105 protein-coding genes and 2 tRNA genes are annotated in these 114760 nt (G+C 67.5%); 44 read left to right on the top strand and 63 right to left on the bottom strand.

Annotated elements, in window-relative coordinates; genetic code table 11:
• Positions 1–256: 256 nt before the first annotated feature.
• The 6 genes from rho to argS form a co-directional block, all read right to left on the bottom strand.
• Complete coding sequence (rho, locus tag ACFC4D_RS43945) at positions 257–2311, bottom strand: transcription termination factor Rho (protein WP_375963693.1); 2055 nt, start codon at positions 2309–2311, stop codon at positions 257–259.
• A gap of 325 nt (positions 2312–2636) precedes the next feature.
• Positions 2637–3587 (bottom strand): homoserine kinase, encoded by a 951-nt coding sequence (thrB, locus tag ACFC4D_RS43950; protein WP_364646452.1) that lies wholly within the window; start codon positions 3585–3587, stop codon positions 2637–2639.
• 26 nt (positions 3588–3613) lie between these two features.
• A complete protein-coding gene (gene thrC, locus ACFC4D_RS43955; protein ID WP_364646449.1) occupies positions 3614–4699 on the bottom strand; it encodes a threonine synthase in 1086 nt (361 codons plus the stop codon).
• The gene (locus ACFC4D_RS43960; RefSeq protein WP_376072553.1) at positions 4696–6027 is read right to left on the bottom strand and encodes a homoserine dehydrogenase; all 1332 of its coding nucleotides are present in this window, start codon (positions 6025–6027) and stop codon (positions 4696–4698) included. Before ACFC4D_RS43960 ends, thrC begins: the two co-directional genes overlap by 4 nt.
• Positions 6024–7445: a diaminopimelate decarboxylase gene (gene lysA / locus ACFC4D_RS43965; RefSeq protein ID WP_375963687.1), complete on the bottom strand. Its 1422-nt coding sequence runs from the start codon at positions 7443–7445 to the stop codon at positions 6024–6026. The genes ACFC4D_RS43960 and lysA overlap by 4 nt, the downstream gene beginning before the upstream one ends.
• Positions 7446–9104 (bottom strand): arginine--tRNA ligase, encoded by a 1659-nt coding sequence (gene argS / locus ACFC4D_RS43970; RefSeq protein WP_376072556.1) that lies wholly within the window; start codon positions 9102–9104, stop codon positions 7446–7448.
• A 125-nt stretch (positions 9105–9229) separates the two neighbouring features.
• Here argS and ACFC4D_RS43975 point away from each other — a divergent pair, with 125 nt between their 5' ends.
• From ACFC4D_RS43975 to ACFC4D_RS43985, 3 genes are all read left to right on the top strand, one after another.
• A complete protein-coding gene (locus tag ACFC4D_RS43975) occupies positions 9230–10204 on the top strand; it encodes a DUF3105 domain-containing protein (protein ID WP_375963681.1) in 975 nt (324 codons plus the stop codon).
• Positions 10204–10920 carry a DUF305 domain-containing protein gene (locus tag ACFC4D_RS43980; protein ID WP_375963679.1) on the top strand — a complete coding sequence of 239 codons (717 nt, stop codon included), beginning with the start codon at positions 10204–10206 and terminating at the stop codon, positions 10918–10920. Before ACFC4D_RS43975 ends, ACFC4D_RS43980 begins: the two co-directional genes overlap by 1 nt.
• 119 nt (positions 10921–11039) lie before the next feature.
• Positions 11040–11112, top strand: a tRNA-Arg gene (locus tag ACFC4D_RS43985).
• A 67-nt stretch (positions 11113–11179) separates the two neighbouring features.
• Here ACFC4D_RS43985 and ACFC4D_RS43990 read toward each other — a convergent pair.
• The gene (locus ACFC4D_RS43990) at positions 11180–11671 is read right to left on the bottom strand and encodes a beta-class carbonic anhydrase (protein WP_376072559.1); all 492 of its coding nucleotides are present in this window, start codon (positions 11669–11671) and stop codon (positions 11180–11182) included.
• Between the two features lie 226 nt (positions 11672–11897).
• Between ACFC4D_RS43990 and ACFC4D_RS43995 the strand changes: the two genes are divergently transcribed.
• Positions 11898–13190: an alpha/beta hydrolase family protein gene (locus ACFC4D_RS43995; protein ID WP_375963673.1), complete on the top strand. Its 1293-nt coding sequence runs from the start codon at positions 11898–11900 to the stop codon at positions 13188–13190.
• Here the strand turns inward: ACFC4D_RS43995 and ACFC4D_RS44000 are convergent.
• The 3 genes from ACFC4D_RS44000 to ACFC4D_RS44010 all read right to left on the bottom strand — a co-directional run bounded on the left by ACFC4D_RS44000 (position 13145) and on the right by ACFC4D_RS44010 (position 16559).
• The gene (locus tag ACFC4D_RS44000) at positions 13145–14464 is read right to left on the bottom strand and encodes a hypothetical protein (protein ID WP_376072562.1); all 1320 of its coding nucleotides are present in this window, start codon (positions 14462–14464) and stop codon (positions 13145–13147) included. The two genes, ACFC4D_RS43995 and ACFC4D_RS44000, sit on opposite strands and share 46 nt — an antisense overlap.
• Positions 14465–14677: 213 nt before the next feature.
• Complete coding sequence (locus tag ACFC4D_RS44005; protein WP_376072565.1) at positions 14678–16084, bottom strand: metallophosphoesterase; 1407 nt, start codon at positions 16082–16084, stop codon at positions 14678–14680.
• A 7-nt stretch (positions 16085–16091) separates the two neighbouring features.
• Entirely contained in the window at positions 16092–16559 is a 468-nt protein-coding gene (locus tag ACFC4D_RS44010) for a hypothetical protein (protein ID WP_376072568.1), read from the bottom strand.
• A gap of 190 nt (positions 16560–16749) precedes the next feature.
• Here ACFC4D_RS44010 and ACFC4D_RS44015 point away from each other — a divergent pair, with 190 nt between their 5' ends.
• The 4 genes from ACFC4D_RS44015 to ACFC4D_RS44030 all read left to right on the top strand — a co-directional run bounded on the left by ACFC4D_RS44015 (position 16750) and on the right by ACFC4D_RS44030 (position 21034).
• Positions 16750–17769 carry an iron ABC transporter substrate-binding protein gene (locus ACFC4D_RS44015; protein WP_375963663.1) on the top strand — a complete coding sequence of 340 codons (1020 nt, stop codon included), beginning with the start codon at positions 16750–16752 and terminating at the stop codon, positions 17767–17769.
• Positions 17770–17772: 3 nt separating this feature from the next.
• On the top strand, positions 17773–19323 hold the full coding sequence (locus ACFC4D_RS44020; protein WP_376072571.1) for an ABC transporter permease: 1551 nt from the start codon (positions 17773–17775) through the stop codon (positions 19321–19323).
• Positions 19320–20441 (top strand): ABC transporter ATP-binding protein, encoded by a 1122-nt coding sequence (locus tag ACFC4D_RS44025; protein WP_376072573.1) that lies wholly within the window; start codon positions 19320–19322, stop codon positions 20439–20441. The genes ACFC4D_RS44020 and ACFC4D_RS44025 overlap by 4 nt, the downstream gene beginning before the upstream one ends.
• A gap of 233 nt (positions 20442–20674) precedes the next feature.
• Positions 20675–21034, top strand: coding sequence for a hypothetical protein (locus ACFC4D_RS44030; protein ID WP_376072576.1), 360 nt, complete (start codon positions 20675–20677; stop codon positions 21032–21034).
• 55 nt (positions 21035–21089) lie between these two features.
• On the opposite strand, the gene ACFC4D_RS44035 is transcribed toward ACFC4D_RS44030, so the two are convergent.
• Together ACFC4D_RS44035 and ACFC4D_RS44040 are read right to left on the bottom strand one after the other, a co-directional pair.
• Positions 21090–21163, bottom strand: a tRNA-Cys gene (locus ACFC4D_RS44035).
• 63 nt (positions 21164–21226) lie between these two features.
• Positions 21227–22069 (bottom strand): DUF3105 domain-containing protein, encoded by an 843-nt coding sequence (locus tag ACFC4D_RS44040; protein WP_376072579.1) that lies wholly within the window; start codon positions 22067–22069, stop codon positions 21227–21229.
• Between the two features lie 89 nt (positions 22070–22158).
• Between ACFC4D_RS44040 and ACFC4D_RS44045 the strand changes: the two genes are divergently transcribed.
• Both ACFC4D_RS44045 and ACFC4D_RS44050 read left to right on the top strand, forming a co-directional pair.
• Positions 22159–22701: a MarR family winged helix-turn-helix transcriptional regulator gene (locus ACFC4D_RS44045; protein WP_375963652.1), complete on the top strand. Its 543-nt coding sequence runs from the start codon at positions 22159–22161 to the stop codon at positions 22699–22701.
• Between the two features lie 76 nt (positions 22702–22777).
• Positions 22778–23815, top strand: a complete 1038-nt coding sequence (locus ACFC4D_RS44050; RefSeq protein WP_375963649.1) for a hypothetical protein — start codon at positions 22778–22780, stop codon at positions 23813–23815.
• 32 nt (positions 23816–23847) lie between these two features.
• On the opposite strand, the gene ACFC4D_RS44055 is transcribed toward ACFC4D_RS44050, so the two are convergent.
• From ACFC4D_RS44055 to ACFC4D_RS44075, 5 genes are read right to left on the bottom strand one after another with little or no spacing between them, the layout of a single operon-like run.
• Positions 23848–24624: an enoyl-CoA hydratase gene (locus tag ACFC4D_RS44055; RefSeq protein ID WP_375963646.1), complete on the bottom strand. Its 777-nt coding sequence runs from the start codon at positions 24622–24624 to the stop codon at positions 23848–23850.
• Positions 24621–25529 carry a 3-hydroxyisobutyrate dehydrogenase gene (gene mmsB / locus ACFC4D_RS44060; protein WP_376072582.1) on the bottom strand — a complete coding sequence of 303 codons (909 nt, stop codon included), beginning with the start codon at positions 25527–25529 and terminating at the stop codon, positions 24621–24623. Before mmsB ends, ACFC4D_RS44055 begins: the two co-directional genes overlap by 4 nt.
• Complete coding sequence (locus tag ACFC4D_RS44065) at positions 25526–26623, bottom strand: enoyl-CoA hydratase/isomerase family protein (protein ID WP_376072585.1); 1098 nt, start codon at positions 26621–26623, stop codon at positions 25526–25528. Before ACFC4D_RS44065 ends, mmsB begins: the two co-directional genes overlap by 4 nt.
• Entirely contained in the window at positions 26620–27759 is a 1140-nt protein-coding gene (locus tag ACFC4D_RS44070; protein WP_376072588.1) for an acyl-CoA dehydrogenase family protein, read from the bottom strand. The genes ACFC4D_RS44065 and ACFC4D_RS44070 overlap by 4 nt, the downstream gene beginning before the upstream one ends.
• A gap of 2 nt (positions 27760–27761) precedes the next feature.
• On the bottom strand, positions 27762–29261 hold the full coding sequence (locus ACFC4D_RS44075; RefSeq protein WP_376072591.1) for a CoA-acylating methylmalonate-semialdehyde dehydrogenase: 1500 nt from the start codon (positions 29259–29261) through the stop codon (positions 27762–27764).
• A 169-nt stretch (positions 29262–29430) separates the two neighbouring features.
• On the opposite strand from ACFC4D_RS44075, the gene icmF reads away from it, so the two are divergent.
• Both icmF and ACFC4D_RS44085 read left to right on the top strand, forming a co-directional pair.
• Positions 29431–32640, top strand: a complete 3210-nt coding sequence (gene icmF / locus ACFC4D_RS44080; RefSeq protein WP_376072594.1) for a fused isobutyryl-CoA mutase/GTPase IcmF — start codon at positions 29431–29433, stop codon at positions 32638–32640.
• Positions 32641–32706: 66 nt separating this feature from the next.
• Positions 32707–33114, top strand: a complete 408-nt coding sequence (locus ACFC4D_RS44085; RefSeq protein ID WP_376072597.1) for a DUF3224 domain-containing protein — start codon at positions 32707–32709, stop codon at positions 33112–33114.
• A 10-nt stretch (positions 33115–33124) separates the two neighbouring features.
• Here ACFC4D_RS44085 and ACFC4D_RS44090 read toward each other — a convergent pair whose 3' ends face one another.
• Positions 33125–33568: a MarR family winged helix-turn-helix transcriptional regulator gene (locus tag ACFC4D_RS44090; RefSeq protein ID WP_376072600.1), complete on the bottom strand. Its 444-nt coding sequence runs from the start codon at positions 33566–33568 to the stop codon at positions 33125–33127.
• A gap of 145 nt (positions 33569–33713) precedes the next feature.
• On the opposite strand from ACFC4D_RS44090, the gene ACFC4D_RS44095 reads away from it, so the two are divergent.
• On the top strand, positions 33714–35000 hold the full coding sequence (locus ACFC4D_RS44095; RefSeq protein ID WP_376072603.1) for a Dyp-type peroxidase: 1287 nt from the start codon (positions 33714–33716) through the stop codon (positions 34998–35000).
• A 130-nt stretch (positions 35001–35130) separates the two neighbouring features.
• Positions 35131–36192, top strand: a complete 1062-nt coding sequence (locus tag ACFC4D_RS44100; protein ID WP_376072606.1) for an amidohydrolase family protein — start codon at positions 35131–35133, stop codon at positions 36190–36192.
• 47 nt (positions 36193–36239) lie between these two features.
• Here the strand turns inward: ACFC4D_RS44100 and ACFC4D_RS44105 are convergent, their stop codons facing one another.
• Positions 36240–36869 (bottom strand): TetR/AcrR family transcriptional regulator, encoded by a 630-nt coding sequence (locus tag ACFC4D_RS44105; RefSeq protein ID WP_376072739.1) that lies wholly within the window; start codon positions 36867–36869, stop codon positions 36240–36242.
• 110 nt (positions 36870–36979) lie between these two features.
• On the opposite strand from ACFC4D_RS44105, the gene ACFC4D_RS44110 reads away from it, so the two are divergent.
• Genes ACFC4D_RS44110 through ACFC4D_RS44125 form a run of 4 tightly spaced genes read left to right on the top strand, consistent with a single transcriptional unit; the run spans position 36980 to position 40941 of the window.
• Positions 36980–37816 carry an SDR family NAD(P)-dependent oxidoreductase gene (locus ACFC4D_RS44110; RefSeq protein ID WP_376072609.1) on the top strand — a complete coding sequence of 279 codons (837 nt, stop codon included), beginning with the start codon at positions 36980–36982 and terminating at the stop codon, positions 37814–37816.
• 31 nt (positions 37817–37847) lie between these two features.
• Positions 37848–38771, top strand: a complete 924-nt coding sequence (locus ACFC4D_RS44115) for a ferritin-like domain-containing protein (protein WP_375963625.1) — start codon at positions 37848–37850, stop codon at positions 38769–38771.
• Positions 38768–39406 carry a hypothetical protein gene (locus ACFC4D_RS44120; protein WP_376072612.1) on the top strand — a complete coding sequence of 213 codons (639 nt, stop codon included), beginning with the start codon at positions 38768–38770 and terminating at the stop codon, positions 39404–39406. The genes ACFC4D_RS44115 and ACFC4D_RS44120 overlap by 4 nt, the downstream gene beginning before the upstream one ends.
• Positions 39407–39414: 8 nt before the next feature.
• On the top strand, positions 39415–40941 hold the full coding sequence (locus ACFC4D_RS44125; protein WP_376072742.1) for a flavin-containing monooxygenase: 1527 nt from the start codon (positions 39415–39417) through the stop codon (positions 40939–40941).
• A 1-nt stretch (position 40942) separates the two neighbouring features.
• Here the strand turns inward: ACFC4D_RS44125 and ACFC4D_RS44130 are convergent, their stop codons facing one another.
• Together ACFC4D_RS44130 and ACFC4D_RS44135 are read right to left on the bottom strand one after the other, a co-directional pair.
• Positions 40943–41713 carry an SWIM zinc finger family protein gene (locus ACFC4D_RS44130; protein ID WP_376072615.1) on the bottom strand — a complete coding sequence of 257 codons (771 nt, stop codon included), beginning with the start codon at positions 41711–41713 and terminating at the stop codon, positions 40943–40945.
• Positions 41710–44694, bottom strand: coding sequence for a DEAD/DEAH box helicase (locus ACFC4D_RS44135; RefSeq protein WP_376072618.1), 2985 nt, complete (start codon positions 44692–44694; stop codon positions 41710–41712). The genes ACFC4D_RS44130 and ACFC4D_RS44135 overlap by 4 nt, the downstream gene beginning before the upstream one ends.
• A 308-nt stretch (positions 44695–45002) precedes the next feature.
• On the opposite strand from ACFC4D_RS44135, the gene ACFC4D_RS44140 reads away from it, so the two are divergent.
• Positions 45003–45365 carry a hypothetical protein gene (locus ACFC4D_RS44140; RefSeq protein ID WP_364646350.1) on the top strand — a complete coding sequence of 121 codons (363 nt, stop codon included), beginning with the start codon at positions 45003–45005 and terminating at the stop codon, positions 45363–45365.
• A gap of 87 nt (positions 45366–45452) precedes the next feature.
• Positions 45453–46163 (top strand): HNH endonuclease family protein, encoded by a 711-nt coding sequence (locus ACFC4D_RS44145; protein WP_376072745.1) that lies wholly within the window; start codon positions 45453–45455, stop codon positions 46161–46163.
• 141 nt (positions 46164–46304) lie between these two features.
• Here ACFC4D_RS44145 and ACFC4D_RS44150 read toward each other — a convergent pair whose 3' ends face one another.
• The 3 genes from ACFC4D_RS44150 to ACFC4D_RS44160 form a co-directional block, all read right to left on the bottom strand.
• A complete protein-coding gene (locus tag ACFC4D_RS44150) occupies positions 46305–47129 on the bottom strand; it encodes a sulfurtransferase (RefSeq protein ID WP_376072621.1) in 825 nt (274 codons plus the stop codon).
• 47 nt (positions 47130–47176) lie between these two features.
• A complete protein-coding gene (locus tag ACFC4D_RS44155; protein WP_376072624.1) occupies positions 47177–48391 on the bottom strand; it encodes a benzoate/H(+) symporter BenE family transporter in 1215 nt (404 codons plus the stop codon).
• Between the two features lie 70 nt (positions 48392–48461).
• Positions 48462–48968, bottom strand: coding sequence for an Lrp/AsnC family transcriptional regulator (locus ACFC4D_RS44160; RefSeq protein WP_375963609.1), 507 nt, complete (start codon positions 48966–48968; stop codon positions 48462–48464).
• A gap of 180 nt (positions 48969–49148) precedes the next feature.
• Between ACFC4D_RS44160 and pdhA the strand changes: the two genes are divergently transcribed.
• The 3 genes from pdhA to ACFC4D_RS44175 are packed head-to-tail and all read left to right on the top strand — an operon-like array spanning position 49149 to position 52680.
• Positions 49149–50228, top strand: coding sequence for a pyruvate dehydrogenase (acetyl-transferring) E1 component subunit alpha (gene pdhA, locus ACFC4D_RS44165; protein WP_376072627.1), 1080 nt, complete (start codon positions 49149–49151; stop codon positions 50226–50228).
• Positions 50225–51208, top strand: coding sequence for an alpha-ketoacid dehydrogenase subunit beta (locus ACFC4D_RS44170; protein WP_364646338.1), 984 nt, complete (start codon positions 50225–50227; stop codon positions 51206–51208). The genes pdhA and ACFC4D_RS44170 overlap by 4 nt, the downstream gene beginning before the upstream one ends.
• Before the next feature lie 47 nt (positions 51209–51255).
• The gene (locus ACFC4D_RS44175) at positions 51256–52680 is read left to right on the top strand and encodes a dihydrolipoamide acetyltransferase family protein (protein WP_376072630.1); all 1425 of its coding nucleotides are present in this window, start codon (positions 51256–51258) and stop codon (positions 52678–52680) included.
• 8 nt (positions 52681–52688) lie between these two features.
• Here ACFC4D_RS44175 and ACFC4D_RS44180 read toward each other — a convergent pair whose 3' ends face one another.
• A complete protein-coding gene (locus ACFC4D_RS44180; protein ID WP_375963953.1) occupies positions 52689–53117 on the bottom strand; it encodes an acyl-CoA thioesterase in 429 nt (142 codons plus the stop codon).
• Between the two features lie 161 nt (positions 53118–53278).
• A complete protein-coding gene (locus ACFC4D_RS44185; protein ID WP_376072633.1) occupies positions 53279–54235 on the bottom strand; it encodes a cupin domain-containing protein in 957 nt (318 codons plus the stop codon).
• Between the two features lie 74 nt (positions 54236–54309).
• Here ACFC4D_RS44185 and ACFC4D_RS44190 point away from each other — a divergent pair, with 74 nt between their 5' ends.
• Positions 54310–55167 (top strand): NAD(P)H-binding protein, encoded by an 858-nt coding sequence (locus ACFC4D_RS44190; protein WP_376072636.1) that lies wholly within the window; start codon positions 54310–54312, stop codon positions 55165–55167.
• 136 nt (positions 55168–55303) lie between these two features.
• Positions 55304–56512 (top strand): MFS transporter, encoded by a 1209-nt coding sequence (locus ACFC4D_RS44195; RefSeq protein WP_376072639.1) that lies wholly within the window; start codon positions 55304–55306, stop codon positions 56510–56512.
• Between the two features lie 88 nt (positions 56513–56600).
• Here ACFC4D_RS44195 and ACFC4D_RS44200 read toward each other — a convergent pair whose 3' ends face one another.
• Positions 56601–57089 (bottom strand): MarR family winged helix-turn-helix transcriptional regulator, encoded by a 489-nt coding sequence (locus ACFC4D_RS44200; protein WP_376072642.1) that lies wholly within the window; start codon positions 57087–57089, stop codon positions 56601–56603.
• A 110-nt stretch (positions 57090–57199) separates the two neighbouring features.
• On the opposite strand from ACFC4D_RS44200, the gene ACFC4D_RS44205 reads away from it, so the two are divergent.
• Complete coding sequence (locus ACFC4D_RS44205) at positions 57200–58633, top strand: MFS transporter (RefSeq protein WP_376072645.1); 1434 nt, start codon at positions 57200–57202, stop codon at positions 58631–58633.
• Positions 58634–58695: 62 nt separating this feature from the next.
• On the opposite strand, the gene ACFC4D_RS44210 is transcribed toward ACFC4D_RS44205, so the two are convergent.
• Genes ACFC4D_RS44210 through ACFC4D_RS44220 form a run of 3 tightly spaced genes read right to left on the bottom strand, consistent with a single transcriptional unit; the run spans position 58696 to position 60605 of the window.
• Positions 58696–59334, bottom strand: a complete 639-nt coding sequence (locus ACFC4D_RS44210; RefSeq protein WP_376072649.1) for a Type 1 glutamine amidotransferase-like domain-containing protein — start codon at positions 59332–59334, stop codon at positions 58696–58698.
• Positions 59335–59340: 6 nt separating this feature from the next.
• Positions 59341–60159, bottom strand: a complete 819-nt coding sequence (locus ACFC4D_RS44215; protein ID WP_376072652.1) for a maleylpyruvate isomerase family mycothiol-dependent enzyme — start codon at positions 60157–60159, stop codon at positions 59341–59343.
• Positions 60156–60605: an HIT family protein gene (locus ACFC4D_RS44220; RefSeq protein WP_376072655.1), complete on the bottom strand. Its 450-nt coding sequence runs from the start codon at positions 60603–60605 to the stop codon at positions 60156–60158. Before ACFC4D_RS44220 ends, ACFC4D_RS44215 begins: the two co-directional genes overlap by 4 nt.
• Before the next feature lie 328 nt (positions 60606–60933).
• Between ACFC4D_RS44220 and ACFC4D_RS44225 the strand changes: the two genes are divergently transcribed.
• The 5 genes from ACFC4D_RS44225 to ACFC4D_RS44245 all read left to right on the top strand — a co-directional run bounded on the left by ACFC4D_RS44225 (position 60934) and on the right by ACFC4D_RS44245 (position 65300).
• Positions 60934–62052, top strand: a complete 1119-nt coding sequence (locus ACFC4D_RS44225; RefSeq protein ID WP_376072658.1) for a Re/Si-specific NAD(P)(+) transhydrogenase subunit alpha — start codon at positions 60934–60936, stop codon at positions 62050–62052.
• The gene (locus ACFC4D_RS44230; protein WP_153805792.1) at positions 62052–62369 is read left to right on the top strand and encodes an NAD(P) transhydrogenase subunit alpha; all 318 of its coding nucleotides are present in this window, start codon (positions 62052–62054) and stop codon (positions 62367–62369) included. The genes ACFC4D_RS44225 and ACFC4D_RS44230 overlap by 1 nt, the downstream gene beginning before the upstream one ends.
• A gap of 3 nt (positions 62370–62372) precedes the next feature.
• On the top strand, positions 62373–63794 hold the full coding sequence (locus tag ACFC4D_RS44235; RefSeq protein ID WP_376072661.1) for an NAD(P)(+) transhydrogenase (Re/Si-specific) subunit beta: 1422 nt from the start codon (positions 62373–62375) through the stop codon (positions 63792–63794).
• A 61-nt stretch (positions 63795–63855) separates the two neighbouring features.
• Complete coding sequence (locus ACFC4D_RS44240) at positions 63856–64431, top strand: TetR/AcrR family transcriptional regulator (RefSeq protein WP_376072664.1); 576 nt, start codon at positions 63856–63858, stop codon at positions 64429–64431.
• Between the two features lie 80 nt (positions 64432–64511).
• Positions 64512–65300 carry an SDR family oxidoreductase gene (locus ACFC4D_RS44245; RefSeq protein WP_375963573.1) on the top strand — a complete coding sequence of 263 codons (789 nt, stop codon included), beginning with the start codon at positions 64512–64514 and terminating at the stop codon, positions 65298–65300.
• Between the two features lie 55 nt (positions 65301–65355).
• On the opposite strand, the gene ACFC4D_RS44250 is transcribed toward ACFC4D_RS44245, so the two are convergent.
• Together ACFC4D_RS44250 and ACFC4D_RS44255 are read right to left on the bottom strand one after the other, a co-directional pair.
• Complete coding sequence (locus ACFC4D_RS44250; protein WP_364646293.1) at positions 65356–65676, bottom strand: co-chaperone GroES; 321 nt, start codon at positions 65674–65676, stop codon at positions 65356–65358.
• 45 nt (positions 65677–65721) lie between these two features.
• Positions 65722–66333 (bottom strand): TetR family transcriptional regulator, encoded by a 612-nt coding sequence (locus ACFC4D_RS44255; RefSeq protein ID WP_375963570.1) that lies wholly within the window; start codon positions 66331–66333, stop codon positions 65722–65724.
• Positions 66334–66444: 111 nt separating this feature from the next.
• Here ACFC4D_RS44255 and ACFC4D_RS44260 point away from each other — a divergent pair, with 111 nt between their 5' ends.
• Positions 66445–67896 (top strand): MFS transporter, encoded by a 1452-nt coding sequence (locus ACFC4D_RS44260; RefSeq protein ID WP_376072667.1) that lies wholly within the window; start codon positions 66445–66447, stop codon positions 67894–67896.
• A gap of 144 nt (positions 67897–68040) precedes the next feature.
• On the opposite strand, the gene ACFC4D_RS44265 is transcribed toward ACFC4D_RS44260, so the two are convergent.
• Positions 68041–69744, bottom strand: a complete 1704-nt coding sequence (locus tag ACFC4D_RS44265; RefSeq protein ID WP_376072670.1) for a metallophosphoesterase — start codon at positions 69742–69744, stop codon at positions 68041–68043.
• A 192-nt stretch (positions 69745–69936) separates the two neighbouring features.
• Here ACFC4D_RS44265 and ACFC4D_RS44270 point away from each other — a divergent pair, with 192 nt between their 5' ends.
• Both ACFC4D_RS44270 and ACFC4D_RS44275 read left to right on the top strand, forming a co-directional pair.
• A complete protein-coding gene (locus ACFC4D_RS44270; RefSeq protein ID WP_375963951.1) occupies positions 69937–71256 on the top strand; it encodes an FAD-binding oxidoreductase in 1320 nt (439 codons plus the stop codon).
• A gap of 46 nt (positions 71257–71302) precedes the next feature.
• Complete coding sequence (locus ACFC4D_RS44275; protein ID WP_364646280.1) at positions 71303–71593, top strand: GNAT family N-acetyltransferase; 291 nt, start codon at positions 71303–71305, stop codon at positions 71591–71593.
• Here the strand turns inward: ACFC4D_RS44275 and ACFC4D_RS44280 are convergent.
• The 3 genes from ACFC4D_RS44280 to ACFC4D_RS44290 all read right to left on the bottom strand — a co-directional run bounded on the left by ACFC4D_RS44280 (position 71590) and on the right by ACFC4D_RS44290 (position 73192).
• On the bottom strand, positions 71590–71919 hold the full coding sequence (locus ACFC4D_RS44280) for a hypothetical protein (RefSeq protein WP_375963562.1): 330 nt from the start codon (positions 71917–71919) through the stop codon (positions 71590–71592). The genes ACFC4D_RS44275 and ACFC4D_RS44280 overlap by 4 nt on opposite strands.
• Positions 71920–72104: 185 nt before the next feature.
• A complete protein-coding gene (locus ACFC4D_RS44285; protein ID WP_376072673.1) occupies positions 72105–72779 on the bottom strand; it encodes an alpha/beta fold hydrolase in 675 nt (224 codons plus the stop codon).
• Positions 72776–73192: a RidA family protein gene (locus ACFC4D_RS44290; protein ID WP_375963556.1), complete on the bottom strand. Its 417-nt coding sequence runs from the start codon at positions 73190–73192 to the stop codon at positions 72776–72778. Before ACFC4D_RS44290 ends, ACFC4D_RS44285 begins: the two co-directional genes overlap by 4 nt.
• A gap of 134 nt (positions 73193–73326) precedes the next feature.
• Here ACFC4D_RS44290 and ACFC4D_RS44295 point away from each other — a divergent pair, with 134 nt between their 5' ends.
• Positions 73327–74181 carry a helix-turn-helix transcriptional regulator gene (locus ACFC4D_RS44295; RefSeq protein WP_376072676.1) on the top strand — a complete coding sequence of 285 codons (855 nt, stop codon included), beginning with the start codon at positions 73327–73329 and terminating at the stop codon, positions 74179–74181.
• Between the two features lie 97 nt (positions 74182–74278).
• Here ACFC4D_RS44295 and ACFC4D_RS44300 read toward each other — a convergent pair whose 3' ends face one another.
• The 4 genes from ACFC4D_RS44300 to ACFC4D_RS44315 all read right to left on the bottom strand — a co-directional run bounded on the left by ACFC4D_RS44300 (position 74279) and on the right by ACFC4D_RS44315 (position 78032).
• On the bottom strand, positions 74279–75436 hold the full coding sequence (locus ACFC4D_RS44300; RefSeq protein ID WP_364646274.1) for an acyl-CoA dehydrogenase: 1158 nt from the start codon (positions 75434–75436) through the stop codon (positions 74279–74281).
• 172 nt (positions 75437–75608) lie between these two features.
• Positions 75609–76277 carry a TetR family transcriptional regulator gene (locus tag ACFC4D_RS44305; protein ID WP_376072679.1) on the bottom strand — a complete coding sequence of 223 codons (669 nt, stop codon included), beginning with the start codon at positions 76275–76277 and terminating at the stop codon, positions 75609–75611.
• Positions 76278–76312: 35 nt separating this feature from the next.
• Complete coding sequence (gene purE, locus ACFC4D_RS44310; protein WP_376072682.1) at positions 76313–76816, bottom strand: 5-(carboxyamino)imidazole ribonucleotide mutase; 504 nt, start codon at positions 76814–76816, stop codon at positions 76313–76315.
• Complete coding sequence (locus ACFC4D_RS44315; RefSeq protein ID WP_376072685.1) at positions 76809–78032, bottom strand: 5-(carboxyamino)imidazole ribonucleotide synthase; 1224 nt, start codon at positions 78030–78032, stop codon at positions 76809–76811. The genes purE and ACFC4D_RS44315 overlap by 8 nt, the downstream gene beginning before the upstream one ends.
• A 63-nt stretch (positions 78033–78095) precedes the next feature.
• Here ACFC4D_RS44315 and ACFC4D_RS44320 point away from each other — a divergent pair, with 63 nt between their 5' ends.
• Positions 78096–78638 carry a GtrA family protein gene (locus ACFC4D_RS44320; protein ID WP_364646265.1) on the top strand — a complete coding sequence of 181 codons (543 nt, stop codon included), beginning with the start codon at positions 78096–78098 and terminating at the stop codon, positions 78636–78638.
• A 98-nt stretch (positions 78639–78736) separates the two neighbouring features.
• Here ACFC4D_RS44320 and ACFC4D_RS44325 read toward each other — a convergent pair whose 3' ends face one another.
• From ACFC4D_RS44325 to ACFC4D_RS44350, 6 genes are all read right to left on the bottom strand, one after another.
• The gene (locus ACFC4D_RS44325; RefSeq protein WP_376072688.1) at positions 78737–80050 is read right to left on the bottom strand and encodes a sensor histidine kinase; all 1314 of its coding nucleotides are present in this window, start codon (positions 80048–80050) and stop codon (positions 78737–78739) included.
• A gap of 94 nt (positions 80051–80144) precedes the next feature.
• Positions 80145–80834, bottom strand: a complete 690-nt coding sequence (locus tag ACFC4D_RS44330; protein ID WP_376072691.1) for a response regulator transcription factor — start codon at positions 80832–80834, stop codon at positions 80145–80147.
• Between the two features lie 240 nt (positions 80835–81074).
• Positions 81075–81461 (bottom strand): hypothetical protein, encoded by a 387-nt coding sequence (locus ACFC4D_RS44335; protein ID WP_376072694.1) that lies wholly within the window; start codon positions 81459–81461, stop codon positions 81075–81077.
• Between the two features lie 118 nt (positions 81462–81579).
• Positions 81580–82899: a HAMP domain-containing sensor histidine kinase gene (locus ACFC4D_RS44340; RefSeq protein WP_364646252.1), complete on the bottom strand. Its 1320-nt coding sequence runs from the start codon at positions 82897–82899 to the stop codon at positions 81580–81582.
• Positions 82900–83052: 153 nt separating this feature from the next.
• The gene (locus ACFC4D_RS44345) at positions 83053–83730 is read right to left on the bottom strand and encodes a response regulator transcription factor (RefSeq protein ID WP_364646249.1); all 678 of its coding nucleotides are present in this window, start codon (positions 83728–83730) and stop codon (positions 83053–83055) included.
• 9 nt (positions 83731–83739) lie between these two features.
• Positions 83740–84276 (bottom strand): PH domain-containing protein, encoded by a 537-nt coding sequence (locus ACFC4D_RS44350; protein WP_375963535.1) that lies wholly within the window; start codon positions 84274–84276, stop codon positions 83740–83742.
• A gap of 174 nt (positions 84277–84450) precedes the next feature.
• On the opposite strand from ACFC4D_RS44350, the gene ACFC4D_RS44355 reads away from it, so the two are divergent.
• A complete protein-coding gene (locus ACFC4D_RS44355; protein WP_376072697.1) occupies positions 84451–85404 on the top strand; it encodes an acyl-ACP desaturase in 954 nt (317 codons plus the stop codon).
• A 73-nt stretch (positions 85405–85477) separates the two neighbouring features.
• On the opposite strand, the gene ACFC4D_RS44360 is transcribed toward ACFC4D_RS44355, so the two are convergent.
• Positions 85478–86278 carry a biotin--[acetyl-CoA-carboxylase] ligase gene (locus tag ACFC4D_RS44360; RefSeq protein ID WP_376072700.1) on the bottom strand — a complete coding sequence of 267 codons (801 nt, stop codon included), beginning with the start codon at positions 86276–86278 and terminating at the stop codon, positions 85478–85480.
• Between the two features lie 98 nt (positions 86279–86376).
• Between ACFC4D_RS44360 and ACFC4D_RS44365 the strand changes: the two genes are divergently transcribed.
• Complete coding sequence (locus tag ACFC4D_RS44365; RefSeq protein ID WP_376072703.1) at positions 86377–86526, top strand: hypothetical protein; 150 nt, start codon at positions 86377–86379, stop codon at positions 86524–86526.
• Positions 86527–86715: 189 nt separating this feature from the next.
• Here the strand turns inward: ACFC4D_RS44365 and ACFC4D_RS44370 are convergent, their stop codons facing one another.
• The 4 genes from ACFC4D_RS44370 to ACFC4D_RS44385 all read right to left on the bottom strand — a co-directional run bounded on the left by ACFC4D_RS44370 (position 86716) and on the right by ACFC4D_RS44385 (position 90540).
• Positions 86716–87063: a hypothetical protein gene (locus ACFC4D_RS44370; RefSeq protein ID WP_364646234.1), complete on the bottom strand. Its 348-nt coding sequence runs from the start codon at positions 87061–87063 to the stop codon at positions 86716–86718.
• Entirely contained in the window at positions 87063–87461 is a 399-nt protein-coding gene (locus ACFC4D_RS44375; protein WP_376072706.1) for a DUF1707 domain-containing protein, read from the bottom strand. The genes ACFC4D_RS44370 and ACFC4D_RS44375 overlap by 1 nt, the downstream gene beginning before the upstream one ends.
• 103 nt (positions 87462–87564) lie before the next feature.
• Positions 87565–89358, bottom strand: coding sequence for a biotin carboxylase N-terminal domain-containing protein (locus tag ACFC4D_RS44380; RefSeq protein ID WP_376072709.1), 1794 nt, complete (start codon positions 89356–89358; stop codon positions 87565–87567).
• A gap of 282 nt (positions 89359–89640) precedes the next feature.
• Positions 89641–90540 (bottom strand): sulfurtransferase, encoded by a 900-nt coding sequence (locus ACFC4D_RS44385; protein ID WP_376072712.1) that lies wholly within the window; start codon positions 90538–90540, stop codon positions 89641–89643.
• A gap of 165 nt (positions 90541–90705) precedes the next feature.
• On the opposite strand from ACFC4D_RS44385, the gene ACFC4D_RS44390 reads away from it, so the two are divergent.
• A complete protein-coding gene (locus tag ACFC4D_RS44390) occupies positions 90706–91479 on the top strand; it encodes a transcriptional regulator (RefSeq protein WP_364646222.1) in 774 nt (257 codons plus the stop codon).
• Here the strand turns inward: ACFC4D_RS44390 and ACFC4D_RS44395 are convergent.
• The 6 genes from ACFC4D_RS44395 to ACFC4D_RS44420 all read right to left on the bottom strand — a co-directional run bounded on the left by ACFC4D_RS44395 (position 91405) and on the right by ACFC4D_RS44420 (position 97803).
• Positions 91405–92094, bottom strand: coding sequence for a Maf family protein (locus ACFC4D_RS44395; RefSeq protein ID WP_375963520.1), 690 nt, complete (start codon positions 92092–92094; stop codon positions 91405–91407). The two genes, ACFC4D_RS44390 and ACFC4D_RS44395, sit on opposite strands and share 75 nt — an antisense overlap.
• Before the next feature lie 83 nt (positions 92095–92177).
• Positions 92178–92489, bottom strand: a complete 312-nt coding sequence (locus ACFC4D_RS44400) for an acyl-CoA carboxylase epsilon subunit (protein WP_364646529.1) — start codon at positions 92487–92489, stop codon at positions 92178–92180.
• Positions 92490–92715: 226 nt separating this feature from the next.
• Positions 92716–94356, bottom strand: a complete 1641-nt coding sequence (locus ACFC4D_RS44405; RefSeq protein ID WP_375963519.1) for an acyl-CoA carboxylase subunit beta — start codon at positions 94354–94356, stop codon at positions 92716–92718.
• A gap of 160 nt (positions 94357–94516) precedes the next feature.
• Complete coding sequence (locus ACFC4D_RS44410) at positions 94517–95728, bottom strand: beta-propeller fold lactonase family protein (RefSeq protein WP_376072715.1); 1212 nt, start codon at positions 95726–95728, stop codon at positions 94517–94519.
• Positions 95729–95945: 217 nt separating this feature from the next.
• Positions 95946–97286, bottom strand: coding sequence for an L-lysine 6-transaminase (lat, locus tag ACFC4D_RS44415; protein ID WP_376072717.1), 1341 nt, complete (start codon positions 97284–97286; stop codon positions 95946–95948).
• Between the two features lie 64 nt (positions 97287–97350).
• Positions 97351–97803, bottom strand: a complete 453-nt coding sequence (locus ACFC4D_RS44420) for an Lrp/AsnC family transcriptional regulator (protein ID WP_067562135.1) — start codon at positions 97801–97803, stop codon at positions 97351–97353.
• A 58-nt stretch (positions 97804–97861) separates the two neighbouring features.
• Between ACFC4D_RS44420 and ACFC4D_RS44425 the strand changes: the two genes are divergently transcribed.
• Positions 97862–99391 (top strand): aldehyde dehydrogenase family protein, encoded by a 1530-nt coding sequence (locus ACFC4D_RS44425; protein WP_376072720.1) that lies wholly within the window; start codon positions 97862–97864, stop codon positions 99389–99391.
• 67 nt (positions 99392–99458) lie between these two features.
• On the opposite strand, the gene ACFC4D_RS44430 is transcribed toward ACFC4D_RS44425, so the two are convergent.
• Positions 99459–100310 carry an SDR family oxidoreductase gene (locus tag ACFC4D_RS44430; RefSeq protein WP_375963509.1) on the bottom strand — a complete coding sequence of 284 codons (852 nt, stop codon included), beginning with the start codon at positions 100308–100310 and terminating at the stop codon, positions 99459–99461.
• The gene (locus ACFC4D_RS44435) at positions 100307–101266 is read right to left on the bottom strand and encodes a patatin-like phospholipase family protein (protein ID WP_376072723.1); all 960 of its coding nucleotides are present in this window, start codon (positions 101264–101266) and stop codon (positions 100307–100309) included. The genes ACFC4D_RS44430 and ACFC4D_RS44435 overlap by 4 nt, the downstream gene beginning before the upstream one ends.
• A 68-nt stretch (positions 101267–101334) precedes the next feature.
• Between ACFC4D_RS44435 and ACFC4D_RS44440 the strand changes: the two genes are divergently transcribed.
• Positions 101335–101934 (top strand): TetR/AcrR family transcriptional regulator, encoded by a 600-nt coding sequence (locus tag ACFC4D_RS44440; protein ID WP_375963505.1) that lies wholly within the window; start codon positions 101335–101337, stop codon positions 101932–101934.
• Between the two features lie 9 nt (positions 101935–101943).
• Here ACFC4D_RS44440 and ACFC4D_RS44445 read toward each other — a convergent pair whose 3' ends face one another.
• A complete protein-coding gene (locus ACFC4D_RS44445) occupies positions 101944–102489 on the bottom strand; it encodes a histidine phosphatase family protein (protein WP_375963502.1) in 546 nt (181 codons plus the stop codon).
• A 182-nt stretch (positions 102490–102671) separates the two neighbouring features.
• On the opposite strand from ACFC4D_RS44445, the gene ACFC4D_RS44450 reads away from it, so the two are divergent.
• Together ACFC4D_RS44450 and ACFC4D_RS44455 are read left to right on the top strand one after the other, a co-directional pair.
• Positions 102672–107651, top strand: a complete 4980-nt coding sequence (locus ACFC4D_RS44450; protein ID WP_376072727.1) for an ATP-dependent helicase — start codon at positions 102672–102674, stop codon at positions 107649–107651.
• A 12-nt stretch (positions 107652–107663) separates the two neighbouring features.
• Positions 107664–108428 carry a DNA-formamidopyrimidine glycosylase family protein gene (locus tag ACFC4D_RS44455; protein ID WP_376072730.1) on the top strand — a complete coding sequence of 255 codons (765 nt, stop codon included), beginning with the start codon at positions 107664–107666 and terminating at the stop codon, positions 108426–108428.
• A gap of 131 nt (positions 108429–108559) precedes the next feature.
• Here ACFC4D_RS44455 and glpD read toward each other — a convergent pair whose 3' ends face one another.
• Positions 108560–110296, bottom strand: coding sequence for a glycerol-3-phosphate dehydrogenase (gene glpD / locus ACFC4D_RS44460; protein ID WP_364646188.1), 1737 nt, complete (start codon positions 110294–110296; stop codon positions 108560–108562).
• A 185-nt stretch (positions 110297–110481) separates the two neighbouring features.
• On the opposite strand from glpD, the gene glpK reads away from it, so the two are divergent.
• Positions 110482–111978 (top strand): glycerol kinase GlpK, encoded by a 1497-nt coding sequence (gene glpK, locus ACFC4D_RS44465; protein WP_364646185.1) that lies wholly within the window; start codon positions 110482–110484, stop codon positions 111976–111978.
• A 48-nt stretch (positions 111979–112026) separates the two neighbouring features.
• Here the strand turns inward: glpK and ACFC4D_RS44470 are convergent, their stop codons facing one another.
• Complete coding sequence (locus ACFC4D_RS44470; protein ID WP_376072733.1) at positions 112027–113208, bottom strand: PLP-dependent aminotransferase family protein; 1182 nt, start codon at positions 113206–113208, stop codon at positions 112027–112029.
• A gap of 114 nt (positions 113209–113322) precedes the next feature.
• On the bottom strand, positions 113323–114708 hold the full coding sequence (locus tag ACFC4D_RS44475) for a hypothetical protein (protein ID WP_376072736.1): 1386 nt from the start codon (positions 114706–114708) through the stop codon (positions 113323–113325).
• Positions 114709–114760: the final 52 nt, after the last annotated feature.

Consider the following 114760-nt stretch of genomic DNA (forward strand, 5'->3'; position numbering starts at 1 on the left):
CCGGGCCCCCTCCCCCCCCGCACGGGCCCGGCACCCACACCTACCCGGCGGACACCCCCCGGTTTCGGACGGGCTTCGTGACCGCGACCATTCTCGCCGTCATGATCGCCGGAGCCGCGGTCATCGGAATGGCGTTCTACAGCCCGAGACCCGAACCGCGATACCTGCCGACCTATCTACCCGTGAAACGGCTACAGCCCCACCGAAGTGGGGCTGTAGCCGAGCTCTACCAGGCGAAACCGCCTGTGCGAGAACCTTATTCGTCGATCGCGTTGGGCGCGGTCTTGGAAACGGTCATCAGGAATTCGGCATTGCTCTTGGTCTTCTTGAGTCGATCCACGAGCAGGTCGATGGCCTGATGCGAGTCCAGGCCCGAGAGCACGCGGCGCAGCTTGTGCAGCACCCCGGCCTCATCGGGTGACATCAACAGATCGTCGCGGCGGGTGCCGGACGGGTTGACGTCGACCGCGGGGAACACGCGGCGCTCGGCGATCTTGCGATCGAGCTTGAGCTCGGCATTACCCGTGCCCTTGAACTCCTCGAAGATGACCGTGTCACCGGTGGAACCGGTCTCCACCATCGCGGTCGCGATAATGGTGAGCGAGCCGCCGTTCTCGATATTGCGGGCCGCGCCGAGGAACCGCTTGGGCGGGTACAGCGCGGTGGAATCCACACCACCGGAAAGGATTCGGCCCGACGCCGGGGACGAGTTGTTGTACGCGCGGCCCAATCGGGTGATCGAGTCGAGCAGCACCACGACGTCCTGACCCATCTCGACCAGACGCTTCGCACGCTCGATCGCGAGTTCCGCGACCGAGGTGTGATCGCCCGGCGGGCGGTCGAACGTGGAGGCGATGACCTCGCCGCGCACGGAGCGCTGCATATCGGTCACTTCCTCGGGACGCTCGTCCACCAGCACCACCATGAGGTAGCACTCCGGATTGTTGACGGCGATCGCGTTCGCGATGTCCTGCATGATCGTGGTCTTACCCGCCTTGGGCGGGGACACGATCAGCGCGCGCTGACCCTTACCGATCGGCATGATCAGATCGATGATGCGCGTGGTCAGCTTGTTCGGCTGGGTCTCCAGCCGCAGTCGCTGATTCGGGTACAGCGGGGTCAGCTTCTGGAATTCCGGCCGGCGCTTGGCACTTTCGATATCCGAGCCGTTGACCGTGTCCAGGCGCACCAGCGGATCGAACTTCTGCCGCTGATTGCTCTGATCGCCGTCACGCGGAGCGCGCACCGCGCCGGTGATGGCGTCACCGCGGCGCAGGCCGTTCTTGCGGACCAGGTTCATCGACACGTACACGTCGTTCGGACCGGCCAGGTAGCCGGAGGTGCGCACGAACGCGTAGTTGTCGAGCACGTCGAGAATGCCCGCGACCGGCTGCAGGACGTCGTCCTCGCGGATCTCGAGTTCGCGGCTCTCGCGGCTGTTGCCGACCTCGCCGGGCACGCCGTCGCGGTCACGCCCGCGGCGACGCTCACGGAAGCGACGACCCCGGCGACCGCGGCCGCCTTCCTCGTCGTCATCGGCGGCGGCACGATTGCGGTCGCGGTCGTTGTTGTTGCCGCCGCGCGCGGTGCCGTTCTGATTGCTGTTCTGGTTCTGGCCGCCGGACTGCTGATTGTTATTGCGCTCGCGGCGACGCTCACCACCCTCCTGCTCCGGCTTCTCAGCGGCAGGGGCGGATTCCGAGGCAGCGGCCTCGGCATTGGCATTTCCGCCGGCGGGACGCTGATCGCGACCCCGGCGCTGGCGACCGCGGCCACGCTGGCCGCCATCGCGGTTGTCGTCACCGCTCTCGGCGCGAGTGCCCTCGGCCTCTTCCCGCTTCGCCTCACGCGGCTCGGCGGTCTTCTCGGCGGAGTTGTACGTCGGAACCTCGGTCTTGACCCGGGTTTCCACGACCTTCGCGGGGGCGGTTTCGGCCTTCACGGCAGCGGTTTCGGCCTTCGCGGGAGCGGGCGCAGCCGACGCGGACTCCCCGCCGGTCGGCGCAGAATCGCTCTTGCCCTTGGCATTCCGCGTGGAGGTGGCCTTGCCACCGGTCTCCTTCGCGGCGCCGCCGGACTGATTCTCCTTGATGGCGGCGATGAGATCACCCTTACGCATCCCGGAGGTGCCTCGAATTCCGAGTTCCCCCGCAAGCGCACGCAACTGCGGCAACAACATTCCAGTCAGCCCCGATCGTGCGATGTCAGTGTGTTCGCTCATCTTCGAAATCTGTCCGGATTCACTTTCGCGATCCGAGGAGGTTGAATCACTTTCCACCCCGGGTGTCGCGAGCAGGTCCGTATCTGTCACGGAAATCCTTTCCTTCCCTCGACTGCCGTGTGCCTGTTCGAGGGTTCCTCCTGCAGTCCGGTCGTATGCCGGACTCGGATGCCGTATCGCGTGCTGCGCCGGATTGGTGGTTTTACCACCGCGTGGGCTTCGCCACCGAGTGAAAAGGTGGGAGAGATCATTCCAGTGAACTGGCTACCCCCAAGTTTCGAGCCTCAAGCCTCGAGCCTGAGCAAGGAGCCTCTGGAGCGATTTGCCCTGATGAAGCACCGGCGTCTGACGCGCACGATGTACGGACTCGCTCAGGATAGCTCCCGGCCTTTACATCGGCAAGGCAGGCGCGCTGTCAATCCACCGATACCCCACCGGCAATACCGGGTTCGAGAACTCGCAGTCCGTCGGCAATGGCGAGTTCGCGCAGTTCCGCAGGGAATTCGCTGGTCCCGAGGGCCAGAATGGTCGGTCCGGCACCGGAAACGGTGGCGGCGATGCCCGCGGCGCGCAGGCGTTCGATCCATTTCGTGGTGAGCGGCAGCGCGGACGCACGGTAACCCTGGTGTAGCCGGTCCGCGGTGGCGGGGAGCAGCAGGTCAGGGCGTTGCGTCAAGGCTACGACAGCCAGCGCGGCACGGCTGGCATTGAAGGCCGCGTCGGCGTGCGGGACATTGTCCGGCAGCAGTCCCCGGGTGTGCGCGGTCGAGGACCGCTCTTCGGGAATGAGCACGACCGGCCGCAGCGAGGGATGCGGTTCCAGGCGCACCGCGCGGTAGGCGCGAACGTGGTGGTCCGCCAGGCCATTTGCGTCGGGACGGTCGGTTTCGGTCCAGGACACCACGATTCCGCCGAGCACACTGGCCGAGGAATTGTCCGGGTGGCCTTCGAATTCGGCCGCCAGCTGCACCATGACGTCCTGGTCATAGGCCAGTGCGGCATCGAATTTCGCGGCCAGACCGCGACCGGCGGCCAGCCCGCCGACCACCGCGGAGGCCGAGGAGCCCAGCCCCCGCGAATGCGGAATCACGTTGCGGCACAGCACGTCCAGGCCATCGGCCCAGACGCCTGCGGCCTGCAGGCCGCGTTCGATGGCGCGCACCACGAGATGTGAAGGGCCCCAGGGCACATCGTCCGCGCCCTCACCCTCGACCCGGATGTTCAAACCGGAATCGGTGGTGGTGACCACGATCTCGTCGTACACCCCCAGCGCGATGCCGAGGGTGTCGAAACCCGGCCCCAGATTGGCGCTGGACGCCGGAACCCGCACGGTGACGGTGATTCCGGCGGGCAGCGTCCTGGTCATCAATTGACCTTCGCGCGAATTCACTTTCAGGCCAGCTCGAGTGCGTGCGCCACGGCGACCGGATCGACCGCGATCGGCTTGACCTCGGGCATACCGGCCAGCGCGTTGTCCGGATCCTTGAGACCGTTGCCGGTCACCGTGCAGACCACGGTCAGACCGGAATCGAGCCAGCCCTCCTGGCGCGCCGCGAGCAGACCGGCGACCGAGGCGGCCGACGCGGGCTCCACGAAAACACCCTCGGTGGCGGCGACCAGGCGGTACGCCTCGAGGATCTTCTCATCGGTGGCGGCCCGGAACGCGCCGCCGGACTCCTCTTTCGCGGCCATCGCGGCATTCCACGACGCCGGGGCGCCGATCCGGATGGCGGTGGCGATGGTCTCCGGATCGCTCACCGGCGCGCCGTTGACCAGCGGAGCCGCACCGGCGGCCTGTACGCCCAGCATGCGCGGGCGCGAGCTGGAGGTGCCGTCGGCGTAGTACTCGCCGTAGCCCTTCCAGTACGCGGTGATGTTTCCGGCGTTGCCGACCGGAAGCACGTGCACATCGGGGGCCTTGCCGAGCGCGTCCACGATTTCGAACGCGGCGGTCTTCTGGCCCTCGATACGGGCCGGGTTCACCGAGTTCACCAGGCCGACCTCGGGGAAGTCCGCGGTGACCTTGCGCGCCAGTTCGAGGCAATCGTCGAAATTGCCCTCGACCTGAATGATCTTCGCGCCCAGCATGACCGCCTGCGCCAGCTTGCCCATGGCGATCTTGCCCTGCGGAATCAGCACCGCGCAGTGCAGACCCGCGCGGGTCGCGTACGCGGCGGCCGAGGCCGAGGTATTGCCGGTGGAGGCGCACAGCACCGCGGTCTTACCGCTGTACTTGGCATCGGTCATGGCCATGGTCATGCCGCGGTCCTTGAACGAACCCGTCGGATTCGCGCCCTCGACCTTGAGGTACACCTCACAGCCGGTCAGCTCGGACAGATGCGTGGCGGGCACCAGCGGGGTGCCGCCCTCGAACAGCGTCACCGGCTCCCAGTCGGCGGGCACGGGCAGACGATCCCGGTACGCGGTGATCAAACCGGGCCACGGGGTATGCACGGCAGACCGCGCAGTCGTACTCATTCCTCGGTGCCTTCCAATCTCAGAACGCTGGTCACGGATGTGACGGAATCCAGTTCGGCCAACGCGGCCACGGTATCGGCAAGGGCCGATTCCTGCGCGTGGTGGGTCACCACGACCAGGCGGGCGCCCGCGTCATGACCTTCCTGGCGGACCGTCGAAATGCTGACCCCATGCTTGGCGAATTCGCCCGCGACCGCCTGGAGTACACCGGTGCGGTCGGCGACCTGCATATTCACGTGGTAGCGGGTCGGGGTTTCACCGATCGAGGCGATCGGCAGCTCAGCATAAACCGACTCGCCCGGAGCGCGGCCACCGTAGAACTTGTTGCGCGCCGCCATCACCAGATCGCCCATCACGGCCGAGGCGGTCGGCGCGCCGCCCGCGCCCTGTCCGTAGAACATCAGGCGGCCGGCGTTCTCGGCCTCCACCACGACCGCGTTGAACGCGCCGCTGACCGAGGCCAGGGGGTGCTTGCGCGGGATGAGCGCCGGGTAGACGCGTACGGAGATGGACTCCTTGCCGCCGTCATCGGTGACGCGCTCGGCCATGGCCAGCAGTTTCACCGTGCAGCCGACGGCCGCGGCGGTCTCCAGATCCTCGGCGGTGATCTTGGAGATGCCCTCGCGGTAGACATCGGCCGCGGTCACGCGGGTGTGGAAGGCGACCGAGGCCAGGATGGCGGCCTTGGCGGCGGCGTCGTAACCCTCGACGTCGGCGGTCGGATCGGCCTCGGCGTAGCCCAGGCGGGTGGCCTCGGCCAGCACATCGGCGTAGGCCGCACCGGTCTCGGCCATGGCCGAGAGGATGAAGTTGGTGGTGCCGTTCACGATGCCCACCACGCGGTTCACCCGGTCACCGGACAGCGACTGGATGAGCGGGCGCAGCACCGGGATGGCACCGGCGACGGCGGCCTCGAAATACAGGTCGGCGCGGTGTGATTCGGCGGCGGCGGACAACTCGCCGGTGTGATCGGCGAGCAGCGCCTTATTGGCGGTGACTACGGACTTGCCGTGCTCGAGCGCGGTGCGGATGAGCGCGCGGGCCGGATCGATACCGCCCATGACCTCGACCACGATGTCCACATCGTCGCGGGCGACGAGGGCTTCGGCATCGGTGGTGAGCAGCTCGGCGGGGATACCGCGATCCTTGCTCAGATCGCGCACGGAGACCCCGCGCAGCACGACCGGCGCGCCGACGCGATTGCAGAGATCCTCAGCCTGGTTGCGAATGATGCGAACCACTTCGGTGCCGACCGTGCCCATTCCGAGCACCGCGATTCCGATCGGATGATCCGATCCCCACACGCCGGTCTTGGCGATTTCGGTCATGCATTCACCTCCAAGCTGAGTAGGTCCTCCACCGTTTCGCGGCGAAGAATCAAGCGCGCCTTGCCGTCTCGCACCGCGACCACGGCGGGCCGGGTGAGCATGTTGTAACGGCTCGACATCGAGTAGCAGTACGCGCCGGTAGCCGCCACCGCGACCAGGTCACCCGGGCCGACATCGGCCGGGAGCCAGGTATCGCGAATGACGATATCCCCACTCTCGCAATGCTTTCCGACCACCCGAGCGACCACCGGCGCGGCCTCGCTGGAGCGCGAGACCAGACGGCAATCGTATTCGGCCTGGTACAGCGCGGGCCGGATATTGTCGCTCATTCCGCCGTCGATGCTGACGTAACGGCGACGCGCGCCCGCGTCGAGCACCACATCCTTGGTGGTGCCGACCTCGTACAGGGTGACCGTGCCCGGTCCGGCGATGGCGCGGCCCGGCTCGACCGCGATGGTCGGCATGGGCAGGCCCGCGCGCTCGGCCTCCTCGGCCACGATGCGGCGCAGGTTGGCCGCGAAGTCCGCCAGCGACGGCGGGTCCTCGTGCGGCAGGTACGAAATACCAAGGCCGCCACCGAGATCGAGCACATTGATCTGCGCGGCGCGCTCCATGCCGAACTTGTCGGCGGCCTCGCGCAGCAGGCCGAGCATGCGGCGGGTGGAGATCTCGAAACCGTCGATCTCGAAGATCTGCGAGCCGATGTGCGAGTGCAGGCCGACCAGGCGCAGATTGTCGGATTCGAAGACCCGGGCGATGGCCTGCATGGCATCACCGCTGGCGATCGAGAAACCGAACTTCTGATCCTCGTGCGCGGTCGAAATGTATTCGTGCGTATGAGCTTCCACGCCGACGGTGACGCGCACCAGCACATCGACGACCTTGCCCGCGGTCTTGGCGACGGCTTCCAGGCGGTCGATCTCGATCAGCGAGTCCAGCACGATGTGACCGACGCCGGTCGCGACCGCGGTCTCCAGCTCCGGAACCGATTTATTGTTGCCGTGCAACGCGATTCGCTCGGCCGGGAAACCCGCGTGCAGTGCCACGGCGAGTTCGCCGCCGGAGCACACGTCCAGGTGCAGGCCCTCATCGCGAATCCAGCGCGCGATCTCGGCGGACAGGAAAGCCTTGGAGGCGTAGTGCACTCGCGAACCCTCACCGAACGCGCTGACCATATCGCGGCAGCGGGACCGGAAGTCGTCCTCGTCGATGACGAACAGCGGGGTGGCGAATTCGGCGGCCAGCTCGTGCACCGGCACCCCGGCGAGCCGCACGACGCCGTCGGCATCGCGAGAAGCGTTGCGCGGCCACACATTCGCGGGCAGCGTGATCATCTGCTGGGTGTTCTCCGGCCGCTCGGGAAGGTTCTGAGCAGGCGGGATGTCCGCGTGGCGGGGACCGGCGGGATGTGCACTCATCTACATACGCTCCGGGGCAGTGACGCCTAGCAGGCCGAGGCCGTTGGCCAGCACCTGGCGGGTGGCTTTGACCAGCTCGAGGCGAGCGGCGTTTCGGGGGGTGACAGGCTCGTCACCCATGGGGATGACGCGCATTTCCTTATCGGACTGGAAGGGGTGGTAGGCCCCGGCCAGCTCCTCCAGGTAGCGGACTACCCGGTGCGGTTCACGCATCTCGGCGGCGGTGGCGAGGACGCGCGGGTATTCACCGAGGGTGCGAATCAGCTCACCCTCGCGGTCTGCGGTCATCAGGCTGAAATCCGGTGCGACCGAGGCGAAGTCGAACGCGGCGGAATTGCCGATGATGTTGTTGGTGCGGGCGTGCGCGTATTGCACGTAGTACAGCGGGTTCTCGGTGTCCTGCTTGGTCCACAGGTCCAGATCGATATCGATGCTGGAGTTCACCGAGGAGCGCACCAGGGAGTACCGCGCGGCGTCCACGCCGATGGCCTCGACCAGATCGTCCAGGGTGACCACGGTGCCCGCGCGCTTCGACATGCGCACCGCCACATCGCCTTCGAGCAGATTCACCATCTGGCCGATGAGCACCTCGACGGTGTCCGGATCGTCGCCGAACGCGGCGGCGGCGGCCTTCAAACGGCCGATGTAGCCGTGATGGTCCGCGCCCAGCATGTAGATGCACAGGTCGAACCCGCGTGAGCGCTTGTTCTGGAAGTAGGCGATATCGCCGCCGATGTACGCGGACTTGCCATCGCTCTTGATGACGACGCGGTCCTTGTCATCGCCGTATTCGGTGGACGCGATCCACCAGGCGCCGTCCTTCTCGTAGAGCTTGCCCGAATCCTTGAGCGTCTGAATGGCCTTCTCGACCGCGCCGGAGGCGAACAGCGAGCTCTCGTTGAAGTACACGTCGAAGTCGACGCCGAATTCGTGCAGGTTCTGTTTGATCTGCGCGAACATCAGCTCGACGCCCTCGCGGCGGAACAGCTCGTGCTGTTCGGCCGCGGGCAAACCCGGCGCATCCGGATGCGCGGCGACGATGGTGTCGGCGATCTCCTTGATGTACGCGCCGCCGTACCCATCCTCCGGGGTGGGCTGCCCGTTCGCGGAGGCGACGAGCGAATTGGCGAAGCGGTCGATCTGCGCGCCGTGATCGTTGAAGTAGTACTCGCGGGTGACGTCCGCGCCCTGGGCGGACAGGATGCGGCCGAGCGCGTCGCCGACGGCGGCCCAGCGGGTGCCGCCGAGGTGGATGGGTCCGGTCGGGTTGGCGGAGACGAATTCCAGGTTGATCCTGGTCCCGGCGAGCGCGTCACCGCTGCCGTACTTCGCGCCCGCCGCGAGGATGTTCTCCACGATCGCGCCCTGTGCGGCCTTGGCCAGGCGGATGTTCAGGAAGCCCGGTCCGGCGACCTCGGCGACCTCGATATCGGGGGTCTGTCCCAGCGCCTCGGCGAGCAGATTCGCAAAGTCGCGCGGGTTCATTCCGGCCCGCTTGCCTACCTGCATGGCCACATTCGTGGCATAGTCACCGTGCTCGGGGTTACGGGGACGCTCCACCTTGACCTCGTCGGGCAGGACCGCAGGGTCGGATCCACGTTCGACAAGTACCTTCGCCGCGGTTGCGCGAAGGAGATCTGCAAGGTCAGCTGGAGTCACGAGTCACTATCCTATGGTCTGAGCAGGTGCACGCCGCGCGCGGGCATCGCACGGGCAGGCGCCCAGCAAACGATGCGGCCGCATCGCTTGATTGTCCGAACACGTCGAAGAGAGCACAACTAGTTATGCCGAGCAGCACCAGTGCCAAGTCGGCCAAGGCTATTAAGGCCGCGGGCAAATCGTCGGGATCGGGCCGTAAAGGCGGGTCCGGGGGCAAACTGCCCGTGAAACGGAACATCCCGTGGATGACCATTGCCGCGGTGGTGGCCGTGCTGGCGCTGATCGGCGGAATCGCCGCATTCCTGGTGCCCAAGTACAACGCCAAGGAAGAGATCAAGAACCCTTCCGCGTATATCGACGGCGTGGTCAAAAAGGACTATCCGGCCGGGCTGCACGTGTCCTCGACGCAGCGCGTGGCATACGACCAGGCACCGCCGTTCGGTGGCCCGCACGACGGTTCGTGGGCGGCGTGCATGGGCAATGTGTACGCCAAGGCGATCCGCACGGAGAATGCCGTGCATTCGCTGGAACACGGTGCGGTGTGGATCACCTACAACCCCGACAAGGTGGATCAGGCGACCATCGACACGCTGAAGAAGAAGGTCGAAGGCCAGCAGTACATGCTGATGTCGCCGTACCCGGGTCTGGACACCCCGATCTCGTTGCAGGCGTGGGGTCATCAGCTCAAGCTGCAGAAGGCCGACGATTCGCGGGTGGACCGGTTCATCAAGGATTTGCGCCTGAACTCGAACACCTACCCCGAGGTCGGCGCGAGCTGCGCGAACCCGACCTTCGACACCAACAACCCGCCGCCGTTCGATCCGTCCAAGCCGGGTCCGGACGCGGTGCCGCTGGACGGTAAGGGCCTGACCAAGGACACCACCGAACTCGGCGGTGCCGGCGGCAGCCAGATTCCCGGCGGCATGCCGAACATCCCCGGTGGCATCCCCGGCCTGCCCGGCGGCACCATCCCCGGCGGCACCCTGCCCGGCGGTGACGCGACCGCGCCCGGCGGCGACGGCACGCTGCCCGGCGGCATCCCCAGCATTCCCGTGCCCACCGGCGACCCGCAGCCGGAGCAGCCGGCTCCGGCGCAGTAATGCCGCCGTTCTTGTCGCACGCGAACGAGCCCGGCGATTCCGAGGCAGCCGAACCCGTGGAGGCGACGGGCCGCAGTCAGCGGCCCGCGCTGCTGATCCTCGGTGTGATCGCGGTGCTGCTGGCCGGTTTCGCCGCGGGCCTGATGGTCGGCAATCTGCGCGCCTCGGATCCCGAGCCCAGCGCGGTGGATATCGGCTTCAGCCAGGACATGTCGGTGCATCACGCGCAGGCGGTGGAGATGGCCGCGATCGCGTTCAGCGGCACCACCGATCCGGCGGTGAAGCGGCTGTCCTATGACATCCTCACCACCCAGGGCAATCAGGCGGGCCGCATGCAGGCGTGGCTGCAATCCTGGGGCGAACCGCTGCTGCCCACGGGCGGGTACATGGGCTGGATGACCGATATGTCGGCGCATCACCACATGGGCACCGCCGAGCATTCGGGTCCGGTGGCGGTCATGCCCGGTATGGCCTCCACCGAGGAGATCACGGCGCTGCGCGCGGCCACCGGTCCGGCGCTGGACACCATGTTCCTGCAGTTGATGCTGCGGCATCATCAGGGCGGTATGCCGATGATCGAATACGCCGAGCAGCGCGCCGATATCGATGTGGTGCGTTCACTGGCGCAGAGCATGGCCAAAACCCAGTCCAGCGAAGCCGATTTGATGACCCAGATGCTCGCCGAGCGCAAAGCCACACCGCTTCCGCTCAACTGAGTTCGGTGCCGGGCGTCGCAAAACGCCCGGTCCACCCGGGTTTTTGGCGCAGCGCAGGCAATGCGATACGCTTTCCCAGCCCACTCGGAAAGTCGAGAAGTCCGAGCGGGTCCACCCCCGCCCTCGTAGCTCAGGGGATAGAGCGTCTGCCTCCGGAGCAGAAGGCCGCAGGTTCGAATCCTGCCGAGGGCACCGAAGAGCAAGGCCCCGAACGGCATTCGCCGATCGGGGCCTTTTCTCGTCTCGGGCCGATGCGACCTCAGCCGACGACCTCGTTGAGTTTGCCGGTGGCCACGTCGAATACGAAGCCGCGCAAGGACGTTGTCGCGGTGATGAACGGGCTGGATTCGATGCGCCGAATCGATTGCCGCACATCATCGTCCAGATCCGGGAAGGCTTCGGCAGACCAGGTGGGCTTGATGCCGGTGTCATCCTGGATGGTGCGTTTGAAGTCGTCGTCGGTGAAGGTGAGCATGCCGCAGTCGGTGTGGTGGATGAGGATGATCTCGGTGGTGCCCAGCAGGCGCTGACTGATGGCGAGCGAGCGGATCTCGTCATCGGTGACCACACCGCCCGCATTGCGGATGACATGCGCCTCCCCGTCCCCCAGGCCGAGAATGCGATACACGTCGAGCCGGGCGTCCATGCAGGCCACCACGGCGACATGCTTACTGGGCGGCAGGGGCAGCGGCCCGGCGAAGCGGGACGCGTATTCGGCGTTGTTGGCGAGGTATTCGTCGGTGACTGTCATGGTCGCGTCCTTGCGTCGGTGGGGTGAGGACATGCGAATCTCTGCATCGACCGTGGCGCAGTGGCGGGTGTCGCGCGAGGGATGCGCGCACCGTGAAATAAACGCTTGCGCTGGGCATATTCGGACTCGTCCGGGCAGGTGGCGGGCGCGCGGAGGTGAGGGCTGACACTCACCAGGGCGTGTTGCCTTGCCCCCTAATTGGCCAACAGACCGGTATCTTTTGGGCATGTCGGACATCGAGGAGAGGTGCGCGGACCTACCACGGCGGCGACATGCGCGACGGGCCGGATCGATAGCCGGCGCGGCCCTGGCCGGCATCGCGGGAACCTGCATCGCCGTCGCACCGGGCCATGCCACCCCGGTCACCCCCATTGCGATCGTGGATGAGACCACCGATGTCGCGGCGTTCTACACCGCGCCCGAGGATCGGATCGCCGGACCGCACGGCTCGGTGATCCAGTTGCGGCCCATCGACGGCGATCCGGGGATCCCGGGGGCGCGGAATTACCTGGTGCTGTACCGATCCGTCGATATGCAGGGCAATTCGGTGGCGGTATCGGGCACCGTGGCGGTGCCCGAGGGCACCCCGCCCCCGGGCGGCTGGCCGCTGATCTCGTGGGCGCACGGCACCACCGGGGTCGATGATTCCTGCGCGCCCTCGCACGACACCTCCGACGACTTCCCCGCGCACGATTACACCTCCCTGGTTCGAAAAGTGCAGGCGCAGTGGATATCCGCGGGTTACGCGGTGGCGCAGACCGACTATCAGGGCCTGGGCACGCCCGGTCCGCACGGCTATCTGATCGGTACCGCCGAACAGCGCGCGGTCACCGATATGGCAAGGGCCGCAAGGCAGATCGAACCGGAGATCGGCACCCGCTGGGTGGCGATGGGGCATTCACAGGGTGGGCAGGCGGCCGTTTTCGCCGATGCGCAGGCGCAGCAGTGGGCGCCGGAGCTCCAGTTGCTTGGTGCGGTCGCGCTGGCTCCCGCATCGCATCAGGGCATCGGTATCCAGGCGTCACAGTTGGCCACGGCGGTGGGCGCGTCCACCGCGCTCGGTCCGCTCACGGGTGGGTCGACCGCGTTCCTGCCCTTGATCATTCGGGGCGCGCAGACGGTCGCCGATATCGATCCGGCGCGCTTCCTGACCCCGGACGCGGCGGCCATGGTCACCCTGGCGGACGTGGGATGCATTGCGCAGCTGCGGAGTCCGCAGCAGTGGGGCGGGCTGACCGCGAGCGAGGTGTTCGCACCCGACGGCGATATTCACGCGCTCACCCGGGTGCTGAATGAAAACGATCCCAGCACACTGACTTTCGCGCAGCCGCTGCTGGTGCTGCAGGGCCGGGCCGATACCACGGTGCCCGCGGCCGCCACCGATGTCATGGTGGTGCGCCAGCGCGCCGCGGGCCAGCCGGTGCAGTATCGCGGATACCCCGGCGCGGATCACCGTGGCGTGCTGGAGGCGTCCTACGCGGACGCGCTGAGCTGGGTCGACGGCCGCTTCGGCAGGTGATCGGCGGGTCGCCACCGATACAGCAGCGCCAGTCCGGCGGCGCAGCCGACGGTGACGGCCAGCGCGACCCAGCCGGGCGGGGCCGAGGTGATGCTCGATGGGTCACGGTACCAGCGCGGTGAGTAGGCGACCCGGCCGAAACCGCTGCCGCGCACCGCGATAACCAGGCACGGCACCACCAGCGCCGCCAGCGCGACCACCATGCTGGGGGCGTTGCGCGGGGTGTGCCCGGCGAAGCAGTAGCCCATGAGGAAGCCGAGACCGGTGATGCCGATCAGCGGTATGAGCATCGCGTGATGCGCGCTGCCCGAGGTGCCGGCCGCGAAGACGGCGAGCGCACCGGTGCCCGCGAAGACCGCCCAGGGCAGATGCCTGCGCCGTCCCGCGTACCACCCGATCGCCACGGCGATGATGGGCAGCGGTGCGCTCCAATCCGGACGCGGCACGGTGAAGATGGAGCTGCCGGAATTGGTGACCGCCACCGCGAGCAATACCAGCACCCCGTCCCGCCCGGGCAGCAGCAGCGCGGCCCCGAACGCGGCCAGCACGGTGACGCCCACCGCCAGCACGGTCTGCGGGACGGTGTCCGCGTGCCGGACGTACCAGTCGGTGGAGAACGCGGTCGCGCCGACGAGCAGCAGTGCCGCGAGAATCGGCCCGATGGGCAGGTCGGCGTTCTCGGCCGGATCGGCGGCCGGGTCGACGCGTTCGCCGAGTGCCCCGCAGGCCAGCAGTACGGCGGTGGCCAGGATCATCCACAGCGGCGGGGTGCCGCTGGAGGCCCATTCGATGAGGGTGCGGCTCTCGGCCCCCGGCGCGGGTAGCGCGGTGAGGTCGCCGATGGTGATGCTGACCACCGCTCCCAGCAGGTACGCGCCGGTGGCGATGGGTTTTCCGAAGACCGCGACGGCCAGTGCGCCGAGCAGGATGCCGCCGAAGATGGCGTCGATGTAATTGACCGTGATGAGCGTGCCGCTCAGCGCCGAGCGCATATTCCACAGGTGATCGGCGGCCAGTACGGTGGCGCTGCCGAAGGAGACGATCCAGGCGGTACGGCGGCCGAGCGCGACGGCGAGGGCGGCGGCGATGACCGCGAACATGCCGCCGGCCGCGGCGGCGCGCGGCATGTTCATGACCAGCAGATCGAGTTCCAGCGGGGCGTCATTGGACCAGCCGAGATCGAGCGGGGCCATGAGCAACAGTCCGGCGACCACCGCCCCGAAGAAGGCGGAGGCAGGCTGGAGGATCCCGTCGAACCTGCGTATATCAGGCATTTCGGACACGCTCACGGGTTGCACCAACGCGAACTTCGCGCCCATCTCGTCACCCTTTCACCGGTGATCGAACGCTTCTCGCGCTACAGCCGAACGAAACAGCTAACTGTTTGCGAGATTAACAGCAAATGAGCATTGCCGCCGTGGCCAGTGACCCAGCCCATTGCCGTCAGGCAGGAACGAGACTGCCGTCAGGCTGAAACGAAACTGCCGTCAGGCCGGTACGAGGCCCGACAGATCGCGCGGCACCGTGTGATTTCGGTCGGCGGTGGAGCCCAGGGTGTACTCGGGCAGCAGACCGAAGTACTCACCGCGCGACCGAGCACTCCAGCGACGCGCGCCCGGCGTCCGGGTCTTGTAGAAGTTGACGGTGTAGCCACCCTCGTAGAGGCGCACCAGCGAATAGCCGCCGGGATACTCCTTGGCCGCGGCCACCTCGAGAAATTCGACCGGAATGGGAAAGTCGGGGCGGGTAAGGCGATTTCGATGGGTATGGCCGGAATGATGCAGGAATACCCCGGGCGCGGAGCGGTAGAGCGATTGCAGCTCAGCCGAATTGGCACTGTTGAGCACAAAACCCGGCCCCGCGATATTCGTCCAGCCGGATTCGGCGGTAACCGGATGATGGCTGAAGACCAGCGTCGGGCGATCCGGATCGGCCAGCAGCACCTCGCGCAGCCGATCCAGCTGCGGCCGGTCGATACTGCCGCCGGAGCCGTCGAGTTCGGTGGTGTCCACGGCCAGCAGGCGCAACTCGCCCACCTCGAACTCCCCCAATTGCTGCCGGGGACCGAAGGATTCGCCCCAGCAGTCGAAGTGGTCGGCGTACGGTGCGCAGCCCGCGTAGTCGCCGCCGAGATGCGGGCGGTCGTGATTGCCCCGGCAAGCGAACCAATCCTGTTCCGCCGCACCCCATTCCGCGAGTGCGCGATGCACCCCGCGCACCTGCTCGGGCGTCGCCTCCGCGGTCAGATCACCCGCGAGCAGCAGTTGATCGGCGGCGCGGTCGGGGCGGCGCAGATCGTCGAGGATCGCGGCCAGCATGACCTCGGGATACGGTGCGAGACCGGGATCCTGGCGCACGCCGGGCGGCAGTCCGGCGGCGATCAGGCCGCTGATCTCCTCGCCGTAGTGCACATCGTTGCAGAGCGCGATGGTGCGCAGCAGTCGGCCCGGCGGCGGCACCGGCGTAGTGAACTCGCCGCTCGCCTCCGGCGTATTCGGCAGCCGGGTGGCCACATTCAGCGCGGGCACGGCGGTCACACCCAGCGAGCGCGCCTCGAATCGGTAGCGGCGGCCGGGTTCCAGGCCGGTGATCTCGGCGTAGTGGTACGCGGTCGGCCCGGGATCGGCGAACACCTGCCGCAGCCCCGTCCCGTCGGCGGGGCCCAGCCACACCTCGGCGTCGGTCTCCACCGGCACCGGATCGCCATTCGCGTTGGGCCCCAGCGTCGTCCAGGTGAGGATCGCCGACTCCGCGGTGATCGTGACGACCTCCAAATCGGTCGCGATCACCGAACCCGGTTGTGCGCGAACCACTCCCGGGCGGGCGAGCGGGAGCAGGGTCGCCGCCGCGAGCGCACCCAGTACGGTGCGCCGGTTCGGCCCGCAGCAGTTCACGACCGCACTACCTGCCGTCGGTCGAGCACACCTTCCACGTGCCCTCCTCCTTGCGGAGATGCTCCGACGCGGTGGTCGACTTGTCGTCGGCTCCCGAAACCGAGAGCGCGCCAACCATTTTCGCGGTCGCGCGATCCCCGGTGACGGCGATCTGGTCGATGCTCACGATGCGGATATCCATCCGGCCCTGTTCGGACGCGCTCTTCTGCGCGGTGGACAGCGCATCGTATTCGGCGCGATCCGCCGCGCACGCCCTGGCGACCGCGACGCCCGGACCTTTGGCCGACAGCGTGCCGTAGAAATCGCGAATGGCGGAGTCGATGCGCTGGCTGTCGCTCGGGGAATCCTTGCCGGACAGCGAGACCGCGGCCGCGACGCCACCGCCGACCACGACGACGGCCGCCACGGCCAATCCGACGAACAGTGGTTTACGACCTCCCCCGCCGCGTTTGCCAGCAGATCGCTGAACGTCCATTGCCGGATTGTACGGTTGTCCGCCGGGCGGCAGGGTCATCGATTTCCTTCGATCGGTCCACCACTGAATGTCCGCAGACTACGGCAAATAGGTTGCGATTCGGTGGGGTGCCGGATCTGTCCGCCCCGAGAGACGGTACGTTGGTTAGCCAAACCTCAGGAATGAGGATTGGCATGTCGAAAGGACGGTCATGGCAGCGGCTCGATGGAAACTGGTGTCCGGCGCGGTCGCCGCGATCACCCTGCTGGCGGCAACCGGATGCTCCAATTCGTCCAAGGACGACAACGAGATCCTGGTCTACAACGCCCAGCACGAATCGCTGACCAAGGAGTGGGCCGAGGCCTTCACCAAGGAGACCGGCATCAAGGTGACGCTGCGCCAGGGCGGCGACACCGATCTGGGCAACCAGCTCGTCGCCGAGGGCAAGAACTCTCCCGCCGATGTCTTCCTCACCGAGAACTCCCCCGCCATGGCGCTGGTCGAGAACGCCGGGCTGTTCGCCGACGTGGATCCCAACACGCTCGCGCAGGTGCCCGAGCAGTTCCGCCCCTCCACCGGCAAGTGGACCGGAATCGCGGCCCGCTCAACCGTTTTCGTCTACAACACCGGCAAGGTGCAGGCCGATCAGCTGCCGCATTCGCTGCTGGATCTGCAGCAGCCGCAGTGGAAGGGCCGCTGGAGCGCGGGCGTGTCCGGCGCGGACTTCCAGGCCATCGTGGCCGCCCTGCTCGCTCTCAAGGGTGAGGACGTCACCAAGGCGTGGCTCAAGGGCATGAAGGACAACGCGATCGCCTCGCAGAACAATGTGACGACCATGAAGGGCGTCAATGCCGGGCAGTTCGACGGCGGCGTGATCTACCACTACTACTGGTACCGCGATCAGGCCAATACCAAGGAGAACAGCAACAACACCAAGCTGTACTACTTCAAGAACCAGGATCCGGGCGCCTTCGTCTCCATTTCCGGTGGCGGCGTGCTGAAGTCGAGCAAGAAGTCGGAGAACGCGCAGAAGTTCCTCGCCTTCATCGCCTCGCAGAAGGGCCAGGAGGTGCTGCGCGACGGCGATTCGATGGAGTACCCGGTCTCGGCCACCGTCGCCGCCAATCCGGCGCTGCCGCCGCTGGCTTCGCTGGACGCGCCGAAGGTCGACCCCAGCAAGCTGGACGCCAAGAAGGTCACCCAGTTGATGACCGACGCGGGTCTGCTCTAACCCATGGCCGTCCGGACCGCTGTCGCCACCCGGGCCGCCCGGCCCGGGCTGCTCGTCACGATCCTCGCGCTGCTGCTGGTGGCCGCGACGTTCGTACCGCTCGGCTACATCGTGTCCACGCTGTTCAGCACCGGATTCACCGAGACCGCGCATTTGATCTTCCGGCCGCGGGTCGGTGAACTACTGCGCAATACGGTGGGTTTGGTGGTCATCACGGTGCCGATCTGCCTGGTGCTCGGCATCGGGCTGGCCTGGATCGTGGAGCGCACCGATGTACCGGGCGCGGCCTGGTGGGGGCCGATCTTCGCGGCTCCGCTGGCCGTGCCCGCCTTCGTCAACAGCTACGGCTGGGTGAGCGCCTTCCCGTCCCTGCACGGGCTGTGGGCGGGCGTGCTCATCGCGACGGTGTCGTATTTCCCGCTGGTGTACCTGCCCGCCGCGGCGACGCTGCGCAGGCTGGATCCGGCGGTGGAGGAATCCGCGCGGGCGCTCGGCTCGGGTCCGGTCGCGGTTTTCGCGCGAATCGTGCTGCCGCAGTTGCGTTTGGCCATTCTCGGCGGCGGACTGCTGATCGCGCTGCATCTGCTCGCCGAATACGGCGCGTTCGCCATGATCCGGTTCTCCACCTTCACCACCGCGATTTTCGAGCAGTACCAATCCAGTTTCGCCGGGGCGGCAGGCAATACGCTGGCCGGGGTGCTGGTGGTGCTGTGCCTGGTGCTGCTGGCCGGTGAGGCCGCGGCGCGCGGTAATGCCCGCTACGCCCGCATCGGCAGCGGTGTTCCGCGCGCGGCCGTCCGGGTTCGGCTGGGCGTCAACAAGTTTCCGGTATTCCTGCTGCTGACCGCCGCCCTGGTGTTCTCGCTGGGCGTGCCGCTGTGGACCATCATCCGCTGGCTGCGGCTGGGTGGTTCGAAGGTCTGGGATATGGCCGATATCGGTGAATCCCTGGGCCAGACCATCGGATTGGCCGCCACGGCCGCGGTCATCACCACGCTGTGCGCCTTCCCGGTGGCCTGGATCGCGGTGCGCTCCACCTCGCGGTTCGCGCGAATCATCGAGGGCGCCAACTACATCACCAGTTCGCTGCCGGGCATCGTGATCGCGCTGGCGCTGGTGACGGTGAGCATTCGCTGGCTGCCCGCGCTGTATCAGACCGCCGCCACCGTGCTCGCCGCGTACACGCTCATGTTCCTGCCGCGCGCCCTGGTCGGTGTGCGCGCGGGCCTGGCGCAGGTGCCGGTCGGCCTGGAGGAGGTGTCGCAGGCGCTGGGCACCTCGCGGCCGATGACGTTCCTGCGCATCACCTTACGGCTCACCGCGCCCGCCGCGGCCTCGGCGGCGGCCATGGTGTTCGTGGCAGTGGCCACCGAGCTGACCGCCACACTGCTGTTGGCCCCCAATGGAACTCGCACCCTGGCCATGCGCTTCTGGTCGCTGTCCGGCGAACTGGACTACGCGGCGGCCGCGCCCTACGCACTGATCATGATCATCGCGGCGGTGCCGGTCACGTATCTGCTGTTCACTCAATCCAGGAAGGCGGCCGGGCTATGAGTCGTCTTGTCGTCGAGAATGTCTGCAAGAATTTCGGGCCCGCCCGGGTGCTGGACGGCATCCGGCTCGAGGTGCCCGACGGTAGCGCCACGGCGGTGGTCGGCTCGTCCGGCTGCGGTAAGACCACGCTGCTGCGGGTGATCGCCGGATTCGAGAACCCGGACTCGGGCTCGGTCACGGTCGGCTCGGAAGTGGTTACCCGGGAAGGGTTCTCGCTGCCGCCGCATCGCCGCCGGATCGGCTACGTGGCGCAGGACGGCGCGCTCTTCCCGCATCTCACGGTGGGGCAGAACATCGCCTACGGTCTCAATGGCGGCCTGGCGGGCCGGCGACGGCGTGCGGCCCAGGTGCGCGAGTTGCTCGATATGGTCTCGCTGGGAGCGGATTACGCGGATCGGCGACCGCATCAGCTCTCGGGCGGGCAGCAGCAGCGCGTGGCGCTGGCCCGCGCCATGGCCCGCAAACCCGATCTCATGCTGCTGGACGAACCGTTCAGCGCGCTCGATACCGGCCTGCGCGCCGCCACCCGGCAGGCGGTGGCCGATACGCTGCGCGCGGCGGGCATGACCAGCATTCTGGTCACCCACGATCAGGAGGAGGCGCTCTCCTTCGCCGATCAGGTCGCGGTCATGTGCACCGGCCGCTTCACCCAGGTCGGCACGCCCGAACAGGTGTACGCCGCTCCCGCCGATCTGTTCACGGCCGGATTCCTCGGCGACACCGTGCTGCTGGACGCGACCCTGCGATCCGATACCGCCGAGACCGCCCTGGGCCGGATTCCGGTGCAGCCGGACGCCCCCGCCGGTGCCGCGACCGTCATGATGCGCCCGGAACAGCTTGTCGCCCATGTGGTTTCGAACGGCGATCCGGGCTGCGCCACGGTGCGCGGCGTCGAATTCCGCGGTGCGGACGTCATGCTCACCCTCGATCTGGACGGCCGCGCCGACCCCATCCAGGTGCGCCGCGTCAGCGTCGCCGCCCCCACCGTCGGAGATCGGGTGGACCTCGAAGTCCTCGGCGCGGCAGTCGCATTCACCGCCGAGCAGTGCGCGTCCGCCGCCCAGCTGACCAATGGTCTGTCCAGCGCCCCGCCCGCCCGGGATGCCCTGGCTGTCTGACACCGCCGGGTGGCGCGAGCATGGTGCGTGGCGGAAAGGTGCCCGCCGCTGGGCCGCGCCCGAAGGCCGAGCGGTGCCGCCGCCCGGCGCGAATCGATCGGCCCGACCCGGACCCGCACGGCGTGAATGTGACAGCGCCGCCGGTCTACTCGGCGTGCTCCCACCGGACACGTCGCCCAGCACCTATATTGGCGCGGGGGCGAATTGCCCCGGGTACTACCTGAGGAGTCTCGTTGCGCAGCATGCTGTTCGCCCTGTCCGTCGTAGGCGCGGCCGTCGTCCTGGCCCCGCTCGCGGCCGCCGAGCCGCCGCCCGCCGGGGACTCCGCGGTGAAGGTGCAGGCGGTGTACGGCGTGGAGCAGTTCCCGATCGCGGGCGTCACCGCCGATGTCACCCCGTGCGCGGGCGGCCCGGTCGCGGGCACCGTCACCACGGGCCGGGACGGCAGCGCCACCTATATCGGCGGCTCGGGCTGCTATCGGGTACAGGTCTCGACGCCGATGGGCTGCTCCCTCGATGGTGATGCGGCACAGCAGGTCAGCACGGTGCCCGGCATCGTCCCGACGGCCACGTTCCGCTTCCGCTGCGCCTAGACCCCCGCGGCATACGAAAATGTCCCCCATGGATTTCCATGGGGGACATTTCCTTTGGAGCGAGCGGCGGGAGTCGAACCCGCGTATACGGCTTTGCAGACCGCTACCTAGCCCCTCGGTCACACCCGCATCGCTGTAAATGATGCCGCGCGTGCGCATTCGGGGCCAGTGTTCGAATCAGCCTGATTCCAATCAGCCTTCGGGCGCCGGTTCCGGGCCGGGCGGCGGCTCGGGCGCGGGTTCCGGGGCCGGTGGCGGCGGAGGCGGCGGCGGGGTGACTCCGGCTTCGGTGACCGCGTACGGTCCCGGCGGTGTCGGGTCGTACGGCGGCGGGTTATTGGTGTCGATGGTGGGGTTGGAGCAGCTCGCGCCCGGCTCCGGATAGGTGTACGGGTTCAGCCGCAGCGCGGTGATGAACTGGCCGACGCGCGGATCGCGGGCATCGCTGAGCTTGAGCTGGTGACCCCACGATTGCAGCGAGATCGGCGTGTCCAGCCCCGGATACGGCGACAGCAGCATGTACGGCTTCGCGCCGACCTGTCCGGTGAGCACCGAGACGCCGTCGACGCCGAGCGTGGTCGGGTTGTAGGTGATCCAGACCGCGCCGTGTTCGAGCGCGTGCACGGCGTTCTCGTTGCGGATCGGCACGGTGTAGTTGACGCCGGTGCACGGCAGCCACGAACTGTCGTGCGCGCCGCCGAAGGGCGGGCTCTGGGTGTACGCGACGCGCTGGTTCGCGGCAACGTGCACACCGGCCGGATAGTCCTTGCGCACTACGCCGTCGATCCGGGTCGAGGGGTCGTGGTCGGTGGCGGTGGGCACGAATTCGTCGGCGGCGGCTGCGGAGTCGCCGCCGGCGTTCTGCGGCCACAGGAGAATTCCGGCGACGCCGGCGGCGATCACGGCGATGGCCAAGCCCATGAAGAGGGGTTTGCGATCGGGCTTGCGCGGTGTGAATTCGGGGAAGGGCACACTGTACGGGCCCCGGGGTGCGGATGATGCCGGGTCGAACTTCGGGCCGAGCGGGTTGGTCACGTACTGCCTCCTTGTCCGCAAAGAGTACGACACCGAAATAGGGCTCGGTGCGGCGGAATACGAGTGCTTCGCATGCGATGATCGTGGACATGTCTCGGCCACGTCCCCTGCCGCTCGATCCGATCGAAGAGGCGCACCGCCAGTGGACCGAGCACGGCTGGGCCGAGGTCGCGGACGGGATGGCCGCGGTCACCTCGCTGGTGCGGGCCCAGCAGATCGTGATGGCCCGGGTCGACGAGGCGCTCAAGCCCTCCGGGCTCACCTTCTCCCGGTACGAGCTACTGATGCTGTTGAGCTTCAGCAAAACGGGTGCGCTGCCCATGGCGGTTGCCAGCGCGCGTTTGCAGGTGCATCCGACGAGTGTCACCAACACCGTGGATCGGCTGGAGGCCGCGCATTTGGTGAAGCGGGTGCCGCATCCGAGTGACCGGCGCGCGACCTTGATCGAAATCACCGATGCCGGAAGGGAATTGGTGTCCAAGGCCACCACCGAGCTGAACCGGCAGGTGTTCGCGAATACCGGTCTGCCACCGGATCGTTTACAGCTGCTGCTGCGATTGCTGGCGGAATTCCGGCAGACCGCGGGCGACTTCGACAGCGGTGGCTCGCCGACCAGATGGGCCGCCCAGTAACCGTCCAGCATCCGGTCAGCCAATTTCCTGCGTCATAGTCTTGGAATCGGACCGCAAAAGGTTCACCATTGAGGCCATGGTGCTGGTCCTCGGGGTGTCAGCTGGCGCGGCGGGTGCGCGCGCCATGCTCACCCATTCCGACCAGCCGCATCTGCCGCCCATCGACCGCTGCAAAGTGGCGCGCCGGACCGGCGGCGGTATCGAGGAAGGTGTTTTCGAAGCCGTCCGGCTGATGCGCAAATCCGCTGCTCGGCGTGATGAATTCATTACCGGTATCGCGGTCACCTGCCGGTGTTCGACGCACGCGGACGCCATTCGCACCACGGCGGGGCGCAATCGCCTGACCCTGATCGACGAGCAGGTCGCGCAGCTCAGATATCTGCGGTTCACCGGCAGACTGCCCGCCGAGGGCTCGATCCTGCTCTATGACCTTGGCGCTTCCGGTTTGACGCTGACCCAGATCGATTGCCGCACCGAGGCGATTCTGGCCAGTAAGCGCAGTACCGTGCTCGGCGGTGACGGGCATGATTCGCTACTACGCTGGCTATTGGCCCGCGGCGGCGTGAGTGTGGATCTGGCCACCAGCCGCCGCCATAAGGAAGCCCTGGCCAGTGATCGCGTGATCACGGTGTGCGATCCGATCAACGGGCATCGCGCCGTCATCACCCGCAGTGACTTCGCCGATCTGGTGTCGGCGGGGGTGCATCATTCGGTGTCGTTCGTGCGGCAGATGATCGATGAGACCGGCGTGCACCCGTCCGCGATGGCGCTGCTCGGGGGTTGCACCCGCAACAAGAGCATTCGCGATGAGCTGGAGCAGCAGCTCGATCTGCCGTTGATCTACGATCCGGAACCCGAATTCGTCTCCACCCGTGGCGCAGTGCTGCTGGCCGCCGAGCGCCCCTCCGCGCGCCGGGTGCGCAGTGTGCGTTTCAATCCGGTCCCGAGACTGCGCGGCGAGGATATCCCCTCGCGCCGCAAACTCGTTGCGGCCATTGCGGTTACGGCCACCCTCGGCGGGACCATCGCCGGTGCGCTCGCCATGAATCACGAGGGCGAGCACACCGACGGTAAGCAGCCGACCGTAGAAGTGGTCGGGCCGACGCGGCACTGACCACGGGTGGGGCTGTGCCCCAACCCGTTCCGTTACTTGTTGCTGAAGTTGGCGGGCCGCTTCTCCACGAAAGCGGCCATGCCTTCCTTCTGATCCTCGGTGGCGAACAGGGAGTGGAAGACGCGGCGTTCGAAGCGCAGGCCCTCGGTGAGGGTGGTTTCGAAGGCGCGATCGACCGCTTCCTTGGCGATCATCACCGAGGGCAGCGACATGGACGCGATGGTCTCGGCGACCTCGAGGGCGGTCGCGACCAGGTCGGCGGCCGGGACGATGCGCGAGACCAGCCCCGCGCGCTCGGCTTCCTCGGCGTCCATATTGCGGCCGGTGAGGATGAGATCCATGGCCTTGGCCTTGCCCACGGCGCGGGTGAGGCGCTGTGAGCCGCCCATACCGGGGATGACGCCGAGCTTGATCTCGGGCTGGCCGAATTTGGCGGTATCGGCGGCAAGCAGGATGTCGCACATCATGGCGAGTTCGCAGCCGCCACCGAGGGCGTATCCCGCGACCGCGGCGATGATGGGCTTGCGGAAGGCGACGAGGCGGTCCCACCCGGCGAAGTGGTCGGTGAGGAACATGTCCATGTACGACTTCTCGGACATCTCCTTGATGTCCGCACCGGCCGCGAATGCCCGCTCGGAGCCGGTGAGCACGACCGCGCCGATCTCGTTGTCATTCTCCAGCTCGTCGAGGGCCGCCGAGATATCGGTCAGGACCTGCGAGTTCAGCGCGTTCAGAGCCTTCGGCCGGTTCAGCGTGATCAGGGCGACGCGCCCCTTGCGCTCCAGCAGAATCGTCTCGAAGTCGGTCACGCCTGTTCTCCTCCAGATCGGGTACGAATATCGGTGACGATAGCCGAGAAATCCTTGCCCGCTTCGTCCTGGTTGAAGCGCTGGTAGATCTCCGCGGCAAGCAAACCGATCTGTCCGTCAACCCCATTGGCCTGCAAGGCATTAGCCGCGAGGCCCAGATCCTTGCTCATGAGCGCCGTGGCGAAACCGGGCTGGTAATCGTTATTGGCCGGGCTGGTCGGCACCGGTCCGGGCACCGGACAGTACGAGGTGAGCGCCCACGACTGCCCCGAGGCGGTGGACACCACATCGAAGAACTTGTCATGCGTCAGCCCCAGCTTCTCACCGAGCACGATGGCCTCGGAGAGCCCGATCATGGAGATGCCCAGGATCATGTTGTTGCAGATCTTGGCGGCCTGGCCGACGCCCGCGCCGCCGCAGTGCACGACCTTGCCGCCCATGACGTCCAGCAGCGGCAGGGCGGCGGCGAAATCGGCGTCCGCGCCGCCCACCATGAAGGTGAGGGTGCCCGCCGCCGCGCCCGCGACACCGCCCGAGACGGGGGCGTCCAGGGCCCGATGTCCCGCTGCCACAGCGAGTTCCGCGGCGGCCTTGGCATCGCCGACGTCGATGGTGGAGCAGTCGACGAACAGCGTGCCGGGCTTGGCGGCGGACAGCACATCGTTGTAGAGGTCGAGCACGATGCGGCCGTTGGGCAGCATGGTGATGACGATCTCCGATTCGGCCACGGCCGCAACGGGTGTCGCGACGACGGTGGCACCGTCGGCCCGCGCCTGATCCTGTGCGGCGGGCACCGGATCGTATGCGAGGACCTCGTATCCGGCTTTCACCAGGTTGGCCGCCATCGGGCCGCCCATATGGCCGAGGCCGAGAAACCCTACCTTGCCGATCTTTTCAGAGCTCACTGTTGATCCTCCGGTGTGGCCAAACCCAATTCGCGATCGCCGAGCGCGCCGAAGTAGGCGTCCACATCGGCGTCGGTGACATCCGCGAGCGTCGCGGGCTGCCACTGCGGGTTGCGATCCTTGTCGATGACCTGGGCGCGAATGCCCTCCACCAGGTCGTGGGTGTTCAGCGAGGCGGCCGAGACCCGGTACTCCCGGTTCAGCACCGCCTCGAGGCTGTCGGCCTTGCGTGCCTCGCGCAGCGACCGCAGCGTGACTTTCAGCGCCACAGGCGATTTCGACAGCACATCGGCGGCGGCCTGGGCGGCCTCGGCGCGCCCGTCGGTCTGCAGCCGGTGCACGATCTCCTCGACGGTGTCCGCGCCGTAGCAGTAGTCGATCCAGTCGCGCTGGGCGATGAATTCCGACACAGGTGCGGGCTGTGCGAATTTCGCGATGGCGTCATCCGCGCTCAGCGTGCCGAGCGCTTCCAGCAGTGCCGGAAGGTGTTCGGACGGTACGAAGGCGTCGGCGAATCCGGCGGCGATGGCATCACCGGCGGTCATGCGCGCGGTGGTGAGCGCGACGTGCGTGCCGATCTCGCCGGGTGCGTGCGCGAGCAGGTAGGTGCCGCCCACATCCGGAATGAAGCCGATACCCGTCTCGGGCATACCGATCTTGGAGCGTTCGGTGACGATGCGGTGCGAGGCGTGCCCGGACAGGCCGACGCCGCCGCCCATGACGATGCCATCCATGATCGCGACGTACGGCTTGGCGTAGCCGCCGATGAGCGCGTTCAGGATGTATTCGTCCCGCCAGAACCGCCCGCTGGGCGAATCGGCGGCGGTCCACGGTGAATCACGGTGGGCCACAGCATTCTTGGCGTCGGTGTGGATGGCGACGATATCGCCGCCCGCGCACAGCCCGCGCTCCCCCGCGCCGGTGAGCACCACGGTGCGCACCTCGTCATCGGTCTCCCAGGCGCGCAGCGCGTCCAGAATGGCCAGCGCCATCGGGTGATTCAGCGCGTTGATCGCCCGGGGCCGGTTGAGCGTGATCAGGCCGAGGCCGTCGCGCTTACCGATCAGCACCTCGGGTTCTGCGTTGTCACTCATGCTGCTCCTACCACCGAGCGGGCGACGACCACCCGCATGATCTCGTTCGTGCCTTCCAGAATCTGATGCACCCGCAGGTCGCGGACGATCTTCTCGATCCCGTATTCGGCCAGGTAACCGTAGCCACCGTGGAGTTGCAGGGCCTTGTTGGCCACCTCGAATCCGGCGTCGGTGGTGAACCGCTTGGCCATGGCGCAGAGTTCGACCTTGTCGTCGGCGTCGGCGTCCAGGGCGGCGGCGGCCCGCCACAGCAGGGTGCGGGCGGCCTCCAGGGAGGTGCGCATATCGGCGAGTTCGAATTGCAGCGCGGTGTTGTCGAGCAGCCGCGCCCCGAACGCCTTGCGCTGTGCCAGATAGCTGACGGTCTGATCCATGGCCGCCTGTGCGCCGCCGAGCGAGCAGGCGGCGATATTGAGCCGTCCGCCATTGAGCCCGTTCATGGCGATGCGGAAGCCATTGCCCTCGGAGCCGAGCAGGTTGGCCGCGGGCACCCGGGCATTGTCGAGGATGACCTGCCGGGTGGGCTGCGCGTTCCAGCCCATCTTGCGCTCGTTCGCGCCGAAGGACAGTCCGGGGGTGTCGGCGGGCACGATGAAGGCCGAAATCCCGCGCGCCCCAGTGTCTCCGGTGCGCGCCATGATCACGTACACATCGCTGCTGCCCGCACCGGAGATGAATTGCTTGACGCCCGTGAGCAGATAGTCGTCACCGTCGCGAACGGCCTTGGTGCTCAGGGCCGCCGCGTCCGAGCCGACGCCCGGTTCGGTGAGCGCGTAGCTGGCCAGCAGATCCATCGAGGTCAAACCCGGCAGCCACCGATTGCGCTGCGCCGCATCGCCGTAACTGTCGATCATCCACGAGGCCATATTGTGGATGGAGATGTAGGCGGCGATGGCGGGGCAGCCGGTGGAGAGCTGTTCGAAGATGCGCACGGCATCGAGCCGGCGCAGTTCCGATCCACCCACATCCTCGCGGACGTAGATGCCGCCGAGGCCGAGCTGCCCGGCCTTGCGCAGTACGTCCACCGGGAAGTGCTTGCGCTCATCCCATTCCAGCGCATTGGGCGCGAGCAGCTCGTCGGCAAAGGAGCGGGCGGTCGCGGTGATCGCCTTTTCGTCTTCGTCGAGTGTGAACATCGTCAGTCCATGGTCGGGATGACGAACGCGTTGCTCTCCTTGAGGCCGGAGGGCCAGCGCTGGGTCACCGTCTTGGTCTTGGTGTAGAAGCGGATCGAGTCCGGGCCGTGCTGGTTGAGATCGCCGAAGCCGGACCGCTTCCAGCCGCCGAAGGTGTGGTACGCGATCGGCACCGGAATCGGCACGTTGATGCCGACCATGCCGACCTGTACGCGAGCGGCGAAGTCGCGGGCGGTATCGCCGTCGCGGGTGAAAATCGCTACGCCATTGCCGTATTCGTGTTCGTTCGGCAGGCGCAGCGCCTCTTCGTAATCCTTGGCGCGCACGATGGTGAGCACCGGACCGAAGATCTCTTCCTTGTAGATGCGCATGTCCGGGGTGGCGCGATCGAAAAGCGTCGCACCGGCGAAGAATCCCTCTTCGCCGCCCTCGACCACCAGGCCGCGCCCGTCGATGACCAGTTCCGCGCCCTCGTCGACGCCGATCTGCACGTAGTCGTTGACGCGATCGACGCCGTCCTGTCCGACCAGGGGACCGAAGTCCGCGCCCGGATCATCGGAGAGGCCGACATTGAGCTTGGCGATGCGTTCGATCAGCTTGTCGCGCAGGCGATCCGCGGTCTCCTCACCGACCAGCACCGCGATGGAGATGGCCATGCAGCGCTCGCCCGCGGAGCCGTAGCCCGCGCCGATGAGCTGATCGGCGACATCGTCCAGATCGGCGTCCGGCATGACGATGGCGTGGTTCTTGGCCCCGCCGAAGCACTGCGCGCGCTTACCGTTGGCGGTCGCGGTCTCGTAGATGTACTGCGCGATCGGGGTGGACCCGACGAAGCCGACGGCCTTGATGCGATCGTCGTTCAGCAGTGTGTCGACGGCTTCCTTACCGCCGTTGACCACGTTGAACACGCCCGGGGGCAGTCCGGCCTCGAGGAACAGTTCGGCCAGTCGCAGCGGTACCGAGGGATCGCGCTCGGACGGCTTGAGCACGAAGGCGTTACCGCACGCCAGCGCCGGTCCGGCCTTCCACAGCGGGATCATGGCCGGGAAGTTGAACGGGGTGATGCCCGCGACGACGCCGAGCGGCTGGCGCATGGAGTAGACGTCGATGCCGGTGCCCGCGCTCTCGGTGTACTCACCCTTGAGCAGATGCGGTATGCCGGTGGCGAATTCGATGACCTCGAGGCCGCGCTGGATATCGCCCTTGGCGTCCGGGATGGTCTTGCCGTGTTCGCTGGACAGCAGTGCGGCGAGCGAATCCATCTCGTCCTGCACCAGGGTCAGGAACTTCATCAGCACGCGGGCGCGCTTCTGCGGGTTGTACGCGGCCCACACCTGCTGCGCCTCGGCGGCGTTGGCGATGACGGCCTCGACCTCGCTCTTGGTGGCCAGCGGCACCCGCGCCTGCACCTGTCCGGTGCTGGGATTGAAGACGTCTCCGAATTTGCCGGAGGTCCCGGTCACGTGCTGACCGCCGATGAAGTGCGTGAGTTCGCGAACCATGCCAGTCCTGTCTCGATGTCACCGCGTGGTCCACGCGGTCTTAGGTCACCATATAGTTGGACATCCATCTATTTCCAGAGATGTTGCTGTGGCGGATCTCACGTCACTTTTGATTTGACGTCCTACTATTGGGGTATCAACTGTGCGGCCGTAGACGCGGAGGATTCCCATGGCCGATCTGCATGTTCCAGCGAACCCGGTGCGGTTCGTGACCTCGGCGGCGCTGTTCGACGGCCATGACGCGGCCATCAACATCATGCGCAGAATCCTGCAGGGGCAGGGGGCCGAGGTGATTCACCTCGGACATAACCGCGCCGTGCGTGAGGTGGTGGACGCGGCGGTCAGCGAGGATGTGCAGGGCGTCGCGGTCAGCTCGTATCAGGGCGGGCATATCGAGTACTTCGAGTACCTGGCGACCGCGCTGCGCGAGGCCGGGGCCGGGCACGTGCGCATCTTCGGCGGGGGCGGCGGGGTGATCATTCCGGCGGAGATCGAACGGCTCGCGGCCGCCGGGGTCACCATCTTCTCCCCGGAGGACGGGCAGCGACTCGGCTTGCCCGGCATGATCAATCAGCTGATCGCGGGCTGCGATGTGGATCTGTCCACCACGCCCGCGCCGGTGGAGGCGGTGCTCAGCGGGGATCGGGCGGCGCTGGCACGGGCGCTCACCTGCCTGCAACAGGACGCGCTGCCGTCGGCGGATATGGCCGAGTTGACCGCCGCGGCGAGCGCGCGGCGGGTGCCCGTCCTGGGCATCACCGGCACCGGCGGGTCCGGAAAGTCTTCTCTCACCGATGAACTCATTCGGCGGCTGCGCACCGATCAGCAGGACAAGCTGCGGGTGGCGGTGCTCGCGGTCGATCCGACGCGGCGGCGCGGCGGTGGTGCGCTGCTCGGTGATCGCATTCGCATGAACGCCCTCGACGGGGAGCGGGTGTACTTCCGTTCCCTCGCCACCCGGGGTGAGCGGGAGCTGCCGCAGAATATCGATCAGATGGTGATCGCCTGCAAGGCAGCGGGTTTCGATCTTATCGTGCTGGAGACGCCGGGTATCGGACAGGGTGACGCGGCGGTCGCCGAACACGTGGACGTCTCGCTCTACGTGATGACGCCAGAGTTCGGCGCGGCCTCCCAGCTGGAGAAGATCGACATGCTGGATTACGCGGATGTGGTGGCGGTCAACAAGTTCGAACGGCGCGGCGCGGAGGACGCGTTGCGCGATGTGTCGCGGCAGCTGGTGCGCAACCGGGAGGCGTTCCACGCCCTGCCGGAGGATATGCCGGTATTCGGCACCAGCGCCGCGACCTTCAACGATGACGGGGTGACGGCGCTCTACCAGCATCTGAGCGGTCTGCTCGGCGAAAAGGGCCTGCCCTTGGAGTCGGGCGTGCTACCCCGCGTCGACACCCGGTCCTCGACCCGGTTCGCGCAGATCATCCCACCCGCGCGCGTGCGGTACCTGGCCGAGATAGCCGAGACCATCCGCGACTATCACGCCGCGACGGAGCGGCAGATCGTTGCGGCGCAACGGGTTCAGCGCGTGGAGCAGGTGCTCGCGGAACTGCCCGAGGACGCCGCCGTCGCGGATCTGCTCACCGATTCCAGGAAAGCGCTGTCCCCGGAGAATGCCGAACTGCTGGCCGCCTGGCCCGCGGTCGCCGAGTCCTATCGGGGCGATGAGCAGGTCGTGCGGATCAGGGATAAAGAGTTGCGCACGCGGCTGCGGCGGGAAACCTTGTCCGGCAGTTCGATTCCCCGCGTCGCACTCCCCCGGTTCACCGATCACGGTGAGCTGCTGCGGTTCCTGCGGGCGGAGAATCTGCCGGGCCGGTTCCCGTTCACGGCCGGGGTGTTCCCGTTCAAGCGGGACAATGAGGATCCCGCGCGCATGTTCGCGGGCGAGGGCGATGCCTTCCGCACCAATCGTCGATTCAAGGTGCTGTCCGAACACGCTGACGCCAAACGACTTTCGACCGCCTTCGATTCGGTGACGCTGTACGGGCACGATCCGGCGGAACGCCCGGATATCTACGGCAAGGTCGGCACCTCGGGTGTTTCCATCGCAACGCTGGACGATATGAAGGCGCTGTACGACGGTTTCGATCTGGACGCCCCGAGCACCTCGGTATCGATGACCATCAACGGTCCCGCGCCGACGATTCTGGCGTTCTACCTCAATGCCGCGATCGATCAAGCGCTGGAACAGTTCTCGGCCACCGAGGGTCGCGAACCGACAGCCGAGGAGGCAGCGGACCTGCGCGCGCGGACGCTGTCCACCGTGCGCGGCACCGTGCAGGCGGACATTCTCAAGGAGGATCAGGGCCAGAACACCTGCATCTTCTCCACCGAATTCAGCCTGCGCATGATGGCCGATATCCAGGAATGGTTCGTGCGCAACACCGTTCGCAATTTCTACTCGGTCTCCATCTCCGGCTATCACATCGCCGAGGCCGGGGCGAATCCCATCAGCCAGCTGGCCTTCACCCTGGCCAACGGATTCACCTATGTGGAGGCGTATCTGGCGCGCGGTATGGATATCGACGATTTCGCACCGAATCTGTCGTTCTTCTTCTCCAATGGCATGGACGCGGAGTATTCGGTGATCGGCCGGGTCGCCCGCCGCATCTGGGCGGTGGCCATGCGGGATCGGTACGGGGCGAACGAACGGTCGCAGAAGCTCAAGTACCACGTGCAGACCTCGGGTCGCTCACTGCACGCACAGGAGATGAGCTTCAACGACATTCGCACCACCTTGCAGGCGCTGATCGCGGTCTACGACAACTGCAACAGCCTGCACACCAATGCCTATGACGAGGCCGTCACCACCCCGACCGAGGAATCGGTGCGGCGCGCGCTGGCCATTCAGCTCATCATCAATCGCGAGTGGGGACTGGCGATGAATGAGAATCCGCTGCAGGGCAGTTTCATCATCGATGAGCTGACCGATCTGGTGGAGGAGGCGGTGCTGCGCGAATTCGATCGGATCAGTGAGCGCGGCGGCGTACTCGGGGCCATGGAGACCGGCTATCAGCGCGGCCGCATCCAGGATGAGTCGATGTTGTACGAGCGGCGCAAGCATGACGGCAGCCTGCCGCTGATCGGGGTGAACACCTTCCGCAATCCGCACGAGGAGGAGCACCGCGTCCTGGAGTTGGCGCGCGGCACCGAACAGGAGAAGCAGTCGCAGCTGCACCGGGTGCGCGAGTTCACCGACCGCCATCGCGAGCAGGCCCCCGCCGCGCTGGCCCGGCTGGCCGAGGCGGCGAGTTCGGACGCGAATGTCTTCGACGCGCTCATGGATGCCGCGCGGGTGTGCACATTGGGTCAGGTCACCGACACCTTCTTCATGGTCGGCGGTCAGTATCGGCGCAATGTCTGAGGTGCGGCGACCGGCCTGACGCGTATTTACAAGAGCAGGTCGGCGGCCGCCGATACGCTCGGATTCGTGCAGGTAACAGGAACTTTCAGCGTCAAGTCATTCGTACCCACCGAGGTCGTCCCGGACCCGGCCGTCGTCACCGCCGTGCCCGTGGGCGTCGTCCAGATGGAGAAGCAGTTCGAGGGTGAGGTGGCGGGCCGCGCGGCGACCCTGTTCACCTCGGCCTTCGATCAGGCCGCCGGAGTCGGGACCTACGTGGCCATGGAATCGTTCGAAGGCGCGCTGGCGGGCCGGGCGGGCGCGTTCAATTTCGCGCATTCGGCGACCACCTCGGGCACCGATCGCAGCAATGAGTACTTCATCATCGTGCCGGGCAGCGGCACCGGTGAGCTGGCGGGCATCACCGGCACGGGCAGTATCACCGTCGACGCGGACGGCACCCATCACATCAGCTTCGAGTACGAGCTCCCCTGATCGCGGCGGGTCAGGACTCCGGTTCGACGAAGGCGGCGAGCACGCTCTGCCCGATCTGCCGTTGAATCGGATCCGCCTCCGGGCCGAACATCTGCGCGTCGACCTCGACGGCCACCTGTTCGGCTCGGCGCAGTACGCGGGTGCCCTCCGCGGTGAGTTCGATGATCGAGGCGGATCCGGCGCGCGCGGTGCGATCGTGCACCAGGCCGTGTGCCACCAGGGTTTTCACGCCGGTGTGCACGCTCTGCACGCTGACGCCGGACATGCGGGCGAGGTCGCTGAAGGACGCTCCGGGCCGCGCGGAGATATGCGCGAGCAGTCCGAATCTGGCGACGGTGAGGCCCAGCGGGGTGAGCGCGGTGTTGAGTTCGGTCTCGACGCGTTTGGCCAGGGTGAGCAGGACGATGCCCGCGCTGGTTATTCGCGGGCGGGGGCGGCCGTTCTCGGTGGTCACGGCTCCAGTCTCGCGTATGGACCGGTAATGGCCCGGGAGCCGTGCACTTTTCGCCGACCTTCAGTATGGTTGAAGGTGAGCCGGAAGCGGGCTATCCTTCGGGACCATGAGCGGATCTACTACAGATCGTAGTAATTCTATGGGCATGCCCCGGGTCTCCCGGCGCGGACTTTTCGGATCAGCCCTGGTGGCGGCGGGTGCGGCCACCGCGGGCGCGGTAGCCGGACGCATTACCGCACCTGCCGAAAACGATTCCCGCACAGTGGCTTTCCACGGCGTGCGACAGGCGGGCATCGCGACCACGGCACAATCGCACGCGCTGTTCCTGTCCTGCGATCTCGCGAGCCGGGATCGCGGGGTGCTGCGGGATCTGCTCGCCGCCTGGACCGAGACCGCGGCCGCGCTGACGGCGGGCGCCCGGGTGCCCGATAAGCCGGACAGCGCACCGGGATTCAGCGATCACACCGATTTCGCCACCGGGCTCGATCCGGCCCGGCTCACCATCACGTTCGGACTTGGTCCGGCGCTCTTCGAGGACTGGTCGGGGCTGGCGGATCGGCGGCCCCGGCATCTGGCGACCCTGCCGGAATTCGCGGGAGATCAATTGCGCCCCAGCTGGACCGGCGGCGACATCATGGCGCAGATCTGCGCCGATGATCCGCAGATTGTCAGCCACGCCTTTCGCGCGCTGCGCGCCCGCATGCCCGGTCTCGGCAATCTGCGCTGGACCCAGCACGGTTTCCTGAGTCGGCCCGCGGGCGGCGGCACCCCACGAAATATGTTCGGGCACAAGGACGGTACCGCGAACCCGGTGGCCGGTACCGCCGAATTCGACGCGGCCGTCTGGGCGAACGCGCCCGAGGAACCCGAATGGTTCCGGGGCGGAACGTATCTGGTGTTCCGCAAGATCCGCATGAGCACCGCCGAATGGGACATGCTGTCGCGTCCGGAGCAGGATCGCATCATCGGGCGGCGGCGCGATGACGGATCGCCATTGACCGGCGGTGCCGAATTCGATCCGGTGGATCTGAACGCCCGCGCGGCGAACGGGGAGCCGATCATTCCGGCGGACGCGCATGTGCGGCTGGTGCACGGTATCCCCATGCTGCGGCGCGGCTACAGCTACGACTACGGCACGCTGGTGGCCACCAGTGCGACCACCGCCGCACCGGCCCCGGAAGCCGTTCCCGCACACGATCATCCCGAGGGCACCGCCCCGAATCACACGCACGGCGGGCATGCCCAGCTCGATGCCGGACTGCTGTTCGCGGCGTATATGAACAATCCGCCGGAGCAGTTCATCCGGGCGCAGCGCCTGCTGGCGGCGAGCGATCGGCTCAATACCGTGGTGCAGCACACCGGTAGCGCGATATTCGCCATGCCACCCGGAATCGCGCCCGGCGAATCGATCGGAGCCGGGCTGCGACTGTGACCGCCCGGCACCCGGACGCCCCCGGCTGTTTCCGGTGCCGCTACCCGATTTCGGCGTTTCCGGATGCGGCGCGTGAAACAATCCGCTGCAGGTCGATCCGGACGGAAGGGACATCATGGACCTTGCGGGCATGACAGTCGTCGATGCGCATATCCACCAGTGGGATCCGCTGACCACACCGCGCGAATTCAGCGGGCTCGCCAAACTGTTCCACTACGTGCCCGTTCCCATCGATTGGGCCAAACGACTGGCTCCCAAGCGGGATCGCGAATTCGTGGGCGATCCGGAACCGTTCGTCCATCCGTATCTGCCCGCCGACTATCGCACCGATGCCGGGGATGTTCCGGTCGAGGGCATCGTGCACATCGAGGTGGAGTGGAGCGGTAAGGGTCCGCTCGCGCCCGTCGGGGAGACGCGCTGGGTGGCGAGTCTGCCGTTCGGGGTGGACACGCCCGCGCTCGGGGCGATCATCGGCGCGGGCGATCCGGCCGCACCGGGTTTCGCGGAGCTGCTGGACGCGCATCTGGCGGCGTCACCGCTGTTCCGTGGCATCCGCACCCGGGTGGAGTATCACCCGGATCCGAAGGTGCGCGCGCACAACAAAGCTCCGGGCGCGCTCACCGCGCCCGCGTTCCTCGATGGCTTCGGCGCGCTCGCCGAACGCGGGCTCGGCTTCGAGGCGTGGGTGTTCTCGAACCAGCTGCCCGAGGTCACCGCACTGGCCGGGCACTATCCGGACGCCACCATCGTGCTGAACCATTTGGGCACGCCCGCGGGCATTTTCGGGCCCGTCGGCAAGGAGACCGGGCACAATCCGGGCCAGCGGCGGGAGTTGTTCGTGCGCTGGCGCGATGATCTCAGCGCACTCGCCACGCACCCGAATGTGGTGGCCAAGGTGAGCGGGCTGATGATGCCGATCCTCGGGCATCCGGTGCCGCCGCGCGGGAAGCCGACGCCGGTACCGGTACTGCTGGAGCGCATTTCACCGCTGCTCGAGCACGCCCTCGACGTCTTCGGCGCGGATCGGCTCATCTGGGGCTCGAATTTCCCGGTGGACAAACCGATTACGAGCATCGGCAATGCGGCCGAGGCGGTGGCGACCGCGCTCACCGCGCACGGGGCGGATGAGAAGGCGCTGGAACAGGTGTTCCGCGGCAATGCCCAGCGGGTCTATCGCATCGACAACCTCTGACCGGGTCGGCGAGGCCCGGCGGTCACGCCCGTGCGGGCGGGTGCGATTCAGTCGGGCACGGCCAGGTACTGCGTGCCCAATAGTCGCGCCGTGCGGCTGACGTGTTCGACGATGCGATCGGTATCGGATTCGATGGCCCCGGTGCGCCAGGCGGTGAGCAGTTCCACGAAACCGCCTATGCCCATGAGGGTTCCCATGCGCAGATCGGCTTCGTCGAAACCGGGCCGCAGATAGGGCCGTCCGGTGGCGATGAGCAGATCGGTCGCCTCGGTGAGCATGACCTTGCGCCGCTCCTCGAGCACGCGCGATCCGGCGTGATCACCGAAGAGAATGCGGGCCGGACTATCCAATTGCAGGGCGACGGCGCGGGCGATCGCGCGGTGCAGGATCTCCAGCGGTGGCAGGTGCAGATGCTCCGCGACCACGCCGGACAGTTCGCCGAAGACCTCCAGGCAGACCTCGTCCCAGACCGCGGCCAGTAGCTCGTCGCGATCGGCGAAGTGCTCGTAGAAGTAGCGGTCGTTGAGCGCGGCGCGGGTGCACACCCCGCGCATAGTGACTGCGGCCCAGCCGTTTTCGAGCCAGATCGCGAGCGCCTCGGCGATCAGCCGGGCACGGCGTTCGGTACGGCGTTCCTCCTGGGTTCGCCCACCCCAGGTCCGGGCAGGTGCGCGCACGTTCATCATTGACATTTTGCCCTATCGCGCGCCTAATTGGGGGCAGGCGCGGCCAATGGTGGCAGATGCCACCAGTTGCCGCACCGGACACCTCGGATCCGGGAGTTCCCATGCGACTCAACCCCTTCGGCGGTTCCCGCCGCACCCAGCAGGCGGACGCGGTGGTGACCGGCGCGGGCAGCGGTATCGGCCGCGCCTTCGCGGTCGAACTCGGCCGCCGCGGCGGGCGGGTGATCTGCTCCGATATCGATGCCGAACGAGCCCGCGCGACAGTCGAATTGGTGAGCGCCACCGGCGGCAAGGCATTCGACGCGGTATGCGATGTGAGCAGGATCGACCAGGTGGAGGCGCTCGCCGCCACCGCCGAGCAGTGGTTCGGCAAGACCGCCGACGTGGTGGTCAACAATGCCGGAATCGGACGCGGCGGCGAGGTCATCGGCGATGCGCCCCTGGACGAATGGCATCAGGTGCTCGATATCAACCTGTGGGGCGTCATCCACGGCTGCCATGTCTTCGCGCCCCGCCTGCGCGCCGCCGGAACCGGTGCGATCGTGAATGTGGCCTCCGCCGCGGCGTTCGGCGTCGCACCGCGCATGGCCGCCTACAACGTGAGCAAGGCGGGCGTGCTGGCGCTCTCGGAAACCCTCGCCGCGGAACTCTCCGGCACCGGTGTCAGCGTCACCGCGCTCTGCCCGACGGCGGTGAAAACCAATATCCTCCAGGACGTTTCGATCGGCGACGAGAACATCTCGGAATGGGGCGACCGGCTGCTGCGCTGGACCGGCCGCCCGCCCGCCTCGATCGCCCGCACCACCCTGGACGCCGTTGACCGCGGTCAGCTCTATGTCGTCCCGCAAATCGAAGCCAAATTGATCTGGCAGTCCAAACGACTACTGCCGGAGCCCTATACCCGTGCCGCCGGTCTGCTGGAGCGGCTGGTGCGGTAGCACGACGGCCATTCACGAGAAGGAGTGAACAATGGCGTTCGCGTATTCCGACATGCTCACGGTCATCAAGGACCGGCAGTGGGCGCTGGTCGATATCGACTGGGACGCACCGGGAGCCGACCTCATCACCGAGGAACAGCGGCCCGCGCTCACCGCGTTCATGGCCGATCTCGTGTGGATAGAACATGTGGGCGCGCGCGGTTTCGCGGCGCTCACCAAACGCGCGCCGGAGGGGCCGCTCAAGGAGATCTACCGGTACTTCCACGCCGAGGAGCAGAAGCACGCCAATGCCGAACTGGCGCTCATGCGGCGCTGGGGCATGCTCGAGGGCGATCAGATGCCATTGCCCAACAAGAACATTCGCATGGTCATCCAGTGGGTGGACCGGTACGGCGACGATCTGACGCTGCCGGTGCTCGGCACGGTGATTCCGTCGCTGGAGTGCGCGCTCGACGGCGCGCTGGTGAAATTCCTGCTGGACGAGGTGCGGGATCCGCTGTGCCACGAGGTTTTCCGGCATATCAACAGCGATGAATCCCGGCATCTGGCGGTCGGATTCCAGGTGCTCGAACAGCTCGGGGCCGGGCCGATGCGGCGCATCGCCATCGAGACGGCGGGTTTCGCACTGCGGCCGACACTGCTCATGGGAGCACTGCTGTACACACCGCTGCTGTCCCGCATGTCCACCAACATCATGGCGATGGGCCTGGACGAGGAGAAGCTCTGGAATGCGGTGCGGCGGTATGAGAAAGCGGGTGATCGCGCGCCCAGCATCAAGCGCGTACCGCTCTTCCACGTGGTGCGGATGCACGGGAAGGCCACCATCAACAGGTGGCAGCCGATCCAGGGCATCAATGATGTGCTGAACAAGGCCATCGACTATTTCCCGGTGCGGGTGCTCGGCAAGCCGCCGACCTGGTCGCAGGGGCTGACCTACGATCCGGTGGCGAAATGAATGCCACTGCCAGGCAGGGTGATTCGGGCAGGGTTCGCGCCGCCGGACCGCGCGGCGCGGACAGCTATACCGGACCGCAGGTGCACTGCGGGCGCTGGCGGGGGCAACTCGAGCTGCGGGACAGGCACGCGGCGGTGATCGGCTCCGGAACGGCGATCGCCCAGGTGCTGCCGGGTATCACCGCGCAGGCCCGCCGGGTCACCGTTTTCCAGCGGGATCCGGTGTGGGTACTGCCCGCACCGCCCATTCCCGGGCGCAAACTGCTGCGCCGACTACCGGATGATCTGCTCGGTCTGCTGCCCAGCGACAGTGCGCGACCATTGCCCGGCGACCCCGCTTCCCAGCCATCGCCGGGCACGGCCCGGCCACCGCACGGTATCGCCGCGACCCTGTTGCGGCTGGCCGCCACCGCGAATCTGTTCGTCTCGGTGCGCGATTCCTGGGTGCGACGGCAACTCACCCCCGATACCGCCACCGGTGTCCGCCTGCACGGCGGGTACTACCGGGCGCTGAACCAGCCCAACTGCGAGCTCGTCACCTGGCCGATCGCCCGGCTCGCCCCGCTCGGGATTCGCACCGTGGACGGTGTCGAACATCGGGTGGACTGCATCATCTACGCGGAGGACGCATTGTGAACAGCACCGTGGTCGATCACGAGATCATTATCGTCGGAGCGGGATTCGCCGGGATCGGGACGGCGATAGCGTTGCGCAAGGCGGGCTTCGACGATTTCCTCATGGTCGACGACGCCGACGGGGTGGGCGGCACCTGGCACTGGAACACCTATCCCGGTATCGGCGTGGATATTCCGTCATTCAGCTACCAGTACTCGTTCGAACAGCAGCGCACCTGGTCCCGGGTGTACGCGCCCGGAAGGGAATTGAAGGCGTACGCCGAGCACTGCGTGAACAAGTACGGGTTGCGGCCGCGAATTCGCTTCTCCACCAGCATCGTCCGCGCGGATTTCGATGACGCGCTGCACCTGTGGCGATTGCGCACCGGCGACGGCGAGGAACTCACCGCGCGCTATGTGATCGGTGCGACCGGGGTGCTCACCCGGCCCAAACTGCCGGAAATCGCTGGGGTGGAACGGTTCACCGGCGTCACCATGCACACCTCGCGCTGGGACCATGATCAGGATCTGCGCGGTAAGCGGGTCGGCGTCATCGGCACCGGGGCCTCGGCGGTACAGGTGATTCCGGAGATCGCGCCCGAGGTCGCGGAACTCGTCGTCTTCCAGCGCACCCCGATCTGGTGCCTGCCGCGACCCGATACCGCACTGCCCCCGGTGGTGCACCGGCTGCTCGGACTGCCCGGTGGAAAGCTGGTGACGCGCTGGCTCTCCCAGGCTTTCGTGGAGCTCACCTTCCCGCTGGCGGCGCACTATTACGGGGTGCTGCCCATGTCCAAGCTGGGCGAGCGGACCGGGCTGGCGCATCTGCGGGATCAGGTCGACGATCCGGAGGTGCGCGCGAAACTCACGCCCGACTACGCGCTCGGCTGTAAGCGGCCGTCCTTCTCCAATGACTATCTGAAGACGTTCAACCGGTCGAATGTGCGGCTCGATACCGAGCCCATCGCCGAGATCACCGCGACCGGCGTGCGCACCGCCGCCGGACACCATCAGGTCGATGTGCTGATCATGGCCACCGGGTTCAAGGTGATGGAATCGGGCAATATGCCCACCTTCGATCTGCACGGCAGCGGCGGAGTCCGGCTGGAGGACTGGTGGGATGAGCACCGGCTGCAAGCCTACGAGGGCGTCAGCGTGCCTGGCTTCCCGAACTTCTTCACCATCATCGGCCCGTACGGCTACAACGGTTCCTCGTATTTCGCGCTGATCGAAATGCAGACCCGGCATATCCTGCGGCTGCTCCGCAAGGCGCGCGGGAGCCATGCCACCCGGATCGAAGTCACCGAGGAGGCGAACGAACGCTTCTTCGAGGAGATGTTGAATCGCCGTGGCACACAGGTGTTCTGGCAGGACTCCTGCACCCGCGCCAACAGTTACTACTTCGACAAGAACGGCGATGTACCGCTCCGCGCCATGACCACACCCGAAGGATTTTGGCGCGCAGGCCATTTCGACTTCGCGGACTATCGATTCACCGCGCTGGGCACACGTTCCGGCAGCACGGTCAAGGCGGCCGCGAGAACGACGGTCCGATAGCTCAGGGCTCCAGCAGGGAGTACAGCGTGCGCAGGTGCCGGTAGCCGATCTCGGCGCTGCGCTCGTCCTCCGCCGTCATGCGCAGGGCGCGGCGGAGCAGGACCGCGTCGAGATCCGCCGGGGCCGGGTGGAATTCGGGTTTCGGGAGGGCGGGCAGGCGAATGTCCTCGCCGTACAGGTCGGCCGCATCGGCCGGATTGCCGTCCTGCTGCACGCTGCCGATGAGATCGTCGAGTTCGACGCCGCGCAGGGTGAGCAGATCCCGCGGCGTCTCGTCGAGGCGTTCGGCGATGACGTAGCAGATGGCCGCCACATGCTTGCACGGCCAGCCCACATCGGGGCAGGTGCAGGAGAAATCCAATTCCGGGGCGGTATTCGGAAGCAGCAGCGGGCCCAGGGATTTGGGCAGGGAGCCGGAGGCGATCTCACCGAGCATGCCGGGGGTGGCGCGCACCAGGTCGACGAGTTCGCGCAGGCGCTCATCTCGGAGCTGGCGCAGGGTCAGCACCGAGATGAACGGGCGCGGCTGACTGCCCTGCACCTCGGCGGCGACCGCGCCGGGCTCCAGGTGGTAGCTGATCACCTGGCCGGTACGCGCGTACGAGCGGCCCCGGGTGAGCCGGCCGGGATCGGCGACATCCTCGATGGCCTGCAAAAACGAACGGCCCCACCAGGTGCGGGCGAAGGCCGCGCCGCGACGGCTGCGCGAGGAGACGCCGCCCTCGACGGGGCGGCGCTCGCCGAACTCACCGACATCGATATAGGTGTTCATTCGCCCACCGCCTCCGCGCCGAGCGCGAACAGCGCGCGCAATTCGTCATCGCCGAGTTCGGTGATCCACTTCTCGCCCGCGCCGACGGTCAGATCGGCGAGCTGGCGCTTGCCCTGCAACATATCGTCGACCCGCTCCTCGATGGTGTCCACGCAGACCAGCTTGCGCACCTGCACATCCCGGCGCTGGCCGATCCGGAAGGCACGGTCGGTGGCCTGGTTCTCCACCGCCGGATTCCACCAGCGGTCCAGGTGCACAACGTGATTGGCGGCGGTCAGGTTCAGGCCGGTGCCACCCGCCTTGAGCGAGAGCAGCATGAGCGGGGGGCCGTCCGGATCCTCCTGGAAGCGGGTGACCATATCGTCGCGGCGCTGTTTGCTCGCCCCGCCGTGCAGGAACGGGACCTCCACACCGAACCGCTCGGACAGATAGGGGCCGACCAGATCGCCGTATTCGGCGAATTGGGTGAACAGCAGCGCCTTCTCACCGTCCGCGATGACCGATTCCAGAATGTCCTCCACCAGCGCCAATTTCCCGGAACGGTGATGGCCGCGGCGCAGCACCGCCGAGCCGTCGCGCAGATAGTGCGCGGGATGATTGCAGACCTGTTTGAGCCGGGTCAGCGCGGCCAGCACCGCACCCTTGCGCTCCATGCCCTTGGCGGCCTTCAGTTTCGCGGACATATCGTCCAGCACCGCCTGATACAGCGCCGCCTGTTCCACGGTGAGGTTGGCGCGCATGGTGATCTCGATCTTATCGGGCAGATCCGAGATGACCGCCGGATCGGTCTTCACCCGGCGCAGCACGAAAGGTGAGGTGAGCGCGCGCAGTCGGCTCACCGCGAGCTCGTCGCGCTCCCGCTCGATCGGCACCGCGAACCGCGCGTGGAAATCCGCAGGCTTGCCCAGCAGCTTCGGATTCACGAAATCCATGATCGAGCGCAGCTCCTCGAGCCGGTTCTCCACCGGGGTTCCGGTGAGCGCCAGCCGATGTCGCGCGGGCACCAGCCGCGCCGCGCGCGCCTGCCTGGTCCCGGCGTTCTTGATGTGCTGCGCCTCATCGAGCACCGTGCGCGCCCACGGCTGCCGCTTCAATTCCTCCACATCGCGCGCCAGCAGCGCGTACGTGGTCACCACCAGATCCGAATCGGCCACCGCCGCATCGAATTCCGCCCCGGAGCGCCGCCCCGGGCCGTGGTGCACCAGCACCCGCAGGTCAGGCGCGAACCGCTCCGCCTCTCGCTGCCAGTTGCCCACCACCGACATCGGGCACACCAGCAATGTCGGACCGACGCGCGTCGACTCTCCGGATTCGGTTGTCGCCGTCGCCATTTCGAGCTCATGCACGAGCAGCGCCAGCACCTGAACGGTCTTTCCGAGGCCCATATCGTCAGCCAGGATCGCACCGCAGCCGAGGCGGCTCATGGTGGCGAGCCAGGCCAGGCCGCGCTGCTGATACGGGCGCAGCTGAGCTTTCAGCCCGATCGGGTCCGGGACCGGTTCGTCACTGCGTTCGGCATCGAAAAGCTGTGCGGCCCAACCGGTCGCGGACACCGGTTCGATCGGGACGCCGATCGCCGGATGCGCGGCGAGTTCGGCGAAGAGCGCGCCCGCCGTTGTCTCGGTGGCGTCGGTGCGGCCCGCGACATAGTCCGCGGCCGCCGCCAGCATGCGGTGATCGGCCTGCACCCACTCCCCGCGCAGCTGCACCAGATCCGATTTGGCCTGCACCAGGCGCGCCATCTCGGCCTGCGAGAGCGTGGTGTCACCCAGCGCCAGTTCCCAGCGGAACGACACCAGGCCGTTCAATCCGACCGCGCTTTCCGAGGCGGGCGGACTCTGCACCCGCAACCGCAGGGTGGGCGCGGCGATCCGCCACGAGCGCGGCAGCATCAGGCGAATCCCGGTGCCCTGCAATACATTCGCCCCGTGCGCGACCAGATCCATGACCACCTCGGTGGGCAGGAACATATCCATGCTGCGGCCGTCGCCGGGCAGATCCCGCAGCCGCGGATACGCCGCCTTGGCCGCCGCCAGCTTCTCCCCCGCCAGCCGCACCAGATGCGGATCACCGGGCAGCAGCACGGGTTGCGGCGCTTCCCCCTCCCCGCGCAGGCACACCTCGAGCCGCCACAGCGCCCCCGGCTCGGCCGCGTCCTCACCATCGGGCTCGAGCAGGCGCAGCACCAACTCCGGCTCCCCCGCCGTCAAACTCGTGCGCCAATCCTCCAGCACCGCCGCCACCCGATGCGAACCGCTCTCCAGCGGAACGGCTTTCAGCAGCGAAGTCACCAGCTCATGCGATCGCGGTTCGGGAAACTCATTGTCATCGGCGATGGTGAACCCCGGCTGCCGATCGGCGGTCGCCAGCTCCGCCCACGCCTCCGGCAGCGTCTGCCGCGCCCGGGCCGCAGCGTCCATTTCCGCACCGCGCGTATCGATTTCACCGAATCCGTCCGGCACCTTCGGCATCAGGTGCAGCCGGGTGATCGGGTCGGTGAGCTCGGCGGTGAGATTGTCCAGCAGTTCGGCCGGGCGGCCCGCGACCTGAAGGGCCGGTGGCATGGCGACGGCGAGTTCGGCCAGCCAGGCGCGCTGCCGCTGGCCCCCGACCAGCCGCCAGCGCACCCACCACTCGCCGTCGTCGCGGCGCACCTCGGGCACGATGCGGCCCGCCCGCACCCAGCGGTCGATACCGCGCGCGATATGGCCGAGATAGCGCAGCTCGGCCGAGATCAACCCGTCCGGGAGGTGCTGCAACAGCACGCTCGCGGCCGCCTCGGGAGCCAGCGCATGCGCTTTGACCTGAGCCTTCTCCTGTCCGTACGCACCGCGCACCAGCACCGTGGCCCGATGCCGGAATTTCGCGGCCCCCACGATCCGGCCGAGCGGATCGGGCAGTGCGGCGGCGTCGACGGCATCCCGATCGGGGTCGTGCCACAGCACCAAGCCCGATCCCGGCGTCCACAGTCCGTGCAGCATCCGACCATCCAACCAGTCCCCGCCGACAGATCCGTGCCGCCCTGCTCGAGACCGTGATCCGGGGCACGGAGCGGTTACCGAGGGTTCGATTCGTAATCTCGCGAATCACGACCCCTACCGGGTCTTTATTTCTGCCGCGAACCGGGACATACTGGAATAACCCCTGGTCACCGCATATGGCGGGGTCGGCTGTGCGCAATGGCTGCGATGTTTGTCATGCGCGCTTCACAGCCGGGCGGGGACGCACCCTGATAACCGCGACTCAATCCGGAGCCGTGGCACTTTCGATACCGAGGGAGGCCGTGAAGATGACGATTCTGCTCCAAGTGCTAGAGCAGTCCTTCACGCCGACAACGCCGTGGGAACGACGCAAATTCACGTTCGTGGACACGACCAAAATCGTGGACATGCGCCTGGACGGACAGGCGGGGGTGTGGCTCGATCTGTCCCGGCCGGGAGAATCCCAGCGGCTGGCGCGCACACCCGAGGCGCGCGACGCCATCACATTTCTACTCACCACCTTCGCCAAGATCGCCGAATGCGAAGAGCGCGGCGGCTCCTGGCTCATCGGCCATGACGGGATCAATGCCGAATCCATTGCCGCCATGCGGTTCCCACCCCAATTGACCGAGACCGCGGCGGACGATCTGCTCGCGCACGCCTGGTTGTAACCCGATTTCTCCGGCGCGCCGGGGTGCGAAGTCGCGTGGTTGCGCGACTGCCCCGGCGCGCTGCGGTAAATCTGGGATGTGCGGTCCATCGGGTCGGCATTTCGGATAGTGCTCGCGACGCTCGGCGCCGCGATCGTCGTGCTGAGCACCACCGGGTGCGAGGTGATCAGCCCGCCGGTCGCACCCGCGCCGGGCAGTCCCGCGCGCGCCTACCTCGAAACCATGCTGGATCGGGTGCGCACCGTGCCCGCGCGGGTGCGCCCGGGCGGTTACGACCGGGGCTGTAAATCCGGGCAGCGCTGCGTGTTCGGGCCCGCGTGGAGCGATGCGCAGGACGGTCCGGGTGGGCGCGACGGCTGCGATACCCGCAATAACGTGCTCGCCCGCCAGCTCTCGGGCGCGGCCTTCCGCCCCGGCGGCAAATCGTGCGTGGTGGTTGGCGGCACCCTCGACGATCCGTATACGGGCACGCACATCGTCTTCGACAAGGGCGATGCCAAGGCCGTGCAGATCGACCATGTCTTCCCGTTGGCAGCGGCGTGGGATCTGGGGGCCTCCGGCTGGACCCTGGAGCGCCGCATGCGCTTCGCCAATGATCTCGACCTGGAACTGCTCGCCGTTGACGGAAAAGCCAACCAGGACAAGGGCGATCGCACCCCCGCCGACTGGCTGCCGCCCGCCCGCGCCAACCACTGCTTCTACGCGGGCAAATACCTCACCGTCGCGCTGGAATACGACCTACCGCTCACCAACGGCGATCAGAAGGCCCTGCGCCGGATCGCGAAGAACTGCCCCTGAACCCCGCGGTGGCGAATATCCTTGCCGCCGAGCGGTTTTCGGATGAGTCGAGAGCCGCATCCACCCCTGCGGCCGCAGCGGATGCCCCCGCGGCGGCGAACGTGGCCCGTCACGATGGGCGGCCGAGCTTCGTATGCCGGATCAGCTGCCGGTGGCGACGGGGCGCTTCGGATCGTTGGACCATTGCGACCAGGAGCCGGGGTAGAGGGCGGCGTCGATGCCCGCCACCGCGAGGGCGGCGACCTGGTGGGCGGCGGTGACGCCGGAACCGCAGTAGACCGCGACCGGGCCGGAGCCGAGTTCGGTGAAACGCGAACGCAATTCGCCGGCGGATTTGAAAGTGCCGTCGGCGGTGAGGTTTTCGGCGGTGGGGCCGCTGACCGCGCCCGGAATATGGCCCGCGCGCGGGTCGATGGGCTCGACCTCGCCGCGGTAGCGCTCACCCGCGCGGGCATCGAGCAGCAGGCCGGACCAGTCGGCCGCGGCATCGGCGTCGATGACTGGCATACCGCCCGGGGTCAAGGCCACATCGCCGGGTTCGGGAGCGGCTTCCTCGCCCGCGACCACCTTGCCCCCGGCGCGTTCCCACGCGGGCAGGCCGCCGTCGAGAATGCGGACGTCGGCGAGCCCGGCCCAGCGCAGCAGCCACCAGGCGCGCGCGGCCGCCATACCGCCGGTCGCGTCGTAGACGATGACCGTGTCACCGGTGCGCAGACCCCAACTGCGGGCGCATTTCTGGAGGTGCGCGAGTTCGGGCATGGGGTGGCGGCCCTTGGCGGGCGAGGGCGGATCGGCGAGTTCGGTTTCCAGGTCGACGAAGACCGCGCCCGGAATATGCCCGTCCAAATAGTGCTGCGGCCCATCGGGATCACCCAGTGCCCACCGCACATCCAGCAGCCGCACCGTCGAATCCCCGTCGGCGAGCCGCTCCCGCAGCTCCTCGGCCGAAATCAGCACCGCGCTCAACCCAACTCCTCTTCGCAGAATCCACGCCGGAACCAGACGGCCCCACCTTACTGCGCGGGGCGGGGGCGCAGGAGCCAGCGGACCAGGAGTCCGGCCACCAGGGCCCAGAAGGCCGCGCCGATGCCGAGCAGGGTGACGCCGGAGGCGGCTACCAGGAAGGTGAGGGTGGAGGAGGTGCGGTGCTCGGCGGAGTTCAGGGCGGCGGTGAGGGCGGCGGCCAGGGTGGCGATGAGGGCAAGGCCCGCAACGGTTTCCAGCACGCCCTTCGGGGCGGCGGCGATGAAGATCACCAGGGCGCTGGAGGCCAGGGCCAGCAGTAGGTAAGTGATACCCGCGGTGGTGGCGGCGATCCAGCGGCGCTTGGGATCCGGATGGGCCGAGGGGGCGGCGGCCAGGGCGGCACTGATGGCGGCCAGATTGATGGCGTGGCCACCCGCCACCGCGCCGAGCATGGTGCCCAGCCCGGTGACCGTCATGGCCGAACGCCACGGCACCCGGTAGCCGAACGAGCTCATGACGGCGGTGCCGGGAATGTTCTGCGCGGCCATGGTGACCACGTACAGCGGGATCGCCACACCGATCAGCGCGGGAAAACTCCAGTGCGGCATGGTCAATTCGATGCGCGGGGCCATCTGCGACCACGCCAGACTGCGATGCGTGACCGCGATATCGATGCTCGCGCCGATCGCCGCCACCGCGAAGGCGGCGAGCACCGCCCAGCGCGCCGCGAACTTCTGCAGAATCAGCCAGGTGGCGATGACCGGCACCACCACGGCCGGGCTGACGGGCAGCGCCTTCACCGGTGCCAGGCACAGCGGCAGCAGCACCCCGGCGAGCATGGCCTGTGCGATCTCCACCGGAATGGCCGCGATCAGCGCACCGAGCCGCTGCCAGAATCCGGTCAGCACGATGAGCAGTCCGGCCACCGCGAACGCGCCCACCGCCGCCGCCCACCCGCCGGACACCGCCCCGGTGCTGGCGAGCAGCGCCGCGCCGGGCGTGGACCAGGCCAGTGTGATCGGCATCCGATAGCGCAGGCTGAGCACCAGAATGCCGACGGCCATGGTCACCGATACCGCGAGCAGCCCCGAAGCCGCCTGTGCCGCAGTCGCTCCCATGGCATTGAGCCCTGCCAGCACCACCGCGAACGAGCTGGTGAAACCGACCAGCGCGGTGACGATGCCCGCGCCGATGGGCTGGCCGAGCCCCGCCTCGGGTGGATCTGCGATGACGGGCGGCTCGGTGGCGGCGGTGGTGCTCATCGGCTCATGGTCCCGGTCCAGTGGACCCCGGGTCACCAGCCAATCCACCGAAACTGGACTGAAATTCGGGCTAGAGCTCCGGCGGGCCGTCACCGGCGAGGCGGTCGAGCAGGGGTGCGGTGCGCGGGCCGACCAGGGAACGCATGATGAGCGCCATATTGGTGCGTTCCACACCCGGGATCTTCAATATGGCCCCGGCGATCCGGTACAGATCGTCGGCGTCCTGCGCCACCACGCGCACGGTCAGGTCGGTCGGACCGGTCATTCCGCACACCTCGGTGACCTCGGGAATCTCCGATAATTCGGCCACCACGTCATCGAGTCGATGTTGATCCACCACCACCGCGACGAAGGCTGCCAGCGGATAGCCGAGGGCGCGGGGCTGTACCCGCCGCTCGACGCTTGCCAGCACCCCGTTCGCCTCCCAGCGCGCCAGTCTGGCCTGCACGGTATTGCGGGAAAGCCCCAGTCGCGCAGCCAATTCCACGCCGGTGGCGCGCGGGTTGGCCACCAGTTCCAGCAATAGCCGGGCGTCGGTGGCGTCCAATGACCCGGTCAAAGGCTCCCTACTGGACATGCAAGGCAGTATGACACGCCGGATACCGCGTTGACCGAGCATTCTGCACAGTTTCGCCCGCAATACTTGCGCAGATAGCTCGATGGAGGATGCTGGGTGATACAGGACACACATCGTTGCTCACGGGACACAATCCCACGGCGATAACGGTGTACCCGGTGTTTCGAGGAGGCGATACCCATGCCCGACAAGAACACCTACCCGGTGCAGCTCGTCCAGCCCGACGGCCGCCGCGTATTCGATCGCGCGCACTCCGCGCTGGTCGAGGACGTCGGTCGCGACCGATTGCGGGCCATGTACCTCGATATGGTCGTGGCCCGCCGGATCGACACCGAGGCGACGGCATTGCAGCGGCAGGGCCAACTCGGCCTGTGGCCGCCGCTGCTGGGCCAGGAGGCCGCGCAGATCGGTTCGGCGCACGCGCTGCTCCCCGACGATTACGTGTTCTGCTCCTATCGCGAGGCCGGGGTCGCGTACTGCCGCGGCGTACCGCCCGAACAGATCACCCCGCTGTGGCGCGGTATCGCGCATTCCTGCTGGGACGCCGACGAATACAGGATGACCAATCCGGCGATCGTGGTCGGCGCGCAGGGCTTGCACGCCACCGGTTACGCCTACGCCGCCCATCTGGAGGGCGCGGAGATCGCGACCATCGCCTATTTCGGCGACGGGGCCACCAGTCAGGGCGATATCGCCGAGGCGCTCGGTTTCGCCGCCTCCTGGAGTGCGCCCGTCGTGTTCTTCTGCCAGAACAATCACTGGGCCATCAGCGCGCCGGTGCGGGTGCAGAGCGCGACGCCGATCGCACAGCGCGCGGTCGGATACGGGATTCCCAGCGTGCAGGTGGACGGCAATGACGCGCTCGCCGTGCTGGCGGTGACCCGGCAGGCACTGGCCCGCGCCCGCAGCGGCGGCGGGCCGACATTCATCGAGGCCATCACCTATCGCATGGGACCGCACACCACCTCCGACGATCCCACCCGGTATCGCACCGCCGCCGAACTCGAACTGTGGCGGCAGCGCGATCCGATCGACCGGCTGCGGCGGCTGCTGGAGCGGGAGGGCCTGTGGGACAGCGATTTCGAGCAGGAGGCGGCGGTCAAATCCGACGAGGTCGCCGCCCGGCTGCGCAGCGCGACCCTGGCCATGGCCGATCCGGATCCGATGGAACTCTTCGATCACGTCTACGCCACCCCGCACCGCCTGATCGAGGCCGAACGCGGCGAGTACGCCGCCTATCTGGAAGGAGTCCGGCCATGAAGACGACATTCGCGGGCGCCATCAATCTCGGACTGCGACGGGCGCTGGAGGACGATCCCAAGGTGATCCTCATGGGTGAGGACATCGGACGCCTCGGCGGGGTGTTCCGGGTGACCGACACACTGCAGAAGGATTTCGGGAACAATCGCGTCATCGATACCCCGCTGGCCGAATCCGGCATCATCGGAACCGCTTTCGGAATGGCGCTGCGCGGGCTGCGGCCGGTGTGTGAAATTCAGTTCGACGGATTCGTGTATCCGGCGTTCGATCAAATCGTCTGCCAGGTCGCGAAGATCCACTATCGGACCAAGGGGAAAGTGGTCGCGCCCATCACCATTCGCATTCCGTTCGGCGGCGGGATCGGCGCGGTGGAGCACCATTCGGAATCGCCGGAAGCGTATTTCACGCATACCGCGGGGTTGCGTGTGGTATCGCCGAGTAATCCGGCGGACGCGTATCTCATGATGCGGCAGGCGGTCGCGCTCGACGATCCGATCATCTTCTTCGAACCGAAGCGGCGGTATTGGGATAGGGCCGAGGTGGATTTCGACCTGCTCGATCAGGGCGGCGGGCTCGCGCTGGATCGGGCGCGGGTCTGTACGCAGGGCGAAGACGCCACCGTGGTCGCCTACGGCGGCACCGTCGCCACCGCGCTGACGGCCGCCGATATCGCGGCGGCGGAAGGACATTCGCTGGAGGTGATCGATCTGCGCAGTCTGTCGCCGATCGACTTCGACACCATTGAAACGTCGGTGCGTAAAACCGGTCGGTTGATTATCGCCCATGAGGCACCGGTATTCGGCGGACTCGGCGCCGAGATCGCCGCGCGCATCACCGAAAAGTGCTTCTATCAATTGGAAGCGCCCGTCCTGCGGGTCGGCGGCTTCGACATCCCCTATCCCCCGGCTAAGCTCGAACGGCACCACCTGCCCGACCCCGACCGCATTCTCGCCGCGGTCGATCGCACGCTCGCCGCCTAACGGTCCATGCCTTCGGAGGAAGCTCGGTGGAAGAACAGCGTCAAGTAATGGAATTCGCTTTGCCGGATCTCGGTGAGGGATTGGCCGACGCCGAATTGGTGTCCTGGTCGGTGCGAATCGGCGATACGGTGGAATTGAACCAGGTCATCGCCGAGGTGGAAACCGCGAAAGCTCAGGTGGCACTGCCCAGTCCCTACGCCGGGACGGTGCTGGAACTGCTCGCGGAGCCCGGCGACACCGTGCTGGTGGGCGCGCCGCTCATCCGCATCGGCACCGCCGCGGCCACCGCACAGCAGGTGCACGCGGACGCCGGAGCCGAACGGCTCTACCGGAGCCCGGCGACCGCCGCACAGCCCGCGATGGACGCGATGGACGCGAATGCCATGACCCAGGAGCCGTCCCGGGACTCGGCCGCACCCGCCGAACGACAGTCGGTCCTGGTCGGCTACGGCCCGGACAATGAGACGGTGTCCCGGCGGGCGCGCAGTGCCGCCGCGAAACTCGCTGCGCCCGCCGGTGATTCGACGGCGGGTTCGGCCTTCGGGACCGACCTCGGGCGACCCGCCGCCACACCCGGGGCCCGCAAACTCGCCCGCGAGATCGGAGCCGATCTGCGCGCGATCACCGGCAGCGGGCCGGAAGGCGCTGTCACCGTTGACGATCTGCGCGGTGCACGCCCGGACAGTCGTGTGGGCGAACACATTCCGATTCACACCGCCCCGCCGGTGCCGCCCATGCACACCGGAGCCGCGACTCCGCGCATCGCCGGTGAGCGCGAAACCCGCACGCCCATAGCCGGAATCCGCAAGCGCACGGCCGCCGCCATGGTGGCCAGCGCGCAGCATATTCCGCAGGCGAGCACCTTCGTCACCACCGATTTCACCGGATCCATGGAACTACTGGATCATCTGCGCGCCACCCCCACCTTCGCCGGGCTGAGCCTGACCCCGCTGGCGCTGGTGGCGAAGGCGCTGCTGGTGGCGCTCAGCGAGTTCCCGGAGCTGAACTCGTCGTGGGACGAGGAGAACCAGGAGATCGTCACCAAGCACTACGTGAATCTCGGCATCGCGGTCGCGACCGAGCGCGGGCTGCTGGTCCCGAACCTGAAAGACGCGCATTCACACAGCCTTCGGGATCTGTGCCAGGAGATCGGCGATATCGCGCACGCCGCCCGGGACGGTTCGGCCACCCCGGCCGATCTCACCTCGGGCACGTTCACCATCACCAACGTGGGCGTGTTCGGCGTGGATACCGGTGTACCCCTGGTGAATCCGGGCGAGGCCGCCATCCTGTGCCTGGGCTCGATCCGCAAACGCCCGTGGGTGCACCGCGACGAACTCGCGGTGCGCTGGGTGACCACGCTGGGATTGAGCTTCGATCACCGCCTCATCGACGGTGAACAGGGCTCACGATTCCTGAGCAGCGTCGCCGCACTGCTGGAGGATCCGCTCACCCTGCTCGGCCGCGTCTGACCGGCGGATCAGTGTTCGGCGGCCGTGACCACCAGGGGTTCGGCCGCCGCGCGGATGACCGGCGGGATCGGGACCGGTTTGCGCGTCGCGTCGTCGACGTAGACGTGGACGAAGGTGCCGGTGGCGGCCAGGTCCAGGGAGTCGCCGTTGTCGCGGAAGATGGCCAGGTCGTAGTTGATGCTCGAATTGCCCAGGCGGGCAATGCGAATGCCGACCAGCAGTTGATCGGGGAAGCTGATCGACCCGATGAACGTGCAGGAGGTCTGCGCCACCACGCCGATGGCGGGTAGGTCGCGGATATCGGTGCCGGTGGCATGGATGAGCCACGCGTTCACGGCCGTATCGAAGTAGCTGTAATACGTCACGTTGTTGACGTGGCCGTAGTGGTCGTTGTCCGCCCAGCGGGTCGGCACCGGCCACAGCACCGGGTAATCCAGATCGCTCACGGTGCTATCTTGCCCTCCGCTGCGCTCCGGGCGGGTTCGAGTCCCCGAAGTCTCGGTTCTTCCCTCCCTCCGCTCCTCCGCTGCGCTCCCCCGCTCCACTCAGTCCAGAACCGAGACGGACTCGAACCTCGGGGCGGATGTTCCTCGCAGTCTCAGGCCGTGCGCTGGTCGGGGGCGTTGCGGTGGTCGCGGGGGCTGATGCCGTGGTGGCGTTTGAAGGCGGTGCTGAGGGCGAAGGCGCTGCCGTAGCCGACGCGGCGGGCGATGGATTCCAGGGTGGCGTCGGATTCGTGCAGCAGGTCCGCGGCCAGGGCCAGTCGCCAGTCGGTGAGGAAGGCCATCGGGGGTTCGCCGACCAGTTCGGTGAAGCGGCGGGCCAGGGCGGCGCGGGAGACGCCCACCTCGGCGGCCAGGGAGGCCACGGTCCAGGCGTGCGCGGGATTGTGCTGCATGAGGCGCAGCGCCTTGCCGACCAGGGGATCGCCGTAGGCGTGGTACCAGGCGGGGGCGTCGGCGCGGGCGAACCAGGCGCGCAGGGTGGCGATCAGCAGCAGATCCAGCAGGCGGTCCAGCATGGCGCCCTGGGCGGGCAGATCCTTCGCCGATTCCTCCACCAGCAGATCCAGCACCCGCGAATCCACTTCGCCGCGACCCAATACGGCGATGGGCGGCAGCGCGCGCAATAGTCGGCGGCTGGCGGCGGACTCCTGCTCATAGCTGCCGGTGATCATGACGGTCTGCGCGTCGGCGCTGCTGCCCCAGTTGCGCACGCCCAGGCTCAGGGTCTCGCACAGCACCTCACCGCCCAGCGTGGTGGTGGTCTGACCGGGGTGGATGATCACCTGCGGTTCGGTGCCGGGATCATCGGCCAGCGTGTAGTGATCCGGTCCGCGGAACAGCGCGATATCGCCGGCGCGCAACTGCCGCGGCGGAGTCGGCTTGCCGCCCTTGGGATCCGGCATGATCCAGCCGCCGCCGCGCACCATGGCCACCAGCGTCAGCGGGGACTCGTCGCGAATGCGCAGGGACCACGGTGGGTCGAATGAGGTGCGCATGACGAAAGCCGCCCGCGCACGTGGTCCTTCGAGCAGGCTGGCCAGAGCATCCATGGTTAAGACGATGGCAAATGCTCGCGCGCTTCTCAACCATGTTCGCTCTCACGGTTTCTCGGTGTACTTGTCTCATGACGAACAAAGACACCGCGAACAGCGCAAACACCATCCTGGTCCTCGGCGGCACCGGAAAGACCGGCGGCCGGGTGGCAGCCCGCTTGACAGCATCGGGGGTGCCGGTGCGCATCGGCTCCCGCACCGCCGCAATCCTGTTCGACTGGACCGACCGGGCCACCTGGGCGCCCGCACTGGCCGGAATCGGCACGGTGTACCTGTCCTATCAACCGGATCTGGCGGTGCCCGGCGCACCCGCCGATATCAAGGCGCTGACCGTGCAGGCGGTCGCGGCGGGCGTGCGGCGCATCGTGCTGCTGTCCGGACGCGGTGAGCCCGAAGCCCTGGAATGCGAAGCGATCGTGCGGGATTCGGGACTCGAATGGACCGTGGTGCGGTGCGCGTTCTTCGCGCAGAACTTCAGCGAGGGCGCCTTCGCGGACTACATTCTGGCCGGCGAGGTGGCGCTGCCGTCGGGGGATGTGCCCGAACCGTTCGTGGACGCGGAGGATATCGCCGAGGTGGCGGTGGCAGCACTGACCTGCGACGGGCATACCGGGCAGGTGTACGAGCTGACCGGTCCGCGCGCGCTGACCTTCGCCGAGGCGACCGCCGAGATCGCCCGGGCCACCGGGCGCGAGATCGCGTTCATCCCACTGTCCCGCGCGGAATTCGTTGCGTCCCTGACCTCTTACGGGGTACCGGGCGATGAGGTGAGCCTGCTGGACTACCTGTTCGGCACGGTGCTGGACGGGCGCAATTCGGCGACCACCGACGGGGTGTTCCGGGCACTCGGGCGCGCACCCCGCGATTTCGCGGACTACGCCCGTGACGTGGCGAATTCCGGTGTGTGGTCGGTCACGGCGGATGCCTGATCTGTCGGTGGCGGGGCCTACAATTGGTGTGAAAGAGCTTGTAGTACACCGAATTCGGAGCACCGCCCGGAGCGTCGAGGAAGCCGCGAAGGGCAGTGGCTGACGAGGAGCTGCCCTGAGAGGTAGCGTCGTGCCGATGGCCGCCGCGACGCCCGCTCCTCCGATCCGGAACGCCCGTATCGCCCTGTTCGTGGTCTTTGGCCTGAACGGCATGCTCTCGGCACTGTGGATCGTGCATATCCCGGCCGTCACCGAACGGACCGGGGTGTCGCACAGTCTGCTGGGCATGCTCATCCTGTTGATGGCGGGCTGCGCCATCATCGGCATGCAGGCCGCCGGACCGCTGGCCGACCGCTTCGGCAGCCGCACCCTCACCGCCACCGCCGCCACCCTGCTCTCACTCGCCCTCATCGGGCCCGGACTGGCCACCAACCCCGCCACCCTCGCGGCCGCCCTGGCGTTCTTCGGCATCGGCATGGGCATGCTGGACGTCTCGATGAACGCCCAGGCCGTTCATATCGAACGCGCCTACCCCCGCCCGATCATGTCCGCCTTCCACGCCTTCTTCTCCCTCGGCGGACTGCTCGGCTCACTGGCCGGAGCCGCCGCCCAGCGCGCGGGCTGGCCGGTGCACACCACCCTGCTGGTCTCGGCCGCGCTCGGCCTGGCCGCCGTGGCACTCTGCACCCCGCGCCTGCTCCCCCACGAACCGGACCAGACCGCGCCACCGCCATCGGAAGTCGATCACCCCGGGGTATCCGGCACGGAGATCGCCACCGCCAAGCGTTCGGGTATCTCACGAAAAGTGCTGGTACTCGGGATAATCGCCTTCGCCGTGCTGATGGCCGAAGGCGTGGCGGCGGATTGGAGCGCACTGCAATTGCGCGATCGCCTCGGCGTGGACGTCGGGACGGCCGCACTGGCCTATGGCGCGTTCTCCACAACCATGACCGCGGGCCGTCTCGTGGCCGATCGGGTGAGCGGCAGGATCGGCCGCGTCGCGGTGGTGCGCTGGGGAACCGTATTGGGGGCCTTCGGGTTCGGCCTGATCGCCCTGTCCGGCTGGCTGCCCCTCACCCTGTTCGGCTGGGCGCTGGTGGGCATCGGCCTCTCGGGCGCGGTGCCCCAGGTCTTCACGGCCGCAGGCAATTTGGGCTCTGCGACCGCCGCCACGGACATGTCCCGAGTATTCGGCCTCGGCTACATGGGCCTGCTCGCCGGACCCGCGATCATCGGCTGGCTCACCAAACTGGTGCCGCTGACCACCGCGATGGTGGTGCCACTCGTCGCACTGCTCGCTTGCGCGTGGGCCGCGGGTGCCGTGGGGACGAGGGAGCGGACCTAGCGCCGCGGGGACGCCATCTGTCGAATCGGGTTGCGGCTCTGCGCGTGTGGATCCCCGGCCACAACTATGCCGGGGTGGCCGGGGGCGGTCAGTCGGCGCGGGGGACGCGGGCTTCGCGGGCGGTGGCGCCGAGGTCGCCGATCTGTTCGGCGTGGGAGAGGAAGCCGTCGACCATGCGGTGGTTCAGGACCGCGAGGGCTTTGAGGTCTTCGGTGGACCAGTCGGCGAGGGCTTCGGCCATCCAGTTGCGCAGCACGTCTCGGACCGCGTCGACCGCGCGGCGGCCTTCGGGGGTGGGGCGGACGCGCTGGGCGCGGCCGTCGGCGGGGTCGGGGGTGCGTTCGACGTAGCCCGCTTTTTCCAGGCGCTGGATCTGGCGGCTCACGTGCGGGGCCTCGACGTCGAGGCGGGTGGCGAGTTCGCCGAGGCGCATGGGTTCGTCGGCGTCGGCCAGCACGCGCAGCAGCGGGACGCTGGCCCGATCCATGGTGACACCGCATTTGACCATGGCGTAATCGTGGCGGCGGACGCGTGTGAGCAGGTAGGCGACACGGGCGAGCGCGCCTTCCAGTTCCACGATGTGAGCTGCGTCAACTTGGTGGACGGATGTGGCTTCCGGCGGCGGCATGTGGTTATCTTACGTAACCCATTTACTTAATTTTGGTAAGTAATCTGAAGGATTGCCGCATGACTACGACCGCTGTCGGTCAGGTCGCCGGAACCACCACCGACGACCGCCCCAAGGCCCATCTCGGGCTCACCTTGCTCGCGCTCGGCGCCGCCGGTCTGGTCGTCTCGCTCCAGCAGACGGTGGTCATCCCGCTGCTGCCGCACATGATGGTGCAGCTCGGCACCAATGCCGCCGGCATCCAGTGGCTGTTCACCGCCGCCCTGCTGTCCGGCGCGGTCGCCACTCCCCTGCTGTCCCGCTTCGGCGATATGTACGGCAAGAAGCGCATGGTGCTGATCGCCATGGGACTGCTGATCATCGGTTCGGTGGTCTGCGCCTTCGCCACCTCGCTCGGCGTCTACATCATCGGCCGCGCCTTGCAGGGCACCGCCTCGGCCATGATCCCGCTGGCCATCGGCATTCTGCGCGATACCTTCCCGCCGGAGAAGATGGTCACCGCCATCGGCATCGTGTCCGGCACCATGGGCGTCGGTGGCACCATCGGCATGCTGATGACCGGCATCATCGCCGACCACACCACCAACCCGCATCCGGTCTTCTGGGTCACCGCGGCGCTCGGCGTGGTCGCGGCCATCCTGATTCAGTTCAGCGCCAAGGACACCGGCGTGCGGCACGGCGGCTCCCCCGATTACGCGGGCGCGGCACTGCTGGCCGGATTGCTCGTCACACTGCTGCTTGCCATCAGCGAGGGCCCGCGCTGGGGCTGGACCTCGGGCAGCGTGCTCGGACTGTTCGGCGCGGCCATCGCGCTGACCGTGGCGTGGGTCTTCGTGGAGCTCAAGGTGAGTCAGCCGCTGGTGCGGTTGCCGCTGCTGGTCGGGCCGAAATCGCTGACCGCCAACCTGATTTCGCTGCTGCTCGGCGCCGCGCTGTTCGGATCCTTCACGCTGGTCTCGAATTTCGTGCAGACCCCGGCCGACAAGGTCGGCTACGGCCTGTCCGGATCGGTGCTGGCCGTCGGTCTCTACGGTGTGCCCAGCGCACTGCTGATGACGCTGTTCTCCTTCCGCACCGGGCGTATCGCGGCCCGCATCGGCGCGGCGTACACCCTCGCCATCGGTTCGGGATTCGCGGCGGCGGCGCTGCTGTGGACCGCGGCGTTCCATGATCACGGCTGGCAGATGGTGATCTCGAATATCCTGCAGGGCACCGGATTCGGTATCGGTTACGCGGCGCTGGGCACCCTCGCGGTGATGCATGTGCCGATGAGTGAGAGCGGTATCGCCAGCGGTATCAACTCGCTGGTGCGCACCGCGGGCGGCAGCGTGGCGGGCGCGATCACCGGATCCATTCTGACCTCGCAGGTCATCGCGCATACCCATGTGCCGACGCTGGGCGCGTACGTGCTGTGCTTCACCATTCTCGGTATCGCCGCCGCGCTGGCCGCGATCATCGCCGTGGTGCACGGCATTCGCCACGGCGGCGAGTAACCAGTCAGGACAAGAACATTCGAAAGCCGGTCGATCACTGATCGACCGGCTTTCACCATTTTCTAAGTGAGCACTTCTGTTCGTTCGCCGTCCACTACGACGACGTGGTCGTCGGTGAGCGCCCAGTGCGGGGTGCCCGCGGCGAGGTAGTCGCGGACCAGTTTGCGGGAGTGGCCCTCGGGGTCGGTGGGTGAGTCCAGGTGCGGGACTATCCGGCGCGGGACCAAACCCAAACCGTCCCAGAGCGGTTCGATACCGCAGGCGGTGCGCACCTCGGCCGGGTCGTCGGTGGATTCGAGTCCGTGCAGGTCGGGTGTCATGACGCAGGCTCCGGCGCTGTAGCCCGCGTAGACCAGGGCGTCGGCCTGGAGCAGCCGGGTGAGGATGAGATCGGCTCCGCTGCGGGCGAATTGGGCGCGCAGGACGAAGGTGTTGCCGCCGCGCACCCACACCGCGGGGAAGCCGGACAGGGTGTCCGCCAGCGCCTCGGCCCGGCCGATGTATTCGCGCAGATCCACCACCTCGGGCTGGAAACCCATGCGGCGCAGCGGAACCAGATCGCTGGTGACCGCGCTCTGCCAGGCCGAGGGCCAGGCGTCACAGGCATTGGCTATCACCGCGACCCGGCCGGGTTCGCCGGTCAGGTCGAGGAGCCGATTCGCGTGCGCCCCGAATCGGTAGCTGGACAGGAACAGTCGCACCGGAACTCAGATGGTGAACGTGAGGCCGCGAACCAGGCGGTTGCCGAGTTCGGTGTCACCGGCGATGGTGAATTCGCCGAGGTGCGCGTCCGCCGTCGTGCGCCCGCCGCGCAGGCGCGCGAACAGTCCCGAATCCAGGGTGAGCACGACATCGGCCGGACCGTCCAGGGTTTCGACGAGGTTCGCGCGCCCGCCCACCACCGCGACGTGCAGGGTGCGCGCCACCGGTCCGGTGAGTTCGAAGGTGACGCGCGCGCCCTCGGGAGCGCCTCCGCCCTTCACCACCGCGCGGCCGAGGCCGAAAATCACTTCGGGGAAGGCGGTTTCGGCCTGCGTCCCGCCCTCGTCGATCGAAACACCCAGCGCGTCGGCGATATCCAGCGTGTGCATCCAGCAGTCGAAGACCCGGATGCGCATGAACCGGCCGTAGGGCGTCATGCCCACCGGGGACGGCCCGGGCTCGGCCCATGCCTCCGGGCTGAGCCCCGCGAGCGTCTTCAGTCTTCCGGCCGTCACTTCGTGGAAGCGCGTCAGCAGTTCAGCGCCGGACAGCGGTCGCAGCGAGGCGATCCACTTCTCGTTGAGCGCGCCGATCGCATTGTGAATGTGGTCGCCATCGACCTCCAGTTCCGGGGTCGGCTCCCCCGCCAGCAGCGATTCGGTGCCGGTGATATGCGCGAGCACATCGAACACGGTCCAGCCGGGCAGCGGCGAGGCCGTCCGCCAGCGGTCTTCGGGGAGTCCGTCCACTAGCCGGGTGAGCCGGTCCCACTGGTCGGACAGGGCGGCGATGATCGCGCGCTGGTCCGGCACCGTGTCGGTCATGCGTGGGTTTCCCTTTCCTCGGCGGCGAGCCGGTCCAGTCCGATGCGAATGGCGGCGGCCGTATGTTCCATATCGTGCGGGCGGCGCAGGACGAACCCCTTCGCGAAGGTGAAGGTGTCGCCGGTCTGGCGCGGGATCACGTGCAGGTGCACGTGATGCACGGTCTGGAAGGCGGCCTTGCCGTCGTTGATCAGCAGGTTCGCGCCGTCGGCCGGAAAGTCGCTGCGCCGCATGGCTTTGGCGAGCCGGTGCCCGCCCGCGAAGAGTTGCGCGCCGAGCGCCGGATTCAGCTCGTCCAGGTCGGTGGCGTGGCTTTTGGGGATCACCAGCGTATGGCCGCGGGTGATCGGGCGGATATCGAGAAACGCCAGGAGGATGTCGTCCTCGAAGATCTTGGTCGCGGGCGCGTCGCCCGACACGATCCGACAGAATACGCAGCCTCTCACCTCGCAGACATTACGGCGTAAAAGTGATGCGCGACACCCCTGCGAGCGGCGCGTGCCCGTTCACCTGGATACACACCTACCAGTAGGTAGCGCACCGGGCCGTGCGCTCTTGTGGCCGGTAGCAGCGCCGCCGACCATGGAGTTGTCCAGTTTTCCCGCGACCCCATGTGATGCCTATCTCCGCTACGCTCACCGCGAAGCAGGTACAGTTGCGAGAATTCTCACGAACTTACTCACAAGTAAGTTCGGCCCACCGTTTGGACCGGTGACACGGCCCATCAGGAAGTACCGGGTGGCCCGGGCTCACCACGAGAAGGAAGTTTGACAAGTGGACACAACGCAGAGCGCACAGACAGCTGCGCCCCGCGGTGCGCGTGTCGGCGTGGTTCGCGAGACCAACGCGGACGAACGACGTGTCGCATTGGTGCCGAAGATCATTCCGTCCCTGCTGAAGCAGGGCGTGGAAGTGATCGTCGAATCCGGTGCCGGTCTGGGCGCGCTCATTCCTGACGAAGCCTACGTCGAGGCGGGCGCCACCATCGGCGATCCGTGGAACACCGATGTGGTCGTCAAGGTCGCGCCCCCCAATGACGCCGAGATCGCCAAGCTTTCGAGTGGTCAGACGCTCATCGGCTTCCTCGCACCCCGCAATGCCGACACCAAGATCGGCGCGCTCAAGGCCGCCGGCGTGCAAGCCTTTGCGGTGGAAGCGATTCCGCGCATCTCCCGCGCCCAGGTGATGGACGCGCTCTCCTCGCAGGCCAATGTCGCCGGTTATAAGGCCGTGCTGCTGGCGGCCTCCGAGTCCACCCGCTTCTTCCCCATGCTCACCACCGCCGCGGGCACCGTGAAGCCCGCGACCGTACTGGTGCTCGGCGTCGGCGTCGCCGGACTGCAGGCGCTGGCCACGGCCAAGCGCCTCGGCGGCCGGACCACCGGATACGACGTGCGGCCCGAGGTCGCCGATCAGGTCCGCTCGGTCGGCGCGCAGTGGCTCGATCTGGGAATCGACGCCGCCGGTGAAGGCGGTTACGCCCGTGAGCTTTCCGATGCGGAACGCGCACAGCAGCAGACCGCGCTGGAGAACGCCATCAAGGGCTTCGACGTGGTGGTCACCACCGCGCTGGTGCCCGGGCGTCCCGCACCGCGACTGGTCACCGCCGCCGCGGTCGAGGGTATGAAGCCCGGCAGCGTCATCATCGATATGGCGGGTGAGACCGGCGGTAACTGCGAGCTCACCGAGCCCGGCAAAACCGTTGTGCGCCACGGCGTCACCATCGCCTCGCCGCTGAACCTCCCGGCCACCATGCCCGAGCACGCGTCCGAGCTGTACTCCAAGAACATCTCGGCGCTGCTGGAACTGATGCTGAAGGACGGTGCGCTCGCGCCCGACTTCTCCGATCAGGTGCTGGCCGATTCCTGCGTCACCCGTGAGGTGGAAGCCTGATGTACACCGAACTTCTCGCGAATATCGCGATCCTGGTGCTGTCCGGGTTCGTGGGCTTCGCCGTCATCTCCAAGGTGCCCAACACCCTGCACACCCCGCTCATGTCCGGCACCAATGCCATTCACGGCATTGTCGTGCTTGGCGCGCTGGTGGTGTTCGGCAAGATCGAGCACCCGTCGGTGCTCATGCAGATCATCCTGTTCGTCGCGGTCGTGTTCGGCACGCTGAACGTCATCGGCGGGTTCGTCGTGACCGATCGCATGCTGGGCATGTTCAAGGCCAAGAAGCCTGCTGCGCAAGAGAAGGCGGACAAGTAAGCCATGGACAATCTGGTCAATATTCTCTACATCGTCGCGTTTGCGATGTTCATCTACGGTCTGATGGGCCTCACCGGCCCGAAGACCGCGGTGCGCGGCAACCAGATCGCGGCGGTCGGCATGCTCATCGCCGTCATCGCGACGTTCATCTCCATTCGCGACACCAATAACTGGATCATCATCATCGCCGGTCTGGTGGTCGGCATCGGCCTGGGCGTGCCCCCGGCGCGCTTCACCAAGATGACCGCCATGCCGCAGCTGGTCGCCGCGTTCAACGGCGTCGGCGGTGGCACCGTGGCGCTCATCGCGTGGGCGGAATTCCTGGAGACCAAGGGCTTCTCGGACTTCCCGGCCGGGGAGCAGCCGACCGCTCACATCGTGATCGCCTCGCTGTTCGCGGCGGTCATCGGCTCGGTGTCGTTCTGGGGCTCGGTCATCGCGTTCGCCAAACTGCAGGAACTGTTGTCCGGCAGGCCGATCAGCGTCGGCAAGCTACAGCAGCCGCTGAACCTATTGCTGCTCGCGGGCGCCATCGCGGCCGCGGTGGTCATCGGTATCGGCGCGACCAAAGACGGTGTGCCGCAGTACTGGATGATCCTGGTGCTGGTGCTCGCGGGCATTCTCGGCCTGATGGTCGTGCTGCCCATCGGCGGCGCGGATATGCCGGTCGTCATCTCGCTGCTCAACGCGCTCACCGGTTTGTCCGCCGCCGCAGCGGGTTTGGCGCTGAACAACACCGCCATGATCGTGGCGGGCATGATCGTCGGCGCGTCCGGCACCATTCTGACCAACCTGATGGCCAAGGCCATGAACCGGTCCATCCCGGCCATCGTCGCGGGCGGATTCGGCGGCGGCGGAACGGCTCCCGGCGCGTCCGGCGACGGTGAGCAGAAGCAGGCCAAGGCCACCTCCGCCGCGGACGCCGCGATCCAGATGGCGTACGCCAACCAGGTCATCGTGGTGCCCGGCTACGGTATGGCCGTCGCTCAGGCGCAGCACGCGGTCAAGGAGATGGCGGCGCTGCTCGAGGCCAAGGGCGTCGAGGTCAAGTACGCGATTCACCCGGTCGCCGGTCGTATGCCGGGCCATATGAACGTGCTGCTGGCCGAGGCCGAGGTCTCCTACGACGCCATGAAGGAAATGGACGATATCAACGGCGAATTCGGCCGTACCGATGTCGCCCTGGTCATCGGCGCGAACGATGTCACCAACCCGGCCGCCCGTGAGGACGCCTCCTCGCCGATCTACGGCATGCCGGTGCTGAACGTCGATCAGGCCAAGTCGGTCATCGTGCTCAAGCGCTCGATGAACTCCGGTTTCGCCGGTATCGACAACCCGCTGTTCTACGCCGACACCACCTCCATGCTGTTCGGCGATGCCAAGAAGTCCGTCGGTGCGGTCACCGAGGAACTGAAGGCGCTCTAGGGTTTCCCGCTGAAATACCCCGTTCTTGACCTGAAGGTACAGAACGGGGTATTTTCATGTCATGGGACGGCCACGCAACTTCGACGCGGACACCGTGGTGGAGCGCGCGATGGAGGCGTTCTGGACCAACGGCTATGCCAATACCTCACCGGCACAGCTCGCCGAGGCCACCGGACTCGGAAAAGGCAGTCTCTACAACACTTTCGGCAGTAAGCGCGAACTGTTCGACAGGGCGCTGGAGCTCTACACCCGAAAGGGAACCGCGCTCATCACCGAAATACTCGACCAGCCGGGAAGTACCCGGGACCGGATCCACGCCTGGTTGCGTTTCGTGGTGGATTCCGATCTCGCACAGCGGAATCGGCGCGGCTGCCTGGTCGCGAACACCACCCTGGAGCTCGCCGGACAGGACGAGCGGGCCGCACGCGCGGTCGACGCCGCCCAGCGACATATGGTCGAGGTGCTCACCGCCCGCATCGACCAGGGGCGGCGCGATGGCGATGTCCGGGCCGATATCGATCCGCGCGGGTACGCGGAGTTCATCCAGAACACCGTTGCGGGACTGCGTATTACGGCTATGACAGCGGACGCCGCGACGCTGTATCGCATTATCGAGACCGCACTGATCACCCTCTGAACCACCCGAATCACGGGCCGCGCGAGCGACCCGTATTTTTCTGTCCCAGTTTTTGACCTGAAGTTCAAGAAAGGCATCTCATGGATCTCGGATTGCACGGCAAGACCGCCCTCGTCACCGGCGCCAGCCGGGGCATCGGACTCGCCGTCACCGAAGCGCTGGCCGAGGCGGGCGCACGGGTCGCGGGCGTTGCCCGCACCATCACCCCAGAACTCGAAAAAGTCGCGGAAGCAGCGATTTCCGCCGACCTGAGCACCCTCGCGGGTGCGACCTCGGCGGTGGACGCGGCCCTCGCCGAACTCGGCGGGATCGATATCCTGATCAACAATGTCGGCGGCGGCGACGGCGATCAGCTCGAACTCGGCGGAGTACTCGACACTTCCGTCGAGCAGTGGCGAAAGCTGTTCGACCTCAACCTGTTCGGAGTGGTCGCCACCACCCGCGCGGCGCTGCCGAGCATTGTCGAACGGCGCGGGGCCATCGTGACCGTATCCTCTATCAACTCGCGACTCCCGGCGGCCGGGCCGGTCGGCTACAGCGAGGCCAAATCCGCCCTGACCGCATTCGGGAAACGGCTCAGCGAGGAGTTCGGGCCGCACGGCGTCCGGGTCAATACGGTGTCACCGGGTGTGGTCGGCACCGGGATCTGGCGCGGACCGGACAATATCGGGGCCAAGCTGGCCGCGGCCAACGGCATTGCGCAGGAACAGTTCCTGGACGCGATCCCCACGCAGTTCGGCATCGCGTCGGGGCGCATCTCCGAACCCGGCGAGGTGGCGGCGCTGGTGACGTTCCTGGCCTCGGAACAGGCCGGGAACATCATGGGCGCGGACTTCGTCATCGACGGCGGCACGGTGAAAACGCTCTGAGCTCACCGGCCCGTGTCCCGGAACGGCACGGGCCGTTGCCGTTTCCGGCCTTCGATCAGAGGTACAGGCCGGTGCCGTGTTCGGCCTGCTCGTTCGCGACCGCGTGGATATCGCGTTCGCGCAGTACGTAATACGCCTGCGCCTGGATCTCGACCTCGTACTGGTCGTCGGCGCTGAAGAGCACCTGATCGCCGACCTTGATGGCGCGCACGTGTGAGCCGACGCCGCACACCTCACCCCAGGACAGCCGCTTGGCCACCTGGGCGGTCGCCGGAATGAGAATGCCCCCGCTGCTGCGACGCTCGCCCGCGTCCTGGTTGAGCTTGACCATGACGCGGTCGTGCAGCATTTGGATTTCGAGCTTGGGATCGGGCACGGCGACACTGTACTGCGGTGCGGTGACCGCGCCGGGACCGACCGGTCAGGCGCTCGCGTCGGGGCCGGCGGCATCCGGTTGCGGGGCGACCACGCGGCGAATGGCGTCCTTGGTCCACTTGCGCACCAACTCCGGATCGCTGTGCTCACCGAGCGAGAACTCGGCGACCTGCGGGACCGCGAGCGGATAGTTGATCATGCTCATCAGCAGCATGATGACGTGACCGGACGGCATATCCTTGCGGATCAGCCCCTTCTCCTGCGCCACTTCGACTTTGGTGCGCTTCTCCAGATAGCGGCCGCAGCGCAGCTCACCCGCCGAGGCGTTCTCCGCGCCCAGCTCCAGCGCCTCCCACATGAGCAGGCGCAGCAGTTCGGGATGCTCGCGGTGATAGTCCAGATGCTGATCGATCCAGGTGTCCAGATCCTCGATATCGGTGGTGACCGAGGCCGCGACATCCAGCATGGTCTTCTCCAGCACCTGCCGGAACAGCAGTTCCTTATCGCCGAAGTAGGCGTAGATGAGCTGTTTATTGGCCTTGGCATTGCGGGCGATCCGATCGACCCGGGCCCCGGCGATGCCGTGCGCGGCGAACTCATCGGTGGCGGCAGCGAAGATCCGCGCCTTCGTCGCCTCGGGATCCCTGACAGCTGCCATGGCATCAATGATAACCAACTAAGTAGTTGACAGGGTCGCGGGCGAGGGATTACTTTCAACTAACCAGTTGGTTATCAGATTCGGTCCTTGCTCCACGTTCGGGAGAACGACGTGACAATTCTCGAAAGCCGTTCCACCGCAGCCATTTCCGCACCGCCCGGGCCGTTCCCGAATCGGTGGCGGGTGCTGCCGGTGATTCTCACGGCCATGTTCATGGCCATGTTCGACTACTTCGTCATCAATGTGGCGGCGTCATCGCTACAGCACGATCTGCACGCGGGGGAAGCCGCGCTCGAACTGGTGGTCGGCGGGTACGGGTTCGCCTACGCCAGCGGGCTCATCACCGGCGGGCGGTTCGGTGATCTGTACGGGCACCGGCGCATGTTCGTCATCGGGATGCTCGCGTTCGCCGCCGCCTCGCTGCTGTGCGGGCTCGCCTGGAGTGCCTGGTCCCTGGTGGGATTCCGGGTGCTGCAGGGTATTACGGCCGCCGCGATGGTGCCGCAGATGCTGGCGCTGATCAACACCATGTTCCCGCCCGCCGAACGCGCCAAGGCGATGGCGGCGTTCGGGGCGACCGTCGGACTGGGCGCGGTGTCCGGGCAGGTGCTGGGCGGGGTACTGCTCGACCTCGACCTGTTCGGATGGGGGTGGCGGACCATCTTCTTCATCAACCTGCCGATCGGGGTGATCGCGGCGCTGCTGGCGGCGCGGTGGCTGCCCCGGCATGAGCAGACCCATCGGCCCCGGCTGGATCCGGTTGGCGCGCTGGGGATCTCGGCGGCGCTCGCACTGGTGCTGGTGCCGGTCACGCTGGGACGGCCCGAAGGGTGGCCGGTGTGGACCTGGGTGTCCATGGCCGCGGCGCTGCCGGTGCTGCTGCTGACGCTGCGGTACGAGGCGGCGCTGACTCGGCGCGGCGGACAGCCGGTGCTCGATACCGCGCTCATCCGGGAGCGGGTGTTCGCGGCGGGCATGGTGATCTCCGGCGGGTACCTGGCATTCTTCGCGGGATTCATGCTCTGCCTGACGCTGCTGCTGCAGAACGGGCTCGGCATGTCACCGCTCGCGGCCGGACTCACCTTCGCGCCCCTGGGAATCGCCTTCGCCACCAGTTCCTTGTTCGCCCGCAAGGTGGCCGAGCGGATCGGCAATCGGGTGATGGTGCTGGGCACGGGCATCAGCTTCACCGGGCTGGCGATCACCGTCGGCGTGCTGGGCTGGTACGGATCATCCATCACCGCAATGACTTTGATTCCGGGCATGGTGCTGGTCGGCATCGGCAATGGGATGACCATTCCATCGGCCATCGGCGCGGTGCTGTCCGCCGGGATTCCGGCACACCAGGCCGGAATGGCGGCGGGGGTGCTGACCACCGCGCAGCAGTTCGGAAACGCCATCGGCGCAACGGTTCTCGGCACCATCTTCTTCAGCGCGCTGGGCGGGGCACATGATCTCGGCAGCTTCGTACACGCCATGGAGATCGCGGCGCTGGCCGCACTGGGGATCGTAGCGGTGGTGCTCGGGGCCGCATTCACACTGCCGCGCAGCACAACCCGATAGGCGACGGCTCCCTCGTCATCCCGGCGCGTTTTTAGCCGGGATCCACACCCTCAGCGCATGTACGCGGTGTGTGGATCCCGGCCAAAAGCATGCCGGGATGACGGAAGGGAATCGTCTGCCCCGCTTGGGTTTCCGGGGTGACGGCTAGCCGCGGACCTGGCGGCGGTAGGTGACCTTGTCGAATTCGCGGTCGTATTCGTCGACGGCGATCACGTCCATTTCGCTGGAGAAGAAGCCGGGGCGGACGTCGACTCGGATGAAGGAGTAGTTGCGGAAGCGCACCCGCGACCAAGGGGCCGCTTCGTCGTTCTTCGTGCCGCCGGAGTTCCAGACGTAGCTGTTCGGGACGGCGGTGTCGGGCACTTCGTTGCCGCGGTAGCTTTCCTGCGAGCCGGGCTGGAAGCCGTAGCGGGGGCGGCCGCCGCCACCGACGGTGTAGTAGACGGTGCCGTCGGTGTCCGGGTAGACGATCGAATTGTCGCCCGCCGCCTTACTGGGCACGCCGCCGCGAATCGGGTCGGTGCGCTCGAAGACGTGATTGTGGCCCTGGAGAACGAGATCCACCTGATAGCGGTCGAACAGCGCGCACCAGGCGGCGCGCACACCGCCGTCGCTGGCGTGTGAATCGGTGGTGGAGTAGGCGCAGTGGTGGAAGAAGCAGACGATGAAATCGATATCCGGATTCGAGCGGTAGCGCGCGAGAGTGCTTTCCACCCAACTGTTCTGGGCTCCGCCGGAGTAGCCGGTGTTCGCGCCGATCTCATAGGAGACGTCGTTGGCGTCCAGCGACAGCACCGCGACATTGCCGTAGGTGAAGGAGTACGCGGACGGGCAGCCCGCCGGGCCGTTGCCCGGGAAGTCCAGGCGCGCAAGGTGTCCGCCGTAGCCGTGGGTGTTGTACGCGGCTTCCATATCGTGGTTGCCGGTGGCGAACATCCACGGGGTGGTCGAGGCGCTCGATTCGATCGCGCCGAAGTACACGTCCCAGACGTAGGGGTTGAACTTGTCGAAACCGTTCGCGGGGGTGCCGCCGGAGGCCACGTACTGCGGGCTCTTACCCGCGCCCGAGGGATCGGCGTAGGCGATATCACCGGCCAGGACGTGGAAATCCGGTCGGGCGGCGACGATTTGGCGCATGACGTTCTCGGTGTGCCGGACGCCCGGCTCATTGTCCGGCTTGTAGTACATATCGTCGTAGTCGCCCGGGGCCAGACCCGCGGGCTGGCCCGGGGTGTCGTCCGCGCCCTGATCGCCCATCATGGTGAAGCGGAAGGGCAGCACGGCCGCGCGCGCGGTCGGCATGGCGGTGGACGCCGAGCGGACATCGCCCGCGAAACCGTCGGAGCTGCGCCAGCGGTAGAACTGCGGCAGCCGGCCGGGCAGGCCGTCCAGCGGGGCGTGCACGTAGAACTGTTCCGCCGCAAGGACTCCCCCGTCGGCGCTGGGGATCTGGGTCACCAGGTTGCGCACCTCGGCCTCGACGGTGCCGCCCAGCGCGGGCGTGGGTCCGTGATCCAGGAATACCTTGGCCGAACCCGGATTTCGGGACAGCTGGGCCGAAAAGCGCAGCTGCGACGCCGAATCCGCCCCGAAGCCGACGTGGCGACCGGCCACGCCCAGCGGGGCGTCATCGGCGTAGGCGCGGGCGGCGAACGGCGAGGCGCCCACCCCGGCCACCGCCGCGGCGGCCGCGGAGCCGAGCAGGAAGTTCCGGCGCGAGACCGCATGGCGGCGCAGATAGGCGCGATGCCAGTCATGCTGCTCGGCCATGGTCATCTGGGCGGCGAGCCGCGCGGGGATACCGGTATCTGGAACGTCACCGGCGGGATTGAGCGGTGTGGACGGCATGAGTTCGCATGCTGGCCGATCAGAGTGTGCGCGGCAATCACCGGGGCACCCCGACACGGAGAACACTCGGTAAACAATGCCAAGAATTGCGACCAATCGGACACGCGCCCGATTTATGGGCATATCACGTAGTTTTCAACTGTGGATCAGCACACAGCTCTCGACACCCTGCGCGCCCAACTGCCGGACGGCATGCTCGTCACCGATCCCGATGTGCTCGGGGCCTATCGCCAGGATCGGGCCCTGGATCCGGACGCCGCGCTCGCGCTCGCCCTGGTGCGGCCCACCACCACCGCACAGGTGTCGGCGGTGGTGCGCTGGGCGCATGAGCATCGGGTGCCGATCGTGCCGCGCGGCGCGGGCACCGGACTCTCAGGCGGGGCCACCGCACAGGCCGGGGCGCTGGTGCTGAGCACCGAGAAGATGCGCGAGATCAGCGTCGACCCGGTCACCCGGACCGCCGTCGTACAGCCGGGGCTGTTGAACGCCGAGGTGAAAAGGGCTGTCGCGGAACAGGGGCTGTGGTATCCGCCGGATCCGTCGTCGTTCGAGATCTGTTCCATCGGCGGTAACGCGGCCACCAACGCGGGCGGGCTCTGCTGCGTGAAGTACGGCGTCACCACCGATTACGTGCTCGGCATGGAGGTCGTGCTCGCGGACGGCACCGCGGTGCGACTGGGCGGGCCGCGGCTCAAGGATTCGGCGGGGCTCTCGCTCACCAAACTGTTCGTCGGCAGTGAGGGGACGCTCGGCATCATCACCGAACTCACGCTGCGGCTGCTGCCCGCACAGCCGCCGCAATCGACCGTGGTCGCGAGCTTCCCGACGCTCGGCGGGGCGATGGAAGCGATTCTCGCCATCACCGGGGCGCTGCGGCCGTCCATGCTGGAGTTCATGGATTCGGTCGCCATCAACGCGGTCGAGGACGAATTGCGCATGGGCCTCGATCGCACCGCCGCCGGGCTGCTGGTGGCGCGGTCGGACGCGCCGGGCGAATACGCCGGGCACGAGGCCGACATCATGCTCGCCGCCTGCGAAAAGGCCGGGGCGAGCGAGGCTTTCCGCACCGATGATCCCGAGGAGGGCGAAGCCTTCTGCGCCGCACGGCGATTCGCGATTCCCGCGGTGGAGCGCAAGGGCCCGCTGCTGCTCGAGGATGTCGGGGTGCCGCTGCCCCGGCTCGGCGATCTGGTGCACGGCATCGCCGATATCGCGCGCGAACGCCGGGTGCTGATCTCGGTGATCGCGCACGCGGGCGACGGCAACACCCACCCGCTGATCGTGCACGATCCGAATGATCCGGCCGAATCCGAGCGCGCGCACCTGGCGTTCGGCGAGATCATGGATCTGGCGATCGGGCTGGGCGGCACCATCACCGGGGAACACGGGGTGGGACGGCTGAAGAAGGCGTGGCTGCCCGATCAGCTCGGCCCGGATGTGATGGCGCTCACGCGCCGGGTCAAGGACGCCCTGGATCCGCACGGGATACTGAATCCGGGCGCGGTCATCTGACCTGCCGCCCGGAACAATCCGCCGCGCGAGGGAGTTTTCACCGACCATGAGTACCCGGCTGGAACACAATGTCGACGACACCCGCTACGAGATCTACCTCGATGACACCCTCGCGGGCTACGCCGACTACGCCGAGCGCGTGGACGGCGACAAGAAGACCCTCGACATCCAGCACACCCTCACCTTCCCGGAGTTCCGGGGCCGCGGCGTGGCCGCGCAGGTCGTCGAGTTCGCGTTGAACGACGCACGCGCCCAGGGGTTCTCGATCATTCCGACCTGCTGGTACGTGGAGAAGTACATCGGCTCGCACCCCGAATACGCCGATCTGGTCGGCTAATTCGACCGATTGCCGTCGGGTCGCTGCGCCCGCCACACCAGGAACTGCCGATCCCCGGTGCTCACCATGGCTTCGACGACCTTCTCGTTGTCGAAGCCGGGTAGCCGCTGCAATCGCGCCAGGAACGCGGTGTCGGCGGCGGAATGCGGTACCACGCATCCCTTACCGGTGGCCCCGATCAGCACGAAGAAAACATCTTCGGCGAACGGCCCATCGGCCGTGGTGATAATGCGCACCTCCGCCAGCTCCCGCCACGCGACTTCCTCCACCCGTCCGTCCGCGAGGGTCCGCCGGACGAAGGTGTCGGTGATTTCGACTCCGGCCATGGCTCCATAGTGCCCCCGCTTTCCCACTTCGAACAGTCTTGAAACCTCTTATTTCCCAGACCAACACACAACGTTCGAGGCCAAACCCTTGCGACACCCGGTAATTGGGGGCAACTCGGACATCGGACACGCGCAAACGCGCCGATGTCCCACCCGAGCCCCAATAAGGCGGAGGACCAGTCTCTTCAGCGGCACATCGTCAGGAACTCCTCGATGGTCCGGGCCAGCAGAACCGGATCCTGCAACATGGGCAGATGACCCGTGGGGATCTCCCGATGCAGGCCGGGGTCCAGCACCGCGCGGTACCGGCGTTGCGCGGCAACGGAGAACTCGCGATCGTTCAGCGTTGTGAGGTAGCCGCGAGCCGCGGGCAGCACCCGCTCGGAAACCCGATCGCGGTACAGGCGCTGGGATTCGGGAGCGAACTCGTCGATGAGCCGGGTGATATCGGCCTCGGACAGGCCCGTGCCCAGCCCGGAGCGAATCGCGTTGGCGGGCGGGCGAGTTCCGGCCACGCGCATGATCAGATCGGCCAGGTAGCGCTGCGGGAACGGCAGCGCCCGCAGAAACGAGCTGCCCGGAGCCGGGATCGACGCGGACACCGCCAGGAGCGCGGTGAGGCGATCGGGGGCGATCGCCGCCATCTCGCTCGCCACCACGCCGCCGATGGAGTGCGCGACGACGGCGAAGTGGCGAGCCGGGGCCTGCGCGAGGGCGGCCTCGGCGTACTCGCGCAGCGATGCGCCCGCGGCGGTGGGATAGCGGACCACCACCGATTCGACCGGCAGCTCGGCGCGGACCCCATCCCAGATCCAGCCGGGCAGGCCCGCACCGCCGAGCAGCAGCACCGGATCGGTCATCGCGGATGAACCATGGCGATGACCTCGACCTCGATCTGCCAATCGGGCTGGGCCAGCGCCGCCACCTGCAGCAGGGTGTCGGCGGGGTACGGCTCGCTGAGGAATTCGCCGCGCAGGGTGATCACATGCTGGAGATTCGCGGGCATATCGGTGACGAAGATGCCCACCTTCACTACATCGCTGAAATCGGCTCCGGCTTCGGCCAATACGCGCTGCACATTGCGGAAGGCCTGGCGGCCCTGTTCCAGGAAGCCGCCCGGAACGGTGCGGCCGTCCTCGGTGAAACCGGCCTGGCCGGAGACGTAGATCATGCCGTTCGCGGTGATCGCCTGGGAGATGCGGTACGGGTGGTACCAGTCGGGGGTGGTGGCGATCTTCTCGATACCGGGGCGGCGGGTCATGGGGGCAGACATGGCGAAATCCGTTCTCGTGCTTCGAAGCTGTATCGATACACAGCCTCATCGATCACGAACATCCGGACCAGAACCTGTATTTCCGAGGTCCGGGCAACCTCGGTCCAGCAAACCCACCCTAAGATTCGGTACTCGTGGACACCTCTCAGCAACTCGGCGATTTCCTGAGCACCCGGCGCGCCCGGCTCCAGCCGCAGGATGTCGGACTGCCGTACTACGGCACCCGCCGCCGAGTGCCCGGGCTGCGCCGTGAGGAACTCGCCCAGCTCGCCGGGGTCAGCGCCGATTACTACGCGCGACTCGAGCAGGGGCGGCTCGACAATGTGTCCTTCACGGTCCTGGACGCCGTGGCGACCGCACTGCGGCTCAGCGATGACGAACGCGGCTACCTGTATCAACTGGCCCATCCGCCCGCACCCGGCGATGAACCCGTCGCACCGGTGCTGCGGCCCGCCCTGCACGCACTACTCGCCGCGATGGAGCAGATTCCGGCCTATATCGTCGGCCACCGCACCAATATCCTCGGCTGGAATCACGCCGCCACCGTGCTTTTCGGCATCGACTTCGCCACCCTGCCCGGCCCGCAACGCAATTGGGCGCATCTGGTGCTGCTCGACCCGCGGCTGCGGACGCTGCTCGCGGGCGAACAACCCGTTATCGCCCGGCAGATCACCCATGATCTGCGCATGCGGCTGGCGCACCGGCCCGGCGATTCGGAGCTGCGCGATCTGGTCGACCGCATGCGCTCGTCCAGTGCGCAATTCGACGAACTCTGGAGCAGTCACGATGTCGTGGGCGTCGCGCACGGCGTCTACCACTTCCAGCATCCCGAGGTCGGCCCGATCTCCCTCGACTACGAATTCCTGCCCCTCACAGCCGATCCCGGCGTCCGCGCCATGGTCGCCTACACCATCGCCCCCGGCGAAGCGGGCCAACGGGCGCTGCGCGAACTCATCACGCGCTCACTGCGTTTCGGAGACTCGATCTGAATAGCGTTCCACCCGAACGGTTTTACCTCCGGAAACGCCGAAGGCGGCCCGAGTAGCACTCGGACCGCCTGGCGGGATATCAGGTACAGCGCGAAAGTCAGCGCAGGATCTGACGCGACATCACCAGACGCTGAATCTGGTTGGTGCCCTCGTAGATCTGGGTGATCTTGGCGTCACGCATCATGCGCTCCACCGGGAAATCGGTGGTGTAGCCCGCGCCGCCGAACAGCTGCACTGCGTTGGTGGTGACCTCCATGGCCACATCGGAGGCGAAGCACTTGGCGGCGGCGGAGATGAAACCGAGGTTCTTCTCGCCACGCTCGGCGCGCGCGGCCGAGGTGTAGACCATCAGGCGCGCGGCCTCGACCTTCATCGCCATATCGGCGAGCATGAACTGGGTGTTCTGGAAGTCCGCGATGGCCTTGCCGAACTGCTTGCGGTCCTTGGTGTACGCGATGGCCGCGTCCAGCGCGCCCTGGGCCAGGCCGACGGCCTGCGCGCCGATGGTCGGGCGGGTGTGATCCAGGGTCTGCAGCGCGGTCTTGAAACCGGTACCGGGCTCGCCGATGATGCGATCGCCGGGAACCTTGCAGTTCTCGAAGTACAGCTCGGCGGTGGGCGAACCCTTGATGCCCAGCTTGTGCTCCAGCGGGCCGACGACGAAGCCCTCGTCATCCTTGTGCACCATGAACGCGGAGATGCCGTTGGCGCCCTTGTCGGCATCGGTGACGGCCATGACGGTGTACCAATCGGACTTGCCGCCGTTGGTGATCCAGCACTTGGAGCCGTTGATGATCCAGCCGTCGCCGTCCGCCTTGGCGCGGGTGCGCATGGAGGCGGCGTCGGAGCCGGCCTCACGCTCGGACAGCGCGTAGGAGGCCATGCCGCCGTTCACGATGGTCGGCAGCACCTGCTGCTTGAGCTCCTCGGAGCCCTGCAGGATCAGGCCCATGGTGCCGAGCTTGTTCACCGCGGGGATGAGCGAGGAGGAACCGCAGACGCGAGCGACCTCTTCGATCACGATGCAGGTGGCCACGGAGTCCGCGCCCTGGCCGCCGTAGGCGTCCGGCACGTGCACCGCGTTGAACCCGGCGGCGTTGAGCGCGGTCAGCGCCTCCTCCGGGAAGCGGGAGTTGCCGTCGACGTCCTTCGCGTACGGGGCGATCTCCTTCTCCGACAGCGCGCGGATCGCGCCGCGCAGCTCATCGTGGAAGTCCTCGAGCTTGAACAGATCGAAATCGGGATTGCCCGCCATGGATTCGTCTCCTGGTCGTTCGGATCGGATCGCCGCTGGAAGCCCAACCTTCCCAGCGTCTCGGCACTCAGTGCCATTCAAAGCAAAGTATACGCCGCGATATCGCGGCCACGTGCGCTTAGTTCCCTACCAAACCCTGGCACGCAGTGTCATTTACGCCACTGCGTATCGATCACAGCGTATCGAGACGACGCTGCAGAAGATCGGCGACCTGCCGGGACGGCATATCGCGCGGGAACACCGCCACCACCAATTGATCGGATTCCACCCCCGCCGGACGCGCGGCTTCACCCCGCGGCACCGTGGCCAGGGCCGCGCGCAGATCCGCCGGACTCGCATCGGACTCGCCACGCACCATGCGCCGCAGCAGATAGTTGTGCGTGGCCGTCACCGCCGCCGTGAACTGCACCAGCGCCAGATCCGACTCGCCGCGCAACCGCGCCCGCAGATAGTCGGTGAACAGCCGCTCATACCGGAAAACGGTGACGATCTCACGCTCCCGCAATGTCGGCACCTGCCGCACCACCTGATACCGGCGCGCCGCCAATTCCCGCCACTGCGTGAACCTTTCGAACACCGCCACCACGGCCTCGAGCACCGCGTCCCACGGATCGCCCTGCGCGGCATCCAGGTAGGCGCGCGCCTGCGCCAGCTGCGATTCGTGATCGGCGAAGACCACATCCTCCTTCGACCGGAACTGCCGGAAGAAGGTGCGCCGCGAAATACCGGCCGCCTCCGCTATCTCGTCGACAGTGGTTGCCTCATAACCCTTTTCGGCGAACAACCGGAGGGCATGATCGACAACCGTCAGGCGTCTGGCAGTAGCGTCGTCGGGGGCCACCTGCCCACCGTAGCCGGGTGGGCGCACGGATTCGGTCAGCCCAGCAGCTGGGTTCGCAGGGCCTGATCCTTTTCCAGGACCATCTTCTCCAGATCGGCCTGGAACTGCTCCATGCGCTGGCGGAGTTCGGGATTCGAGGCGGCCAGAATGCGCACGGCCAGCAGGCCCGCATTGCGCGCGCCGCCGATGGAGACCGTGGCGACCGGGACGCCACCGGGCATCTGCACGATCGAGAGCAGCGAGTCCATCCCGTCGAGATGCTTGAGCGGGACGGGCACGCCGATCACCGGCAGCGCGGTCGCGGAGGCGACCATGCCCGGCAGATGCGCCGCGCCACCCGCGCCCGCGATGATCACCTGCAGGCCGCGACCGGCCGCCTCCTTGGCGTAGTCGAGCATGCGCTGGGGGGTGCGGTGCGCCGAGACCACGCCGACCTCGAAGCGAATACCGAACTCCGCCAAGGCTTCCGCGGCGGCGACCATGGTGGGCCAGTCGGAGTCGCTGCCCATGATCAGGCCAACCTGTGCGGTCTCAGTCATGATGCGGATCCCATCCGTCGGTCCAAATCGCGTGCGACATCCAATGCGCCGCGCGCTCCGCTTTCTCGCGGGTGACGGCGACATCGTCGCCGAGGATATTGATGTGGCCGATCTTGCGATCGGGGCGCTCACCCTTGCCGTACAGGTGCACCTTCGTCTCCGGCAGACGCGCCGCCAGATGATGCAGGCGCTCGTCCATCGACATCGCCGGGGATTCGGCCGCGCCGAGAATATTCGCCATCACGGTCACCGGAGCCAGCGGCGCGGTGGAACCCAGCGGGTAATCCAGCACCGCGCGCAGATGCTGTTCGAACTGACCGGTGCACGCGCCGTCCATACCCCAGTGGCCGGAATTGTGCGGGCGCATGGCCAGCTCGTTCACCAGCAGCTCACCGGAGTGCGTTTCGAACAGCTCCACGGCCATTACCCCGGTGACACCGAGTTCGGCCGCCAGGCGCAACGCCAGGGCACCGGCTTCGGTCGCGCGCTGCTCGGGCAGAGCGGGCGCGGGGGCGATCACCACGGCGCACTGGCCATTGCGCTGCACGGTCTCCACCACCGGCCAGGCCGCGGCCTGACCGAACGGGGACCGCGCCACCATGGCGGACAGTTCGCGGGCGAGATCCACCTTGGCCTCGGCCAGCAGCGAAACACCGTGCGCCAGTTGATCGTTGACAATGCGCTCGGTCTCGGCGGCATCGGCGGGCATCCACACGCCGCGACCGTCATAACCGCCGCGCACCGCCTTGAGCACGAACGGCCAGCCATTCGCGTCACCGAACTCGACCGCGTCCGTGACCGATCTCACCTCGGTGAACGCCGGAATCGGCAGACCCAGCTCGGCCAGCTTGCGGCGCATGATCAGCTTGTCCTGCGCGAAGATCAGCGCGCTCGGCGGCGGCTGCACATTCACGCCCTCGGCGATCAGCGCCTCCAGATGCTCGGTCGGCACACCCTCGTGATCGAAGGTCACCGCGTTCGAGCCGACGGCCGCCTTGCGCAGCGCCGCCAGATCCTGATGGCTGCCGAACACCACATCGGGTGTGACCTGCGCCGCCGGATCATCCGGCCGCTCGGCCAGCACGCGCAGCCGCTGCCCGAGCGCAATGGCCGCCTGATGGGTCATGCGCGCGAGCTGACCGCCACCGATCATGGTGACGGTGGGCATCGCGGAGGAATCGAAGGAACGTGCGCTCACGTTCGTCAATGTTGTCATGGCACCGACCCCCTACAACCCGCGGGTTGCTCTCCGAGTCGGTAAGCGACGTAGACTCGGCTGGTGTCATTTGTCGACAAGGTCATAAACGTCCTGCCCACACCGCTGCGGGACCTCGCCGACCGCCATTCCGAACTGCTGAAGTTCGCGATTGTCGGAGCGACGACCTTCGTTATCGATATCGGGATTTTCTACCTGCTGAAGTGGACCGTACTGGACACCAAGCCGACGATCGCCCGCATCCTGTCGGGCACCATCGCGGTCATCGTGTCGTACATCCTCAACCGCGAATGGACCTTCGACAAGCGCGGCGGGCGCGAGAAGCACCACGAGGCGCTGCTGTTCTTCGCGGTCAGCGGCATCGGGGTGCTGCTGGCGAGCCTGCCGCTGTACATCTCCAGCTACGTGTTCGACCTGCGCCAGCCGAACGTCAGCTTCACCGTCGAGAACATCGCCGACTTCTTCAGCGCGTTCATCATCGGAAATCTGCTGCAGATGGCATTCCGATTCTGGGCCATGCGGCGCTGGGTATTTCCGGATGAAATGAAAGAACTCGAGGAAGAGTTCGAGGATCTGGTCAACGAGGAACAACTCGGACATAGTTAGAGCTTGAAAAGATAGCGGCCCACAACCTTTCGGTTGTGGGCCGCCGTCGTATTCGGGGGTGGCGGGGTCCGCCGCGCCGAGAGCCGTGCCCGGCGGCGTCAGCCTCGGTCCACGACCAGCGTGACGGTCAGGCGGGCACCGCCCACCGGGCTGTCGGTGAGAGTGGCTGTGCCACCGTGCAAGCGGGCCTGCTGGGCCACCAGGGCCAGGCCCAGGCCGCTTCCGGAGTTGGGGCTGGCGCGTTGGAAACGCTCGAAGACACGCTCGCGTTCGGACTCGGGGACACCGGTGCCGTCATCGTCGATGGTGAGGGTGACCGTATCGCCGACGGTGCGGGCGGCTATATCGACGCGGGTGGCGGAGCCGTGCCGGACGGCATTGGTGATGGCGTTCTCGAGCACCGAGCGCAGGCCCGCCGCCAGGCCGCGCAGGCGAATGGGTTCCACGCCTTCGGTTTCGATGGCGACGCCCGGATGCATGTGTACGGCGTCATCGACCACCTGATCGATGAGCTGGCCCAGATCCACGTCCTCCCAATCGGATTCGGTGGTCAGATCGCCGACGGCCAAGCGCTCCAAGGCATGCAGGGTCGCCTCGATCGCGGTTTGACCGGCGAGCACCTCGTCCAGGATCTCGGCGCGCTCGGACTCCGAGAGCGATATGGTGCGCAGCACCTGGAGATCGGTGCGCATGGCGGTCAACGGGGTGCGCAGTTCATGCGCGGCCGTCGCCGCGAAATCCCTTGCGGTGACCAGGGCTTCGCTGGTGTGCCGACGCTCGACCGCGATCCGGTCCAGCATGGTGTTCATGGCATCGGCCAATTCCCTTGTCTCACTTGCCACCGGACGCTTGGGCGGGTCCAATGCCAGCCGATCCCCCAGCCCGGCCGTCTCGGCGGTGAGACGGCGCAGCGGGGCCACCGCGCGCGAGGCGAAATACCAGCCGAGCAGGGCCGCGAGCGCGGTCGCCGCCACCCCGATACCGATGATCCGGGTGCGCTGCTTGGTCGCGGAATCCGTTGCGACAGTGCGGGGTACGGCCACGACGACGGTCTTGCCCGCCACCGGGAAAGTGCGCGCGAACTCCACCGCGGTCGAGGAATCCGCATCGGGGCCGCGTTGCAGATACAGCTCCGGACCGGGCGTCGCGGGCTGCGGCAGCGCGTGCGCGCCCGGCACATCCGTCGTGACCAGCGGTGCGCTCGGATCCGTCGGCAACGCGGGCAGCGGCTGCGCCGGAGACAGCGCGATCGCATCCACCACCGACCCCACCTGCGTCTTGGCATCACTGCTCGCCACCGCGAACAACACCGTGCTCATCAGCGCCACCACCACGGCGGCGGTCGCGGCACTGGCCAGCGCGACACGAGTGCGCAGCGAAAACGGTCGGCGCAGCGGCGATCGCGACCTCATGCCGCACCGCCGAGGCACCCTACGAGCGGTGGGGTCCGATCCCCACCCGAGCAACCCGCAAGCGGTGCCGCGCGCGAATCACGACCTGGCTGCCTCATGCGTCGTCTCGCAGGACGAAGCCGACGCCGCGGACGGTGTGGATGAGGCGCGGGCTGCCGGTGGATTCGATTTTGCGGCGCAGGTAGGAGACGAACACGTCGACCACTTTCGTCTGGGTTTCGAAGTCGTAGCCCCAGACGCGATCCAGTAGCTGGGCGCGGGTGAAGACCTGGCCGGGGGCGGCGGCCAGGGCGGCGAGCAGATCGAATTCGCGTTTGGTGAGATCCAGCCGGGCGTCATTGGCGTAGGCGCGGCGGGCGCTCGGCTGAATACTGAGGGGGCCCACCGTGATTCGATCCGCCTCGGATGCGGGCGCGGGGGCGCGGCGCAGCATGGCGCGCAACCGGGCGACCAGTTCGCCGAGGTCGAACGGCTTGGTCAGATAATCGTCGGCCCCGGCCTCCAGCGCACCGATCCGATCGGTCACCTCCGCCCGCGCGCTCAGCACGCAGATCGGAATATCGTTCCCGAACGACCGCAGCGCCGTCACCACCTGCACGCCGTCCAGCAGCGGCATATTCAGATCCAGCACCATCGCCTGCGGCGCGCTCGCGGTGATGCGCGCCAGCGCGGCGGCCCCGTCCGTCGCGGTCTCCACCTCGAAACCGGACAGCCGCAGCCCCCGCGCCACCGACGCCAGCACCCGCGCGTCATCGTCCACAACCAGAATCAGCGGACCACTCACAGCCCAGACCCTACTGACGCCACCCGTGCGGAAACTGTGAGCGAACCGCCGACCCGCGCCACGAATTCACGCTGTCCGCTCACCGGGTGAATCACCCCCGGGCGACGGTCACTCCTCGCGATTCCGTACGACAATTCGGCCGAATCTCCCATTGATCAGTGGATATCTCCGCCGCTCACGCCATGCGGCAGCGCCATGGATCCGGCGCGCGGGACAGCTCGGCCGCGCGCCGGGAACGGATCAGCCCGCGCTGCCGGTGGACGGAGCGGGCAGGGCCGGGACGACCGGCGAGGCGGGATAGGTGTCGCGCGGGAGGATGGTGACGCCGTGCTGGCCGGGCTCCAGCGGGGTCGCCGGAATCGCGCCGGGCGGCAGCTGGCCCGGGCGGCCGCGCTGCACGGTGACATTGCCGTCCTCGTCCTTGGTCACCAGGACGGTCTCGGACGGGTCGGACGGGTACTGCACATTCGGATCCACCGGGATCGCCACGCCGGGGCGGGCCACCTCGCCGCCGGTCGCATCCGGCGCGGCCGCATTGGCGACCGCCGGGGCCAACAGGGCAGCGAGCACGGCGACACCCGCGATTCCGCCCGCGATCGCGCCGCGGCGAACTGTGGTCTTCTGCATGGCAACTCCTTCGGTTCGTCGACGATCTCTCGCCGTTCTGTCTGACGAATCCGAAGGTATGGAGCAAGTTCTCAGCCCCGGCTAGCGAATGGTTAGGGAATCGATAGAGAACGCGACGTCAACGTGGTTCGGTGACAGGACCGTTCGGGGCCGGGCGGGGGGAACCGCCGCTGGAGCCGAGGAATACGGCGAACAGGGCGGGGCGGCGGCGCTGGAGTTCCATGCGGCCGCCGTCTGCTTCGATGAGGGCGCGGGCGAGGGCCAGGCCGACACCCGTGGAGCCCGCGGCGGAGAAACCGCGGTCGAAGATGTGCGGGGCCAATTCATCTCGGACGCCGTCGCCCTCGTCGGCCACCTCGACCACGACGAGGGGTTCGCGGGAGGCCAGGCCGCCGGTAACCGTGCGGACCGAGACCGTGCAGGTGCCGCCGCCGTGCATGAGGGCGTTGTCGACCAGTACCGCGACCGCTTCACGCAGGCGGGAACCGGTGACAGGCGCGCGCAGGGTGGGGTCGCCGAGCAACACCAGTTTGCGGCCCGCCTCCGCGAAGGGGTGCCGCCATTCCGCCACCACCCCACGGAGTTCCGCGACGACCGGCACCGGATCGCGATCCGCCGCGCCCTCATCGCGGGAGGCGCGCACCAGTTCGTCGATGGCGTCGGTGAGCCGATCCACCTGTGCCATGGCCTCTTCCGCCTCGTGCACGACGGCGGGATCGTCATGGGTGGAGAGTTCGTCCAGCCGCAGCCGCACGGCGGTGAGGCGACTGCGCAGCTGATGCGACACATCGGCCACGAGCGCGTGCTCACGTTGCAGCCGACCCGCGATTTCGACTGTCGCGGAGTCCAATACGTCCGATACGCGATCGAGTTCGGTAATCCCGTGCCGTCGCGAATCCGCCCGGAAATCACCCATCGCCAGCCGCGCGGCCCGCGCAGCCACATCGCGCAGCGGATCCGCCACCCGGCGCGCGGTCACCACCGCGACCGCGATGCCCGCCCCGAGCGAGATCAGCACCAGCGCCGCGACCGCGCCGAGGGCCTGCCGCTGCATCGAATGCATCGGCGCGGCAGGGGTTTCCAGCCGCAGCGATCCGGAGGTGCCCATGGCCAGGGATTCGGCCAGCGGATCCCGCACCTGATCCGCCCCCACATCGATACGCGAGGCATTGTCCTGCGGCGTCGGATACACGATGGTGAGCCGCCCGTCCGGCGGAATCAGCGGCCGCACCGACCGCAGATCCAGCTCCCCGTGCACCAGACCGTCATCGCGCTCCTGCGCCACCACCTCCACCGCGATCCGATCGAGGCGATTGCGCAGTTCATTGCGCGAGATGTCCTCCACCCACTGCCAGGCCGTGAAGGCCAGCGGCACACCGAGAACCAGTGTGGTGAGGGTGAGCGCGGCCACCATCGACAGCAGGATTCTGCGTCTCATCGTCGAGATGCCTCGCTTCGCTCGGCGTTCGATACGGATACGCCACGGCGTCGGCCGACGCCACGGCACGGACCTGCGGGTACGCCGGGGCGCGACCTGACTCGCGCGCTCTGGCGCAGGGGGGAGCATACGAAAAACCGGTCGCGGGAACCGCTAATCGGTGTTGAAGCGGAAGCCTACGCCGCGCACCGTTACGATCCGGCGCTCCGCCACCGGTCCCTCGTCACCGATCTTCCGGCGCAACCAGGACATGTGCATATCCAGGGTTTTGGAGCCGCGCAGATCGGCGTCACCCCACACCTCGCGCAGGATGGTCTCGCGCGAAACCACCTGTCCGGCGCGGTCGATGAGCACCTTGAGCAGTTCGTACTCCTTATTGGCCAGATTCACCTCGAGGCCGTTCACGAGTACGCGACGCGCGGCGGGTTCGAGCCGGATTCCGCCCACCTCGACCGTTTCGTCCCCGATTCCGCTGCGCCGCAACAGCGCTCGCACCCGGGCGAGTAGTTCGGCGAGCCGGAAGGGTTTGCCGACATAGTCGTCCGCGCCGGCGTCCAGCCCGACCACGAAATCGACCTCGTCGGTGCGCGCGGTGAGCATCAGCACCGCGAGATCCGCCCCGCGCGCCCGCACCTGGCGGCACACCTCCAGACCATCCATACCGGGTAGTCCGAGATCGAGAATCAGCAGGTCATGGCCGCCCTCGAGGGCGCGCTCCAATACGGCGGGACCGTAGCTCTCCACGGTCACCGCATAGCCTTCACGCCCCAGCGCCCGCGACAGCGGCGCGGCAATGGCCTCGTCGTCTTCGGCCAGCAGTACAGCGGTCACGGAGCAAGCCTACGGGTAGGCGGGCGGGGAACCGTGATTGCGCGGATCGTTTTGCACCACATCGAAGACTTGGTGATACAGCAGCGCGTGCACCTGCTGCACATGCGGAATGTCGTCGTACTCCAACGGATCCTCCGACGCGGACCCGATGATGAGCGTGCCGGTGCCCAGGAGTCGATCGAACAACCTATGCCGGAACTGCACATTCGAGATGCGGTTCATCGGAATGTCGATACCGGTGTGGGTGAGCACGCCCTGCCGGATCAGCACCCGCCGGTCGGTGATGATGAAATGCGTGGACTTCCAGCGAATCAACGGGATGACGCTGCGCCACAACACAATCACCAGCCATAGCACCCCGATGCCGATCAACAGACCGGTCGCCACGTTGCCATTGGTATTGCGCGCGGCAACGCCCAACCCGAATCCGGCCAATGCGGTGATCAGGATGAAAGTTACAGCGGGCCAGAACAACATCTTCCAATGCGGATGACGATGTAGCACCAGCTGCTCCTCCGGCGCCAATGCTTCCTCTGGATAACCCATGTAAGCACCCTATCCCGCGGAGATGACAGAATGCCTCACGCCGAACACCGGTCTGGCGCACAATCGTGCGGCATCCGCGTAGCATCGGCGACTCAGATCTGCCTTTCGTCGAGCTGTCCCGCGCAACACCATTCCGGCCGCATTCAAAACCGGCGCATGACACAGGAGGCGTGTGTGACCCGAGAGTTGACCCAGCTGCAAATCTTGCGAGAACTCGAACCGGTGGCAGAGCAGAACCTGAACCGCCACCTGTCCATGGCGAAGGACTGGCATCCGCACGACTACGTGCCGTGGGATCAAGGCCGCAATTTCGCCGCAATGGGCGGACAGGACTGGGACCCTTCGCAATCCTCACTCAGCGAGGTCGCCAAGATCGCCATGGTCACCAACCTGCTCACCGAGGACAACCTGCCCTCCTACCACCGCGAGATCGCCGAGAACTTCTCCCAGGACGGCGCGTGGGGCACCTGGGTCGGCCGCTGGACCGCCGAGGAGAACCGGCACGGCATCGTCATCCGCGACTATCTGATCGTCACCCGCGGCGTCGATCCGGTCGCGCTAGAAGAGGCGCGGATGATCCACATGACCAATGGCGCACAGTCACCCGATGATTGGGGCGGATTCCTGGAGAACGTCGCATACGTGACGTTCCAGGAATTGGCCACCCGCATCTCGCACCGCAATACCGGACGCGTATGCAATGACGCCATCGCCGACCGCATGCTGCAGCGCATCGCCGCGGACGAGAACCTGCACATGATCTTCTACCGCACCCTCTGCGGCGCGGGCCTGGACCTGGCGCCCGATCAGGCCATGGAGGCGATCACCAAGGTGCTCACCAACTTCGTCATGCCGGGCGCGGGCATGCCGAACTTCCGGCGCAATGGCGTGCTGATGGCCAAGCACGGCATCTACGATCTGCGCCAGCACCTGGAAGAGGTGGTGCAGCCGGTGCTCAAGAACTGGAATATCTTCGAGCGCAACGACTTCGGTCCGCGCGGCGACAAGGCGCGGGAGATCCTGGCCGCGTACGTCGCCAAGCTGGAAGCCGATACGGTCAAATTCGAGGAGCAGCGCGACCGCCTGCTGGCCCGCGAAGCGGCCCGCGCCGAACTCCAAACCGTCTAGGCCGAACACCGAAATCGTCTAGCACCCATCGGAATACCCGTACACCCCGTCATCGCACGATGACGGGGTGCGCTCAGTATTCGGCGCGCAGGTGAGTGACGTCACCGGCGGAGACGGCGCGATCGCCGATCAACAGGCGGCCGTGCGCGTCGACACCGGTGGCGATGCCGGTGAGCACCTCACCGCCCGGAATCTCGGCCTTGACCTGAGATCCGATGGTGGAGCAGCGATCCCGGTACTCGGCGGACAGTTCCGCGGTATCCCAGCCCGCGGCCTCCCAGGCGGTGAAACGGCGCGCGAACTCGCGCAGCATGGCCGCCGCCAGTTCGGTGCGGTCGGCGTCGCCCGCACCGGACAGCAGCAGCGAAGTCGCGTGCGGCACCGGCAATTCCGCCTCGGTCAGGCTGACGTTCAACCCGACGCCGATCACGATCGCGGGATCGGTTCCCGCCGCGGCGATCTCGGCGAGGATGCCGGACAGTTTGCGGCCGTCGACCAGAATGTCATTGGGCCACTTCAGAATTGCCTTGACCCCGGTAGACGCGCGCACCGCGTCCACCACGGCCACCCCGGTCAGCAGGGGCAGCCAGCCCAAGACCTCAGGGTCGATACCGCGCGCCCGCACCAGAACCGACATGGCGATCTGCGCGCGCGGCGGGCTCACCCACTGCCGTTCGTGCCTGCCGCGGCCGCGCTCCTGCGCCTCGGCGATCAGCACCACCCGGTCGATGGTCGAATCGGCCGCACGCGCAACCAGGTCCGCATTCGTCGACCCGGTCGAGGTGACCACGTCGATCCCGGTGAAGAACGACCCCTCCGGCGAGGCGGCGAGACTGCTCCGCAGTCGGTCGATATCCAAGGCTGGCCTGTCCATGCCGCGAGGCTACTCCACCGGGTGCGACGATCCCCGCGCCCCCGACCGGCATGCGCGGGTCGGCGGCCGGGGTGTCCGCAACGCACATTTCGTCATCGGTGAGCGCGGCAGCGCACCCGCCGTTGGCGGCGGGTGCGCTGTCCTCGATCCCCCGGGTCTCGGTCCGGATCTCGTGTTCGGTGATGGTCGGCCGCGGCTCGGTGATGGTCCAGCTCGTGACCGCCGAGACCGCCGCGCGTTCTGCCTGATGTGTACTCCAGCCCCACATAACCGCTCCCCTGTAGTCGGCTTCGGATGCCACTCCAGGGTCTCGTGGAAAAGGGCTGCGCACCAATGATTTATGGCCAGGACAGCGCCGGAACAGGGCGCTGAACTGGCGTTTCAGGGGTGCCGAATTTCTCCGGACCGGAAAGGATCGACGGTCCGGGGCCGGGATCTCAGGACGCGGCGACCGGTTCCAGGCCGAGGAATCCGGAGGTGAATCGGTGCACGGCGACCAGACCGTCATCGAGGGCCTCGCGATAGCCCTCGCGCACCCAGCCGGTGATCGCGGCGGTGCCGTCGGCTCCCGGGGTCACGCCGATCTCGGCGACCATCTCGGCGGTGGTCGGCACGCATACCGCCCACGAATAGTGCGTCTCGTCGGCCCACTGCGCGGTCCGCGTGGCGACATAGCCGGGATCGGTGATGCCGCCGTCGGCCAGCGCGGGGCGATCGTCGATGCGCTCATCGGCCCGCAGCGCACGCAAATACCAACTGCCCGCATTGATTTCAATGGGTTCCATCAGCGCTCCCGCCTCCGCTCCCGGCGCCCGCGCCGCTCATGATTGCCACCGCCGAACAACAGCGCACCCGCGACCGGAATCAACAGGAACACCCACCACTGATGCGTGACGAAGAACAGGATCACCGCCAGAATCGGCACCACGGGCATGATCCGCTGCGGCAGATTCCCGCCGAACCGCAACCCCTGCGTGGCCGGAACCGGCTTGTCCAGCACCACCGCGGGCAGATCCGAGAACACCGGCTCCAAGTCCCCGCGCGTCATGGCCGCGGCCACAACCCTGCTGCGCTCATCGAATTCGGCAACACTCAACCGCCCCGCCGCGAAGTTGTCGGACAGCCGTTTCATGGCCTCTTCCCGCTCCGCGGTGCCGATACGAATGTCCGGTGGTTCAGCCATGCAAAGACCTTAGCGCGACACCTCGAGAAACGTCCGGGCCGCTCACAGCTGTGAGCGGCCCGGACGGGAAAGCTGTTGCCGGACGGTCAGATCCGGCGGGAGATCACTTGATCTCGGCGAGCACGGTGCCCTGGGTGATGGCCGCACCGGCCTCCACCGACAGGCCCGTGATGACACCGGCCTTGTGCGCGGTGACCGGGTTCTCCATCTTCATGGCCTCGAGCACCACGACCAGATCGCCGATCTCGACGGTCTGACCCTCTTCGACCGCGACCTTGACGACGGTGCCCTGCATCGGAGCGGTGACCGAATCACCGGAAGCACCCGCACCGGCCGCACCGCCACGCTTGCGCGGCTTCGGCTTCTTGCGGATGACGCCCGCACCGTTCGCGGCAGGCGCCGCGCCGACCGAGAACTGGCCCGGCAGCGACACTTCGAGGCGACGGCCGCCGACCTCGACGACGACCTTCTGACGGGGAGCCTCGTCCTCGTCCTCGATCGGCACGCCACCGGTGTACGGCTCGATGGTGTTGGTCCAGTCGTTCTCGATCCACTTGGTGTAGACGTCGAACTTGGTGCCGTCGCCGATGAACGCCGGGTTCTCGACAATGTGGCGGTGGAACGGCAGCACCGTTGCCAGGCCCTCGATCTCGTACTCGGCCAGGGCGCGGGCGGCACGCTGCAGCGCCTGCTCGCGGTTCTCGCCGGTGACGATCAGCTTGGCCAGCATGGAGTCGAACTGGCCGCCGATGACCGAACCCTCGACCACACCGGAATCCACGCGCACGCCGGGGCCCGCGGGCTCCTTGTAGACCACGACCGGACCGGGGGCGGGCATGAAGCCGCGGCCCGCGTCCTCACCGTTGATGCGGAATTCGAACGAGTGCCCGCGCGGGATCGGATCCGACTTCAGTTCCAGCTCATGGCCTTCGGCGATGCGGAACTGCTGACGCACCAGATCGATGCCGGCGGTCTCCTCGGTGACCGGGTGCTCGACCTGCAGGCGGGTGTTCACCTCGAGGAAGGACACGGTCTCGCCCTGCACCAGGTATTCCACGGTGCCGGCGCCGTAGTACTCGGCTTCCTTGCAGATGCGCTTGGCGGAGGAATGGATCTTCTCGCGCACGGCATCGGACAGGAACGGGGCGGGGGCTTCCTCGACCAGCTTCTGGAAACGACGCTGCAGCGAGCAGTCACGGGTGCCGACCACGATCACATTGCCGTGCTTGTCGGCGAGCACCTGCGCCTCGACGTGGCGGGCCTTGTCCAGGTACTGCTCCACGAAGCATTCACCGCGACCGAAGGCGGCGATGGCCTCACGGGTGGCGGAGTCGAACAGCTCCGGGATCTCCTCGATGGTCTGGGCGACCTTCATACCGCGACCGCCACCACCGAAGGCGGCCTTGATCGCGACCGGAACGCCGTACTCCTTGGCGAACGCGACGACCTCGTCGGCGTTCTTGACCGGATCCTTGGTGCCCGCGGCCATGGGGGCCTCGGCGCGCTGCGCGATATGGCGCGCGGTGACCTTGTCGCCCAGATCGCGAATGGACTGCGGCGACGGGCCGATCCAGATCAGACCGGCATCGATCACGGCCTGCGCGAATTCGGCGTTCTCGGAGAGGAAGCCGTAACCGGGGTGGATCGCGTCCGCGCCGGCCTTGGCGGCGGCGTCGAGGATCTTGTCGAAGACCAGGTACGACTCGGCGGAGGTCTGCCCACCGAGCGCGAAAGCTTCATCGGCGAGCTTCACGAAAGGCGCGTCTGCGTCCGGTTCCGCGTACACCGCGACGCTGGCGATGCCCGCGTCCTTGGCAGCCCTGATCACGCGCACGGCGATCTCGCCTCGATTGGCTACGAGGACCTTCGTGATCTGCGCGTTGGCATGGTTGGGCACTGAGCCTCCTGTGCTGGAGATAACTTCGTCTTGGGCAGTGTAGGCAGTCTGCCAACAACAGCCGAACCGGGCTAGGGCTACCCATGGGTAGGCCCGAAGGGTGAGAATCACAGCGTTCGTGACCCTCGGGGGACCCCGGATGACCGGGCGGAGCATCTGCGCGGGGATGTCCGGGGAAGAACCTACCCTCGCATCACTATTCGCGCATAGAGCGGCCGGGGTTACCTCCGCACCGGATCACACGCGGGACAGCCCGGTCGCCCGCGCGGGATCACGGCCGGATCAGTCGCGCCGGATGCTCTCCGGCAGCGCGCCGGGCTGATCGCCGGTCACGATGGGCGCGCCGACCGCGTTCGACCATTCGGTCCAGGAGCCGTCGTAATTGCGGACGCCCTGCACACCGACGAGGTAGGTCAGGACGAACCAGGTGAGGGCGGACCAGCGGCCGATGCGGGAGTAGACCATCGGGGCGACGCCGTCGGACACCGCGCCGTAGATCACGTCGAGTTCGGCGCGCGGCCGGAAACGCGAGTCCGGGGCGACCGAGGCGCTCCACGGGATGCTGACGGCCGTGGGGATGTGCCCCGCGCGCAGCGCCTGCTCCTCGGGACGGTCCAGGACGACGAGGTCGCCGGTGTACTCCTCGAAGACGCGGGCATCGATCAGCGGTGCGCCCAGGTGCGCGATGACATCGGAGCGGAAGGCGCGGGCGGTCTTGTCATCGCGCGCGGGGACCGGGTATTCGCTCGCGAGCGGGTACGGGACCTCGAAGGTGGTGTCGCGGGCCTCGGAGATCCAGGCATCCCGGCCACCGTCCAACAGGCGCACATCCTCGTGTCCGAAGAGGTCCATCACCCACAGGGCGGCGGCCGCGGTGCCATTGGCGCGATCACCGTAGAGCACCACGGTGTCGTCGCGGCCTATACCTTTGGCACGCATGAGCGCGGCAAAGGTTTCACCGTCGACGACATCGCGAGTTCGGGGGTCGATCAACTCGTTTCGCCAATCGATCTTGATGGCCCCTGGGACATGGCCGATGTCGTATAGCAATATGTCCTCGTTGGACTCGATGATCTTGAGTCCCGGCGCGCCGATGTTTGCCGACAGCCATTCTGTGGTTACTAGTCGGTGAGGATGTGCGTAGGAACCGAACGAGGGATGCGGATCCGGGGCAACGGGCACAGTGTGGTCCTTCACGCGTGGTGGGTTGGGTATCGGCAGTTCGAATCTCAGCACCGATCGTAGGCAAGTGGCGGTAACGAAACTCGTTTCAGATCACGAATCGGATGATTGAGCGAATTAAGCGCAGCTTCATCCGATAAAGTCTCTCGAGAGGAGGGGTGAGCTATGTCCGATTCTTGGCCGCGACGACGTCTGCTCGCGATCCTACGTGGCGCCAGCGAGCCTCTCGACGCGCAGGAACTGGCCCGCGTCACCGGCCAACATGTGACTACGGTGCGTTTCCATTTGGATGTGCTCACCCGGGAATCACTGGTACGCCAATTCCAACAGCCCCCGCGCGGCCGCGGCCGCCCGCGAATCGGATATACCGCCGTACAGCGATCGGTGGGCTATCAGGAATTGGCGCAGGTGCTCGCCGATCAACTGGGCAGCGATCCGCGCCGCCGCTCGGACGCCGCCATTGCCGCCGGCCGGGTCTGGGGTTCCAAACTGGAATCGGTGGACCAACCGGTCGAAACACTGGAGGACGCACGGGATCTCACCGTCACCGTCGCCTCCGAACTCGGTTTCGCACCCGAACGTGATCCGGCCGGGGAGACCGAGGAGCATTCGCTCATTCGGCTCACCGCGTGCCCGCTGCGCGAACTCGCGCGCACCCACTCCGAAGTCGTGTGCGGCGTGCATTTGGGACTCATGCGCGAGGTGCTGGACCACAATGGCGCGCGCGACACCGTCACGGTGCGGCTGCATCCCTTCGTGGAACCCGAATTGTGTGTGGCGCGACTGGAATTGCTCGCGGCGGCCCGGACCACCGATGGCATCCCCGGCGTCGCGAACGACACCGAGGAGCCGCGCCTGGCGACCTCAACGAGCCGGGTCGCGCCACAGCTGCGTAGCCCCGACGTCCACCTGGGCAAGCAGTCGACGAACCAGCGGTAGCCCGATCCCGATCACGCTGGACGGATCACCCTCGATGCGCTCCACGAACCAGCCGCCGAGGCCGTCCAGGGTGAAGGATCCGGCCACCTGCAAGGGCTCGCCCGTCGCGATGTAGGCGTCCAGCTCCTCGGGTTCGGGTTTGGCGAAATGCACCGTGGTGGAACTGCAATCGGCCGCCTCGCCGACGATCTCGCCCGCGCGCAGGCGCAGTACGCAGTGCCCGGTGAGCAGATCGGCACTGCGCCCGGCCATTTCGGCCCAGCGCGCCCGCGCCACCTCGGGGGTGAGTGGTTTGCCCTGCAACCGCCCGTCCACGAGCAGCATCGAATCACAGCCCACCACAACGGAATCGGTGAATTCACCGGAGGCGGGATCGGCCTCGGCGGCGATCACGGCGGCGATTTCGCGCGCCTTCGCTCGGGCCAGTTCGATCACCACGCGATCGGGTGTGGTGTCCGCGGGTAGGGCCGCGGCCACCGCGTCCTCATCGACGTGGGACACCCGGACCACCGGTTCGACTCCCGCATTGCGGAGTACGCCGAGCCGGGCCGGAGATTGGGAGGCCAGGACGAAAGTCGTCCCGGGCACAGCGTTCGTCTCGGTCACAGCGGTCATGGGCACAGCCTATTTGGAGCCCTGCCGCGACCGGTCGGGCCGGTGGTCACGCGCACCGGCGCGGTCGGTCGCCTTTCGGCGTGTCAGTCCTTCAGATGGGACAGGGCCGGGAAGGCGTAGGGCGAGAACGGCGCGGAGCCGCGGTGCAGCAGGGTCGGCCGGCCCCACATATCGGCCGGGCCGTTGTCGGGCGCGGCACTCGGGACGCTCGCGGCGGCCGCGAATACGGCCACCAGGGCGGCCAATTCGAGATCGCTGGGATTTCCCTTGATTACCTGGATGAGCGGACCGGCGCTCGACGGGTCAGCTTCGGCAACAGCCGTTTCGACCGTTTCCGTCAATCCATCGACGGCTAGATCCAGTTCGGCGGCGCGCAGTACTTCTTCGTCAGCCATGGTCGTCACAGCGCCAGTCCTCCTGTCCAATTCCGCGCGGGTGGCGCGGCTGTTCGCGGAAATGGGTTCGAATCCGCGAACGGTAATTTGTGGGCCCTCAACGTCGAAGGCCCGTTCCTACCATCTTTGCTCGGATGGGGCGTTCTTGCGCGGTGTGCGGGTCCCGATACGAGTGGTACCGGAGTCCCAACCTCAGTGTGCGCCCCATGAAGCGCTTATCGTCCGATCAGAGCGGAATGTTGCCGTGCTTCTTGGGCGGCAGGGTCACCATCTTGCGCTCCAGCAGACGCAGCGCCGAGACGATCTGACCGCGGGTGTGCGACGGCGGGATGACCGCGTCGACATAGCCCCGCTCGGCGGCCACATACGGGTTGACCAGCGTGTCCTCGTACTCGTTCTGGAGTTCGAGGCGCAGCGCGTCGACATCGGCGCCCTCGGCGGCGGCGTCCTTGAGCTGCTTGCGGTAGACGAATCCGACCGCGCCCGACGCGCCCATGACGGCGATCTGAGCGGTCGGCCACGCCAGGTTCACATCGGCGCCCATATGCTTGGATCCCATGACGTCGTAGGCGCCGCCGTAGGCCTTGCGGGTGATGATTGTGATCTTGCCCACAGTGGCCTCACCGTAGGCATAGAGCAGCTTCGCGCCACGGCGGATGATGCCGTTGTACTCCTGGCCGGTGCCCGGCAGGAAGCCCGGAACGTCCACCAGGGTGATGATCGGGATATTGAAGGCGTCGCAGGTGCGCACGAAGCGCGCGGCCTTCTCCGAGGCGTCGATATCCAGGCAGCCCGCGAACTGCGAGGGCTGGTTGGCCACGAAACCGACGCTGCGGCCGTCGATGCGGGCGAAGCCGACGATGATGTTCATCGCGCGCTCGGCCTGCACCTCGAGGAATTCGTCGTCATCCACCAGGGCCTTGATGACCTCGTGCATGTCGTACGGCTGGTTCGGCGAATCCGGGATGATCGTGTCCAGCGCGATGTCGTCCTCGGTGAGGTTCTCCTCGATGGCGCCCGAGATCGGATCGGTGGCCGGGAAGCGCGGGGCCTCGGCGCGGTTGTTGCTCGGCAGGTAGCCCAGCAGGTCCTTGACGTAGTCCAGGGCGTCCTGCTCGCCGGAGGCGACGTAGTGCGCGACACCGGACTTCACCATGTGGGTGTGGGCGCCGCCCAGCTCCTCCATGGTGACCTCTTCACCGGTGACGGTCTTGATCACGTCGGGACCGGTGACGAACATCTGCGAGGTCTGATCGACCATGACGACGAAGTCGGTGAGGGCGGGCGAGTAGACGTGGCCACCCGCGGCCGGGCCCATGATGAGCGAGATCTGCGGGATCACGCCGGACGCCTGGATATTGCGGTGGAAGATCTCACCGTAAAGGCCCAGGGAGACAACGCCTTCCTGGATGCGCGCGCCCGCGCCCTCGTTGATGCCGACCAGCGGGCGGCCGGTCTTGAGCGCCAGATCCATGACCTTGACGATCTTCTCGCCGTACACCTCGCCGAGCGAGCCGCCGAAGACGGTGACGTCCTGGGAGAAGATGCACACGTCGCGGCCGTCGATGGTGCCGTAACCGGTCACCACGCCGTCGCCGAGCGGACGCTGGTTCTCCAGGCCGAAATTCACGCTGCGATGCCGGGCGAGCGCGTCGAGCTCCACGAACGAACCTTCGTCCAGCAGGGCGAGGATGCGCTCGCGCGCGGTCATCTTGCCCTTGGCGTGGACCTTGTCGACGGCGGCTTCACCCATCGGGTGCTTGGCTTCATCCAGCCTGTTACGCAGGTCAGCCAGCTTGCCGGCGGTGGTGTGGATATCGGGGGCGCCCGCCGACCCCGGCGAAGGCTGCTGCTGGACACTCGTCATGCCCGGGAGTGTAACCAGTACCAGTGCCCTCTGGTAATCCCGTCTTGCCTACTCGTCAGTATGGTTATTGACTGGCTGCCAGTAGAAACCCGCAGGTCGAGACTCGTTTTTACGCCGCAAGCGAGCTGTGGCCCGGGAAAAATATCTCGCTTGTGAATGGTCACCGCATCACCCCGGTGTGGCCTGTGGAATAGCGTCCGGGCTGCGGCCAGATGGTGAGTCCGTGCGCACCCCGGCCAACGGGGATGCGGGCCAACAACTTCCATTCCACGATGTCGATGGCGTAGACCTCGCCGTGATGGCGGCCGGAGACCCAGAAGACGCGGCCGTCCGCCGAGAGATTGCCCATATCGGGACTGCCGCCGCCCGGAATCTGCCACTTGCGAACCAGCCGATTCGTGGCGAAGTCCCATACCGAGATGGTGCCGTCATGGCGATTGGTGATGAGCATCGCGGTGGAATCGCGGGTGATGTAGAGCCCGTGCGTACCGTCGCCGGTGGGGACGAAGCCGGTGTTCTCGAAGGTGTTCGCGTCGAAGACGTGGATGCCGTTGGTGGCCATATCGGCGACGTAGAAGGTGCGGCCGTCCGGGGAGAGCTTCACATCCTGCGGCATGGCCCCGCGGCCCTGCGGCAGGTCGACCATGCGAATCAGGCGCAGCTCCGCGATATCGACCACGGCCATGCGGCCGCTGAATTCACAGCTGACCAATGCGGTCCGGCCGTCGGCGGTGAAATCCATATGGTTGACGCCGCCGCAGTCGGGGACGGCGACCGCGTGCAGCTTCTCCCAGGTGTGCGGATCGTAGAAATCGAGCGACCGGTCGGCTTCGGCGACCACGAGGGCGTATTTGCCGTCCGGGGTGAAATACATGTTGTACGGATCGCGCACCGGAATCGGCTCCCCCGCCTTACCGGTGCGCGGATCGATCGGCAGCAGACTGCCGCCGCCGATCGGCAGATCATTGTTGGCGTAGAGGGTTTGCAGATCGTACGAGGGCACCACGTGCTGCGGCTCCGACCCGCCCGCCGGATAGCTGTCGACGATCTGGAAGGTGGCGGGGTCGATCACCGTGATGGTGTGCGATTCGCTATTGGGCACGTAGACGCGCGGCAAATGGTCGGCGACGGCCGGGCTCAGCTGGCGCGTGGCCGCGTACACATCGGTGGACGATAACGGCGGCGGCATCCCGGGCAGCAGATTCGCCTGCGGCGCAACGGTTATGGGCGCTGCGGTACTCGATACCGGGACCGAGGTGGATGATCCGGCGGTTCCGGACGCCTTGCCATCGGTCGCGGCCTGGCCGCCGGAACATCCGGCCAGCAGGGTCAGGGCGACGAGCAGAACGGGTCGAGTACCGCGCGCGATCACGCGATGCACCGTGTCATACCGGCATGGCGGCGAGCTGACATGTGGCCGAATGCTAGGAGGCCACATGGGGTTTCACCGAGTCGTCACCGGGTGTCGCGCGGCTCGGACCTATCCGGCGATTCCGAAATCCTGGGCAATCCCGGCGCGACCGCCCGGTTATCCGGAGCCGTGGGCATCCGGGCCGGACGTCGTTGTCCGGCCCGGATCGTCCAGCGGCTCAGCCCAATATGCGGTCCAGCGCGTCAACGGCCTCGTCCAGTTCGGCGACGGTGACGGTGAGCGGGGGCCGGAAGCGGATACCGCGCTCCCCCGTGCCGAGGATGAGGATGTGTTCCTGCTCGCGCAGCCGGGTCACCACGTCATCGCGCAGTTGGGCCGTGTCGAGGGTGATGGCGCACATGAGGCCGCGTCCGCGCGGTTCGGTGACTTCCGCATGGGCGGTGGACAATTCGGTCAGTCGGCGCAGCAGGTGCGCACCGAGTTCGCGGGCGCGCTCGTGCAGGGCGTCCTGCTCGATCACCTCGAGGATGCGGCGCGCCCGCACCATATCGGCGAGGTTGCCGCCCCAGGTGGAGTTGAGCCGGGAGCTGACGTGGAAGACATTGTCCGGCACCTCGTCGATGCGCCCGCCCGCCATGATTCCGCAGACCTGGGTCTTCTTGCCGAAGGCCACCACATCGGGTTCCAGGCCGAGCTGCTGATACGCCCACATGCTGCCGGTCATGCCGACGCCGGTCTGCACCTCGTCGAGGATGAACAGCGCGTCGTTGGCGTGACAGAGCTCCTGCACGGCGCGCAGGAATTCCGGCCGCAGATGCCGGTCGCCGCCCTCGCCCTGGATGGGTTCGGCGATGAAACACGCTATGTCGTCCGGGTTTTCGGCGAAGGCGCGAATGATCTGATCGAGGGCGTGCCGTTCGGCGGCCTCGATATCGGGATGCGCGTCGCCGATGTACGGGGTGTCGATGCGCGGCCAGTCGAACTTGGGGAAGCGTGCCGTCTTCACCGGATCGGTATTGGTGAGCGAGAGCGTGTACCCGGTGCGGCCGTGGAAGGCACCGGTCAGATGCAGCACCCTGGTGCCGAGTTCCGTTGCGCGCCCGTGCATTTCATTGTGCCGGGACTTCCAGTCGAACGCCGCCTTGAGGGCGTTCTCGACCGCGAGCCCGCCACCGTCGATGAAGAACAGATGCGGTAGCCGGGGGTCGCCGAGGACACGCGCGAAGGTGTCCACGAATCTGGCCATTTCGACGGTGTAGACGTCGGAGTTGCTCGGCTTGTTCAGGGCCGCCGCGGTCAGGTTCGACAGGAAGCGGCGGTCACCGACCAGGGCCGGATGGTTCATGCCCAGCGCCGAGGAGGCGAAGAAGCCGAACATATCCAGGTAAGCCGTGCCGTCGCGGGCGTCGACCAGTCGGCGGCCGCGAGACTTTCGCAGGTCCAGCACTAGATCGAAGCCGTCCGCGAGGATGTTCTCGGACAGGATTTCATGCACCCGGGCGGGGGTGACCAGGGTCGTGTCGGCAACCGCCCCGAGCCGATCGAGTTCTAGGGTCACCACCCCAGCGTAAACGAACTTTTACGGTTTTGTCCGTAAGTTCCGAACTAATTACGAAAGCAACCTACTTGTCATAGAATGTCTGCAGAATGATGGTGCTTCGAGTCCGGACGTTGGCGGTCGCGCGAATTTCCTGCAGCAGCTGCTCCAGGTGCCGGGGTGAGGCCACTCGCACGAGCAGCATGTAGCTCTCGTCTCCGGCCACCGAATGGCAGGCCTCGATGCCCGGAATGTGCTGTAGCAGTGCGGGTGCGTCATCGGGCTGCGACGGGTCGAGAGGAGTGATGGCGACAAATGCCGACAGCATCTGCCCCAGCGCCTCCGGATCGACGTTCGCCGTGTAGCCGCGGATCACGCCGCGCGCCTCCAGCCGCCGGACACGCGACTGCACCGCTGACACCGAAAGGTTCGCCTTCTCGGCAAGATTGGAGAGTGTGGCGCGACCATCGGCTATCAGCTCACGGATCAGCAATCTATCGATGTCGTCGAGTTGTGGTTTCGCCGGTGTATCCGCCATCAGCGAAGGCTAACTCAGCGAACCGAACTCGTGGCCGGAACCCATACTGGAGCTGCCGATGAACCCTGTAATGACCGATGAATTGACCGGCGAGCCGCGCGCTCGCACCGAGTCACTACTTCGCGCGCTCGGCGCGAAAACCCCCGAACCCGGGGAGCTCTCGGTGCGCACGCCGATCACCGGCGGCGAATTGCTCACCCTGCGACCCAGTTCGGCGGCCGAGGTGGACGCCGCGATCGGGCGCGCGGCCGAGGCGTTCCGGGACTGGCGCACCGTGCCCGCGCCGCAGCGGGCCGCCGTGGTGCGGCGCCTGGCGCAACTGCTGGTGGAGCACCAGAACGAGCTGGGCGAACTGGTAACCCTGGAGGCCGGGAAGATCGGCGCCGAGGCGCGCGGCGAGGTCCAGGAGATGATCGATATCTGCGAGTTCGCCATCGGGCTCTCGCGGCAGTTGTACGGCAAGACCATGCCGTCCGAGCGGCCCGGGCACCGGCTGCTGGAGACCTGGCATCCGCTGGGCGTGGTCGGGGTGATCTCGGCGTTCAATTTCCCGGTCGCGGTGTGGGCGTGGAATACCGCGCTGGCGCTGGTGTGCGGGGACACCGTGGTGTGGAAGCCATCGGAGATGACGCCGTTGACCGCACTGGCGTGCCATTCGCTGCTGCGCCGGGCGGCGGCCGATGTCGGCGTGAATCCCGAAGTGCACCAGTTGATTCAGGGCACGGGCGAGGTCGGCGCACAGCTGGTCGACGATCCGCGCGTCGCACTGGTGAGCGCCACCGGATCGGTGCGGATGGGGCGGATCGTGGCCCCGCGGGTGGCCGAGCGGTTCGGGCGCTGCCTGCTGGAATTGGGCGGCAATAACGCGGCGGTGGTGACGCCGTCGGCGGATCTGGATCTGGCGGCGCGCGGCATCGTGTTCGCGGCGGCGGGGACGGCCGGGCAGCGCTGCACGTCGCTGCGGCGGCTGATCGTGCACGCGGATGTGGCCGGGCCGCTGCTGGATCGCATCTCCTCGGCATATCGGCAACTGCGCGTTGGCAATCCGCTCGAGGAGGGGGTGCTGGTCGGACCGCTGATCAACGGCCGCTCCTATGACGCGATGCGGGACGCGCTGGCGCGGGCGCAGGCCGACGGCGGCGAATTGCTGTGCGGGGGTGAGCGAGTCGACGGTTTCGGCGAGGACGCGTACTACGTCCGGCCCGCCATCGTGCGCATGCCCGCGCAGACCGCGGTGGTGCGCGAGGAGACCTTCGCGCCCATTCTCTACGTGCTCACCTATCACGATCTCGATACCGCGATCGAACTGCACAATGGTGTGCCGCAGGGACTTTCGTCGTCCATCTTCACGCGGAACCAGCGCGAGGCGGAGCGGTTCCTGGCCGCGGACGGATCCGATTGCGGTATCGCCAATGTCAATATCGGCACCTCGGGTGCGGAGATCGGCGGCGCGTTCGGCGGCGAGAAGCAGACCGGCGGCGGCCGCGAATCCGGATCGGATTCGTGGCAGGCGTATATGCGGCGGGCCACGAACACCGTCAACTACTCCACGGAACTGCCACTGGCGCAGGGCATTCAGTTCGGCTGACCCGCCCGGATGACCGAAAGGCAACGGCCCGAACCCCCCATGCGGTTCGGGCCGTCGAGTATTCGGATCAGCCCTGTTCGTCGGTGCTGATGGCGCGAATCTGCTGTTCGTACGCGGCGCGGGTGGATTCGTCGGACGGGTGCAGGGCGCGGTCACCGTTGAACAGGCGGCGGACCAGGCGCACGGCGGGCTCCGGCGCGGCGGCGAACACCGCGTCGATGGGGCCGAGGTAGTTGGGGACGGCGACCTCGGCCCGGCGGGTGCGCACGGTCTGAACCACCGCCGCGGCAACGTCTTCCGGGTCGACGGTGGGCATGCCCGCACCCAGTGTCAGGCCGGACGACAGGCGGGTGCGCACCGCCGACGGCATGACCGTGCTGACGCTGACGCCGTACGGTTCGAACTCCAGCCGGGTCGCGGCGGACAGGCCGACCGCGGCGAACTTGCTGGCGTTGTAGACGGCCAGGCCCGCGATCGGGATCTTGCCCGCCAGCGACGCGACATTGATGATGTGGCCCCTACCCCGGTCCACCATGCCGGGCGCGACGGCGCGCATACCGTGGATGAGACCCCAGACGTTCACGTCGATGGTGGTGTGGCCCACCGCATCCGGTTCGTCGAGGAAGGCTCCGGCGGGCATGACACCGGCATTGTTGACCAGGATGTCGATGCGGCCGAAGTCGGCGACGACCTTGTCCCACTGGTCGCGGTGGCGCACATCGAGTTCGAAAGCCTTGGCGTCCAGGGCGGCTGCCACGGCCTGGGCGGCGGCGGTGTCCACATCGGCGATGGCGACCTCTGCGCCCTTGCTCGCGAACAGTTCCGCCGTGCACTGGCCGATACCGCGGCCCGCGCCGGTGATCAGCACCCGCGCTCCGGCGAGATCGATTGCCGGATAGTTCTTTCCGAGGACGCTCATGCGAAAACTCCCTGTTCCATGGCTTTGCGGGTGCTGATCAGGCTGTGTTCGAAGGTGGCGAGGCGACGGCGGCCGTCCATGAAGTTGGGGCCCATGACGGCGAGATCCTCGGCGGTGGCGTCCAGGCGCAGCACCTTGGTGCCGCTGGCGCGCAGCTGGGCGATCTCGGTATCGAGCTTCTCGCTCATGCGATTTCGCATTTGCCGCTCCAGGAAGTGGCCCGCGCCGGTCGCCGGAATGCGGCCGGTGGAGGCCATCGGGGCGATGACCACGACCTCGTCGAGCTGTGCCGGGATGAGCAGATCGGCCGAGGCGGTGGAGGCCGCGCCGCCGTCGATGAAATTCCGGCCGTCGATGGGCACGGCCGGGAACCAGCCGGGAACACCCCAGGAAGCACGAAGTGCCGCACCGAGACTCGCCCGCGGGGCATGCGGGGAACCGAAGGCGACGCGTTCGCCGGTGGCGTCGTCCATGGCGACCAGCCAGGTGGCGGGGTGTTCGACCCAGGTGCGGCCGGGGTTGAGGCGGTCCGCGAGGCGCTGCAGCCAGCTCGCGTCGCCGCTGCCCCGCGGGAGCAGGCCGCTACCGGCGGTGAGCAGGGCGTGACCATTGCCGGGGCGCGCCAGCAACTCTCGTGCGGCGCGGGCGGGGGCGTTCAGGCGCGGGCGCGGCAGCGGCGGGAATCGCGGTGGCTCACAACGCATATGGGCGGTGAGGATCGGATTCGTCGAGGTGCCGCGCTGCATATCGATCAGCTCGTCGACGCCGATGCCGCTGCCCAGCATGGTCAGCATTTCCGCGCCGGCGGAGGTGCCGATCATGACGTCGGCGGTGCGGGGATCCCAGTCCAGTACATCGCGGGCCGCCGCCAGCGCGGCCACGATCCACGCCGCGCCGACCGTACCGCCGCATCCGATGGCCAGGCCACGTCGATGTGACCCGTTCCTGTTACTCATAGTTTCGAACACTAGCAGAATTCGAATACCCGGGGTATCCCAAATCTTCGAGTACATAGAATGTCCGCATGGCACGACTGACCCGCACCGAGAGCCAGGCCCGCACCCGCGCCGACCTGCTCGCGACGGCACGCGACATGTTCCTCACCGACGGGTACGCCAAGACCAGCCTGGAACGCGTCGCCGAGGAGGCCGGTTACTCCAAGGGCGCGGTGTACTCGAACTTCCGCACCAAATCGGCGTTATGCCTGGAGGTGCTCGGGCTCATTCACGAGTCCAAATTCGCTGAGGTCACCGAGGTGCTCGGCACCGAGGGCACCCTCGAGGAACGGCTCGCGCGGTTTCAGGGCTGGGCCGAGCGCACGCTCGGCGATGTCGGCTGGACCATGCTGGAATTCGAATTCGCCATCGTGGCCCGGGACGATCCGGCGCTGCAGGCCGCCATGGTGTCGAGTCTCGGCGTGGTGCGCGGGACCATTGCCGCGAGCCTGCAATCGCTCGCCGATTCGACCGGGCTGAGCCTGCCGTTGCCCGCCGAGGACGCGGCGACCTCGGTGCTGAGTCTCGGCTTGGGGCTGGGCATTCTGCGTGCCATCGATCCGACGCTGTCCGCTCAGCTCATCACCGACGCGGTGCGGGCGATGCTCGGCGGTGCGCTGACCAGCTGACCGGTCCGCTCAGGGCCGGAAGTGCAGGGTCCATTCGCCGCGATAGTGCAGGCGGGTGACGCTCACCGGCGGAACGTCTATGCGCCAGAACGACTTCGCGGGTGCGTCGAGGGTCACCAGGAGTGCGGCGCGAATGACCGAGGGATGCGTGATGGCGATGGTGGGCTCACCTTCGACCGCGATATCGGCCAGCCACTCCCCCGTGCGCTCGACCACATCCACCACCGATTCACCGCCGTGTCCCCGATAGCCGGGATCGGTGAGCCAGAGATACAGATCTTCCTTCGGCACCGACATGAGCTCCCCGCCCCGCCACGCGCCGGCGTCGAGATCACGTAATCGATCATCCTCATTGCCAATGAGACCCATGAGCGCCGCGGTCTCCACGGTCCGGCGTTCCGGCGCGGTCAGCACCCGCGCCGCCTGTAATCGCCCGCACGCCGACACCGCGCGCCGCCCGGCTTCGGTCAAGGGTTCGTCCACCGGGAATCGTGCCTTGCGCATCGCCTCGGTCATCCCGTGACTGACCAGGTCGAGCCGGAGCACCTTCTGCACGATTCGCAGCCTACGCGCGGGCTCCGCAGCCGTAATCCGATTGCCCGTCCTTCGCTCCCGACCCGCACTCGGTCGATCTTGATCGCATGCGCGCGATCACCCGCTCATCCGAAACGCGGACGATCCCGGGTTCGACCGGCGCATGAGCGCCGGGTGTCGGTGGTCGGGTGCAGACTGGGGCGATGGATCGGTTCTCACCAGCTACCCGGGAGTGGTTCGACGGCGCGTTCCCGGCGCCGACGGCCGCGCAGTTGGGGGCGTGGGAGGCCATCGCGGCGGGGGAACACACGCTCGTCATCGCGCCGACCGGGTCGGGTAAGACGCTGTCGGCGTTCCTGTGGGCGATCGATCGGCTGGCGACTCGGGAGATAACCGCGGCGGTCGAACCCGCCGATGTGAAGCGCACCACCCGGGCGCGAAAGGCGACGAGCAGCGCGAAGAGCGCGAAAGGCGCGAGCGCCGATGGCGGCGCGAAAGCTGTCGCCGAGAAGCGTAAGACGTCGGTGCTCTATATCTCCCCGCTGAAGGCTCTCGCGGTGGATGTGGAGCGGAATCTGCGGGCCCCGCTGGTGGGGGTTACCCAGACCGCGAAACGACTCGGGTTGGACGCGCCCGAGATTCGGGTGGGGGTGCGGTCCGGGGATACCAGTCCGGCGGATCGGCGCGGGCTCTTGCGGACGCCGCCGGACATTCTCATCACCACGCCGGAGTCGCTGTTCCTGATGCTCACCTCGGCGGCACGGGAGAGCCTCAGCGAGGTGCACACCGTGATCGTGGATGAGGTGCATGCCATCGCGGGGTCCAAACGCGGTGCGCACCTGGCGCTTTCGCTGGCACGGCTGGATGCTCTGACCGAACGCCCGGCACAGCGGATCGGGTTGTCGGCCACGGTGCGGCCGCCCGAGGAGGTGGGGCGATTCCTGGTGGGGAGTGCGCCCATCACCATTGTGAAGCCGCCCGCGCCCAAGACATTCGATCTGTCGGTGCGGGTGCCGGTGGCGGATATGACCGAACCCGATGCGGGAGCGGAGGATTCGGATCAGCCAGGATCGATCTGGCCGCATGTGGACGAGGCGATCGTGGATCTGGTGCTCGAACATCGATCGTCGATCGTGTTCGCGAATTCGCGGCGGCTGGCCGAGCGGCTCACGGCCCGATTGAACGAGGAGTACGCGGGGCGGATCGGCGAAGAGGTCGATACCGAGCATGCGCCGCCCGCGCAGCTGGGGGCCTCCACCGAGGTGATTCACGGTGCGGCCCCGCTGCTCGCGCGCGCCCATCACGGGTCGGTGAGCAAGGAACAGCGCGCCATCATCGAGGACGATCTCAAGAGCGGGCGATTGCGCTGCGTGGTCGCCACCAGCAGCCTGGAGCTCGGAATCGATATGGGCGCGGTCGAATTGGTGGTGCAGGTGGAGGCCCCGCCCTCGGTGGCCAGCGGGCTGCAACGGGTCGGGCGCGCCGGGCATCAGGTCGGGGAGATCTCGCGCGGCGTGATCTTCCCCAAGCATCGCACCGATGTCATCCACTGCGCGGTGGCATCGCAGCGCATGACGGCCGGGCAGATCGAGGAACTCAAGGTTCCGCTGCACCCGCTGGATATCCTCGCCCAGCAGACGGTGGCGGCGTGCGCCCTGGAACCGCTCGACGCCGAGGTGTGGTTCGAGACCGTGCGCGGTACGGGAAGCTATGCGTCCCTGCCCCGTTCGGCCTACGACTCGGTGCTGGATCTACTGTCCGGCCGCTACCCCTCCGACGAGTTCGCCGAACTGCGCCCGCGCATCGTCTGGGATCGCGATGCGGGCACCCTCACCGGCCGCCCGGGCGCACAGCGCCTCGCGGTCACCTCCGGCGGCGCGATCCCCGATCGCGGCCTCTTCCCGGTCTTCATGGTCGGTGAGAAAGCCTCCCGCGTAGGCGAACTCGACGAGGAGATGGTCTACGAATCCCGCGTCGGCGATGTCTTCGCCCTCGGCGCGACCAGCTGGCGCATCGAGGAGATCACCTTCGACCGCGTCCTGGTCACCCCCGCCTTCGGCCTCCCCGGCCGACTCCCCTTCTGGCACGGCGATTCCCTCGGCCGCCCCGCCGAATTGGGCGCGGCCCTCGGCGAATTCGTCCGCACGGCGGGCAAAGCGGTGGAGCAGTCATCCGGCACGGCGGTAACCGCCGACACCGCTCGCAAGAACGGGTCCGGGCGGGGCACATCCGCATCCGCCGGGCCGGTTACGACCGAGTTGGAGCGAGTGACCTCCGCCGCGGGGCTGGATGCCAATGCGACGGCGAATCTGGTTGCGCTGCTGGAGGAGCAGCGGGTGGCGACGGGGCAGTTGCCGACCGATCGGACCATGCTGGTGGAGCGGTTCCGCGATGAGCTCGGGGACTGGCGGGTGGTGTTGCATTCGCCGTACGGGCTGCCGGTGCACGCGCCGTGGGCGCTGGCGGTGGGTGCGCGATTGCGGGAGCGGTTCGGGGTGGATGCCGCGCCGACGCCGTCCGATGACGGGATCGTGGTGCGGCTGCCGGATACCACCGATGATCCGCCGGGCGCGGAGTTGTTCGTGTTCGAACCGGATGAGATCGATGATCTGGTGACCGAGCAGGTGGGCGGGTCGGCGCTGTTCGCGTCGAGGTTCCGGGAGTGTGCGGCGCGGGCGCTGCTGCTGCCCCGGCGCGATCCCGGAAAGCGCGCGCCGCTGTGGCAGCAGCGGCAGCGGGCGGCCCAACTATTGGATGTGGCACGCAAATTCCCGGAGTTCCCGATCCTGTTGGAGACGGTGCGGGAATGTCTGCAGGACGTGTACGACCTGCCCTCGCTGCGGGAACTGCTGGGGCGGGTGGCGCGACGGCAAGTGCGGCTGGTCGAGGTGGAGACGGCCACGCCGTCACCGTTCGCGAACTCGCTGCTGTTCGATTACATCGGGCAGTTCATGTACGAGGGCGACAGTCCGCTGGCCGAACGCCGGGCGGCGGCGCTGTCACTGGATTCCAGTCTGCTGGCGGAACTGCTGGGCCGGGTGGAGCTGCGGGAACTGCTCGACGCCGAGGTGCTCGAACAGACCGAGCGGGAATTGCAGCGGCTCACCCCGGAGCGGCAGGCGCGCGATATGGAGGGACTGGCCGATCTGCTGCGCCTGCTCGGGCCGATCACGGCCGAGGAGGCCGCCGAGCGCTGCCTCGACGATCCCCGGCCCTGGCATGCCGAACTGGTGAAAAGCCATCGCGCCCTGGAGGTTTCCTTCGCGGGCTCGCGATGGTGGGTAGCGGTCGAGGACGCGGCCAGATTGCGTGATGCGCTCGGGGTGCCGCTGCCCATCGGGGTTCCGGCCGCCTTCATCGAACCGGTCGCCGATCCGCTGGGCGATCTGGTCGGGCGCTACGCCCGCACCCACGGACCGTTCACCCTCACCCAGGTCGCGCACCGTTTCGGTCTCGGCACGGCGGTCGCGGCCACCGCCCTGCATCGCCTGGCCGCCGAAAAGCGCGTCGTGGAAGGCGAATTCACGCCGGGCGCGGCCGGATCCGAATGGTGTGACAGCGAAGTGCTGCGCCGCCTGCGCCGCCGCTCGCTCGCGGCGGCCCGCAAGGAGGTGGAGCCGGTCGCCACCGCCGCCCTGGCCCGCTTCCTGCCGTCCTGGCAGCACATCGGCACCGGTGAACTGCGCGGTGTCGACGGCGTCGCGGCCGTGGTGGAACAGCTTGCGGGCGTACCGATCCCGGCCTCGGCCTGGGAATCGCTCATCCTGCCCGCCCGCGTCCGCGACTACTCCCCCGCCATGCTGGACGAACTCATGGCCACCGGCGAAGTCCTCTGGTCCGGCCACGGCTCCATCACCGCCAAGGACGGCTGGATAGCCCTGCACCCCGCCGACCAAGCGGGCCTCACCCTCCCCCCGCCCGATGACCTCGACCTCACCGAAACCCACATCAGCCTGCTGCTGGCCCTGGGCGCCACGGTGATCGGCGGCCCGGGCACGAACGGGCAAGCCCGGTCCAACGCCAAGGCCGGGGCGACGACGACGTCCACCGGCGCCTCGCCCGGAACCGACGCGAAGTCCAAAGCCGACGCCACGTCCGCGAACAGGGGAAGCGGCGATATCGGTGCTGCCGAGCTCGAAGCCGAGGCGGCCGAATCATCGGCGCGGGGAACCGGTTACCAGGTTGTGGATATGTCCGGTGGCGGGGCCTACTTCTTCCGGCAGTTGGCCGATGCCAGCGGACTGGAGGATGAGGGGGCGGTGCTCGGCGCGCTGTGGGAGCTGGTGTGGGCCGGATATGTCGCCGGGGATACGTTCGCGCCGGTGCGGGCGCTGCTGGCCGGGACCGCGCGGACGACCACCGCGCATCGCACGCCGCGGCGAGCGCCGCGCGGGCGAATGTATCTGCCGCGCACCGGGGTTCCGGTGCGGACCAACCCGCCCAGTGCGGCCGGGCGATGGTCGCTGCTACCGGAGCGGGTGGCCGACAATACGATCCGGGCGCACGCTACGGCGGATGTGCTGCTGGAACGGTACGGGGTGCTGACGCGCGGGTCGGTGCAGAGTGAGGGCATTCGGGGCGGGTTCGCGCTCATGTACCGGGTTCTCACCGAATTCGAGGATCGGGGACGGTGCCGCCGCGGCTATTTCGTGGATTCGCTGGGCGGAGCACAGTTCTCGACCACCGATGTGGTGGATCGGCTGCGTTCGTTCGAAACGGATAGGCCGCGCGCATTCGAGAACAGCGGGCCGGATGTAGGCGGACGTGGTTCGGGCTCGTCGACAATGCCGGGCGGCAACGCTCGGGAGACGGCGCTGGTGCTGGCGGCGTGCGATCCGGCGAATGCCTACGGGGCGGCGCTACCTTGGCCGAAGTCTGCGGTGGAGGGAGCGGGTCATCGGCCGGGGCGGAAGGCGGGTGCACTGGTGGTGCTGGTGAATGGGGAGCTGGCACTGTATTTGGAGCGGGGCGGGAAGACGCTGCTCACGTTCACCGAAGATGCGGCCCTGCGGGCGGCGGGGGCCGAGGCGCTGGCGGGGCTGGTGCGGGAGCGGCGGGTGGATTCACTGGTGATCGATCGGGTGGACGGGGAATCGGTGCACGGCAATACGTTCGCGGAGTTTCTCACGCAGGCCGGGTTCGCGGCCACGCCCAAGGGTTTCCGGTTGCGGAGCCGCCCGTGAACGGGATCGGCTGTGCCTGAGGGCGATACGGTATTCCTGACCGCCGCCCGGCTGCGCAGAGCGCTGGCCGGAAAGGTGCTGACGCGCAGTGATTTCCGGGTGCCCAGATATGCCACCCTGGATCTGCGCGGGCAGCCGGTGGAGAGCGTCGGCAGCTACGGCAAGCACCTGTTCGTGCGCACCCCCGAGCTGAGCATTCACACCCATCTGAAGATGGAAGGCGTCTACCGGGTCTTCACGCCCGGCCAGCGCTGGACCAAACCCGGTTTCACCGCCCGCCTGGTGCTCGCCACCGAGGACGCCGAGGCCGTCGGCTTCTCCCTCGGCCTGGTGGAGGTGCTCCCGCTATCCGCCGAGCACACCGCTACCGATCATCTCGGCCCGGATCTGCTCGGCCCGAATTGGGATGCGGCCGAAGCGGTCCGGCGACTGTCGGAGCATCCGGACCAGCCGATCGGCCTGGCACTGCTGGATCAGCGGAATCTGGCCGGAATCGGGAACATCTACCGCAGCGACATCTGTTTCCTGCGCCGCGTGCACCCCGCGACCCCGGTGGCAGCGGTCGAGGATCTCCCCGCCCTCGTGGACGAGGCGCATCGGGTCCTCACCCGCGCCGCCCACCAACCCCCGTGGCGCGCACTGGCTTACGGCCGCCAGCGCCGCCCCTGCCGCCGCTGCGGCACCAACCTGGTCGTGCACCTGCTGGCCGATGATCCGGCCCTGGCCCGCGCGGACAGAGGAATCTACTTCTGCCCGCGCTGCCAGCCCGAGCCGTAAACCGCGCGATCACTAGAACCGCTACTTCGCGCAGCTACCGCTGATCACCGGCATCCCACGCCGATACCGAGCTCGACGAACCCGACGGCGACGCACCACCGGGCGGCCGCCGCCGGATCCCTTTCGGCGCACTACTTTTCGACGGGAACCGGCTCCAGGATCTGCGGGCGGGGCTCCGGGGCGGCCACGCGCAGGGCGTCGGCCGAGGCGTCGTCGGGCTGGGTCTGGGATTCGATTTCGGCTTGTACGCGAGCCACGTAAGTCGCTATCTCGCGGGTGATCTCGGCTTCGTCCCAGCCGAGCACCGGTGCCACCAGGCGGGCCACCTGCTCGGCGCAGTCGACGCCGCGATGCGCGTATTCGATGGAGATGCGGGTGCGGCGGGCGAGGATGTCCTCCAGGTGCAGGGCGGCTTCGGCGGCCGCGGCGTAGACGGCTTCGACCTGGAGGTAGCCGGGGGACGCCTCGATCGGTTGCAGCAGTTCGGGTTTGCCGTCGGCGAGGCCGAGCACCTCGTCGATGAGCGAGCCGTACCTGTTGAGCAGGTGCTGGATTCGGTACGGGTGGATGCCGTACTTCTCGGCCAGATGCGGCGTCTGGTTCAGCAGCGCGTGATAGCCGTCCGCGCCGAGCAGCGGGACCTTATCGGTGATGGTCGGCGGCACGCGGCGCGGAATGTCCTGTGCCGCTTCGTCGACCGCGTCGTAGGCCATGACGCGGTAGGTGGTGTACTTACCGCCCGCGATGGCCACCAGACCGGGGGCGATACGGGCGACGGCATGCTCGCGCGAGAGCTTGGAGGTCTGATCGCTCTCCCCCGCGAGCAGTGGGCGCAGGCCCGCGTACACGCCCGTGATATCGGCGTGCGTGAGCGGGGTGACCAGCACCGAATTCACGTGTTCGAGCAAATAGTCGATGTCGTTCTTGGTCGCGGCGGGATGCGCGAGGTCGAGATTCCAATCGGTGTCCGTGGTGCCGATCAGCCAGTGATCGGTGCCCCACATGATCACGAACAGCACCGAGGTGGGGGTGCGCAGAATGATCGAGGTATCGCTGGCGATGCGATCGCGCGGAACCACGATATGCACACCCTTGGACGCTCGCACATGGAATCGTCCGCGCTGATGCGCCAGAGCCTGCAGTTCATCGGTCCAGACGCCGGTGGCATTGATGACGACGCTGCCCCGCACCTCGGTGCGGCGGCCGTCCTCACTGTCCTGCACCTTCACGCCCACCACCCGATCGGCCTCGCGCAGGAAGCCGACCACCTGGGTGGAGGTGCGGATGACCGCGCCGTAGTGCGCGGCGGTGCGCGCCAGGGTCATGGTGTGCCGGGCGTCGTCGACCACGGTGTCGTAGTAGGTGAGCCCGCCGGTGAGCACGTTGTTCTTGAGTCCGGGAGCCAGTCGCAGCGCCCCCGACTTGGTCAGATGATGCTGTCCCGGAACGGATTTCGCACCACCCATGGTGTCGTACAGGGTGAGCCCGGCGGCGACGTAGGGCCGCTCCCAGCCGTAGTGGGTGAGCGGGTACAGGAAGCGCAGCGGCTTCACCAGATGCGGCGCGAGCTTGGAGAGCGAGAGTTCACGCTCGTGCAGCGCCTCGCGCACCAGCCCGAATTCCATCATCTCCAGATAGCGCAGGCCGCCGTGGAACATCTTCGAGGAGCGACTGGAGGTGCCCGAGGCGAGATCGCGGGCCTCCACCAGAGCAACCTCGAGGCCACGGGTCGCGGCATCGAGTGCGATACCGGCGCCGACCACGCCACCGCCGATCACCACCACATCGAAGTTGTCCTTACCCAAGCGCGCCCAGGCTTCTTCGCGCTGTTCGGGGCCGAGAAACTGCGATCGCGGGTTCTTCGTCATGCTCGACTCCTCCGGCTTTCGCCGCGGATGTCCGGCGCGGCGTTCGTATCGATGTCGACGCTCAGCTACTCGCAAGCAACCGTAGTCCACACTAATCGTTCGGTGTACGACCCGGCGGCGTGGTGTCCGGACGGGGTGCGCGTCATGGCGGTGCGCGGGCATACCCGGCGGGTAGCCTGTCCCGAATGCGTCGATATGTGGCTGCCATCGATTCCGGTACGACCTCCAGCCGGTGCATCGTGTTCGATCACCAGGGCCTCATCGTGGGGGTCGCGCAACGCGAGCACGAGCAGATATTCCCGCAACCCGGCTGGGTCGAGCACGATGCCGAAACCATTTGGCGCAATACCGAACTCGTCATCGCCGAGGCGCTGGAGAACGTCGGCATCGGGGCGGGCGATATCGCCGCGGCGGGCGTCACCAATCAGCGCGAGACCACCGTGGTGTGGGAGCGCGCCACCGGTAAGCCGATCCACAACGCCATCGTCTGGCAGGACACCCGCACCGCCGATCTGACCGTCGAACTCGCCGGTTCCGAGGGCGCGAACCGCTACGCCGACCGCACCGGACTGCCGCTGTCCACCTACTTCGCCGGACCCAAGGTGCGCTGGATCCTGGATCGGGTGCCCGGGGCCCGGCAGCGCGCCGAGGCCGGGGAACTCTGCTTCGGCACCATCGACAGCTGGATTCTGTGGAATCTCACCGGCCAGCACATCACCGACGTCACCAATGCCTCGCGCACCATGCTGATGGATCTGCGCACGCTGCAATGGGATTCGGGCATCTGCGCCGACTTCGGCATTCCGATGGCCATGCTGCCGACCATTCGCAGCTCCTCGGAGGTGTACGGCGAGATCACCAGCACCGCGCTGGCGGGCACCCCGATCGCGGGCATTCTCGGCGATCAGCAGGCCGCCACCTTCGGGCAGGCGTGCCTGTCGCCCGGTGACACCAAGAACACCTACGGCACCGGCAATTTCATGCTCATGAACACCGGCGAGACACCGGTTTTCAGTGAGCACGGACTGCTCACCACCGTCTGCTACCGGCTCGCCGATCAGCCCGCCGTGTACGCGCTCGAGGGTTCCATCGCCGTCACCGGATCACTGGTGCAGTGGCTGCGCGACAACCTGGGCATGATCTCCAGCGCCGATGAGATCGAACCGCTGGCCCGCACCGTCGCCGACAATGGCGGCTGCTACATCGTGCCCGCGTTCTCCGGCCTGTTCGCACCGCGGTGGCGGCCGGACGCGCGCGGTGTGTTCGCCGGTCTCACGCGGTTCGTCAATCGCGGCCATATCGCGCGAGCGGTGTTGGAGGCCACCGCATTCCAGTCCCGCGAGGTCATCGAGGCCATGCGCGCCGATGCGGCGGCGCAGCATCTGGACGTGGAAAAGGTGACGCTCAAGGTGGACGGCGGCATGGTCGTCAACGAACTGCTCATGCAGTTCCAGTCCGACATCCTCGAGGCCACGGTGGTGCGCCCGGTGGTCACCGAGACCACCGCCCTCGGCGCGGCGTACGCGGCGGGCCTCGCCGTCGACTACTGGTCCTCCACCGATGAGATCCGCGCCAACTGGGCCGAGGACAAGCGCTGGAACCCCACCATGGCCGACGCGGACCGCGACCACCTCGTCCATGAATGGAACAAGGCGGTCGAGCGCACCTACAACTGGGCGTAGCCGCGGGTTCGCCGGGCGCTCGAGCACGCTCCCGGCGCTACCCGTCGTCTACTGCGCGGCGTGCGCCTTGGCCAGGCGCGCGACCGCGTCCTCCAGCACCGTCGTGTCCGAGGTGGTGAAGCACAGGCGCATGGAGTGGGTGTAGTCGGTGGAGACGGCGAAGGCCGCGCCGGGGACGTAGGCGACGCCCGCGTCCAGGGCGCGGGGCAGCAGGGCGGCGGTGTCGGTGCCGTCCCGGAAGTCGGCCCAGACGAACATGCCGCCCGCCGCGTCGGTGGTGACGATGCGGTCGCCGAAGGCCGAGCGGACCGCGTTAACCAGGGCGCGGGCGCGCTCGCCGTACACTTGGCGGACCGAATCCACGTGGGCGGCAAGCCAATCGGTGTCAGAGAGCAGGGTGCTGGCGATCTGCTGGGTGAGCGCGGAACCGCACAGGTCCGCGCCTTGCTTCAGCAGCTCCACCGCGCGGCACACCCGCGTGGGAGCGACCATCCAGCCGACCCGCAGCGAGGGGGCCAGGATCTTGGAGGCGCTGGACAGGCGAATCACGTTGGGCGAGTAGGTCGCCACGGGAGCCGGGGACGGGCGGTCGAACCAGAGTTCGCCGTACGGATCGTCCTCGATGACCCAGAAGCCGTGCGCCGTGGCCAGTTCCGCCAATTCCAGGCGGCGCTGCGGGCTCATGGTGACACCGCCCGGATTGTGGAAGTTGCTGACGGTGTGCACGAAGGCCGGGCGCTCACCCTGCGCGAGGAGTTCGCGCAGCACATCCACGCGCATGCCCTCGGCATCCAGCGGGACGGCGACGATGCGGGCTCCGGCGGCCCGGAAGACTTGCAGCGCACCGACATACGCGGGATCCTCCACCACGACCAGTGCGCCGGGATCGAGCAGCACCTCGGCGAGCAGGGACAGCGCCTGCTGGGAGCCGTGCGTGACGAACACCTCGTCGACCGGGATGGTGCGGCCCATACGGGTGGACTCGCGGGCGGCGAGCACCTCGCGCAGCGGGCCCCAGCCCGGGGATTCGGTGTACTGGAGTACCGAGCGATCACTCAGCGCGGCATCGGCGGCTACCGCGATCCGGTCCCGGGGCATGAGCTGCGCATCGGGCAATCCACCTGCCAGGCTGATGATCTCGGCACGCGCGGTGAGCTTGAGCAGATCGCGAATCGCGGAACTCTGCAGGCCATCGAGCCGCCGGGACAGCGGTGGAGTGATCGCGGACATGAAACACCTCCGAGGGAACGCCGGGGTACGCCAAAACCCACTGTTTCACAGCGCTACCAGAATATGAAATTCCGATCCCGCATTGTGAGATGCGACTCCGGCGTCCCCGAGCGATCAGCGCTCGTCGATGGCGAAGATGAGGTGCTTGCCGTCTCGCGTCACCGTGCCGATGCGCTGGCGATAGACCGTCGTGGTCCCGTCGGTGCGATGTTCGGTGAGATCGGCGTCATAGGCGTTGTTGCCGTCCCGGATACCGTCCTCGGTGCTGACATCGGTGATGCGCAGGCAGTAGCTGGTGCCCTTGGGGATCACATCGTTGATGGCCTTCTGGATGGTGTCGGCGGGCGAGACGTTCAATGCGTCCGGGGCGACGAAGGATCGCGCCTTGTTGCCGTCCCGATCGGCGTAGAACGCGTGCTGGAAACCCAGAATGGCGTTCGCACCGGTATCGGTGCCACCGGCGCCGTTCCCGATCGTCAGCGGTCCCTCGCGCTTGGCGGGGCAGCTCAGCGCGGCCACCGAGGTCGGCGCGGCGGTGGTGACAGTGCCGCCGGGACCGAATACGGCCTCCGGCTCCGGGGCCTTGTCCTCACCGCCGGTCAGCGATACCACCACCAGTGCGACCACGGCGATCAGCACCACCGCGCCCGCGCCGACCGCGATCGGCATCCACGGCTTCTTCGATTTGCGTTGCGGTGCAGCGGCTTTCGGCGCGAGCCGTTTGGCGATCTCATCATCGCCCCAGGACAGCGATTCCTTCTTGGCCCCGCCCTTACCGGGCTCGGCCTTCTTCGGCATCAGCATCTTGGTGAGCGGATCGTCCGCCCAGGACAGCGATTCCTGCTGCGGCGCAGCGGAGTCCGCGGGCGGCATACCGTTCTCGGCGGAGCGCAGCCAGGCCGATTCCCGGCCGATCTGCGAGGTCTTGATACCGCCGCCGGTGGCCCAGCCCGAGGAACGCTTGGGCGGCTCGGGCGTGGTCGCATGCCGCACCGTCTGCTCGGAGCCGTCGAAATCGTTGCCGTACAACGCATTCGGGTCACCCGCATAGGGCGTCCCGGAATCCGGTGCGAGGTACTCCGGTGCGACGCCCGGCGTCACCGCGCCGTCATCGGCGGGCCGCCAGGCCAATTCGGGACTGGCCGGTGCCGGTGCGGGCGTCCATCCGGACGCGGCCGTCTCGGGCACCACCGGGTACTCACCGGTCGGCGGGCCGAATTCACCCGCACCGAAATCCGCCGCCGGTGCCCCGAAGTCGGTACTCGGCGCGCCGAAACCCTCACCGGCGGAACCGAATACGGAGATCGGCGGCCCGAAGTCATTGAGCGACGGCCCGAACTCCGATACCGGCGGCCCGAACCCGGAATCGTCATCCGGCTGCTCCGCGGGGGGCCGCCGGTGCGCTTCGGTGAGCGCGTCGTGCTCGGTCCCCGGATCCGGCGCTCCGGCGCCGGCACCCGATGCGGGGCGGTCGGCCGAGGTGTCCTTGCCGGAATCCATCACACGTCCTTTCGCCACACACGCGTGGGGCGGTCTCACGACCGCCCCACGC

This window comes from Nocardia sp. NPDC056000, from assembly GCF_042269265.1.
In the GTDB taxonomy this organism is placed as follows: Bacteria; Actinomycetota; Actinomycetes; order Mycobacteriales; family Mycobacteriaceae; genus Nocardia.

Bases quoted from the DNA above. Each gene is read 5' to 3' on its own strand.
- thrB (WP_364646452.1), bottom strand. From the start codon at position 3,587: ATGACCAGGACGCTGCCCGCCGGAATCACCGTCACCGTGCGGGTTCCG.
- thrC (WP_364646449.1), bottom strand. From the start codon at position 4,699: ATGAGTACGACTGCGCGGTCTGCCGTGCATACCCCGTGGCCCGGTTTG.
- ACFC4D_RS43960 (WP_376072553.1), bottom strand. From the start codon at position 6,027: ATGACCGAAATCGCCAAGACCGGCGTGTGGGGATCGGATCATCCGATC.
- lysA (WP_375963687.1), bottom strand. From the start codon at position 7,445: ATGAGTGCACATCCCGCCGGTCCCCGCCACGCGGACATCCCGCCTGCT.
- ACFC4D_RS43975 (WP_375963681.1), top strand. From the start codon at position 9,230: ATGCCGAGCAGCACCAGTGCCAAGTCGGCCAAGGCTATTAAGGCCGCG.
- ACFC4D_RS43980 (WP_375963679.1), top strand. From the start codon at position 10,204: ATGCCGCCGTTCTTGTCGCACGCGAACGAGCCCGGCGATTCCGAGGCA.
- ACFC4D_RS43990 (WP_376072559.1), bottom strand. From the start codon at position 11,671: ATGACAGTCACCGACGAATACCTCGCCAACAACGCCGAATACGCGTCC.
- ACFC4D_RS43995 (WP_375963673.1), top strand. From the start codon at position 11,898: ATGTCGGACATCGAGGAGAGGTGCGCGGACCTACCACGGCGGCGACAT.
- ACFC4D_RS44000 (WP_376072562.1), bottom strand. From the start codon at position 14,464: ATGCCTGATATACGCAGGTTCGACGGGATCCTCCAGCCTGCCTCCGCC.
- ACFC4D_RS44010 (WP_376072568.1), bottom strand. From the start codon at position 16,559: ATGGACGTTCAGCGATCTGCTGGCAAACGCGGCGGGGGAGGTCGTAAA.
- ACFC4D_RS44015 (WP_375963663.1), top strand. From the start codon at position 16,750: ATGGCAGCGGCTCGATGGAAACTGGTGTCCGGCGCGGTCGCCGCGATC.
- ACFC4D_RS44020 (WP_376072571.1), top strand. From the start codon at position 17,773: ATGGCCGTCCGGACCGCTGTCGCCACCCGGGCCGCCCGGCCCGGGCTG.
- ACFC4D_RS44025 (WP_376072573.1), top strand. From the start codon at position 19,320: ATGAGTCGTCTTGTCGTCGAGAATGTCTGCAAGAATTTCGGGCCCGCC.
- ACFC4D_RS44045 (WP_375963652.1), top strand. From the start codon at position 22,159: ATGTCTCGGCCACGTCCCCTGCCGCTCGATCCGATCGAAGAGGCGCAC.
- ACFC4D_RS44050 (WP_375963649.1), top strand. From the start codon at position 22,778: ATGGTGCTGGTCCTCGGGGTGTCAGCTGGCGCGGCGGGTGCGCGCGCC.
- ACFC4D_RS44065 (WP_376072585.1), bottom strand. From the start codon at position 26,623: ATGAGTGACAACGCAGAACCCGAGGTGCTGATCGGTAAGCGCGACGGC.
- ACFC4D_RS44070 (WP_376072588.1), bottom strand. From the start codon at position 27,759: ATGTTCACACTCGACGAAGACGAAAAGGCGATCACCGCGACCGCCCGC.
- ACFC4D_RS44075 (WP_376072591.1), bottom strand. From the start codon at position 29,261: ATGGTTCGCGAACTCACGCACTTCATCGGCGGTCAGCACGTGACCGGG.
- icmF (WP_376072594.1), top strand. From the start codon at position 29,431: ATGGCCGATCTGCATGTTCCAGCGAACCCGGTGCGGTTCGTGACCTCG.
- ACFC4D_RS44095 (WP_376072603.1), top strand. From the start codon at position 33,714: ATGCCCCGGGTCTCCCGGCGCGGACTTTTCGGATCAGCCCTGGTGGCG.
- ACFC4D_RS44100 (WP_376072606.1), top strand. From the start codon at position 35,131: ATGACAGTCGTCGATGCGCATATCCACCAGTGGGATCCGCTGACCACA.
- ACFC4D_RS44110 (WP_376072609.1), top strand. From the start codon at position 36,980: ATGCGACTCAACCCCTTCGGCGGTTCCCGCCGCACCCAGCAGGCGGAC.
- ACFC4D_RS44115 (WP_375963625.1), top strand. From the start codon at position 37,848: ATGGCGTTCGCGTATTCCGACATGCTCACGGTCATCAAGGACCGGCAG.
- ACFC4D_RS44120 (WP_376072612.1), top strand. From the start codon at position 38,768: ATGAATGCCACTGCCAGGCAGGGTGATTCGGGCAGGGTTCGCGCCGCC.
- ACFC4D_RS44130 (WP_376072615.1), bottom strand. From the start codon at position 41,713: ATGAACACCTATATCGATGTCGGTGAGTTCGGCGAGCGCCGCCCCGTC.
- ACFC4D_RS44135 (WP_376072618.1), bottom strand. From the start codon at position 44,694: ATGCTGCACGGACTGTGGACGCCGGGATCGGGCTTGGTGCTGTGGCAC.
- ACFC4D_RS44140 (WP_364646350.1), top strand. From the start codon at position 45,003: ATGACGATTCTGCTCCAAGTGCTAGAGCAGTCCTTCACGCCGACAACG.
- ACFC4D_RS44155 (WP_376072624.1), bottom strand. From the start codon at position 48,391: ATGAGCACCACCGCCGCCACCGAGCCGCCCGTCATCGCAGATCCACCC.
- ACFC4D_RS44160 (WP_375963609.1), bottom strand. From the start codon at position 48,968: ATGTCCAGTAGGGAGCCTTTGACCGGGTCATTGGACGCCACCGACGCC.
- pdhA (WP_376072627.1), top strand. From the start codon at position 49,149: ATGCCCGACAAGAACACCTACCCGGTGCAGCTCGTCCAGCCCGACGGC.
- ACFC4D_RS44170 (WP_364646338.1), top strand. From the start codon at position 50,225: ATGAAGACGACATTCGCGGGCGCCATCAATCTCGGACTGCGACGGGCG.
- ACFC4D_RS44175 (WP_376072630.1), top strand. From the start codon at position 51,256: ATGGAATTCGCTTTGCCGGATCTCGGTGAGGGATTGGCCGACGCCGAA.
- ACFC4D_RS44185 (WP_376072633.1), bottom strand. From the start codon at position 54,235: ATGGATGCTCTGGCCAGCCTGCTCGAAGGACCACGTGCGCGGGCGGCT.
- ACFC4D_RS44190 (WP_376072636.1), top strand. From the start codon at position 54,310: ATGACGAACAAAGACACCGCGAACAGCGCAAACACCATCCTGGTCCTC.
- ACFC4D_RS44195 (WP_376072639.1), top strand. From the start codon at position 55,304: ATGGCCGCCGCGACGCCCGCTCCTCCGATCCGGAACGCCCGTATCGCC.
- ACFC4D_RS44205 (WP_376072645.1), top strand. From the start codon at position 57,200: ATGACTACGACCGCTGTCGGTCAGGTCGCCGGAACCACCACCGACGAC.
- ACFC4D_RS44215 (WP_376072652.1), bottom strand. From the start codon at position 60,159: ATGACCGACACGGTGCCGGACCAGCGCGCGATCATCGCCGCCCTGTCC.
- ACFC4D_RS44230 (WP_153805792.1), top strand. From the start codon at position 62,052: ATGTACACCGAACTTCTCGCGAATATCGCGATCCTGGTGCTGTCCGGG.
- ACFC4D_RS44235 (WP_376072661.1), top strand. From the start codon at position 62,373: ATGGACAATCTGGTCAATATTCTCTACATCGTCGCGTTTGCGATGTTC.
- ACFC4D_RS44240 (WP_376072664.1), top strand. From the start codon at position 63,856: ATGGGACGGCCACGCAACTTCGACGCGGACACCGTGGTGGAGCGCGCG.
- ACFC4D_RS44245 (WP_375963573.1), top strand. From the start codon at position 64,512: ATGGATCTCGGATTGCACGGCAAGACCGCCCTCGTCACCGGCGCCAGC.
- ACFC4D_RS44255 (WP_375963570.1), bottom strand. From the start codon at position 66,333: ATGGCAGCTGTCAGGGATCCCGAGGCGACGAAGGCGCGGATCTTCGCT.
- ACFC4D_RS44265 (WP_376072670.1), bottom strand. From the start codon at position 69,744: ATGCCGTCCACACCGCTCAATCCCGCCGGTGACGTTCCAGATACCGGT.
- ACFC4D_RS44270 (WP_375963951.1), top strand. From the start codon at position 69,937: ATGCTCGTCACCGATCCCGATGTGCTCGGGGCCTATCGCCAGGATCGG.
- ACFC4D_RS44275 (WP_364646280.1), top strand. From the start codon at position 71,303: ATGAGTACCCGGCTGGAACACAATGTCGACGACACCCGCTACGAGATC.
- ACFC4D_RS44280 (WP_375963562.1), bottom strand. From the start codon at position 71,919: ATGGCCGGAGTCGAAATCACCGACACCTTCGTCCGGCGGACCCTCGCG.
- ACFC4D_RS44285 (WP_376072673.1), bottom strand. From the start codon at position 72,779: ATGACCGATCCGGTGCTGCTGCTCGGCGGTGCGGGCCTGCCCGGCTGG.
- ACFC4D_RS44290 (WP_375963556.1), bottom strand. From the start codon at position 73,192: ATGTCTGCCCCCATGACCCGCCGCCCCGGTATCGAGAAGATCGCCACC.
- ACFC4D_RS44300 (WP_364646274.1), bottom strand. From the start codon at position 75,436: ATGGCGGGCAATCCCGATTTCGATCTGTTCAAGCTCGAGGACTTCCAC.
- purE (WP_376072682.1), bottom strand. From the start codon at position 76,816: ATGACTGAGACCGCACAGGTTGGCCTGATCATGGGCAGCGACTCCGAC.
- ACFC4D_RS44315 (WP_376072685.1), bottom strand. From the start codon at position 78,032: ATGACAACATTGACGAACGTGAGCGCACGTTCCTTCGATTCCTCCGCG.
- ACFC4D_RS44325 (WP_376072688.1), bottom strand. From the start codon at position 80,050: ATGAGGTCGCGATCGCCGCTGCGCCGACCGTTTTCGCTGCGCACTCGT.
- ACFC4D_RS44335 (WP_376072694.1), bottom strand. From the start codon at position 81,461: ATGCAGAAGACCACAGTTCGCCGCGGCGCGATCGCGGGCGGAATCGCG.
- ACFC4D_RS44340 (WP_364646252.1), bottom strand. From the start codon at position 82,899: ATGAGACGCAGAATCCTGCTGTCGATGGTGGCCGCGCTCACCCTCACC.
- ACFC4D_RS44350 (WP_375963535.1), bottom strand. From the start codon at position 84,276: ATGGGTTATCCAGAGGAAGCATTGGCGCCGGAGGAGCAGCTGGTGCTA.
- ACFC4D_RS44360 (WP_376072700.1), bottom strand. From the start codon at position 86,278: ATGGACAGGCCAGCCTTGGATATCGACCGACTGCGGAGCAGTCTCGCC.
- ACFC4D_RS44370 (WP_364646234.1), bottom strand. From the start codon at position 87,063: ATGGAACCCATTGAAATCAATGCGGGCAGTTGGTATTTGCGTGCGCTG.
- ACFC4D_RS44375 (WP_376072706.1), bottom strand. From the start codon at position 87,461: ATGGCTGAACCACCGGACATTCGTATCGGCACCGCGGAGCGGGAAGAG.
- ACFC4D_RS44390 (WP_364646222.1), top strand. From the start codon at position 90,706: ATGTCCGATTCTTGGCCGCGACGACGTCTGCTCGCGATCCTACGTGGC.
- ACFC4D_RS44395 (WP_375963520.1), bottom strand. From the start codon at position 92,094: ATGACCGCTGTGACCGAGACGAACGCTGTGCCCGGGACGACTTTCGTC.
- ACFC4D_RS44400 (WP_364646529.1), bottom strand. From the start codon at position 92,489: ATGGCTGACGAAGAAGTACTGCGCGCCGCCGAACTGGATCTAGCCGTC.
- ACFC4D_RS44405 (WP_375963519.1), bottom strand. From the start codon at position 94,356: ATGACGAGTGTCCAGCAGCAGCCTTCGCCGGGGTCGGCGGGCGCCCCC.
- ACFC4D_RS44420 (WP_067562135.1), bottom strand. From the start codon at position 97,803: ATGGCGGATACACCGGCGAAACCACAACTCGACGACATCGATAGATTG.
- ACFC4D_RS44425 (WP_376072720.1), top strand. From the start codon at position 97,862: ATGAACCCTGTAATGACCGATGAATTGACCGGCGAGCCGCGCGCTCGC.
- ACFC4D_RS44430 (WP_375963509.1), bottom strand. From the start codon at position 100,310: ATGAGCGTCCTCGGAAAGAACTATCCGGCAATCGATCTCGCCGGAGCG.
- ACFC4D_RS44435 (WP_376072723.1), bottom strand. From the start codon at position 101,266: ATGAGTAACAGGAACGGGTCACATCGACGTGGCCTGGCCATCGGATGC.
- ACFC4D_RS44440 (WP_375963505.1), top strand. From the start codon at position 101,335: ATGGCACGACTGACCCGCACCGAGAGCCAGGCCCGCACCCGCGCCGAC.
- ACFC4D_RS44450 (WP_376072727.1), top strand. From the start codon at position 102,672: ATGGATCGGTTCTCACCAGCTACCCGGGAGTGGTTCGACGGCGCGTTC.
- glpD (WP_364646188.1), bottom strand. From the start codon at position 110,296: ATGACGAAGAACCCGCGATCGCAGTTTCTCGGCCCCGAACAGCGCGAA.
- glpK (WP_364646185.1), top strand. From the start codon at position 110,482: ATGCGTCGATATGTGGCTGCCATCGATTCCGGTACGACCTCCAGCCGG.
- ACFC4D_RS44470 (WP_376072733.1), bottom strand. From the start codon at position 113,208: ATGTCCGCGATCACTCCACCGCTGTCCCGGCGGCTCGATGGCCTGCAG.
- ACFC4D_RS44475 (WP_376072736.1), bottom strand. From the start codon at position 114,708: ATGGATTCCGGCAAGGACACCTCGGCCGACCGCCCCGCATCGGGTGCC.